Source organism: Saprospiraceae bacterium, from assembly GCA_026129545.1.
GTDB lineage: Bacteria > Bacteroidota > Bacteroidia > Chitinophagales > Saprospiraceae > M3007.
On sequence record JAHCHX010000005.1, the window covers coordinates 1 to 115,343 of the forward strand.

The 115,343-nt window shown below is 51.2% G+C and carries 100 protein-coding genes (1 of these 100 running past the window's edge); 48 read left to right on the plus strand and 52 right to left on the minus strand.

Annotation, left to right across the window (positions count from 1 at the left end; all coding sequences use genetic code 11):
* The coding region (locus KIS77_21350; GenBank protein ID MCW5924880.1) for a hypothetical protein at positions 1 to 188 on the minus strand (188 nt) is incomplete at its 3' end.
* A 247-nt stretch (positions 189 to 435) separates the two neighbouring features.
* Between KIS77_21350 and KIS77_21355 the strand changes: the two genes are divergently transcribed.
* A complete protein-coding gene (locus tag KIS77_21355; protein ID MCW5924881.1) occupies positions 436 to 2,124 on the plus strand; it encodes a T9SS type A sorting domain-containing protein in 1,689 nt (562 codons plus the stop codon).
* 90 nt (positions 2,125 to 2,214) lie between these two features.
* Here the strand turns inward: KIS77_21355 and KIS77_21360 are convergent, their stop codons facing one another.
* The gene (locus KIS77_21360; GenBank protein ID MCW5924882.1) at positions 2,215 to 3,180 is read right to left on the minus strand and encodes a hypothetical protein; all 966 of its coding nucleotides are present in this window, start codon (positions 3,178 to 3,180) and stop codon (positions 2,215 to 2,217) included.
* 186 nt (positions 3,181 to 3,366) lie between these two features.
* Here KIS77_21360 and KIS77_21365 point away from each other — a divergent pair, with 186 nt between their 5' ends.
* Entirely contained in the window at positions 3,367 to 4,974 is a 1,608-nt protein-coding gene (locus tag KIS77_21365) for a sodium-dependent transporter (GenBank protein MCW5924883.1), read from the plus strand.
* A gap of 56 nt (positions 4,975 to 5,030) precedes the next feature.
* Positions 5,031 to 5,174 (plus strand): hypothetical protein, encoded by a 144-nt coding sequence (locus KIS77_21370; protein MCW5924884.1) that lies wholly within the window; start codon positions 5,031 to 5,033, stop codon positions 5,172 to 5,174.
* A 110-nt stretch (positions 5,175 to 5,284) separates the two neighbouring features.
* On the opposite strand, the gene KIS77_21375 is transcribed toward KIS77_21370, so the two are convergent.
* Positions 5,285 to 7,792 (minus strand): zinc carboxypeptidase, encoded by a 2,508-nt coding sequence (locus KIS77_21375; GenBank protein MCW5924885.1) that lies wholly within the window; start codon positions 7,790 to 7,792, stop codon positions 5,285 to 5,287.
* A 219-nt stretch (positions 7,793 to 8,011) separates the two neighbouring features.
* On the opposite strand from KIS77_21375, the gene KIS77_21380 reads away from it, so the two are divergent.
* The gene (locus tag KIS77_21380; GenBank protein MCW5924886.1) at positions 8,012 to 8,464 is read left to right on the plus strand and encodes a nuclear transport factor 2 family protein; all 453 of its coding nucleotides are present in this window, start codon (positions 8,012 to 8,014) and stop codon (positions 8,462 to 8,464) included.
* A 61-nt stretch (positions 8,465 to 8,525) separates the two neighbouring features.
* Here KIS77_21380 and KIS77_21385 read toward each other — a convergent pair whose 3' ends face one another.
* Entirely contained in the window at positions 8,526 to 9,920 is a 1,395-nt protein-coding gene (locus KIS77_21385; GenBank protein MCW5924887.1) for a c-type cytochrome, read from the minus strand.
* A gap of 144 nt (positions 9,921 to 10,064) precedes the next feature.
* Between KIS77_21385 and KIS77_21390 the strand changes: the two genes are divergently transcribed.
* From KIS77_21390 to KIS77_21400, 3 genes are all read left to right on the plus strand, one after another.
* The gene (locus KIS77_21390) at positions 10,065 to 10,700 is read left to right on the plus strand and encodes a hypothetical protein (protein MCW5924888.1); all 636 of its coding nucleotides are present in this window, start codon (positions 10,065 to 10,067) and stop codon (positions 10,698 to 10,700) included.
* 10 nt (positions 10,701 to 10,710) lie between these two features.
* Positions 10,711 to 11,463 carry a hypothetical protein gene (locus KIS77_21395; protein ID MCW5924889.1) on the plus strand — a complete coding sequence of 251 codons (753 nt, stop codon included), beginning with the start codon at positions 10,711 to 10,713 and terminating at the stop codon, positions 11,461 to 11,463.
* Positions 11,464 to 11,646: 183 nt separating this feature from the next.
* Positions 11,647 to 12,540 (plus strand): ABC transporter ATP-binding protein, encoded by an 894-nt coding sequence (locus KIS77_21400; protein MCW5924890.1) that lies wholly within the window; start codon positions 11,647 to 11,649, stop codon positions 12,538 to 12,540.
* A 14-nt stretch (positions 12,541 to 12,554) separates the two neighbouring features.
* Here the strand turns inward: KIS77_21400 and KIS77_21405 are convergent, their stop codons facing one another.
* The gene (locus KIS77_21405) at positions 12,555 to 12,947 is read right to left on the minus strand and encodes a hypothetical protein (protein MCW5924891.1); all 393 of its coding nucleotides are present in this window, start codon (positions 12,945 to 12,947) and stop codon (positions 12,555 to 12,557) included.
* 109 nt (positions 12,948 to 13,056) lie between these two features.
* Between KIS77_21405 and KIS77_21410 the strand changes: the two genes are divergently transcribed.
* On the plus strand, positions 13,057 to 13,302 hold the full coding sequence (locus tag KIS77_21410) for a hypothetical protein (GenBank protein ID MCW5924892.1): 246 nt from the start codon (positions 13,057 to 13,059) through the stop codon (positions 13,300 to 13,302).
* Positions 13,303 to 13,362: 60 nt separating this feature from the next.
* Here the strand turns inward: KIS77_21410 and KIS77_21415 are convergent, their stop codons facing one another.
* Genes KIS77_21415 through KIS77_21425 form a run of 3 tightly spaced genes read right to left on the minus strand, consistent with a single transcriptional unit; the run spans position 13,363 to position 15,732 of the window.
* A complete protein-coding gene (locus tag KIS77_21415) occupies positions 13,363 to 14,526 on the minus strand; it encodes a DNA cytosine methyltransferase (GenBank protein ID MCW5924893.1) in 1,164 nt (387 codons plus the stop codon).
* Entirely contained in the window at positions 14,513 to 14,833 is a 321-nt protein-coding gene (locus KIS77_21420) for a hypothetical protein (protein ID MCW5924894.1), read from the minus strand. The genes KIS77_21415 and KIS77_21420 overlap by 14 nt, the downstream gene beginning before the upstream one ends.
* On the minus strand, positions 14,788 to 15,732 hold the full coding sequence (locus KIS77_21425) for a hypothetical protein (GenBank protein MCW5924895.1): 945 nt from the start codon (positions 15,730 to 15,732) through the stop codon (positions 14,788 to 14,790). Before KIS77_21425 ends, KIS77_21420 begins: the two co-directional genes overlap by 46 nt.
* A gap of 213 nt (positions 15,733 to 15,945) precedes the next feature.
* Here KIS77_21425 and KIS77_21430 point away from each other — a divergent pair, with 213 nt between their 5' ends.
* The 7 genes from KIS77_21430 to KIS77_21460 all read left to right on the plus strand — a co-directional run bounded on the left by KIS77_21430 (position 15,946) and on the right by KIS77_21460 (position 26,522).
* A complete protein-coding gene (locus KIS77_21430; protein ID MCW5924896.1) occupies positions 15,946 to 19,536 on the plus strand; it encodes a hypothetical protein in 3,591 nt (1,196 codons plus the stop codon).
* A gap of 217 nt (positions 19,537 to 19,753) precedes the next feature.
* A complete protein-coding gene (locus tag KIS77_21435; protein MCW5924897.1) occupies positions 19,754 to 20,311 on the plus strand; it encodes a carboxymuconolactone decarboxylase family protein in 558 nt (185 codons plus the stop codon).
* A 248-nt stretch (positions 20,312 to 20,559) separates the two neighbouring features.
* The gene (locus KIS77_21440) at positions 20,560 to 23,319 is read left to right on the plus strand and encodes a TonB-dependent receptor (protein ID MCW5924898.1); all 2,760 of its coding nucleotides are present in this window, start codon (positions 20,560 to 20,562) and stop codon (positions 23,317 to 23,319) included.
* The gene (locus KIS77_21445; GenBank protein ID MCW5924899.1) at positions 23,309 to 24,514 is read left to right on the plus strand and encodes an MFS transporter; all 1,206 of its coding nucleotides are present in this window, start codon (positions 23,309 to 23,311) and stop codon (positions 24,512 to 24,514) included. The genes KIS77_21440 and KIS77_21445 overlap by 11 nt, the downstream gene beginning before the upstream one ends.
* 33 nt (positions 24,515 to 24,547) lie before the next feature.
* Positions 24,548 to 25,096, plus strand: a complete 549-nt coding sequence (locus KIS77_21450; GenBank protein MCW5924900.1) for a carboxymuconolactone decarboxylase family protein — start codon at positions 24,548 to 24,550, stop codon at positions 25,094 to 25,096.
* Positions 25,097 to 25,159: 63 nt separating this feature from the next.
* Complete coding sequence (locus tag KIS77_21455) at positions 25,160 to 25,714, plus strand: peroxidase-related enzyme (protein ID MCW5924901.1); 555 nt, start codon at positions 25,160 to 25,162, stop codon at positions 25,712 to 25,714.
* A gap of 196 nt (positions 25,715 to 25,910) precedes the next feature.
* Positions 25,911 to 26,522 (plus strand): fumarylacetoacetate hydrolase family protein, encoded by a 612-nt coding sequence (locus KIS77_21460; protein ID MCW5924902.1) that lies wholly within the window; start codon positions 25,911 to 25,913, stop codon positions 26,520 to 26,522.
* An 8-nt stretch (positions 26,523 to 26,530) separates the two neighbouring features.
* Here KIS77_21460 and KIS77_21465 read toward each other — a convergent pair whose 3' ends face one another.
* The 4 genes from KIS77_21465 to KIS77_21480 form a co-directional block, all read right to left on the minus strand.
* Positions 26,531 to 27,580, minus strand: a complete 1,050-nt coding sequence (locus KIS77_21465) for an endonuclease/exonuclease/phosphatase family protein (GenBank protein ID MCW5924903.1) — start codon at positions 27,578 to 27,580, stop codon at positions 26,531 to 26,533.
* Positions 27,581 to 28,498: a rhomboid family intramembrane serine protease gene (locus KIS77_21470; protein ID MCW5924904.1), complete on the minus strand. Its 918-nt coding sequence runs from the start codon at positions 28,496 to 28,498 to the stop codon at positions 27,581 to 27,583.
* A gap of 42 nt (positions 28,499 to 28,540) precedes the next feature.
* On the minus strand, positions 28,541 to 29,209 hold the full coding sequence (locus KIS77_21475; protein MCW5924905.1) for a rhomboid family intramembrane serine protease: 669 nt from the start codon (positions 29,207 to 29,209) through the stop codon (positions 28,541 to 28,543).
* 133 nt (positions 29,210 to 29,342) lie between these two features.
* Positions 29,343 to 30,299 (minus strand): hypothetical protein, encoded by a 957-nt coding sequence (locus KIS77_21480; GenBank protein ID MCW5924906.1) that lies wholly within the window; start codon positions 30,297 to 30,299, stop codon positions 29,343 to 29,345.
* Positions 30,300 to 30,391: 92 nt separating this feature from the next.
* Here KIS77_21480 and KIS77_21485 point away from each other — a divergent pair, with 92 nt between their 5' ends.
* The 3 genes from KIS77_21485 to rlmN all read left to right on the plus strand — a co-directional run bounded on the left by KIS77_21485 (position 30,392) and on the right by rlmN (position 34,459).
* Positions 30,392 to 31,927 (plus strand): T9SS type A sorting domain-containing protein, encoded by a 1,536-nt coding sequence (locus tag KIS77_21485; GenBank protein ID MCW5924907.1) that lies wholly within the window; start codon positions 30,392 to 30,394, stop codon positions 31,925 to 31,927.
* A 365-nt stretch (positions 31,928 to 32,292) separates the two neighbouring features.
* Positions 32,293 to 32,982, plus strand: coding sequence for a DUF3276 family protein (locus KIS77_21490; GenBank protein MCW5924908.1), 690 nt, complete (start codon positions 32,293 to 32,295; stop codon positions 32,980 to 32,982).
* A gap of 319 nt (positions 32,983 to 33,301) precedes the next feature.
* Positions 33,302 to 34,459, plus strand: coding sequence for a 23S rRNA (adenine(2503)-C(2))-methyltransferase RlmN (rlmN, locus tag KIS77_21495; protein ID MCW5924909.1), 1,158 nt, complete (start codon positions 33,302 to 33,304; stop codon positions 34,457 to 34,459).
* A gap of 12 nt (positions 34,460 to 34,471) precedes the next feature.
* Here rlmN and KIS77_21500 read toward each other — a convergent pair whose 3' ends face one another.
* Both KIS77_21500 and KIS77_21505 read right to left on the minus strand, forming a co-directional pair.
* The gene (locus KIS77_21500; GenBank protein ID MCW5924910.1) at positions 34,472 to 36,139 is read right to left on the minus strand and encodes an alkaline phosphatase family protein; all 1,668 of its coding nucleotides are present in this window, start codon (positions 36,137 to 36,139) and stop codon (positions 34,472 to 34,474) included.
* 156 nt (positions 36,140 to 36,295) lie between these two features.
* Positions 36,296 to 39,478, minus strand: a complete 3,183-nt coding sequence (locus KIS77_21505) for a M4 family metallopeptidase (GenBank protein ID MCW5924911.1) — start codon at positions 39,476 to 39,478, stop codon at positions 36,296 to 36,298.
* 420 nt (positions 39,479 to 39,898) lie between these two features.
* On the opposite strand from KIS77_21505, the gene KIS77_21510 reads away from it, so the two are divergent.
* From KIS77_21510 to KIS77_21575, 14 genes are all read left to right on the plus strand, one after another.
* Positions 39,899 to 40,603, plus strand: coding sequence for a GNAT family N-acetyltransferase (locus tag KIS77_21510; GenBank protein ID MCW5924912.1), 705 nt, complete (start codon positions 39,899 to 39,901; stop codon positions 40,601 to 40,603).
* A 159-nt stretch (positions 40,604 to 40,762) separates the two neighbouring features.
* Positions 40,763 to 42,679 (plus strand): DUF4365 domain-containing protein, encoded by a 1,917-nt coding sequence (locus tag KIS77_21515; GenBank protein MCW5924913.1) that lies wholly within the window; start codon positions 40,763 to 40,765, stop codon positions 42,677 to 42,679.
* Positions 42,680 to 43,013: 334 nt separating this feature from the next.
* Positions 43,014 to 43,607, plus strand: a complete 594-nt coding sequence (locus KIS77_21520; GenBank protein ID MCW5924914.1) for a hypothetical protein — start codon at positions 43,014 to 43,016, stop codon at positions 43,605 to 43,607.
* Positions 43,608 to 44,133: 526 nt separating this feature from the next.
* Positions 44,134 to 44,739 carry a hypothetical protein gene (locus KIS77_21525; GenBank protein MCW5924915.1) on the plus strand — a complete coding sequence of 202 codons (606 nt, stop codon included), beginning with the start codon at positions 44,134 to 44,136 and terminating at the stop codon, positions 44,737 to 44,739.
* A gap of 399 nt (positions 44,740 to 45,138) precedes the next feature.
* Positions 45,139 to 45,864 carry a hypothetical protein gene (locus KIS77_21530; GenBank protein MCW5924916.1) on the plus strand — a complete coding sequence of 242 codons (726 nt, stop codon included), beginning with the start codon at positions 45,139 to 45,141 and terminating at the stop codon, positions 45,862 to 45,864.
* A gap of 601 nt (positions 45,865 to 46,465) precedes the next feature.
* Positions 46,466 to 47,812, plus strand: coding sequence for a sigma-54-dependent Fis family transcriptional regulator (locus tag KIS77_21535; protein ID MCW5924917.1), 1,347 nt, complete (start codon positions 46,466 to 46,468; stop codon positions 47,810 to 47,812).
* Positions 47,813 to 48,063: 251 nt separating this feature from the next.
* The gene (gene kdpF, locus KIS77_21540) at positions 48,064 to 48,141 is read left to right on the plus strand and encodes a K(+)-transporting ATPase subunit F (GenBank protein MCW5924918.1); all 78 of its coding nucleotides are present in this window, start codon (positions 48,064 to 48,066) and stop codon (positions 48,139 to 48,141) included.
* A 123-nt stretch (positions 48,142 to 48,264) separates the two neighbouring features.
* A complete protein-coding gene (gene kdpA, locus KIS77_21545) occupies positions 48,265 to 49,968 on the plus strand; it encodes a potassium-transporting ATPase subunit KdpA (protein ID MCW5924919.1) in 1,704 nt (567 codons plus the stop codon).
* Between the two features lie 8 nt (positions 49,969 to 49,976).
* Positions 49,977 to 51,986, plus strand: coding sequence for a potassium-transporting ATPase subunit KdpB (gene kdpB / locus KIS77_21550; GenBank protein ID MCW5924920.1), 2,010 nt, complete (start codon positions 49,977 to 49,979; stop codon positions 51,984 to 51,986).
* A 12-nt stretch (positions 51,987 to 51,998) separates the two neighbouring features.
* Positions 51,999 to 52,550 (plus strand): K(+)-transporting ATPase subunit C, encoded by a 552-nt coding sequence (locus tag KIS77_21555; protein MCW5924921.1) that lies wholly within the window; start codon positions 51,999 to 52,001, stop codon positions 52,548 to 52,550.
* A gap of 5 nt (positions 52,551 to 52,555) precedes the next feature.
* On the plus strand, positions 52,556 to 53,632 hold the full coding sequence (locus KIS77_21560) for a porin (GenBank protein ID MCW5924922.1): 1,077 nt from the start codon (positions 52,556 to 52,558) through the stop codon (positions 53,630 to 53,632).
* Entirely contained in the window at positions 53,633 to 54,757 is a 1,125-nt protein-coding gene (locus KIS77_21565) for a universal stress protein (protein ID MCW5924923.1), read from the plus strand.
* 80 nt (positions 54,758 to 54,837) lie between these two features.
* Positions 54,838 to 56,565: a HAMP domain-containing protein gene (locus KIS77_21570; GenBank protein ID MCW5924924.1), complete on the plus strand. Its 1,728-nt coding sequence runs from the start codon at positions 54,838 to 54,840 to the stop codon at positions 56,563 to 56,565.
* Between the two features lie 343 nt (positions 56,566 to 56,908).
* Complete coding sequence (locus tag KIS77_21575; protein ID MCW5924925.1) at positions 56,909 to 58,309, plus strand: IS66 family transposase; 1,401 nt, start codon at positions 56,909 to 56,911, stop codon at positions 58,307 to 58,309.
* On the opposite strand, the gene KIS77_21580 is transcribed toward KIS77_21575, so the two are convergent.
* The 11 genes from KIS77_21580 to KIS77_21630 all read right to left on the minus strand — a co-directional run bounded on the left by KIS77_21580 (position 58,241) and on the right by KIS77_21630 (position 69,430).
* Complete coding sequence (locus tag KIS77_21580; GenBank protein ID MCW5924926.1) at positions 58,241 to 58,555, minus strand: hypothetical protein; 315 nt, start codon at positions 58,553 to 58,555, stop codon at positions 58,241 to 58,243. The two genes, KIS77_21575 and KIS77_21580, sit on opposite strands and share 69 nt — an antisense overlap.
* Before the next feature lie 62 nt (positions 58,556 to 58,617).
* Positions 58,618 to 60,399, minus strand: coding sequence for a PKD domain-containing protein (locus tag KIS77_21585; protein ID MCW5924927.1), 1,782 nt, complete (start codon positions 60,397 to 60,399; stop codon positions 58,618 to 58,620).
* 62 nt (positions 60,400 to 60,461) lie between these two features.
* Entirely contained in the window at positions 60,462 to 61,223 is a 762-nt protein-coding gene (locus KIS77_21590; GenBank protein MCW5924928.1) for a T9SS type A sorting domain-containing protein, read from the minus strand.
* Positions 61,224 to 61,643: 420 nt separating this feature from the next.
* Entirely contained in the window at positions 61,644 to 62,138 is a 495-nt protein-coding gene (locus KIS77_21595; GenBank protein ID MCW5924929.1) for a hypothetical protein, read from the minus strand.
* 552 nt (positions 62,139 to 62,690) lie between these two features.
* The gene (locus KIS77_21600; GenBank protein MCW5924930.1) at positions 62,691 to 64,241 is read right to left on the minus strand and encodes a hypothetical protein; all 1,551 of its coding nucleotides are present in this window, start codon (positions 64,239 to 64,241) and stop codon (positions 62,691 to 62,693) included.
* A 376-nt stretch (positions 64,242 to 64,617) separates the two neighbouring features.
* Positions 64,618 to 64,782: an AtpZ/AtpI family protein gene (locus tag KIS77_21605; protein ID MCW5924931.1), complete on the minus strand. Its 165-nt coding sequence runs from the start codon at positions 64,780 to 64,782 to the stop codon at positions 64,618 to 64,620.
* A gap of 22 nt (positions 64,783 to 64,804) precedes the next feature.
* Positions 64,805 to 65,272: a polymer-forming cytoskeletal protein gene (locus KIS77_21610; protein MCW5924932.1), complete on the minus strand. Its 468-nt coding sequence runs from the start codon at positions 65,270 to 65,272 to the stop codon at positions 64,805 to 64,807.
* 220 nt (positions 65,273 to 65,492) lie between these two features.
* Positions 65,493 to 66,539, minus strand: coding sequence for a PorP/SprF family type IX secretion system membrane protein (locus tag KIS77_21615; protein MCW5924933.1), 1,047 nt, complete (start codon positions 66,537 to 66,539; stop codon positions 65,493 to 65,495).
* A gap of 293 nt (positions 66,540 to 66,832) precedes the next feature.
* A complete protein-coding gene (gene tgt / locus KIS77_21620; GenBank protein ID MCW5924934.1) occupies positions 66,833 to 67,963 on the minus strand; it encodes a tRNA guanosine(34) transglycosylase Tgt in 1,131 nt (376 codons plus the stop codon).
* Between the two features lie 139 nt (positions 67,964 to 68,102).
* Positions 68,103 to 68,663: an HdeD family acid-resistance protein gene (locus KIS77_21625; protein ID MCW5924935.1), complete on the minus strand. Its 561-nt coding sequence runs from the start codon at positions 68,661 to 68,663 to the stop codon at positions 68,103 to 68,105.
* A gap of 44 nt (positions 68,664 to 68,707) precedes the next feature.
* A complete protein-coding gene (locus KIS77_21630) occupies positions 68,708 to 69,430 on the minus strand; it encodes a glycosyltransferase family 2 protein (GenBank protein ID MCW5924936.1) in 723 nt (240 codons plus the stop codon).
* A gap of 215 nt (positions 69,431 to 69,645) precedes the next feature.
* Between KIS77_21630 and KIS77_21635 the strand changes: the two genes are divergently transcribed.
* From KIS77_21635 to KIS77_21655, 5 genes are all read left to right on the plus strand, one after another.
* Positions 69,646 to 69,816: a hypothetical protein gene (locus tag KIS77_21635; protein ID MCW5924937.1), complete on the plus strand. Its 171-nt coding sequence runs from the start codon at positions 69,646 to 69,648 to the stop codon at positions 69,814 to 69,816.
* A 230-nt stretch (positions 69,817 to 70,046) separates the two neighbouring features.
* Entirely contained in the window at positions 70,047 to 71,513 is a 1,467-nt protein-coding gene (gene nhaC, locus KIS77_21640) for a Na+/H+ antiporter NhaC (protein ID MCW5924938.1), read from the plus strand.
* A 104-nt stretch (positions 71,514 to 71,617) separates the two neighbouring features.
* On the plus strand, positions 71,618 to 72,670 hold the full coding sequence (locus KIS77_21645) for an efflux RND transporter periplasmic adaptor subunit (protein MCW5924939.1): 1,053 nt from the start codon (positions 71,618 to 71,620) through the stop codon (positions 72,668 to 72,670).
* A gap of 171 nt (positions 72,671 to 72,841) precedes the next feature.
* Positions 72,842 to 75,211 (plus strand): T9SS type A sorting domain-containing protein, encoded by a 2,370-nt coding sequence (locus tag KIS77_21650; protein MCW5924940.1) that lies wholly within the window; start codon positions 72,842 to 72,844, stop codon positions 75,209 to 75,211.
* 291 nt (positions 75,212 to 75,502) lie between these two features.
* Entirely contained in the window at positions 75,503 to 75,865 is a 363-nt protein-coding gene (locus KIS77_21655) for a VOC family protein (GenBank protein ID MCW5924941.1), read from the plus strand.
* Between the two features lie 19 nt (positions 75,866 to 75,884).
* On the opposite strand, the gene KIS77_21660 is transcribed toward KIS77_21655, so the two are convergent.
* The 4 genes from KIS77_21660 to KIS77_21675 all read right to left on the minus strand — a co-directional run bounded on the left by KIS77_21660 (position 75,885) and on the right by KIS77_21675 (position 78,932).
* Positions 75,885 to 76,541: a hypothetical protein gene (locus KIS77_21660; protein ID MCW5924942.1), complete on the minus strand. Its 657-nt coding sequence runs from the start codon at positions 76,539 to 76,541 to the stop codon at positions 75,885 to 75,887.
* A 59-nt stretch (positions 76,542 to 76,600) separates the two neighbouring features.
* Complete coding sequence (gene rsmG, locus KIS77_21665; GenBank protein MCW5924943.1) at positions 76,601 to 77,239, minus strand: 16S rRNA (guanine(527)-N(7))-methyltransferase RsmG; 639 nt, start codon at positions 77,237 to 77,239, stop codon at positions 76,601 to 76,603.
* A gap of 8 nt (positions 77,240 to 77,247) precedes the next feature.
* On the minus strand, positions 77,248 to 78,318 hold the full coding sequence (locus KIS77_21670; protein MCW5924944.1) for a hypothetical protein: 1,071 nt from the start codon (positions 78,316 to 78,318) through the stop codon (positions 77,248 to 77,250).
* A 170-nt stretch (positions 78,319 to 78,488) separates the two neighbouring features.
* Positions 78,489 to 78,932: an Hsp20/alpha crystallin family protein gene (locus KIS77_21675; protein MCW5924945.1), complete on the minus strand. Its 444-nt coding sequence runs from the start codon at positions 78,930 to 78,932 to the stop codon at positions 78,489 to 78,491.
* Positions 78,933 to 79,252: 320 nt separating this feature from the next.
* Between KIS77_21675 and KIS77_21680 the strand changes: the two genes are divergently transcribed.
* The 4 genes from KIS77_21680 (at position 79,253) to KIS77_21695 (ending at position 84,190) form a co-directional block, all read left to right on the plus strand.
* A complete protein-coding gene (locus KIS77_21680; protein ID MCW5924946.1) occupies positions 79,253 to 80,044 on the plus strand; it encodes a hypothetical protein in 792 nt (263 codons plus the stop codon).
* Positions 80,045 to 80,158: 114 nt separating this feature from the next.
* Positions 80,159 to 81,871, plus strand: coding sequence for an amidohydrolase (locus KIS77_21685; GenBank protein MCW5924947.1), 1,713 nt, complete (start codon positions 80,159 to 80,161; stop codon positions 81,869 to 81,871).
* A 63-nt stretch (positions 81,872 to 81,934) separates the two neighbouring features.
* On the plus strand, positions 81,935 to 83,074 hold the full coding sequence (locus KIS77_21690) for a DUF5009 domain-containing protein (protein ID MCW5924948.1): 1,140 nt from the start codon (positions 81,935 to 81,937) through the stop codon (positions 83,072 to 83,074).
* A gap of 69 nt (positions 83,075 to 83,143) precedes the next feature.
* Positions 83,144 to 84,190: an LD-carboxypeptidase gene (locus KIS77_21695; GenBank protein ID MCW5924949.1), complete on the plus strand. Its 1,047-nt coding sequence runs from the start codon at positions 83,144 to 83,146 to the stop codon at positions 84,188 to 84,190.
* Between the two features lie 16 nt (positions 84,191 to 84,206).
* Here KIS77_21695 and paaC read toward each other — a convergent pair whose 3' ends face one another.
* Both paaC and paaB read right to left on the minus strand, forming a co-directional pair.
* A complete protein-coding gene (gene paaC / locus KIS77_21700; GenBank protein MCW5924950.1) occupies positions 84,207 to 84,950 on the minus strand; it encodes a phenylacetate-CoA oxygenase subunit PaaC in 744 nt (247 codons plus the stop codon).
* A 13-nt stretch (positions 84,951 to 84,963) separates the two neighbouring features.
* Positions 84,964 to 85,242 carry a 1,2-phenylacetyl-CoA epoxidase subunit B gene (paaB, locus tag KIS77_21705; GenBank protein MCW5924951.1) on the minus strand — a complete coding sequence of 93 codons (279 nt, stop codon included), beginning with the start codon at positions 85,240 to 85,242 and terminating at the stop codon, positions 84,964 to 84,966.
* Between the two features lie 301 nt (positions 85,243 to 85,543).
* On the opposite strand from paaB, the gene KIS77_21710 reads away from it, so the two are divergent.
* The 4 genes from KIS77_21710 to KIS77_21725 all read left to right on the plus strand — a co-directional run bounded on the left by KIS77_21710 (position 85,544) and on the right by KIS77_21725 (position 94,109).
* Complete coding sequence (locus tag KIS77_21710) at positions 85,544 to 86,440, plus strand: PorT family protein (GenBank protein MCW5924952.1); 897 nt, start codon at positions 85,544 to 85,546, stop codon at positions 86,438 to 86,440.
* 268 nt (positions 86,441 to 86,708) lie between these two features.
* Positions 86,709 to 88,877, plus strand: a complete 2,169-nt coding sequence (locus KIS77_21715) for a S46 family peptidase (GenBank protein MCW5924953.1) — start codon at positions 86,709 to 86,711, stop codon at positions 88,875 to 88,877.
* Positions 88,878 to 90,041 (plus strand): PLP-dependent transferase, encoded by a 1,164-nt coding sequence (locus tag KIS77_21720; GenBank protein MCW5924954.1) that lies wholly within the window; start codon positions 88,878 to 88,880, stop codon positions 90,039 to 90,041.
* A 333-nt stretch (positions 90,042 to 90,374) separates the two neighbouring features.
* Positions 90,375 to 94,109: a DUF1080 domain-containing protein gene (locus KIS77_21725; GenBank protein ID MCW5924955.1), complete on the plus strand. Its 3,735-nt coding sequence runs from the start codon at positions 90,375 to 90,377 to the stop codon at positions 94,107 to 94,109.
* An 88-nt stretch (positions 94,110 to 94,197) separates the two neighbouring features.
* Here the strand turns inward: KIS77_21725 and KIS77_21730 are convergent, their stop codons facing one another.
* The 21 genes from KIS77_21730 to KIS77_21830 all read right to left on the minus strand — a co-directional run bounded on the left by KIS77_21730 (position 94,198) and on the right by KIS77_21830 (position 112,402).
* A complete protein-coding gene (locus tag KIS77_21730) occupies positions 94,198 to 94,716 on the minus strand; it encodes a YeeE/YedE family protein (GenBank protein ID MCW5924956.1) in 519 nt (172 codons plus the stop codon).
* A gap of 3 nt (positions 94,717 to 94,719) precedes the next feature.
* Positions 94,720 to 95,283, minus strand: coding sequence for a YeeE/YedE family protein (locus KIS77_21735; protein ID MCW5924957.1), 564 nt, complete (start codon positions 95,281 to 95,283; stop codon positions 94,720 to 94,722).
* Between the two features lie 80 nt (positions 95,284 to 95,363).
* Positions 95,364 to 96,746 (minus strand): hypothetical protein, encoded by a 1,383-nt coding sequence (locus tag KIS77_21740; GenBank protein MCW5924958.1) that lies wholly within the window; start codon positions 96,744 to 96,746, stop codon positions 95,364 to 95,366.
* 81 nt (positions 96,747 to 96,827) lie between these two features.
* Complete coding sequence (locus KIS77_21745) at positions 96,828 to 97,142, minus strand: rhodanese-like domain-containing protein (protein MCW5924959.1); 315 nt, start codon at positions 97,140 to 97,142, stop codon at positions 96,828 to 96,830.
* Positions 97,143 to 97,413: 271 nt separating this feature from the next.
* On the minus strand, positions 97,414 to 98,832 hold the full coding sequence (locus KIS77_21750) for an MBL fold metallo-hydrolase (protein MCW5924960.1): 1,419 nt from the start codon (positions 98,830 to 98,832) through the stop codon (positions 97,414 to 97,416).
* Positions 98,833 to 98,955: 123 nt separating this feature from the next.
* Complete coding sequence (locus KIS77_21755) at positions 98,956 to 99,435, minus strand: DNA starvation/stationary phase protection protein (protein ID MCW5924961.1); 480 nt, start codon at positions 99,433 to 99,435, stop codon at positions 98,956 to 98,958.
* 78 nt (positions 99,436 to 99,513) lie between these two features.
* Positions 99,514 to 100,317 (minus strand): sulfite exporter TauE/SafE family protein, encoded by an 804-nt coding sequence (locus tag KIS77_21760; GenBank protein MCW5924962.1) that lies wholly within the window; start codon positions 100,315 to 100,317, stop codon positions 99,514 to 99,516.
* 33 nt (positions 100,318 to 100,350) lie between these two features.
* Positions 100,351 to 100,563 (minus strand): DUF2892 domain-containing protein, encoded by a 213-nt coding sequence (locus tag KIS77_21765; GenBank protein ID MCW5924963.1) that lies wholly within the window; start codon positions 100,561 to 100,563, stop codon positions 100,351 to 100,353.
* A 191-nt stretch (positions 100,564 to 100,754) separates the two neighbouring features.
* Complete coding sequence (locus tag KIS77_21770) at positions 100,755 to 101,351, minus strand: Crp/Fnr family transcriptional regulator (protein ID MCW5924964.1); 597 nt, start codon at positions 101,349 to 101,351, stop codon at positions 100,755 to 100,757.
* Between the two features lie 49 nt (positions 101,352 to 101,400).
* Positions 101,401 to 101,847, minus strand: coding sequence for a DsrE family protein (locus tag KIS77_21775; protein ID MCW5924965.1), 447 nt, complete (start codon positions 101,845 to 101,847; stop codon positions 101,401 to 101,403).
* A gap of 38 nt (positions 101,848 to 101,885) precedes the next feature.
* On the minus strand, positions 101,886 to 102,911 hold the full coding sequence (locus KIS77_21780) for a c-type cytochrome (GenBank protein ID MCW5924966.1): 1,026 nt from the start codon (positions 102,909 to 102,911) through the stop codon (positions 101,886 to 101,888).
* 68 nt (positions 102,912 to 102,979) lie between these two features.
* Positions 102,980 to 103,195, minus strand: a complete 216-nt coding sequence (locus tag KIS77_21785) for a hypothetical protein (protein ID MCW5924967.1) — start codon at positions 103,193 to 103,195, stop codon at positions 102,980 to 102,982.
* A 1-nt stretch (position 103,196) separates the two neighbouring features.
* On the minus strand, positions 103,197 to 103,499 hold the full coding sequence (gene trxA / locus KIS77_21790; GenBank protein MCW5924968.1) for a thioredoxin: 303 nt from the start codon (positions 103,497 to 103,499) through the stop codon (positions 103,197 to 103,199).
* A 9-nt stretch (positions 103,500 to 103,508) separates the two neighbouring features.
* The gene (locus tag KIS77_21795; protein ID MCW5924969.1) at positions 103,509 to 105,119 is read right to left on the minus strand and encodes a T9SS type A sorting domain-containing protein; all 1,611 of its coding nucleotides are present in this window, start codon (positions 105,117 to 105,119) and stop codon (positions 103,509 to 103,511) included.
* A 22-nt stretch (positions 105,120 to 105,141) separates the two neighbouring features.
* Positions 105,142 to 106,821, minus strand: a complete 1,680-nt coding sequence (locus KIS77_21800) for a bifunctional metallophosphatase/5'-nucleotidase (protein ID MCW5924970.1) — start codon at positions 106,819 to 106,821, stop codon at positions 105,142 to 105,144.
* Positions 106,822 to 107,006: 185 nt separating this feature from the next.
* The gene (locus KIS77_21805) at positions 107,007 to 107,561 is read right to left on the minus strand and encodes a hypothetical protein (GenBank protein MCW5924971.1); all 555 of its coding nucleotides are present in this window, start codon (positions 107,559 to 107,561) and stop codon (positions 107,007 to 107,009) included.
* A 176-nt stretch (positions 107,562 to 107,737) separates the two neighbouring features.
* Complete coding sequence (locus tag KIS77_21810; GenBank protein ID MCW5924972.1) at positions 107,738 to 108,967, minus strand: gliding motility-associated C-terminal domain-containing protein; 1,230 nt, start codon at positions 108,965 to 108,967, stop codon at positions 107,738 to 107,740.
* On the minus strand, positions 108,919 to 109,827 hold the full coding sequence (locus tag KIS77_21815) for a hypothetical protein (GenBank protein ID MCW5924973.1): 909 nt from the start codon (positions 109,825 to 109,827) through the stop codon (positions 108,919 to 108,921). The genes KIS77_21810 and KIS77_21815 overlap by 49 nt, the downstream gene beginning before the upstream one ends.
* Positions 109,828 to 109,885: 58 nt before the next feature.
* A complete protein-coding gene (locus tag KIS77_21820) occupies positions 109,886 to 110,233 on the minus strand; it encodes a T9SS type A sorting domain-containing protein (GenBank protein ID MCW5924974.1) in 348 nt (115 codons plus the stop codon).
* Positions 110,234 to 110,239: 6 nt separating this feature from the next.
* Entirely contained in the window at positions 110,240 to 110,473 is a 234-nt protein-coding gene (locus KIS77_21825; GenBank protein ID MCW5924975.1) for a hypothetical protein, read from the minus strand.
* Positions 110,474 to 110,953: 480 nt separating this feature from the next.
* Positions 110,954 to 112,402 carry a PD40 domain-containing protein gene (locus KIS77_21830; protein MCW5924976.1) on the minus strand — a complete coding sequence of 483 codons (1,449 nt, stop codon included), beginning with the start codon at positions 112,400 to 112,402 and terminating at the stop codon, positions 110,954 to 110,956.
* 241 nt (positions 112,403 to 112,643) lie between these two features.
* On the opposite strand from KIS77_21830, the gene KIS77_21835 reads away from it, so the two are divergent.
* The 3 genes from KIS77_21835 to KIS77_21845 all read left to right on the plus strand — a co-directional run.
* Positions 112,644 to 113,123 (plus strand): TlpA family protein disulfide reductase, encoded by a 480-nt coding sequence (locus KIS77_21835; GenBank protein ID MCW5924977.1) that lies wholly within the window; start codon positions 112,644 to 112,646, stop codon positions 113,121 to 113,123.
* A 50-nt stretch (positions 113,124 to 113,173) separates the two neighbouring features.
* Complete coding sequence (locus tag KIS77_21840; GenBank protein ID MCW5924978.1) at positions 113,174 to 113,782, plus strand: thioredoxin family protein; 609 nt, start codon at positions 113,174 to 113,176, stop codon at positions 113,780 to 113,782.
* Positions 113,783 to 114,289: 507 nt separating this feature from the next.
* Positions 114,290 to 115,343, plus strand: partial view of a tetratricopeptide repeat protein gene (locus KIS77_21845; protein MCW5924979.1) — the 5' portion only. The gene runs 596 nt beyond the window's last position; 1,054 of the gene's 1,650 nt are visible here — the first part of the coding sequence; its start codon is at positions 114,290 to 114,292; the stop codon falls past the right edge of the window.

Here is a 115,343-nt window from a genome sequence, read left to right on the forward strand (position 1 = left end):
AGCTGCTGAAAGAAAAACCGCACCGCATTTTGGCTCGAAAAAAAGACCCATTCGGAGGCGGGGGCCTCCTCGAAGGGCAAAGGCGAGAGCGCGACCAGCGAGCGGCCCTCCACTTGCCAGCCAGCGGCTTCGAGCTGTTTTTTGAACTCCGACGATGCGGAGAGGGCGCGGGTGATGAAAGCGAGCATGAGGGGAAGGGGGGCTTATTATACCTAGATTCGCTAGGATTTGTTAGATGAACATGATTGATGTTCTTGATTTTTAGCAGATTTCGATTGCAGCCATGCCCAAAACCTAACGGCGCGAAGTATAAGTACTTGCAAGACGGCCTCCGGTCAAAGGTAGTGCATTTCAGAAACCTGACTTTTGAGAAAAGTTGGTTAGGTGGGCTGTTGGTCGCCGCCGTATTTTTCGGAAAAAATAATGCAGGCCATAATGAGATTGTTGCTAATCACCTTGCTGATTCCGTTTGTTTGCGTGACACAGGTGCCGCCTTCCGTCTGGTTGGAGGCCAATTCCGTCCGGGCGCACGTCACGGCCAACGGCAATCTGTTCATGGGCGGGCAACAAGGCGGTTTTTTGGTACCCAAGGCATCTGACGACGACCCTGCACGGGCGACTTTGTTTCGGGGCGTGTTCCCGTGGCTGGGGGCGCAAGACCCGTTTGGCAATCTATATACGGCTGTCGCGCATCCTGCTTGGGGAGTGTCGCCGTTCAAAGGAGGGCTTATCAAAACGCCTGGTTATGGGAACAAAATCTGGAAGGTAACGAGGGCCGATATTGAAGCGCATCGCGCTGATTTCATGGACAACGGGGTTGTTGACAACCCTATTTCGGCCATCATGGAGTGGCCGGGCAGTGTCAATGTAGGTTGGGATGTTGACCTGAATGGCGTTTCGATAGAAGCTCCTGTCCACGTCGCACCGTTCAAAGACCTCAACGCAAATGGGATATATGAACCGGAAAAAGGCGAGTACCCGCTTCATACTTATGAATATGGGTTGGGTTTTCCTTTTATGCCCGATGAGTTTGTGTTTTTGTGCTACCACGATGCTACTGTGCAATCAATACCCAGCTCATTGCCCTTGTTGATACAGACATACTGTGTGTTGTCGGCGTACAATTGTCCCGAGGAGCCTGCCTTGCACAACACGATTTTTGCGGAATACACTTTTTGGCAAGCGATGGAATACAGATTGGACGATGTCTATCTCGGCTTGCTGCTCGACTTTGAAATCGGATACTCGCAGGACGATTGCATTGGGTCAATTCCCGACTTTGCGTTGTTCGGATACAATGGCGACAGTTACGACGACAATATATTTTTGAACAATCCCCCCTTGGTTGCAATGGTTGACTTGGCATTTCCGAAAGATACTTTTGGCGAGCCAACTCAACAGACCTTCATGCCGATTTACTACGGACAGACAGATGGCCTTCCCGCTATCGTCACATGGCCGCAAGGCAAAATCGAAATATACAGGTACCTCATGGGACGTTTCCCCGATATGACCCCTCTGACTGCGAGCGGTAGGGGCTACAACCCCAATTTGCCTTTGCCACCGACCCGATACGCTTTTCCCGGCAATCCGTTTGCTGCGGAGGGTTGGTCGGAGCCGAGTGCCGGAAACAAGCCCGGCAACCGCAGGGCGCTGGTATCGTATGGGCCATACACACACAAGTCAGGAGCCATGAATAATATGTTTGTGGCTTTTCATTGGGCACGCGGTGATTCGCCGTCGCCGTTGTCGGGCTATGTGCCGCTCATGGAGCACGCATTATGGTTGAAAGACCAATACGAACATCAGGATGTCTTGCCTCCCGGAACAACTCCCGGCTGTCTTGTCCCCACAAACGTTGCCGCCCACCCAGAGGCCCATCCCTTGGAGGTCTATCCGAACCCAGCATCCTCGTTGGTGTGGGTAAGAGCGGGCGATATGATGCCTGATGTGGTTCGTGTGTTCGATGTGGCAGGCAGGTTGGCGCTGACCTCATCTCTTTCCGCGAACGGGGACGGGGTGTGGGCGTTTTCCGTCGCGGGTTTGCGCGGCGGTTTGTATGTGTTGGAGGTGACCGACCGATTGGGGCGACGGTTTAGGGCAAAAATGTTAGTGACGCGGTAGTGTGTTCCTCAAAAAGCACACATCGCGCTAGCTGCTTGGGTGTATGGCGGATTTGCAAATCCGCTGTACTACTTAATCTGGGCATAGCCATCACGTTTTACTACTTTTTTTGCTTTTTTGCTCTCGCGCATTTGGCATGAAAAAATCGTCGGGCGTATCGGTGTCTCCTTCGCAAAGGCCGTTTTGGTAGAGAAAATACTTTTGCCGGGGCGCTCCGGCATCAGTGGGCTTTGCGTTGTAAATATCTGCCATGGGGGTTGAAACCGACAGGTCGCAGCCCATTTTAAAGGCTTTTTCGTAGTTTTTTTCCAAAGCGAGCGCGGCGTAAAAACCGCTGGAAAAACTCATCGCCTCATGGTCGTGCACTACGCCTTTGATGCCAATGGCATAAGGAATCACGCGCGAAACGACTTTGGCAAAAAGATTGGACTCGCCCGTATTGAAGAAAACGCATTCAGTGGTGCCCTTTAGCATTTTGAAAGCGGGTGCCAAAAACTCAAATGGCACCAAATAGGAAGTGTGGTCGGTTTTGTTTGACAGAATAGCGCCGTCTGGTTCGGCATATCCGGCGACATGGATGATTTGTGGTTTTTCCCGGTATATGGCTTCAAAGAAGGAGTCGAGCGATACGTCGAACTCCTCTGTGATGATGAATTTGTCGCGATGGTTTTTGAAAATCTTGCGGATTTCGAGGTACTCCTTTTCCAATTGGAGCGGCCCCAAGTCAACGGGGTTGGAGGCAAGGAAGAGCAGTTTGGATTTTGGCCCCGCCGCCTCTTCGTTTTCATCCGAGTTTGCGCCTGTTGAAAACAGTTTTTTGGCCTGCATCTCGTCCAAGAGGTTGAGCAATCCGAACCGGATTTTTGTCATCGTGTCCTGACTGGCTTGCGCATCTGCCAGCCCCATGGCAAATTGCATATTTGTTTGCGCGTATTGTCCGCTCAGGAGCATGACGGCGTTTTGGATATCGGGATGTTTTGCGGCGAACTTGGCCATTTCGCTGATGGCTTCTTGGGTTTTGCCTTCGCCGATAAGACCTTTTATGGTGTTGACCATGAGCGTTTGGTTTAAAGATTCACGATGGTTTGCCGCGTCTTCGCGGCGGCTAAGGTAATGCCTCGCGCCACAAAGTTTCAGGGTGCTCGCGTTTTCCAAAATCAAAAATGCCAAATTCCAAAACCGTCCTATCTTGCCCGCTGAAAAAACAACTACACTCATCACTTTATTTACCCACTAACACTCATGTCAGCACACAAAGAAGCTTGGGGCTCGCGTGTCGGATTAGTCTTGGCTATGGCGGGCAACGCGGTCGGCTTAGGCAACTTCCTGCGATTCCCCGCGCAGGCCATCCAGAATGGCGGCGGCGCTTTCATCATTCCGTATCTTATTTGTTTTCTGCTCATGGGCATTCCGCTGTTGTTTGTGGAGTGGAGCATGGGGCGCTTTGGCGGTCGTTTTGGCGACCACTCCACGCCGTTCATCCTCAACAGCGTCAGCGGGGGCAAGCGTGTGTGGTGGAAATATGTGGGTGTGTTCGGCATTTTCACCAACCTGGCCGTGGCGGCCTACTATTGCTATTTGGAAAGTTGGACGCTGGCTTATGTGTGGCGTTCCATATCGGGCGCTTTTGCTGGCAACGACGCGGCAGCGGTCAGCCAGATGTTCGCGGACTACGTCAGTCTTGGCACCAGCGAGCCGATTGTCTTTTGGATTATTTGCTTGCTGCTGAACACTTGGATTCTTTCTCGTGGGTTGGCTGGCGGCGTGGAAGTGGCCGCGAAGGTGGGTATGCCGCTGCTGATATTCTTTGGCATTTTTCTCGCCGTGCGCGGCATCACCCTTACTGCGGGGGAAGCCGGAGCGGAGTATGACGGCACGGAGGGGCTTAACTTTTTGTGGACACCCGATTTTAGCTCCATCTGGGATTTCAAAGTCTGGCTGGCTGCTGCGGGACAGGTTTTTTTCACGCTCTCCGTGGGCATGGGCAGCATACAATGCTACGCCTCGTACCTGCGCCAACGCGACGACGTGGCGCTCAATGCCATGTCGGCAGGGTGGATGAACGAGTTTGTGGAAGTGGTGTTGGGTGCCGCCATCCTGATTCCGATTTCGGTGGGCTATCTCGGCATAGAGCGCGTGGTGGAGCTCACGCAGACGGGTGGCTTGGGGCTTGGCTTCCGCACGTTGCCCTATCTGTTTCAGCAGTGGGGGCCGATTTTGGCGGCGTTGGCAGGCATGGCGTGGTTTGGGTTGCTGTTTTTTGCAGGCGTCACGTCGTCGTTGGCGATGGGCACCCCGGTCATGGGCTTTTTGCGCGATGAGTTTGGTTGGCGGCGCGAACGGGCTGCATGGGCTTTTGGCGCGCTGGTGTTCATTCTCGGGGCTCCCACGGTGTTCTTTTTTAGCTACGGTGTGTTCGATGAGTACGACTACTGGGCAGGCTCGGTGTCGCTGGTCGTGTTCGCCATGTTTGAGATAATACTCTTCGCGTGGGTGTTTGGCATGGACAACGCTTGGGCGGAAATCAACCGCAACGCCGACATGAAGGTGCCGGTCATTTACAAATACATCATCAAGTACGTCACGCCTGTCATCTTGATTTGCGTGTTTTTCGGAAGTTTGTTGAGCAGCGGCGGCATTTTGGACAAAATAGCGAATAAAGACCTGCACGCACAAATTGCTGCTGCCACCGACCCCGCGCAAGTGACGGAATTGGAAAAAACGCTCACGTTCGTCAATGGCTCGCGGCTCTTGCTGGTTGTCATTTTTGCGCTCATCGCCTTGTTGGTCTATCTGGCACAACGCAAGCGCAACCGCGAGGGAAGGATGCCCATTCCGAGCCGTGAGTAGTGGTGCGCATTGCGTGCGTTCGTTGCTTCCTTGTTTCACGAAAAAATAACTAAAACATGAGTACTCCCGCACTGATTATGATGCTTTCGGCCAACGGTATCGTCATCGCCGTCACGGCCTACTTTTTCTACAAGGTGCTCACGACGGCACCTCCCGATGCGGTGGATGAGGATGAGGCCAATTTCCCGCGTGGCGGTTGATTGGGATGTGACGACGGGTGCGGGCTAATGGGTCTTATTCAGGCGGTGATTTGAAATCACCGCCTGAATAGTCTGTTTTAACCCTCTTGCCCAATCCCAATCCGTATTTCTTAGAAAAAAACGGCGTTGGCAAAAAGCACTTTTCCTTGTTCCCAGAAGCTGCGGAATAGCGGATTGTCCACGAAGAGTATCACTTGCCCGCCGCCGATTTTCTGGACTGTCAGAATGGGTGTCTTGCCTAAGCGCGGCTTCACCCGACTGCCGATGAAACCGTAAGACGGGAAGGTTTCTTCCAAGTAGATGACGGCTGTTGCTTTTTCCGGCATTTGAAATGCGTCGGCGCCCGTTTTCAGCGAAAAATAGTAATCGGGAAGACCCATCGCGAGCGGATGTGAGTTGTCCACTTTGGCCTTCACGATGGCCCCCGGCAGTTGGTCGCTGATGCTCTCGCGCTCGCGGGAGCGATAGGGGGTGGGCGCGGCGGTGGAGTCTTTTTTAGGCTCGTCTTTGTGTTTCAGGTCGAAACCGTCTTTGCCCAAAAATGCTTTTGCCCCGCCTTCGTAGGCAATGAGCCTGCCGCCGCTTTTGACCCAATCTTGTATGATTCTCGTTTGAGTTTCGGATAAGCCGTAGTAGCCGTGCGGAAGGATGAGCGTGTTGAAGTCGTTGAGGTTGACACGCTGGATTTTGTCCAAGTGGACTGGCGAGACGGGGTAGCCCAATTCGCGCTCGAAGAAGAACCATGCGTGCCCGAAAGAATTGTCGTCCACCTCGTCGCCATAGAGAAGCGCCACTGAGGGTGGGTCAATGGGTGCGAAAGCATCGGAGCCTAAGTCGCTGCCTCGCCCGGAGAAGCCTGTGAAGACGGGGTGGAGCGGCACGTTGGCATTGGTGGCGGCAGCTTGCACGATGCCGTCCAGCTCGCCCGCTATGAGGCGGTTGTCGCCGCGGTTGATGACGAACGCGCCGGCGCCGAATTGTTGGTCGCTGATGGCAAATGATTTGGTAGCCATGCGCACTTTCACGCCTTTTTGCAAAATTTCACTCAAAAACATCGCTTCGTTGAGCGAACGACGGTGCACACACCAAGCATAGGGCGAGGCCGCAATTTTCACCTCTGGCGCTTTGTATGGCTCAAAGGCTTTTTTGGGGTCCAAACGCTCTTTCAGCGCATAAGCCTCCAGCCCGTAGGCAAACGGCAGCGCCCAAGCCGTGATGTCGTAGGTCAAGGAGTCGGACAGGCGCGACTCTGGCTCGAATAGCACTCCCACCAATACAGATTTGGGCTGAAAGGCGCTGATGACCACGTCTTCCGGGTTGATGGATATGCTCGTCTCTTTGCCGCTGGCGTAGTCGAAAGCTTTGAGGCCCGAAAAGCCGGCACCGACCCTTCCATAACGAATCTGGTGGCGGTCGAGGAATCGGCATAGGGCGTTCACCTTGTTGGGGTCGTTGGTCTCGCGGATGACGAATGCCTTGTAGAGGCTGGGCGGCTGTGCGGCCGAGCGGGTGAAGTATTCGCGGAAGTTCTCGACGATGCGGGCGGCGTTTTTGCTGCCCATTTCTATGGTGGAGAGGCTGGTGGTGAGGTGATGTTCGATGCGCTCGTGCAGGGTGAGCGTGTCGCCCAACCCATTGATGATGGCGCGGCCGGCGGTGCCGTGGCCTGCTTGTTCGTAGGTCATGCCGATGGCGCCGCTAAACATGGGATAGGTGTCGCCGTAGGAGGGGTAAAAGAGGTCGAACGTTTCTTTGGTGAAGTAGAGCCATCCGTTTTCGTCGAAATAGCGTGCGTGGTTCTGGCCGATTTCGGTCTGAAAAGTGCGTTGCCAGGGAGTGATGTAGTCGTGCATTGGCTCTGCGGCTGGCGCGAAGTAGTAGGGGTTGTCCACATACTGCTCGTGCAGGTCGGCGTGGACGTGTGGCATCCATCGTTGATAGACGACGAGCCGTTGCTGGGTTTCCACCTGTGTGGCCCATGCCCAGTCGCGATTGAGGTCGAAATAGTAGTGATTGGTGCGGCCACCGGGCCAGGGTTCGCGGTGTTCGCGGCTGTTGGGGTTGGCGTTTTTGAGCAGGTTGCTCGCGCCGCGATACCAGTGCGTGTAGCGGTCGTAGCCGTCGGGGTTGAGCGAGGGGTCGAGTATGACGACGGTGTTGCGCATCCAATTCTTGGTCTCTTCGTCGGTTTGTGTGGCGAGTCGGTGTGCGAGCAGGGGGCTACATTCGGCGCCGGAGGGTTCGTTGCCGTGCACGCTCATGCTCAGCCAGATGATGGCGACGGGGTTGGCACGGTCGGGCCGTCCGTCGGCCAGTCCGGCGAGGCGGAGGTTGTTGAGGCGGATTTGTTCGAGTTGGGCGATGTTTTCGGGCGAGGAGAAAATGGCGATGTGGAGCGGGCGGTCTTCGTTGGTGGTGCCATATTTTTCCAGACGCATGGTGTTGGGGGCATGGGCGGCAAGGTGCTCGAAATAGGCGACCAGTTGGTGGTGTGGGGTGAATTGTTCGCCTCGTTTGTGCGTGAAAAACGCATCGGGGGTCTTGGGGGTGTTTTGGCTGAAAAGCGACGGCGCGATGGCCATCAAGGGCAGCAAGAGGAGCGAGCGGAAAGCGTTCATCCGGGAGAATTTTGCATACAGATTGTGATGAAAGGGGGCAAACTTCGGTTTTTTCTGCTTAACGGAGGTGAAAGAGTATGTTTTTGCTATTTTGCAGTGCAGGGAAAAAATGCACAATCATCGCCTCGAATGACAACCGTCATGTGGCATAAAAATGCCGGGGGCGACCTTTGCCACATTCAGACAACAGACTTTCAATCAACAAGCCAATCTCCTGTTATGCATTATTCGACTGAAATGCTCGTCAAGCGCCAGCAAGTTGTGGATGCGGTGAACCAACTTTTTATCCAAACCGATAACCGCAACTGGCTCATGGTGGAAAAATGCTTTGCCGATAGTGTCGCGTTTGACATGACCTCTTTGACTGGTGGGGAGCCGGAGACCCTTACGCCACAAGAAATTATCGCACGTTGGGAGGACGGTTTTAGCGACCTCAAAGCCATACATCATCAGGTTGGCAATTTCGTGGTGGACCTGCACGGTGGCGATTTTGCCCATGTGTTCTGCTATGGCATTGCGTATCACTACAAACCCGTCGAATCGGGCCGCAACACGCGGACTTTTGTTGGCAGTTACGAATTTGATTTGGAGCGCGGCGAAGATGACCTGTGGCGCATTTCTTCTTTCTGGTTCGATTGCAAGTTCGTGGATGGCAATGCCGATTTGACATGAGCACGGTGTGCCGATTCGATGAAGTGTTGTCCGTTTTAGCTCATTTCATTGACGGCTCGTCTCACAGCATCTTCAAGTATTCTATCACGGCCTTTCTTTCCTCAGCACTCAATTTGTCGCCAAACCTATGGCCGCTATTGCCGTAGCCGGGAAGGGTAGTGTCGTAGGTTTCCGTGTCTGTTTTGGACGGTTCTGTCGTGTATTTCCAACCGACCTTGCCTTGGTCGTAGTTGGCCTCGGTGTTTTCAAAATTTCTTTTCCAAAAAACAGGGCGTTGTGGGCTATTGAGCAAATCATCCAATGTCGGCACGGAAGCGTTGTGCAGGTATGGCGCTGTTGCCCATATACCGTCGAGCGGAGGCGCGACGTAGCCATCGTTGGGGAGGAGTTGCCCCTTGTGAACACCTTTCCCATACCAGCTGTCATTGTACCAACTGTGATATTCGGGGTGCGTCTTGTAGGCCTGCGCAAGCAGTGGGTCGGTGCCGATTTTTTCCAAGCTGACCAACAGGTTGGGGTAGGAGACTGAATCGCCGTAAGTGCCATGACACTTGGAACATCGTTGCTCAAAGATTTTTTTGCCTGCGGTGGCCAAATGTTGGTCAATCGGGTATGGGTACTTCGGTGGCTCAAGGGTGCGAATCCATGCCATCACATCGGGCAAATGGCTGTCTATGCGGCGTGCTTCGGCACTGTCGAGCATGGTCAGCATGCCGGAAGCAGAGGCAAGGCGGGCGAAGTCGCCCCGGCCCAAGCCATTGTAATACAGCGCATTTTTCTTCTTGGTCAGCCACCAAGCTGGCACGTCGGTCGGGACGGTTTCGAGCGGAATGTCGAATTGGGCCGAGTCGAGCCAGATGAGGTCGGCAGCGCGCCTGTGCGCGGAGAGGGCGGCAAAAATTTTATCCGCTGGGTTGGGCCCGCGTGTTTTGGTGCGGATGTAGGGGCCAATGGACTTGGTAGCGCGGCTGGCGGGCAGATAGGCCTCCCATTCGGGCGAGCTTTCCCCGAACGCGAGTTTCACGGCGATGTCTGCTGCTTGAAAGCTTGCCGATGCGTCGCTTGTGTGGTCGTAGGTGTTGTTGCCCAATCCGACGACGATTTGGCCGTTCAGGCGCTCGGCATGACAGGTGAGGCATGTAGGGGCTACTACTTTCACGCCGTTGGGCGTGGTGGCCACGTTGAACCTGAATGGTATGCCCTTTGCGTCGCCCGTTCGACCAAGGTCGTCGGCACTGTTGGCACCCGATACGCGCCGAAACACTTTTAAGGGGATGCCGCTGCTCACAAAGTCGCCGTAGAGCAGGTATTGGTAGCCAGCGGCGGGGTTGCCGTCGCGTTGGGGCGAGGGTTCGAGATAGGTCGTTCCTTCCGGTGGCTTGTCGGATTGTATGGCCGCCAACAAACCAATGGCCGCCGCGAGGCTGCCAGCGATGAAGAGGGTTTTTCCTTGCATGATTTGCGATGCTTCGCACCGTTGAGTTTTCAGCATGACTGAAGTCACCGTTCATTTAAAATCAGGCAGGTCAGTCGCGAGCGTCTGAAAAATCTTGGCGCATCAAGGTATATTTTTACGACGTTTGTGCAAAGTCTGGCTTTCATGGAAAAAATACTCAACTCCGCCTTTGATTTTTTTGCCTACGCGCTTCCGGGCTTTTGCATTCTCGCGTCTTTTTTCATCCTCGACCCGACGCTTGTCACATCCCAGGATTTTTTGGAATTGGCGGGCCGCCTTAAAGTGGGCAGCAGTGTCGCTATTTTGGGCATGGGCTATGCCGTAGGGTTTGCCGTCACCCCATTGGGGCGAAAATTATACAAAGCAACAGAGCGCACCAAGTTTTTCGGGTGGTTGAATAAAGTGTTGGAAGGCAATCTGGCTGTCAACCAAGAGAACGAGACTGGCATGCACCTGTCCAACAAGTTTGCGTTGGCACGCGAAATGGCACCCAACAATTTCAAGCTCATCGAATCGTGGCACGTCTATTCCGTGATGGCGCACAACATGGCTGTTGCCGGCATTGCCACGCTTTGCCTCATTTTGACCAAGTTGGCGCTGCAAAAACCACCGAACGCTGACTTTTGGTGGGCTACCGCGTTTGTGACGCTTGTCCTAATAGTGCTGTTCATTTTCAACGCGGTCAAGTTCAACACATGGTCGGTGAACGACTTGAACGGAACCTTGAAGGCCATGCGATTGCCCGAACGCGCCCAACAATTGGCCGACAAAAAAGACTGATGCCTGACTTATGATTTCATTAGGCCGCCTGCATCTCGTGCTATTGCACTTGCCCATCGGATTCCTGCTGCTGGCCGGGGCGCTGGCGGCTTTGTCTTTTTGGGAAAAAACGAGTGTGTATCGCCCTGCGCTTGACTGGTCGGTTGGTTTGGGGGCAGTGGCAGCAGTGCTGGCGGCGGCTTGCGGATGGTTGCTCGCCCAAACGGGCGGCTACGACGAGGCGCTTCTCCTGCGCCATCAATGGCTGGGGTTCGCATCGGCGGTGCTGGCGCCCTGTGCTTGGCTGCTGCGACATTCCCGTTGGTATTTTCATTTAGTGGCGGTGGCGGTTGGCGTGGTCTCGGCAGCGGGGCATTTTGGCGGCACGCTCACACACGGAGAGGGGTTTTTGTTTGAAAAAATTGAAAATACACAAGCCGCTGCTTCGGGTTTGCCCACTGTGCCTGCGGAAGAGGCGGCACCGGAAGGCTTGTTGGAATACACTGCGCACATTCAGCCCATCATGGAGCAAAAATGCGTCGGCTGCCACAACCCCAAGAAGAAGAAGGGCGGTTTGTTGCTCGACTCGCCCGAAGGCCTGCTCAAAGGAGGCAAACACGGCCCGGTGCTCGCCGCTGGAAAACCCGATGCCAGCGAACTGTATCGGCGCATCACACTACCTGCTTATCACGACGAGCACATGCCGCCCAAAGGAAAGCGCCAACTCGAAAAGGGAGAAATAGAGATGTTGGAGCGCTGGATAGCATCGGGTCTGCATTTTTGACAACGTTTATCCAAATTATCGAATCGTTTCTCGAATCTTTGGCGCAGGTTTGAGCGGCTGTTTCGCACCTTCGTCATAGAAATCTCCACATCAAACTTTTTTCCCAAAACATTTTTTCACCGTCAATGCAAGCCCAACCACGCGCTTGAGTGGACAAGTTCATCAATCACTATCTCTGAAATCATGCAATTGACCATCCGCAATCTGAACAAAACCTATCCCAACGGCGTGAAGGCGCTTCAAGACGTATCGCTCGACATTCCTACTGGCATGTACGGATTGCTCGGGCCCAACGGCGCAGGCAAAAGCACGCTCATGCGAACCCTTGCCACCCTACAAGATGCGGACAGCGGCAGCGCGTGGCTCCAGCCCAACGAAGGAGACACCAATGGCGCAATAGACGTGCTCAAGGAAAAGGATGCGGTGCGGCGTGTGCTCGGCTATTTGCCGCAGGAATTTGGGGTGTATCCACACATCTCCGCATTTGAGATGCTCGACCATTTTGCCGTGTTGAAAGGCATTCCCGCCAGTCAGCGAAAAGAGGTGGCGAACGCTCTGCTTCAGCGCGTCAACCTGTGGGAACACCGCAAAAAGTCCGTGGCCTCCTACTCCGGCGGTATGCGCCAGCGATTTGGCATTGCCCAAGCTTTGCTGGGCGACCCCAAGCTTATCATCGTGGACGAGCCTACCGCTGGCCTCGACCCCGGCGAGCGCAACCGATTCTACAACCTCCTGTCAGAAATTGGCGAAAACGTCATTGTCATCCTTAGCACCCACATCGTGGAGGACGTGAAGGAGCTCTGCTCCAACATGGCCATTATCAATCTCGGGCAGGTCTTGTATGCAGGCTCGCCCGATGCGGCGCTGCAATCGCTGGCCGGGAAGGTTTGGGAGAAAGCCATTCAAAAATCAGAAATAGAAAGCTATCAGCAGCAATACCGGGTCATTTCCAGCAAGCTTGTGGCAGGCAAGCCCATCATCCATGTGCTTAGCGAGACGGCTCCCGGCGATGGCTTCAAGGCGGCGAATGCCGACTTGGAGGATGTGTTTTTTGCGAAGATTCACGGCGGAGAATGAGGGGGGCGAGCAGGTTATTGTTTCTTCCCGTAATAGTGGGATTGCGTGAAATTCCCCAATACGCCAACCCAAGTTTGCAGGTATAGGCTGTCGTGATGAAAATTGCCGCAAAAAATGCGGTAGCCCGGCAGAGAGTTGAGGTTGCAGTCGCCTGTGGCATCCACCCCAATCGTTCCCAAGTTGTCAACCTTGACCTCCTCCCCTAACAAACTGACCAGAGAGTCGCCGACCAGTTTTACCTCAAGCGACGCAAGCGTGGTGTCAAAAGTGTTGGCCGGCGCTACATAAGTAGCTTTCAGGCACTGGTAGGTTCCGGCGAACGATGCGCGATAATCCTCGTCTTTATTCTTACCGCAAGAGACCCAGAAGATAAAGAGGCAGATGAAAAACAGTAAGTATAGTCGCATGGCTGAAGTTATTGAATACAAACGTTTGCCAATCAGCAAACGCTGCTATTGTCACAACCCACCGAATTCACGTTAATTGCGTGTATTCATTCACCAAATTAACGCGAATTTGGTGAATTGCGAACGCATCAAGTACCAACACTACTCCAGTATGCGGGTCAACAACTTTTTTTGGCGTACCCACGACCAGCAGGCAATAGATTGGATAGAGGAACGCGAAGGCAACGTGTTCGCCTACGAAATGAAGTGGGGAAAAACCACCGCCAAAGTCCCCGGCGGATGGGCGAATGCCTATCCGGGGAGTGCGTTTGAGGTGGTGAGTATGGAAAATTTTGGTGGGTTTGTGGGGCTGTGAACGCTCTAAAACCCTCTTGCCGGGGAATTTGCCGTGCGCGAAGAGATTACCCGGAAAGTGCTACACCACCACCTCCTCCATATACTCCGTCGGTTCAGCCCACCTTAGGCTTTCTTTTTCTTCCGCTTCGGATACGTCAACCTGCCCCATCAATGGAGGCAGGTTTCTGAAGGCATCTCCCACAGTGGCGTAAGGTTGGAGGAACAAACTCGGGCCGCTGCCGTGCATGGGCATCGGCAGTTGGACTTGGCCGAGCCCCTTTTTGCAGCCAATGAAAAAGATACGTTTGCGCAATTGAGGAGCACCGTAGTCCGCAGCCAAAAGCACCCCCGTGGTCGTGTTGTATCCTAAGCCATCCGCCATTTTTACAATACTACGGAATATCTGACCGGAGTCAATGGCTTTTAGGTTGGAAACATTTTCGATCACAAAAAAGGATGGTTCAAGGGCTTTCACAAAACGCAGGAAGTCGAAAATCAGATTGCCGCGCTCGTCCTCAATGCCTTTTTGCTTCCCAGCATTGCTAAACGACTGACAGGGAGGGCCACCATAGACAATGTCCGGCTTGTCGTTCGAGCCAGTTTTGTCTTGCCAAAAAGCCAATGGCTCGTGAATGTCCAAGACGCTCTGGTGTGCCACTATCACTTGATCTCGAAAGTAGCCCCTTAGCGTGTCGCAGGCATCCTTCCAGTATTCCACGCAAAGTTTCGTGCCGACTTTTAGGTTTCCGTGGGCGGCCAAGTGGGCGCCAATGTCCATGCCGCCAGCGCCGGAGAACAGGCTGAGGGCTTGGAGTTTCCCCTTAAAACCGTGGTTGGAGGCATGCGCCAATATGGCATCAAAAACAGCGCGACTCAATTGCACCGGCACGGCGTTGCCCACTTGTTGCTGCGTGCTGGTCAGACTGCCCTTGAACTCCAAGTCGTCGGGAAATCCTTGCAAGCGCGCAGCCTCGCGTACCGAGATAAACCTGTTTTCGTAAGGATGAACAAACTTGTTGAAAACAAATCCGGTCACCGTCAACGACGGCTTGCTGGGGTCAAGTCGTAGCAGGCGGATGTTGGGGCCTCCAACGCGGGTAGGGTCTTCCTTGACATAAAACCTGAAACTGTCGTGCCAAAGGTGTTCGGGCAAGTCCTGCATTTTTTGGCCGATGCCGAGTGCGCTGATGCGCTCCTGTACAACCGGGCCAACTTTTCGGGCGATGTGGTTATAAGTCGTCATGGAACTTGAATATGGATTTCAACCAGTCGTTTCTTGAAATATTTTTTGTGAACGTGACAATCCCGTCAAACAGGCTGAACACGTCCTGTTCCGGCGATAAGTCTCCGATTTTTCTGGCAGTGCCATTAGGGTCAAGCGCCCAAACTACATTTTGGATATTTTGTAAATACTCATCGAAGTGCCGGGCCGCATCCACGTTTGAAAGTATGCCCACGCTCAGATCATAATTTTTTGAGGAAGGCTTCCCGTCAGCACCAACTTTCAAAACTTGGTAAATTCCTTTTTTGATGTCGTCGGTACGGTCCATCCCCACGCTGGTTTTGCTGTCGGAGATGCTCTCCTTGCCACCCCGCTTCGCCTGTCTGGCCAATTGCCGGTAACAGCCTGCGGTGAGCCACAAGCATTTGAAAACCAGTATATCGGATTTTCTCGCTTGCGATATTTGCATGTGGCGTAGGCTTCAACCCAATAATTCACATACTGTTTCCAAAAATCGGTTGTCTCAACCAACTTGGCAATCGCAATATAGGGCCAATGCTTGTCATGCTTCGACCCCTCCATGTTGAAGTACGCAAACTGCCAATCCCCATTTTTGAATGTCGGCGACCCGATGGAGGTCGGTAATGAGCTGAAATGTGGATTTGAGGTCACTTCATGGGCCTTCACCTTAACGATGTCCCCCTCCTCCATCATCGTCATCTCATCGGATTCCGCAAAAAGCGGCAAAATGGTCAGTGGAGCAGATTTCACTTCGGCTGCGAACACCTGCTTGTTCACCTCATCAACAAGGAGCAAATCAATCGGTTCCATACTCTTCCTGATTTCCACGTTCGACCCTGTTTTACTGAAATACTCGTTCAGCAGCAACGCGAGGATTAACGTTGATGATTTACCGATTGCACCGGACTGGGGCTTGTTGCCAAGCGTGAACACAAACCGTTGTTGAAGGCGACAACAGGGGCAAGCATTTAAAAAAGAGTAGTACATCTTTGGTTTCCCATCGGGGCAATAGTGCCAGCCCTTGATGGTCACCGACTTGTAGTATTCAGCGGTCATCAACAAATCAAAGGCGGCGGCAAGGTACCGCCCGCTGTTAAGGTCGGAAGCCGAAATTTTGTCAAAAATCGCATCAACCAGCACCTTTTCAGGACCGGAGAAATCGAATTTTTGGCTTGACGAAATTTTGTCGGTGAGCCAGTCGTGCATAGAGGGCAAGGGTTGTCAAGTTTGAAACGGATCAATTAAACGACCGCTAAGGCATTCTTGATTCTTGAGGCTGTTGTACGGGCGAAGGTACGCGAATGGCGCTTGTAGGCTGCCCAGAAATTTCTTCCCGAACTCCAAAGGATAAACAGATATTTGCCTTCGCCTCCAACCAGAAACTTTCAAACCCTCCAACCAGAAACCCACAACCCAGTCATGTTCAGAACCTTCTTCTCCTTCGAACTCCGCTCTTGGCTACGCTCGCCCATGCCCTGGATTTTTATGCTCATCATCGGGTTGTTGTGCTTCTTCGGCACCATCTCCGACCAAGTTACCATCGGCGGCAGTTTCGGCAACGTGTGGAAAAACGCCCCCTTCGTGGCCCAGAACTGGTATGCCGTGTTTTCGCTCATTTGCATCTTGCTGACGACGGCCTTCCTCAACTCGGCAGCCATCCGCGATTTTGAGCGGCAGACCAGCCAAATCGTGTTTTCCAAACCCATCGGCAAGGCCGGCTACTACTTTGGCCACTTCTGGGGCGGAGCGTTGATGTCGCTGCTCCCGCTCATCGGCATCTCTTTGGGGATGTGGACGGGCGTGGCGCTCAATTCGGTGTTCAACTGGCTCGAACCAAACCGCTTCGGCCCCTTCGACCTGCAAGGCCATCTCATGGGAATGCTCGTGTTTGCCATCCCCAACACCTTGTTCGTCGGAGGCATCCTCTACGCGGTGGCCATCAATACGCGCTCCACGCTGTATTCCTTCGTGGCGGCGACCGCCTTGTTGGTGGGTTACATCGTGGCTGGCAACCTGCTCAGAGATGTGGAAAATGAAAAACTGGCATCCCTGCTCGACCCCTTTGGTTTTGGCGCGTTCGGCATTGTCACCAAATACTGGACGGTGGACGAAAAGAACACGCAGGCGATGGGGCTGGCGGGCGATTTGCTGCTCAACAGGATTTTATGGGTGACGGTGGGCATGCTCATCCTGTACCTTGGCTATCGTTTGTTTGATTTTTCCGAAAAAAAAGCAGGTCGAAAGCAGAAAAAGCAAATGGCAGAAGACCCCGACCTCATCGGCATCCGCGTGCTGGGGGCGCTGCCCAAAGTGGCGCCTGGCAAAGGGCTTGGCACCGCCCTCAGCCAGTTGTGGAGCCAGACAAAAACCGAATGGTGGGGCATCGTGCGCAGCACAGCCTTCATCCTGCTCGCGCTGTTGGGACTGCTCAATTGCGTGCCCAACCTGTTCTATGCCAACGAAGGCTACGGAACCCACGAGCTCCCCGTCACCTACACAATGGTCAGCTACATACGAGGCTCGTTTTATCTGTTCACCATCATCATCATGGTGTATTTCAGCGGCGCCATCATCTGGAAAGAGCGAAACAGCCGCGTGAGCGAAATCGTGGATGCCCTGCCCACCCAAAACTGGACGACGTGGCTCGGCAAATACGCGGCGGTGCTGGGCATCATGCTCGTGTTGCAATTGCTCGTCATGGCCACAGCCATCATTGCCCAAAAAATAATGGGCTACGCGCGTCACGACCTCTGGGTATATGTGCGCGAATTGCTGGTGATGGATATGCTGGGGTTCGCCTTCATGTTGGCGTTAGCCTTTTTGGTGCAGGCACTCTCTCCCAACATGTACCTCGGCTTTTTCCTCACCATCGCGCTCATCATCGTCAACAGTTTCGTGTGGGACACGCTGAAAATAGAAAGCAATATGCTCAAATTCGGCGGCACCCCCGACTACACCCTCTCCGATTTCTACAGTTATCAGCCATTTGGCAAAAGCCTGTTTTGGTTCAACACCTATTGGCTTTTGTTCAGCGCCTTGTTGGCATTGGCCGCCATCCTCTTCTGGCCGCGCGGCAAGGAGACTTGGTGGAAAAAACGCCTAAAACTCGCCCGCCTCGAATGGCGGCAATATCGCTCGTTTGGCATCGGAACGTTGGCCGCTTGGCTCGGCGTGGCAGGCTGGGCGTTTTACAACACCCAACTGCTCAACAAGTATGTCAACAGCGGCCAGCAAGAGCGCCAGCGCCGCGATTATGAAATCAAGTACAAACAATATGAAGGCCGCGAGCAACCCCGCGTCTATGATGCCAAATACGACATAGACCTCTATCCCGAAACACGCACCATGCGGGTGAATGGGCGATTCTGGACGCGCAACATCTACGACAAACCCATAGACACTCTCTTTCTGAACACGCCTCAACACGGCAAGTTCGACCTGAAAAACGAGCGCCTCTCCCTGCTCCACAACGACTCGGCGCTTCACTGGCAAATGTTCCGCCTCCAACCGGCGCTCCAGCCCGGCGATTCCATGTTGCTCGAATTCAACCTGCGTTTTGAGCCAAAAGGCTTCGAAAACGAAATCTCGTGGAGCCGCATCACCCAAAACGGCACCTTCTTCGACAACACCGACATCATCCCCATATTTGGCTATCAGGCAGATGCTGAACTGTCCGACAAGAACCGCCGCAAACATTTCAATTTGCCCGAAAAAAGCCGCCGCCCCGCCCTCAATCGCCAAGACTCGCTGCACCGCCGAGAAGCTTATATCGGCATCAACAGCGATTGGGTGGAGGTAGAAACCATCATCCGCACAGCTCCCGACCAAATCGCCATCGGCCCCGGCTCGCTCCTCCGCGAATGGGAGGAAAATGGCCGCCGATGCTTCCACTACAAACTCGACCACGCCTCCTTCAATTTCTACTCCTTCATGAGCGCCCGCTACGAAGTGGCACGCCGCGACTGGAACGGGGTCAAACTCGAGGTATATTACCACAAAGACCACGACTTCAATGTGGAACGTATGCTCGGCGCGATGGAGAAATCACTGGCTTACTACACCCAAAACTTTGGCCCCTACTACCACAAGCAATGCCGCATCATCGAGTTTCCGCGCTTTGCCACCTTCGCGCAAGCCTTCCCCGGCACCATGCCCTATTCCGAGGGCGTGGGCTTCATTCAGGATTTCAAAGACCCGGATGCCGATATTGACATGATGTTCTATGTGGCCGCGCACGAGATTGGCCACCAATACTGGGGGCACCAAGAATGTGGCGCGCTCATGCAGGGCGGCGAGTTTTTGGTGGAAACTTTCGCGCAGTGGAGCGCCCTCATGGTAATGGAACACGAATATGGGCGCGACCAGATGCGCAAGTTCCTGAAGTACGAGATGGACCGCTACTTGCGCGGACGTGGGCGCGAATCGCAAAAAGAACTCCCGCTGGCCAAGTGCGAAAACCAAGGCTACATCCACTACAACAAAGGCAGCGGTGCCATGTATTATCTCAAAGAAATGCTTGGGGAAGCGCAAGTGAACGCTGCCTTGCGAGCGTTTTTGGAAAAATTCCGATACGCGCCCCCACCCTATCCGGTCAGCCTCGATGCCATAGACGAGTTCTACGACCACGCGCCCGACTCCCTGCACTATGTGGTGAAAGACCTGTTCGAGGACATCACCCTCTTCGAAAACCGCTGCAAGGAAGCCTCCGCCAAAGACCTCGGCAACGGAAAGTGGGAAGTGACCATCCACATCGAATGCCGCAAACTAAAAGCCGACGAACTCGGCAAGGAAACCGAGGTGCCCGTGAACGACTACATCGAAATCGGCGCCTTCGCCAAACCCGCCTCCGGCAAAAAGTACGGCAAGACCCTGCACCGCGAGCGCGTGCGCATCACCCAACCGCTCAACACGTTCACCTTCACCGTGGACGAAAAACCCGACAAGGCGGGCGTGGACCCATTCTCGCTGCTAGTGGATAGAAACCCGGAGGACAATTTGAAGGGAATGTGACGCAGGCTGCCAAGTAAATTTCCTGCCCTGCCCGGTGTTTCCACCAAGCAGAAGTGGCGGAGTGAGAAGGGGCAGATTGGCATCTCGCCGGAGGTGCGCTTGGAGAGAACACCAAGCAGGGCAGAAATGAAACCAGCCGGAAAAAGAGCTTTTCCATCGCCAAAGACCTCCACCGCAGCAAGTCTCGTACGTTAATGGTGAAGTAAAAAAAAAACACATGCCACACATCCCTGTCGCTCCGCACCTGCCCGGCATCACCGGCCTTTTGGAATACCGAAAAGATACCGCCGAACCCATTCGCGCCCTCACGCAACTCCTGCTGCGCGGGCCCGGCACGCTCACCTTTGCAGAGCGGGAAATGATTGCCACCGTCGTTTCAGAGGCCAACGATTGCCGTTTTTGTGCCGCCGCACACGCCGCCGTCACTGATGTACTTCTAGGCGAAAGCGAAACCTGTGAACACATCCGCCGCGATTTTGAGTCTGCGCCGATTTCTGAAAAAATGAAATCCCTGCTCCACATAGCCCAACTGACCCAACGCGGCGGTCGCTTCGTGACGGAAAGCGCCGTTGTCCGTGCCCGAAATGCCGGCGCCACGGAACTCGAAATCCACGACACGGTGCTTATCGCCGCACTCTTTTGCCTGTACAACAAGTATGTGGACGGCCTCGCAACCGCCCTGCCCGACGATCCTGTCTATTTTCAGCACCTCGGCGAGCGCATCGCGGTGAGCTATGGGCGACGCCCGGAAGGGTACGACAAGCCTCTGATATAAGCGCGTGAGCCATTTGGTTACTGCTCGAACGAACACGCCATGACCCCGGCGCACTCAAACCCGCACATTAAAATTTGCTTATAATCCTGTTGCACGCTTGGCAGTTTTAGATTGGCTGTAGCACCTTCGCCCAGTCATTTTCCCAGTTTTCAAGTATTTCGGAAACCAACCGAGCATCCTCAACGATTCGTTCGTACCGAGGGATGGTTTTTATTTCCAAAACTTTGACATTCAAAAATTTAAAGCGCATGAAAAAACTACTACCCTTTCTGTTTCTAAGCCTTTTTGCATGTACTGTTTTTGCCCAAACCACCCTGCGAGGCACGGTTCGAAATGCTTCCAATGGGGAGGGTATCGCAGGGGCTACAATCTCCATAAAAGGCAAATCGGGCGGCGCCACAACCGATGTCGGCGGTCAATTCACCCTCAACACCGATGCTACGCCACCACTCACGCTGGTGGTCTGGTCGGTCGGTCTGGCCCGACAGGAATTTGCTATCTCGAATGCGAACACACCGTTGGAAATCAATCTTTCGGAAAGTCTTTCGGCGCTCAACGAAATTGTCGTTTCGGCCTCACGCACCGAAGAACGCTTATTGCGCAGCCCCGTAAGCATCGAAAAAATGGACAATGTTGCTGTCCGAAACATCGCCACGCTCAGTTACTTTGATGCCACCGCCAACCTCAAAGGCATGGACATGGTGACCAGCAGCCTGACGTACAAGGAAATCAACACCCGCGGATTCAACGACACGGGCAATGCCCGGTTCCTCCAGTTGATTGACGGTATGGACAACCAATCGGCAGGGCTGGGCTTCTCACCCGGCAACCTCTTTGGCCCCTCCGACCTCGACGTGGAAAGTGTGGAACTTATCCCCGGCTCGGCATCCGCGCTTTGGGGGCCAGTGGCATTCAATGGCCTGTTGCACACCCACACCAAAAACCCCTGGGATTTTGAAGGACTTACCGTCCAGACCAAATTGGGTATCAACCACATCAACGACGGCGATTACAATGCCGAACCGCTGTACGAGGTATCGGCGCGGTATGCCAAAGCAATAAACAAACGCGTCGCATTCAAAATAAACGCTTCCTATTTTGCCGGAAGAGATTGGTATGCAACGGATTACACCGATGTAAACCCCAACACGCCTGCCGCTCAAAAAGGGCCAAACAACCCCGCCCGCAACGCCTTGAATATCTACGGCGATGAGATAGTAAGCACCCTGAACAACATAGGGGAAGTATCGCGTACCGGTTACACCGAATATGACCTGACCGAGTACGATGTATATTCTTTGCGACTCGGCGGCGCCTTGCACTACCGAATCAGCGATGGCTTGGAGGCGATTGCCGCTTTCAATTACAACCAAGGTACGGCCAACTACACCGGGAGCAGCCGTTTTTGCCTCAACAATTTTGCGTTCACGCAGCCGCGGCTCGAATTGCGCGGGCGCAACTTTTTTGTACGCGCCTATTCCTCCAACGAAAATTCCAACGATTCGTACAGTACCCGCAATCTCGGCCAAAAAATAGCCCGCACTTGGGTGCGTGACCTCAACGGAAATGTAGTGCCGGAAGCCCAAGCCGACGCAACTTGGTTCATGCGATACGAAACCGCATTCAACGGCGGCATCAACGGGGTAGCGGGAGGCGACCATTCGGCAGCGCGGGCGTTTGCCGACCAAGGGCGATTCCTGCCCGGCTCGGCCGAGTTTGAGCGGGAAAAAGCCAGACTTATCGCTACACCCGGATTGCCGGGCGCCGGGGTTTTGAGCAAAAGCAAACTTTACCACGCCGATGTGCAGTACGATTTTACCTCCATCGTGCAATTCGTGGAATTGCAGGCGGGCGGAAACGTACGCCGCTACGACATGAATACCGAGGGCACCCTGTTTGACGACAAAGACCAAAAGGTGACCAACGACGAGCTTGGCGCGTTTGTGCAAGCTTCCAAATCGTTGATGAACGACAAACTGCGCTTTGTAGGCTCGGTGCGCTACGACAAAAACGAAAGTTTCGAGGGGCGCTTTACGCCGCGTATTTCGGCGGTTGTGTCCCCTTCGGAGCGGCACAACGTGCGCCTTTCCTACCAAAGCGGTTTTCGCAACCCAACCGTAGGCGACCAGTATATCAGCCTCAACGTAGGGCCGATTGTCATTCTCGGCGGCGCTCCCGACAATTCAAAAGGCTGGAATGCTTATGAAAACTCGGTGACGGCGGCTTCCGTGGGCGCTTTCTTTCAAGGTTTCCAACAGTCCTTGCAATCGGGCGCCTCTTTTCCCGATGCCGTCTTTGCCAACAAAGACAAGTTTCAAAAATCGGATGTGGCGTTTATCAAACCAGAACGCAACCAGACGTACGAGATCGGTTACAAAGGATTGCTGACCGACAACCTCGTGGCCGATGCCAACTTCTACTACAGCACGTTCACGGATTTCATCATCAACCAAGTCGTTATTCGTCCAAACAACGCCACGGTACTGTTGCCTGACGGCACTATAAATCCAGCTGTTGCCAATGATTTTCTGAACAATGATGTCCTGGCATTCCAACTCTATACCAATGCAGCCGACAAAGTTTCCACACAAGGGGCTACGCTTGGACTAACGTACTTATTCCCAAAAGGTTATCGCCTGAGCGGCAACACGACCTGGAGCGATTTCAACATCCTCGACGCCAACCCGAACAACATTCCGGCCTTCAATACCCCGCGCTGGAAAACCAACATCGGGTTCTCGAACCCCCGTGTGACCGACCGCTTTGGGTTCAACGTGGCGTGGCGCTGGCAGGAATCCTTCGAGTGGTACGGCACGCTCAACGAACTTCGCCCCGGTACGGTAGAAGCCTACAATTTGATTGACGCACAAGTGAGCTACCGGCTTCCGGGTGTAAAAACTACCGTAAAACTCGGTGCCACCAACCTGACCAACAAGTACGTCGTGCAAGCCTACGGCAGTCCGGCCGTGGGGGGCATATACTACCTTGCGCTGACGTATGGATTATAATTTGCCGCGCCGCCCCTTTTTGCTGCTCGTGCTGTGCATCTTGACCTACATCTGCAGCGGCACCATATCCATGCTGATGTCGGTCTATTTGCCCGATGTGGTTCGGGATATGCTTGGCCGTGCCGACGAAGCCACCATGAGCCGCGTGGGGCCGTACCTGAACGCGGCCTATCTTGCGGGCATGACCGTGGGCGGCTTGGCGATTGGTATGCTGAGCGATCGTTTCGGTCGGGTGAAGATGCTCGCGATTTCAGCAGCCGCCTGTGGCGTGTTCACCGTAGCTGCCGCGGGCGCACACGATTGGGTCTGGGTGGTCGTGCTGCGGGCAATGGCTGGCGTAGGGGTTTCGGGTGTGTTGCTCAGCTGCGCCGTGCTGGTGTCGGAACGCTGGCCGGCGGACAGCAGGGCCGTGGCACAGGGCGTTTTGGGAGTGGCTTTTCCGGTTGGCATTGTGTTGTCCGGTGGGCTGAATGTACTGCTGAGCGATTGGCGGGAAGCGTTTTTGATCGGTTTTGCACCTGTTGCAGTGGCCCTTTTGGTGTTGTTTTTATTGAAAGAAACCGCGATACAGGTCCGAGAAAAGGCGGATGAATCGCCGCTAAAATCTCTATTCAGGCCTCCGAACCGTCAAAAACTGATCGTCGGGTCCATCGTTTACGGATTCGATCTCGTGGGGCTGTGGGCTATTTTTTCTTGGATGCCGACTTGGGTGGACAGCCTCATCGGCGGCGGCGAGGAAGCGGGGCAAATGCGCGGAACAACCATGATGATATTGGGAATGGGGGGTATGCTCGGCACCGGGATATCCGGTTTTTTGGTCAATAAAATGGGGGTGCGGCGTACCTTGCTGAGCAATTTCGCGGGTACGCTCATGGTATGCGCCCTCCTGTTTGTGTCGAACCAAAGTTTTTCACCCCTTGTCTTGGTCGAAACCGCTGTGCTGGCGCTGTTTTTCGGCATTAGCCAAGGGGCGCTGACGGTGTACGTCACGGAGTTGTTCCCGACCGAAGTGCGGGCTACCGGCACGGGTTTTTGTTTCAACATCGGGCGGGTATTCACCACCTCGGCAGTATTTTTTGTAGGAGCCTTGGTAACGGTACTGGGCGGGTATGCCAATGCGATGCTGGTGTTTTCCGGGGCATTTGTGGTTGCTTGGACTGCGTTGTATTTCGATAAACATACAAGGCCCGATTAGCCAAATATTTTTTCACCTGTTTTCAACAAACACATGCCACATATCGCCCTTCCCGAACAGGCCCTCGGCATACGAAGCCTCGCGGAGTACCGCCCTGATACCGGGCAGCACCTCTACGAATTGGCCCAAACCCTGCTGCGCGGCGAATCGCCGCTTTCGGAAGCCGAGCGCGAACTGATTGCGGCCTTTGTTTCGCACCGCAACCAATGCACCTTCTGTTTTTCGAGCCATGCTGCTGCGGCGCGATACCTGTTTCAAGCGGATGCACAGGTGGTTGATTTTGTGTTGGACGATTACGAGACCGCGCCTATTTCTGCCAAAATAAAATCGCTGCTCCGTATTGCGGATTGTGTCCAAAAAGACGCGCGCACCGTATCGGAGGCACTTGTCGCAGAAGCCCGCGCCAACGGTGCCGGAGACCGGGACATCCACGACACGGTGCTCATAGCCGCTACTTTTTGCCTTTTCAACCGTTATGTGGATGGGCTTGCCACCAGCACGCCGCCGCCCGATGCCACGGAAATTTGGGCTTCTATGGGCGAGCGAATAGGCAAAAACGGCTACGTTCCACCTAAAAAGTAAGTGGATGGGAACATCCACGTCGCTCACTCGCTCACATTGCTCATCTGCTCACTACCTTCACACATGGCACATATCAATCTTGGTAACGATCTCCCCGGCATTCGAGGCCCTATGGCCTTCAGCCCGCACACCGCTCAACCGCTCAACGACTTCGCCAATGCGCTGCTTGCTACCGACGAGGGGCTGAGCCGGGGCGAGCGCGAGCTGATTGGCGCGTATGTCTCGCACCTCAACGACTGTTATTTTTGCCAAAACATTCATGGCGCAGTGGCAAGCCACTACCTGGGCGAAGAGGAAACCGTGGCAGCAGTCAAATGCGACCTGCACAGCGCGCCCGTTTCGGACAAAATGCGGGCTTTGCTCATCCTTGCCTCGAGTGTGCAGAAAGGCGGAAAGCACGTCACCGCCGAACAAGTGGCTGCTGCTCGGGAAAAAGGCGCGACGGACCGCGACATACACGATACCGTACTCATCGCAGCAGCATTCTGCATGTTCAATCGCTATGTGGACGGCTTGGCCACCTGGGCACCGGAGGACCCGGAATTTTACCGGCATCGGGGAGCAAAAGTGGCTGAATTGGGTTATCGAAGCGAGCCAACAGGGTATATGCCGGCGTAAGAAGGCGGGTAAAACTTAATCGCCGGCCTGCGGTTGAACAATGAACAATCCGGGAATGGAGAACAACCGCGTCAAGTTTGGCGCGCGTAATTTTTTTATCGCCGTAGGCCACACAACCCGGAGGATAATTTGAAGGGGATGTGACGCAGGCTGCCAACCACAGAGATGAAAAATCAAAGTTCCCTACTTTCGCCCCATGAAAATCTTCTGCATCGGTCGCAATTATGTGGACCACGCCAAGGAACTCAACAACCCCGTGCCGTCGGAGCCGCTCATCTTCATGAAGCCGCCGACCGCGCTGCTGGTGAACAACAAGCCGTTCTACCACCCCGACTTCACGCAAGACTTGCACTACGAGGGCGAAATCGTGTTGCGCGTTTGCAAAAACGGGCGCTCGGTGCAACCCGAATTTGCCTCGCGCTACTACGACGCGGTGGCTTTCGGCATTGACTTCACCGCCCGCGACGTGCAGGACAAACTCAAATCAAAAGGCCATCCGTGGGAAATCGCCAAGGGATTCGACCGCTCGGCGCCTATCAGCCGCTTTGTGTCGTTGGCAGAGTTGAAAAACCCGCAGGACATTCACTTTCAATTAAAGAAAAATGGCGAAGTGGTGCAGGACGGCCACACCCGCGATTTGATTTTCTCCTTCGACACGTTGATTTGCCACATCTCGCGCTATTTCACCCTGCACAAGGGCGACTACATCTTTACTGGCACGCCAGCAGGCGTGGGGCCAGTGAAAATTGGTGACGTGTTGGAAGGAAGCATCGAAGGTGTGGAGTTGTTGCGCTGCGCGGTGCGTTAGAGGCTGTTTTAAAACCCCAGCGTCGCCACCACAGGATAGTGGTCCGAATCGCCCGCCCTGATGGTGTGGCAGGCATACACCGAAAAACCAGTTTCGGCCAGCACATAGTCAATGCGCAAAAGAGGCAACACGCCTGCGAAGGTGGTGCCGAGACCCAAACCCTTTTTGCGAAAGGTATCGGAAAGCCCCTGCGAGATGTGTGCATACACAAAGGAGTTGGGCGTGTCGTTGAAATCGCCGCACACCACGATGGGATGAGGCGAGGAAATGAGATGCTGACGCACGCGCTGCGCTTGCTCGGCCCGGATGCGGGTGGCGCCTCCCACTCGTCTGAGCACGCCGCCGATTTCTCTCCAAGTGTCGCGCTCCTTCAAATTGGGATTTTCTATGACCTTCTCAGTCGTGACAGTGACCTTGTTCGATTGCAAGTGTATGCTGTAGATGCGAACCAACTTTTTCCCAACGCGCACATCGGCCCAAAGCGACGAATTGGAAGTCTTATCGAATGGGATTTCGCCCCCCGCCTCTATGGGGAATCGGCTGAAGATGACCGTGCCTTTTTTGAGGTTGAAGGTGTAGTCGTAGCCCATTTTTTTCCCCAGCAGATGATAGAACTTGGTTCCGATTTCCTGCACGCACAGCACGTCTGGCACCCCGTTTTTTTTCCAAAAACGAGCGTAACGCTCGGCAGTGGCCTCCCTGAACGAGTCGGAAATAAAGTGTTGGCCGTGCCACACGCCGCCGATGTTGTGCGTGGCCACCGTGAAGGCCCCCTCCGGCTTGGTGTCTTTCCCAAAGTCGAAGCCCAAAAAGCCGGTGACATACTGCCAGCCAAAAACCAAGATGCCCAAGTGATACAAGGCAAAACGGCTGGCTCGCCAAGTCCACAACACAACGAGGAACAAATTGGCCAACAAGAGCCACGGGAAAGCGGTGCCAAAAAACGCCAGCCACGGGAAGGACGCGGGATTGACGTGCGGGCAGATGTATGCCAGCAGCGTCAGCAGCACCACGGCGGCACTGATGATTTTGACCGCGTTCTTGATGAGGTAGCGCATCTATTTTTTGCTTGCTTCGTAGAGAAAGTCTTTTTCCTCCTGCTCGAGATTTTCGTAACCTCTCTCCTTGATTTTGTCCAGAATGGCATCGAGACGCTCTTGGAACGACAGGTCGTTCGTGTCGCTCACATTGCTGCCCTTAGCCCCGCCGAAAGTGGCGCGGAAGGCGGGTTGGGTCTTGCGTTTTGTCTTTTTGGGGCGCGGGCGAGCCGGTGCGAACAAACTCATGAGCCTGTCCAAAAAGCGGTTAATCGGCTCCGATAGGTCGCGGTCGTCGCGCAGTAGAAACACGAACCAGCAGCCTGCCGCAAAGCCTCCGAGATGCGCCGCGTGGCCGCCCGTGTTGCTTTGGTTGGCTATGCCCACAAAGTCGAGCAACACCAGCACCAGCACGATGTACTTCACCTTCACCTCGCCAAGCAGAAAGAGCATGACGCGATAGTCGGGCGCAAGGATGAGCGCAGCCCCCGCCAGCGCCATTATCGCGCCAGAGGCTCCCAAAGCGTAGGAACCAACATAAGGCATGAATTGGGCAGAGAAAAAGTAAAGCACATTGCCCACCAAGCCGCCCAAAAGGTAGATCGGCAGCACCCGCCTGTCGCCTATCAAATCGCCGACAATGATGCCGAAGAGATAGAGCGTGATGGTATTGCCCAAAAAATGCCAAAAGCTTTCGTGCAGGAAAATACTGGTGACGGGTGCCCAAAAATGCCAGAGCAGTTTCCAATCGCCCGGCATGCAAAAGAACAGCAGCACCTGCTCGTACCAGTCGCCCGCCCTGCCAGTCATCCACAACAACACAAAGAGGATTTTCACCAACACGAACACGGCAAAGTTCAGGATGACCAATCGCGTCACCATGTTGCCAGCTCGAAACGAATGTTTGATGTCTTCCCAAATGGACCTAAAAACCGCCATTGCTTTTTGTTGAATCGGTGTAGGATGTGAAATCGGTGTTCGTCATTGGAAACGCCCCCGATACCAAATCATTATCAATATGAAACCAAAAACCGCGCCGCCCAAGTGAGCAAAATGCGCCACCCCCGTCGAAAAGCGTTGCACTCCATAAAATAGCTCCAGCCCCGCCATAATCGGTACGAAATACTTGGCTTTGAGGGATATGGGCGGAAACAGCAGACTGATTATCTGGTTCGGGAAAAGATAGGCAAATGCAGCCAAAATCCCGAAAACAGCCCCCGATGCCCCCAGCATCGGCACGTTCCAAGCGCGAGGGTCCATGCCCATCTGCTGAAGCTCCCACCACTGCACGCCCGTGTAGAGAATGTAAGCGCCCACACCACAAAACAAATAATAAAACAAAAAGCGCCTATGTCCCCACACCATTTCTATCATAGGGCCGAAAATATAGAGCGCCAACATATTGAACAGCAGGTGCATCAAGTTGCCGTGCATGAATATATGGGTCGCTATCTGGTAAGGTCGAAAGTATTCTGAACCCGGCATATAAACCGCCAACGCCAAGCGCCCCATGTCGTAGTATTCGCCAGTCGTGTAGTCCCGCTGTGGCTCGCCAAGAATAATGTATGTGCCTACGAACATCAGGACGTTGATGATAATCAGGTGCCGGACGACACCCGTGAAAGGTTGGTAGAATTGAAATTGGGACATCGGTCGAGCGCGAACAGTTTGTTTTTTCCGCAAAAACAGGCGGAGGCGAGTGTTGTTTTTGAGTTCGTGAATGGAAGGCCAAATGTATCCACCTTGCGTTATTTGAACAAAAAAAACGATGTCTCGAAAAACTTTACCAGAGACACAGCGCAAATACGCCCATGATGAAGATAGCGAAGAAAACCCGCGCCAGTCGCCGCTCCCTACGAATGATGGTTTGCTCCGGTTGGTTGCGTGCCAAATCGTTGCCCGCCCGAATGACTTGCAGCAACACCATCGAAATCAAGAAATAACAAAGGAGATAGATTTTGTCCATCAACACCATGTAGCCCGTGTCGGGCAGCGCGTCGCTGTACGACTGTTGCAGAAACACCGCCGTCAGCAGCCCGCCAATGGGCAACGACGAGCGCGTGTCAATGTAGGAAGGGTGCAGAATGAGCGCCCCGATGCTGACCAGCATGACAATCAAAATGGGCAGCAACATCTTGAGGATGAAATAACTCAGCGGGCGTGCCAGCGTGACGGTGAAGGTCAGGTTGCTGTATCGTTGGGCGTTTTCCTCTGGGTTGCCGAAGTCCGTGCCGTAGTCATGAACGGACGATTGCAACTGGCAGCCCTTCGTCTCCCAGCCGATGAGCTTCAGGGTGTTACGAATTTCGGCAGCGTTGGTGTCGGGCAGATACACGAGCGCCGCGGCAGGATGCTCCGGGCTTTCAATCTGTATGTCGAGTTTGTGTTTGTCCAAAGGAAAACGGCTGAGGGAAAAAGAGTGAAAAAAACGACCCTCCACCCTGAAAATGCGATAATTGGTGCCGTCTTTCAACAAAAAACTGCTGCTGTCGCCCGATTGCTCGTGCGCCATGCTCCATTTTTCTATCAGGTTGACGAACTCGATTTCCGTGGGGTCAATCTCTCCCTTCCATTTGAACCAAATGTAAAAATCTGCGTAGAACGAATGTTCGTCCATGTTCAGGTCATACAAATTCATCAAGTAGATGCCGACATGGACAGGTTGCGGCTGAGCCACCAAGTCAGGTGCGGCACAAAAAGAAAAAAGGCAGGCAATCAAGAATTTACGCGGTGACATCATTCATGTTTTTGGCCAAAAATAGCGTGTTTTCACCTGTTCATGCGAGTGCAATGTTCAGCTATCTCCCCCAATTTTGTGGCAAAAAAACGACCATGCGCCGTTTGTGCCTTTTTATCCCGCTGACAACCTTCTTTTCCTCCCTTTTTGCCCAAAAACTGACCGATGCCCGACCGATTCATCAGCCAGATTCTGGGGTGCTCACAGCTGGAGCTCTTGATGCGGAAGGCAACCTCTACCTTGCTTCCACGCTAAATCTTAAAAATACCTTTGGGCAAAGTGGCATATTGGGGCTGTTCCCGGCGGGCGACCCGGTATTGAGCAAATACCACCCCGACGGAACACTGCTCTGGCGGCGCGAATTCCCCGGCAACATCGCCCGCATCTGCGACGCCGCGCTGACACCCGACGGCGGCTTGGTCATCACAGGCGGCTATGTGGACACTTTTCGGCTGACTCCCGATTGGCTTATTCCCGGAGTCAACGACTACGATGCCAGTTTTTTCATCGCAAAACTGGCTCCCGATGGACATTTTCAATGGGTGGACACCTACCTAAGCACGTTGCCGGAAGACTGTCTTGGCTGGACGCTGGCGGTAGCCCCCGATGCGATCTACGTCGCCGGCATCCACGAAGCGATACAGTCGAGACTGCGGCGCTACAACTTCGACGGCAATTTGCAACTTGAAAAAACACTCGACATTCGCAGCATCAGCCAACTCGCGCTCGACGACGAAGGGCGGTTGTACGCCGTCGGCACAGCCGCTCCGTGGGACATGTTCGCCAACCTAATGGTGCCCGAACCACCGATGCAAACCGGCTATGCCAACTATATCGTCCGGCTCGATTCCTCTTTCACGGCGCATTGGATTCGAGCATACAACTACATCACATTCGACGAGCATCCCAAAGTGGCGGTGTTTGGCGGCAACGCCTTCCTGCTGTCGTACGACTTCGATGCCGGCCCCAACCAATCCGCAGGCTACCGATTAAAAGCCTACTCGCCCAACGGCGACCCGCTGTGGTCAGACACTATTCTTGAAGGTTTTCTCTCCACTGACTACCCACACGCTGCGTTGCAGCCTTTTTGTGGCCGTTTGTTGCTCCAGTTTTCTGACATCGGCGGCATGGCTGTGCGCTCTTACGATGCCAATTTCGACGACAACCTGCTCGTGCAAGGTTCAAACGGCGGCTTCCTCGGCTCTTTTCCCTTTCTCCGTACCAATAAAAAACACGCGATATTCGGCTCCAATTTCCGAAATACCACCCTTGATTTTGGTGACGATTTTTCCCTGCAAAACGACAAAACACCCGGCTTTCAGCAATTTGTCCTGCAATTCGAGTGTCCCGACCAGTCGAGCAGCAGCCCCGTGCCGCCGCCAGTCCCAGCCTCATGGAGCCTTGCCCCCAATCCCGCGACCCACGTCGCCAGTCTGCATCGGCTTTCGGGCAAAGTCCCGCACACTGCCCGCGTCGAATTGCTCGACGCTGCGGGGCATCTGCATTGGAGCGGCGATGTGCTTTCGGAGCAAACGGCTGTCCCGTTGGAGACGCTACCAACTGGCATTTACTTTTTGCGAGTGATGAGCGAAGAAGGGGTATTCGTGTTGAAGGGGATGAGGAGGCAATAAATTCCTAAAACGTCGGGCGCATTTTCAATGGTCGCAAGTAAATCGGAACGCTGTGCCGGCATATATGCTTCGCGCCGCTAAGTTTTGGGCATGGCTAAAAGCGCAATCTATTCGAAGTCAGGGACATCAATCATGGTCATCCGACAAATCCCGGTAAATCTAGTGAACCAAGGTATAAACGCGACCATTGAAAATGCGCCCCAAACGCCCAATGCCCCCATTCCCCTTCCTTCAACCAAGCCATCAAGGGGATAGGAAAACCCAAAAGACAGAATTTCTTTCAAAAGACATGGTTGTTTCGTTGGAAAATCTACCTTTGCTCGCAATTTGTTCACCAAAATTATTCACTAAACTTTTTTTGACAGGTGGAATACGGGAATTTCAAACGGAGAGACAACCGGGATTTTCGGGATAGAGACCGAGGTTATGATCGCGACAGAGGCGACAATCGTGACCGGGGCTACGACCGCGACCGGGGCTACAACCGCGACCGGGGAGGAGACTTCCGCGACAGAGGCGGCTTTCGCGACCGGGGCGATTTCAGGGACAGAGACAGGGGCGGCTTTCGCGACCGGGGAGGCTTCGACCGCGACCGGGGCGACCGCGAACAAGAGGAAAGCGTGTTTTCCAAGCGCGTCCGCGCTGGCAAACGCCGCACCTACTTCCTCGATGTGAAGAAAACGAGGGGCAACGACTACTTCATCACCATCACCGAAAGCACGCGCCGTGAAGATGGCTACGGCTACAAGCGTCACAAAATTTTCCTCTACAAGGAAGATTTCAATCGCTTTGTTGCCTCGCTCAACGAAGTGGTGAACCACGTCAAGACCGACCTGATGCCGGAATTCGATTACGAAGAATTCGACCGTCGTCAGGCTGAATGGGAAGCCAACAACCGCGACATGGAAGACGAAGATCTCCGCGACGAAGAAACCGACGAAATCGAAGACCGCGTAGAGACCGACGAAGAAGAAGAGAAGGACGAAGCTCCCGAAGAGAAAAAATCGCGCAAAAAGAAAGACGAAATTGACGACGAAGACGACTGGAAACTATAACCAGTCAAACTGCATCAATAAAATCAGGAAGCGAAGTGTTGCGTGAGAGCGCAATACGTCGCTTTTTTTATTAGTGGGAAAAAAACCGCTCTTGCACCCCCACCCCCTAGGGCAAACGCATCAAAATACAACCGACCTCGAAGAGGTTTGACATGGGTAGAAATGGTGTGTTTTTGTGATAATTATCACGACCTCGGAGAGGTCAAATGTCTATAGCAGCAAACAGGTCACCAACATTCGACCCCGCCGGGGTCGTAAACACCGCGAAAATGGGGCGTTTCTACCAACATTTTACCTCTCCGAGGTTTGTGCCATTTTGATGCGTTTGCCCCCACCCCCTCCCGCCAGCAGGCGGGAGGGGGTGGGGGCAAACGCTAAGCTTTCACGAAAAAAACTGACTAACAACCACTCAACATTCTCGACCAACACCGTGACCGACCTACGCGCCCATTCTTTGCCCGAACTTGAAGCCACCCTCGCGGCGTGGGGAGAGCCGCGTTTTCGCGCCCGCCAACTTTATGAATGGCTCTGGACAAAAGCCGTGACGGACCTCGACTCGATGTCGAATCTTTCCAAAGACTTGCGTCAGCGACTAAGGGAGCATTTCACGCTGCACACCCTCCGCGAAGACAAAGTGCAGCACAGCGCCGACGGCACCATCAAGACGCGCTGGCTCACTTGGGATGGGCACCGCGTCGAGAGCGTCCTCATTCCCGTGCCAGCCGAAGAGCGATTTACCGTCTGCGTCAGCACACAAGTCGGATGCAGTCTCACTTGCGCCTTTTGCGCCACCGGACGCATGGGCCGCAAGCGCAACTTGGAGGCTGCCGAAGTCTTCGACCAAGTAGTGGGCGTGAACCGCCAATGCCTCGAAGCATTTGGCCGCCCACTGACCAATGTGGTTTACATGGGCATGGGGGAACCCCTACTGACCTACGCCAACACGATGGAGAGCATCGCCCGACTAACCGCCCCCCCCACTCAAGGCGGGTTGGGAATGTCGGCTCGGCGCATCACGGTCAGCACCGCAGGCATCGCCAAGATGCTCCGAAAATTGGCCGACGATGGCTTTCGCTCCAACCTCGCGCTCAGCCTACACGCCGCCGACGATGCCAAGCGCAACGAAATAATGCCCATCAACGAGACGAACAACCTCGCCGCACTCATGGAGGCGTTGGAGTATTTTTATCGAAAAACAAAAAACCGCATCTCCTACGAATACATCGCCTTCGAGCGCTTCAACGACAGCCTTGAAGATGCCGCCAAACTGGTGCAGCTCTGCCGCCGAAAATTCCCCGTTCGGGTCAATATCATCGAATACAACCCGGTAGACGGCGCAGCGTTTGAAAAATCCGACGAAAACCGCCTGAATGCCTTTGCGGCTTACCTCGCCAAGGAAGGCGTGACGGTGACGGTGCGGCGCAGCCGAGGCAAGGACATTGACGCGGCCTGTGGGCAGCTGGCCAACAAGGGCTAACCGCGCCCCCTACTATTTCATCAATTCCTCAATCACTTTCCCGGTAGTCCCGTTGGGTTTTGCAATGCGCAACATGGCGGATAGCGTGGGTGCTATGTCGGTAATGTCCACAGGAGCAAAGGTTTCACCGGGCTTTGTTTTCCAGCCATACCAGATGAGCGGGACGTGCGTGTCGTAGGTATAGGGGGAGCCGTGCGTGGTGCCGCCTTTCGGGAAAGTCTTGTCGTCCGCGTGCCAAGCCGGGTCGAGGTGGAAAATGATGTCGCCGGAGCGACGCGGGTGGATGCCCCTGCGGAGCTCAGGGGCAAAGGGATATTCGGACGGCAACATCATCAATTCCTCGCGGGTGAAAGCGTCGTACACGCCTGGCTGCTTGCGCAAGTGGTCAATGATGACGGAGGCCACGTCGTTAGGCTCGATGTCGAGGTCGGCCATCGCGTCCCAATTGAGCCAGATTTGCTGGTTGTTTGCCTCGTGGATGAAGTTGCCGCCGATGCCCAGCGCGTTGGCCAATGCTTTTTCCAGCGTGTCTTCCAATTTGCTTTCCGGGAAAACACCGGCCGGGATGCGCAAGTCGTTGAGGTGGGCCGGGGTCTCCGCTGCGCCATGGTCGGCGGTCAAAAACAAGAGCACGTTGTTCTTGCCCAATTTTTTATCCAAGAAATCCAGAAAGCGGGCGATTTCGCGGTCCAAACGCAGATACATATCCTCCGTTTCTTCGGCGTGAATGCCAAATTGGTGGCCGCAATAGTCGGGGCTTGAAAAACTGATGCAAAGAAAATCGGTTGCTTCGCCCGCGCCGAGCTGCATCTTGTTGATGGCCTCCATCGCAAAATTGAGCGTGAGCGTGTTGCCAAAGGGGGTGAAGCGCAACAAACCGTAGCCGCCTGTTTTTTTCAAAGCGGACAGGTCGTAGGGCATTTTTTTCCCATGAAGGTAGCGAGCGTAGTCGCCCTTGTTGTACCTGTCCCAATCCTCAAAGCTCTCCTGATAAGTGCCGGACACGATTTTGTCCCAATTTTGAGACAGCAGCGAATCGGATTGGCGGCTGGCATTGAAATCCTGCACCCACCTCGGCAGCCCCGTGGAGTCGGGGTAGTAAGTGGAGGTAATCCAATTGCCCGAAGTGTCGTCGAACCAGTAGGCGGCATTGGGGATATGCCCTGCGGGTAGGATGCTCGCTCGATCTTTGAGGCAAACGCCCACAACTTTCGATTTGAAATTGTTGGACAGCCGCAGCTCATCGGTGATGGTGGTGGAGAGCAATACGGAGGGCGAATGTTGACCTGCTTTCACGGTGGTGCTGCCGATGGTTTTGTAACGCTCATCGGTGGTTACATAGCGGTGTTTGCGCCACTCAGGGTCCCACCAGTCGTTGCCGATGATGCCGGTCACGGATGGCGTGGCACCGGTGTAAATAGCCGCATGGCCAGGCGCGGTGTACGTCGGCGCAAAGTTGTAGCGCGTGTTTTCGCAGGAAAAGCCTTCGGTCAGCAGACGGTTGAAGCCGTTTTGACCATATTTGGCTTGATAGCGATAGAGGAAGTCATAACGCATTTGGTCCACCACGATGCCAACGATGAGTTTGGGTCTTGCAGGGGTGTTTGCGACGGATATTTGACCGAATAGGGGAGCAACAAACGCAAAGAGGAGTAGGGCAACGATTGTGAGCGATTTCATAGAGAGTGTGTTTATCCAAGCACTTTTTTCAAAAGCATGCGAATAAGGGTTCAAACATAGCGCAAAAATGAGGAGCCCAACCGACAAAAGAGAGACATCCGAGCCAAGGATACAGCTCGGATGTCTCACACGGTCAAACTTAATGCTGGCTTAAAGCTATTGCTTCACCACTTTTGCGGTGATGCCGCTATTGCCAGAAAACAGCCGCACGAAGTATGTGCCGGCGGGCAAATTTTGCATGTTCAGCTCGAGCTGGTTCGAGCCTTCCACGAGTTGAGCCTCGCGGTTTTGCACAGTGGCTCCCAACAGATTGACCACGCTGACTTGGACGGCGGCCGCGCTCGCGGCCTCGATGTTGAGCCGTGCCATGTCCGTCACGGGGTTGGGCACGACGGTGAGGCTGATGGCTGAGTGCAAAGGCTCGTCGGTGCTTACGCTGAGGCTGCGGTTGCCGTTGGCGAACCACACCACCAACTGGCGGTCGGCGATGAATTGAGTTTCGTTGCCCGTTCCCGATATTTTGTCGGGGTTGAGGCCGCGCCTGTAGATGTTGGTGGTGCCGGCTTGGTTGGGGCCTTCGTAGTAGAGGGCGTTGTCCAAGCGGTTGTAGGTGGGCCAGCTATACGCGCCGTTGTTTTCCAAGATGACACCGACATTGCCAGTCTCCACATTGGCGCCCAGGATGTCGTTCTGGTCTTTGATGCCATCGTAGTAATCGAACGCGATGATGTAAGGCGAATTCTTGGAGAGGGTCGGATTGCCCACATTGGTTTTCTGAGGCAGGCCGTTGAATAGTTTTGTGATGAAATAATTGCTCGAGTTGGCGAACCCACCTGCTTCCCAGAATTTCAGGAAGCCGATGTCCCAGTAGCTGATGTTTCCGTTGGTGGTGCTGGAAAGTTCGTTGAAAGCATCGTACATGATGTATTCGCCAGAATAGTCGAACTCCAAGATGTCGGCGTACTTCACATCGCCCGTGCTTTGGCCAGTAGAGTAAGTTGGGTTGTAAAGTTCAAATGACACGAGTTTGTTGTCTATGAAATCATACACATAAATCAGCTTGTTCTCGTTCTGTGTCAGGGCAGCGACGAAGGTGCCATCTTTTGAGATGGCCGCGTTGCGCCACTCAGGCAGAGCGCTGAGCGGTGGATTGACGACCGCTTGGAAAGTCGGCGTATAGGAAAGGTCAATAGTGATGATGTGCCCGATGTTATTGACGAACACCACTTGCCCCCCGTTGTCGCTCACGCTGGGGCGGCTTTTGATGCCTTGTGTATAAATGGTGCCAATGAGCGCGCCGCTCCCGTTGCGGACTTCAAGATTTTGCGAATTGTTGGTCACGCAAAGCACATAGTCGGTGCCGGGATTGGTGGGAAGGTTGCCGAGGTAATTGCCGCCGGGCGTGCTGCCCTGAATGCCGACTTGGTCGAAAGCGGCGGCGGCGGCGATGCCGACGAGGTTGCCCTGCGGATACAAATCGTTGGCTGCTTGGAGCACGGCGATGCGTAAATCCACAAACTTGCTTGACTTCACCAAGTAGTCCCTCAATGCCTTGTAAAACACTTGTTCGGCCTTGTCCTTGCCCACATTGGCGTTGTTGGCGAAGAGGTAATACGCCCAGTTGGGAATGCCGCTGTTGATGTGCACGCCGCCGTTGTCTTGTGTGCCGTTGTATTGCTCGCTCACGGTACGGGGCTGCCACCACGGGCTGTTTGAGTTGACCCCATTGTGGGGGTCTTGCATACTGCGGAGCGCAACGTGGGTGCTGGGCTGCATCACGTCTTCACCAATAAGCCAGTCGTCGCGGTCAATCATCGCGCCGAAGATATCGGCAAATGACTCGTTGAGCGCGCCGCTTTCATTCTGATAAATCAGGTTGGCAGTTTTTTCCACCACACCATGCGTCATTTCGTGACCGCCCACGTCGAGGCCGCGTGCGAGTGGCCGGAACGTGGAGCCGCCGTTGCCGTACCACATGGCCGCGCCATTCCAGTAGGCGTTTTCCATGGAGCTGCCATTGCTTTCAGTCACGTTGAAAAACGAGATGATGTTGCCTCCTTGCCCATCAATGGACTCTCGGCCAAAAGTGTTCTTGAAATAGTCGTAGCTTTTGATGCTGTTCCAATGCGAGCTCACGGCTCTGGCACCGTCGCCCGTGGCCGCGTTGCTGAAATTGGTGGAGCCAGCGGTGAAAAAACTATAATCGAAGTTTTGATTCTGCGGGGAGGTGTTTTTCGCGTTCAGCGTGACAATGACGCCCACCGGGTCGCCGGGCATGGTGGAAGCCGCGGGCTTAAACATGGGCTTGCTCGCATCTTCCAGATAATAAGTGGCTCCTTGCTGCCACGCGCCAAACGAACGGTTTTGGCCGAGCAAGTCAATGCCAGTGCCAATGACTGGCGGCGGGGCAAATGGAGGCTCAGACATCGGCACATTGGGCAGGTCTTCTTTCGGGTCGTCGGCGACGGGGAGGTGCGTGACAGCGGTGTGCTCGTGCCTGCCACCGTCAATTTTGCAAGTGAAGTCGTAGCGATGAATCACTTCGCCCGTCAGCGCATCCACAAAATAGACGACGCGGGTGAGCAGATTCGGGTGGGCCTCTATGTGCCACGCGAGCCGCTCGTTGTCCAAATTTTCTTCGTGGTGATAAATGACCAATTGCGCTTGGAATGGCTCGATTTTGAGCAAATTGAGCCATTCTGGAGTCCAGTCTGTTTTGATGTTTTCAAGGCCGATGTTTTGCTTGGCGCGGTCAATGGCGCGGCTGGCATCCACGGCGGGGGTCACGGAGTTGAGTTGGGGCGTGGGGAAATAACGGCCATTCAGCAGGTCAAAAGCCCCTTTTCTCGCATGGGCGATGACCTCTCCGCCAAACACGGGCACACCTTTGAACACTTGCTCCAAACGAACGTGGCTATTGCCCAACTGGTCGGTTTCTACCCTTGTGACCACAAACTCATTGGCAGGAGCAGCGATTCCCGTAGGTTTCAGGCTCGCCAAATAAGCGAGTGCCCCTGCTTTCACGTCGGCGACATTGGCGGAAGCTTCGGTGACACCTTCAAACAGAATCGGCATGCCATTCCGCTCGTCGCGGGTGATGCGCACGCCTGATGTCTGTGCGCTGCCTTGAATGTCAAGCGCCGGAAGTGCCTGAAATTTCACTCCGGCGGGGGCAAGGGGGGTTCGTACTAATGGAACAGCGGATTGGGGCGTGCTGAACTTGATTTGTGAATGGTCAATGGGTTCGGTTGTCTTTGTCGGCGGGACGATTTTCGCGCTTTGCGCGAACGTGTGGGCGGCGGTCGCCAATAGAATAGCGAGCGGGAGGATTTTTTTCATCGAAAAGCAGTTTAGTTTGTAATGTGAAAAAATCGTTTTTGGGTCAAATGGGCGCTATTTCGTTTTAAGCAAAGTCTTGATTGGGGCGCGACGGTAGTCGGTACAAATGTAGGGCAGCTCGCAGTCTTTGCATACCGCGATTTGGTCTTTGGCGATGTTCCGGTATTGAAAAAATACGGTGCGCAAGGTTTTGCGGAACTTGTCTGCCCGATTACTTTTGTGGCCGTGAGCCATCCCAAGAACTCTTGGGCACAACGACATCAAAACGACGCTCCGCTACACGCATGTCAGCAACCGAACACTGGAAGACATAAAAAGTCCGTTTGACGCCTTAAACCTGAAAAACGAGTAGAAGCTTTGTCGTACTTTTTGTATTGTCGAAGTCAACAATACAAAAAGTACGACAAAAGTTGCGCATATTTGAGAGTTGCGCCGCAATCCCTTCGGGATTGCGGCGCAACGCCCGCTCCGCTTTCGCGGACAGCCGTACGCCGCCCCTTCGGGACTGCGTACAACTGTCCGCTTGGCAAAATCCAAAAAAATTTTTTTCGCTTCGCGAAATTTTTTTGGACTTCGCCAAGCGGAGCGGGCGTTAGCGGTCAGGCAACGAACGACATCAACGCAAAGGAAGAAATGACAATTAAGAACGAAAATATAACTTTTGACAAACTTGACAGAAACGACAAAATACCTTATGACCTTTTGTTGCTTGCAGACCCATCAAAATACTTAATTGACGAATACTTAAAACAGTCAGACGTATTTACCGCAAGACAAAATAACGAAACGATTGGTGTTATAGTTTTATTTCCATTGACAACAGAAACAGTTGAAATAAAAAATGTTGCTGTAAAACCAGAATTTCAAGGAAAAGGAATTGGCAGTTATTTGATAGAAAATGTTGTGAAAGTTGCTTCGTCTAACAGACAAAAAAGTATTTGCATCGGGACAGCAAATTCAAGTGTCGGACAACTTTATTTGTATCAGAAACTTGGCTTTGAAATAACTAACATAAAAAGACATTTTTTTACGGACAACTATGCTGAACCGATTTACGAAAATGGTATTCAGGCAAAACATATGTTGGTGCTGACAAGACAACTAAATGACAAACGAAAAAACTAAGAGGACAAATGCCCGAACCGCTAACATCGTATTGGCGATAGGCGGGCTGAACGGCTTCGTATCAACGGAAGTGCAAAATTCAACTTTCGTTCTTCGTATCAAGTTCAGTGCTAAAAATCCCGCCCATCGCCAATACGCGGCCCGTTATGCACTATTTTAATGAAACGACCAACTCAACATATTACCGAGACAATTTCTCAAAGAATTTTTGAGAATCTAATTCCTGTAGAATGGGTAGTTCGTGAAATTAAGCCAGACTACGGAATAGATTACTTGATTGAAGTCTTTAAATCAGGAAAGTCGACAGGAATAACTTTTTTTGTTCAACTTAAAGGCAGTGAACAAGAAATTAAAAATGACATATTTGAAAAGCAATTTGAGATTGATAACTTAAAGTACTATTCATCATTGTCGCTTCCAGTATTAATAGTATGTGTTTCAACCAAAACGAAACAGACTTGGGGTATTTGGGCAAACAAACTGATTAAATCTCTCAACTTAAAACCCAAACAAGAAACGATAAAACTAAACCTAGGTATAGACAATCTTATAAACGCAGAATATTTCAATGCAATTGAAGACGTACTAAAAGTTTCCTCAAGATATGGTCTAAAAATTAATACTGACTCTGATTTAGGCGCTATTTTAAGTAGTAACATAGCTAATTTCATTAGTCATTTTTACCAAGACACATTTGAACTTAACAATGCCTATTTACCCAATCATTATAATTTAAGTTTCTTTACAAGAGATGCAAAACATTTTTTTACGGTAGATGGACCTTTTTTCAATAAGGAGATTGAAATTGATAGTATCGAAATTGAAGACCCATTACTTCATAGACCATTTTTTAACGAAAATGACATTAACATAGCAAATGCTAAAATTCTTAAATTGCTTGTTGTAGCATTTGCAAGAGAAAATTTGAACGGGAGCTTAAACTTATTGAAAAAGTTAATAGAAAATGACTATTTCAGTTCAGTTGATGATGCAATGAATTTTGACCCTTTAGGAATATTAAAATCTTCAATTCATCAAAATTTACTTTATCAGTTCAATGAAAATGTAAAGTCATTAATAAAAAAGGGGCATTATGATGCTTTTTTATTTTTTGACTTATCATATTTTGCACTAAATCAAAATCATAAGGATTTAATTCAATTGCGAACTGAGAATTTAAAATTTGCAATTGACCAAACTACCGAATATCCCGTCAAGGGCACTTGCTTCTACAATTTAGGCAATATTGAGAAAGGTTTATTTAACACAGAAACAGCAATTTCTCACTATTTCAAAGCAAGAAAATTTCACCCAGATTATTTGAATAGAAAACATTGGTGGAGAGAATTGGCAGGTCTCCTGTTTACAAAGGGACATTTCAGATACGCAGAACTATTTTATAAAAAATCAATTGACCTAGTCGAAGAAAACATACCTGAAAGGTATTTTAGACTTGAAATGAATTTACCAAATCAGGAATCTATTATTTACGCACTTATTGGTGATTGTCTCCTTTTTCAATGTAAGTTATCTGAAGCAAAAAGTTGGTTTACCAAGTTTTTTCAAAATCAAAATTCACTTAATACCGAGTGGGTGTTAAAAGACCAAATGTTAGATAGGTTTATTGAGTTAGGATTTGACGATATAAAAATTGATAGAAAATCCTCGTTGGAAATCTGTGAACAAGCACTAAATCTAAAAGACTTTAAACAGCAAATTATTGAATTTAAAAAGGCAATAAAATTAAACCCTGTAAATGGTTTAGCTTGGTTTAATCTTGGTGTTGCAGAAGATAAGGAGAAAAACTTTCAAGATGCATTTTATGCGTTTTTAAATACAGGACTTCTTCAAGATGGCGACAAAGAAGCCCAGTTTAATGCACTACTAATAGCTTTCACTCAAGAGCAGGACATTTTGTTTGTACTTTTGTTACAGTATATTTTAGAAAAACACGGTGAACTTGTAATAAATGACCTGTCAGATTATTTTATGAACAAACCTTTTCCATTCGAAGCAAAAAAAATGATAATTGAAGGTATAGTAAAAATGACAAAAGAAATGAAAAACAGTGCATAACAGCCGTTTGCCGCAAGTGGCGGTGACGTGTAAAATTTAAAGTTTGTGCTTCTATTCAGCTTCAGTGCAGGTTGACAGTTTAGTGCTCCTAAATCGCCACCTGCGGCAAGCGGCAAAACGTTGGTGGCAATGTTAGACGACCACACAGTCCCGACAGTTTGTAAAGTCATCGGTGGACTGTCCACTTGCGGACTTTTACGGACTGACTGTTTTAAATCAAAATTTTTCCTTCTATTTTTAGTTGGTGTAGGTGGACAGTCCTTCGTTGACTTTTAGAAAAAAAATTATCACGACAGACAATCACCTAACACGACCAAACAACATTTTGCAAACAATGACTGAAAAACAAATAGAGAGAGTAAAAACAAAAATTAAAAAGATTAAAGCGGCTCTTGCGGCTGACAAAAAACGATGGGGCGGATTTTATGATGACAGCCGTGGACTTCGTTACGCTCCTCCCCGACTTTACATTCAAATTGACGACTTTTCGGGCGGACTGAGATATATGAATTGGTTTAACAAAAACTTTCCGGACGACAGTTGCTACCCAGACTTTTTATTCGAGTGGACAATCATACTTTTTAAAACCGGCAGACTAAAAGAAGCAGAGACAAAAGCGTTTCAGACTTTTTGCCGCAACACGTATTTGTTCGACAAATTTTTCAATAAAGACATAATTCCAATTGACAAGTGGGAAGGTTCAAATCTTGAAGTAGCAGAGTTTATAAAAAGTTCGTTTGACTACATTCATTCGCAAGACAACTTGACTGACTTTTCAGAGTGGTTAAACAACTTCATAAAGACAGAAAAATTTGTTCAACAAAGCAACAAACTGATTGACATTAACAAACGACTTAAAAACGAGAAAGACAGCGAAACAAGATGGTATTTAATACAACAGGCAGACCAATTGGAGAAAGAGTTTTAACGGACGAACAGAAAGAAACACAGCCACCAACATCGGTTTGCCGCAAGCGGGGGTGCAGTGCTTCGGTTGACAGTTTTTTCGTATAATTGAAGTGCGGTTTTCCAAATGAACGGTAGTGCTAAAAAGCCCCGCCTGCGGCAAGCCGAAAACCGTTGCGCCGCAATCCCGAAGGGATTGCGGCGCAACGCCCGCTCCGCTTTCGCGGACAGCCGTACGCCGCCCCTTCGGGACTGCGTACAACTGTCCGCTTGGCAAAATCCAAAAAAATTTTTTTCGCTTCGCGAAATTTTTTTGGACTTCGCCAAGCGGAGCGGGCGTTACCAGCAATGTTAGACGACCACACAATCACGAAAATTTGTAAAGTCATCGGTGGACTGTCCACTACTCGACTTCGACTTGACTTTGACACAAGCTCAAAGGTTTGTGCTTCGTATCAACTTTTGTCGGTGGACAGTCCTTCGCTGACTTTTATAGAAAAAATTATTACGGACAGACAATCACCTAACACGACTGGCAACGCTTGGCAATGAAAAGAAAAGGACTACTTATAGCGACCATAGTTTTCTTCCTGACAGTAAACACATCTTACTTTTGGGAGGCACGACTTGGACTATTTGCATTCCCGACTTTTTTCATTCTCATTGGCTACTTTTTGACTTTATCGGTATTGCTTCTAATACAGTTTTTTGTTGCCCTAAAAGAGAAGTTTGATGACAAGCAACGCTTAGTGCTTATCGGGACAATGACTTTTGTTCTTGCGACATCATTTCTGTTTCCAAGCGGACTAATAAACTTTGCGACCTTTGAGGGAGACAACTTACTCATTGCACAGAGAGAAGGTGCTGCAAACTGCATGACAACTTTAAAACTTAAAACAAACAACACATTTACCGAAACAAATGTTTGCTTTGGAGTTACACAGACAACAGGAAACTACTCTTTTAAAAACGACACCGTATTTTTTGGAAACGTATCATTGGGCAGACACGAAGACGACTTTTTTAAGTTTGCAGTAATTAAAAAAAGAGAAACATCAAACAGCAAATATTTGGGCGACATCATTAGGTATAGAGACCATTCGGACACGACAGGTATTGCGTTATGGATAACAAAAAACGAGCTGACTAAATGACGACAGAAAGAAACACTGCTGGTAACAAGGGGTTTGCGATAGCGGGGGTTCCGTGCTTCGCAGACAGTTTTGTGCAAGGTGGAAGTTCAGTTCTCCGAACAAAGTTTAGTGCTAAAACTCCCCGCCATCGCAAACCCCCGAAACGTTGCGCCGCAATCCCTTCGGGATTGCGGCGCAACGCCCGCTCCGCTTTCGCGGACAGCCGTACGCCGCCCCTTCGGGACTGCGTACAACTGTCCGCTTGGCAAAATCCAAAAAAATTTTTTTCGCTTCGCGAAATTTTTTTGGACTTCGCCAAGCGGAGCGGGCGTTGTAGGCAATTTAAAGACACCATTTCGATGCCTGTTCGATTTTCAAAAATTCGAACTCGGTATTTAAAACAGATAGCTTTTAATTTATATGGATATACTTTCAAAAACTGACTCATGGACACACAAAAGACGTTATGATCATTTCTTCTTTTCAGTCATGGCTTTGCTTTTGCTTGCTACATTTTTTACTGGCTTTGCTTCATCTTACTATCTAGCAGGCATGACAAATGCACCGCTGCCAGATAAAACTATTCACATACATGCAATCGTATTCACCACTTGGATGCTGCTATTTGTTGGCCAGGTTTCGCTAACATCTATAAATAAAGTCAACGTTCATCGCAGATTAGGAATCATTGGTTTTGTATTTACGCTTGCAATGGTTATAACGGGGCTTATGGCTAGTGTGGATGCTCTAAAGCGAACTATTGCCCCAGGTGTTGACGAATTGTTGTTTATGATAAACATCACTATGTCACTCGGTTTTGCTGCTTTTATAGCAGCGGCATATAGAATGAGAAACACTCCTGATGTACATAAGCGACTTATACTTATGGCCAATATTGCTCTTGTTTTTGCAGGACTCATTCGTTGGCCAGTTGATTTACTTTACCACAATATTCCTTTTGCAGCAAGGGCTTCTTATCTTTTCTTGCTTCCATTAGTGTTTTATGATTTATGGAGTATGCGCAAAATTCATCGTGTTACTCTTTGGTCAGGCATATTGCTCATTTTTGTTTTTGAACTTCGATTTATAGTTGCCAAAACAATAGCTTGGCTCGACTTTGTAGCATGGATTAAACTGCACTTTTAATTGGAGATTGTAAATGCTATTGGTACACATCAATTCATAAACTGCCTACAACAGCCGTTTTGCAAAAGCGGGGGTTTCGTGCTTATATGACAGTGAAGTGCTAAATTCGAGCATTGTGCATCTAATGAAGTTTAGTGCTAAAAATCCCCGCCTTCGCAAAGGAAAACCGTTTTTTTTTTTTTCCCCCCCCCCCCCCCCGGGGGGGGGGCCCCCCCCACGCCCGCTCCGCTTTCGCGGACAGCCGTACGCCGCCCCTTCGGGACTGCGTACGGCTGTCCGCGAAAGCGGAGCGGGCGTTAGGTGCAAGCGTAAAAAAGACCTTGACAACATCAAAAAGACCGTTGGACAGGACAACAATTTGACTTGACCGGTGGACTGAAAAAAGAAACATCGATGGACAACTTTACCGACACACAAAGCCGACCCTTCTGTATTTTTTATTTCCCCACCGCACATTTTTTATTTTTTGAAGCCCACCGCACAAATGGCACATTTGCAAAACCGCACAAGCCCAACCCACAGCCCAAGTTTTGCAAAAGAGCCATTTTTTGCCAACGCACCCGGTAATAATGATAACTTTGTACATTAAAAGGACGAGAATATTTTGAGAAGAATTTTAATCATAGATGACGAAGAAAAACTTAGAAACCTGCTGACAAGAATAATCAGCTTGGAAGGGTTTGAAGTACTGCAAGCGGGCGACTGTAAAACTGCCCTAAAGAAATTGGAGCAGAATGATATTGATGTAGTGCTTTGCGATGTGAAGTTGCCTGACGGCAACGGTGTAGAACTTGCCAAAAAAATCAAAGACAAATTTCAAATACCTGAAATCATCCTACTGACCGCTTACGGCAATATTCCTGACGGTGTACAAGCCATCAAAAACGGAGCTTTTGACTACATCACCAAAGGCGATGACAACAACAAAATTATTCCTTTGCTCTATCGGGCATTAGAAAAGGTTGATTTAGCCAAAAGAGTACAACAACTTGAAAAGCAACTTGGCGACAAACATTCCTTTGACAAGATTATCGGAAAGTCCAAAACAATACAAAAAGCCATTGACTTAGCTCAAAAAGTGGCTGTTACTGATACAACAGTTCTGCTCACTGGTGAGACAGGCACAGGAAAAGAAGTATTTGCCCAAGCCATTCATCAAGCAAGTCCGAGAAACAAACAAAATTTTGTGGCGATAAACTGCTCTGCTTTTAGCAAGGAGTTATTGGAAAGCGAAATGTTCGGACACAAAGCAGGAGCATTTACCGGAGCCACCAAAGACCAAAAAGGACTTTTTGAAGAAGCAAACAACGGAACGATTTTCTTAGATGAAATCGGTGAAATGTCTTTGGAATTGCAAGCCAAACTTTTAAGGGTTTTAGAAACTGGTGAGTACATTCGTGTGGGAGAAACAAAGCCCACGAAAATAAATGTTCGCATTATTGCGGCTACTCACAGAGACTTACAATCTGAAATTGAACAGGGGCATTTCAGGGAAGATTTATTTTATCGTATTTCCACTTTTCAAATTCATTTGCCGCCACTAAGAGAAAGGGTGATTGACATTGAAGCCATCACCAATCATTTTATCAATATTTCATCCATCAAAACCAATAAGAAGATTAAAGCTGTTTCACCTGATTTTTACGAAGCACTTAAACAACACTATTGGAAAGGAAATATTCGTGAACTGAAAAATGTAATTGAACGCTGTATAATTCTTTGCGATAATGAACTGACGGTTGAGCATTTACCAATTGAATTACAAAAAACTGACAACGCAAGTACAAAAGGCAAAACGCTTTCTGCATTTGAATTGGCGAGTGCCGAAAAACTGCATATCCAAAAAGTATTGAACTATACCAACGGCAACAAAACCAAAACTGCCGAACTTTTAGGAATAGCCCTAACAACGCTTTACAGGAAATTGTCAGAATACGGGTTGGAGTAGTAAACCCTTTCAAAACGCTATGATTGACCCTTTCAAAACGAAAGGGTTTTTTGTTTCTGATTTTCCTCCAAAATACACCAATCTGTTTATTATCAACGTTTTATGGGCGACATGCCAAAATTGGACTGTTAGTTGAAATGCATTAAGCAAATCAAAAAGTAACATGACAACAGTATTACTCATCGGAACAGGCATTGTGATTTATGCCTTATTGTTTAAATCCATTAACTGGTTTGAAAAAATCTAACACTATGGCAGCATTATTCATCATCGCAATTGCAGTATTCGGCTATATGTGCTACGTGCTGCTTAAACCTGAAAAATTTTAATCGTGAAATGGCAAAAGGTAAAATATGTACTCATAGTTATAGCGGCTTGGCTTATTGTTATCTCGCTTTTGTACATCGTTTATCTCAAAGCCAAATTCTTATTTAACATTTAACAAAAGAAAAATGAACACAGAAATACTTGGCGTAATCCTAATGTATGCGACTGTGGTTGCTTTGGCAATCCCATTAGGTCGTTATATCGGGAAGATTTTCAATTATGAAAATACTTGGCTCGATAAAATCTTTAATCCGCTTGACAAACTCTTTTTCAAGTTAAGCGGCATTGACCCAACCAAGGAAATGAATTGGAAACAGCATTTAGTAGCATTGCTCACCATAAACGTTGTTTGGTTTGTTCTCTCCATGTTAGTGCTTACCAATATGAGTTGGTTGCCACTTAACCCTGATGCAAATCCTTCTATGAGTGCTGATTTAGCATTCAATACTTCGGTGAGCTTTGTAACCAATACCAACTTGCAACACTATTCAGGCGAAACAGGCTTATCGTATTTAGGACAATTGATTTTGATGCTTTGGCAATTTATCAGTGCAGGTACCGGTATTGCCATTTGTGCAGTTGTTTTCATGGCAATGAAAGAACGTACTTCCGAAACCTTGGGGAACTTCTATTCATTCTTTGTAAGAGCCTGCACAAGAATTTTACTGCCTTTGGCTTTGGTGGTTGCTTCTCTGTTAGCTTTTAACGGTACACCCATGACTTTTGAAGGGAAAGACACCATTACAACTTTAGAAGGAGAAAAACAAGAAATTAGCCGTGGGCCTGTAGCGGCATTTGTTGCCATCAAACAACTTGGAACAAACGGTGGAGGATTTTATGGGCCTAACTCCACTAATCCGATGGAAAACCCAAGTTACTTTACCAATATCGTTGAAACGATTTCGATTTTCCTAATTCCTATGGCAATGGTTTTTGCAATGGGTTATGTGCTGAAAAGAAGAAAATTAGCATGGACAATTTTCGGAGTAATGACACTTGGTTTTTTATTGCTGCTCATTCCTTCTATCTATTTTGAAATGAACGGAAATACGGCTATTACTCAAATGGGTGTTCAGCAAAATATGGGAAGCATGGAAGGCAAAGAAGTTCGATTTGGTTCGGCAGCTTCGGCTTATTGGGCAATCAATACAACCTGCACCAGCAACGGTTCGGTAAACGCTATGCATGACAGCATGACTCCTTTAACCGGTATGTTCGCCTTGTTGGGCATGATGATCAATTGCTTTTATGGTGGTGTGGGTGTAGGCTTTTTAAACTTCTACATTTTCATCATTCTGGCAGTCTTCATAAGCGGTTTAATGGTGGGAAGAACGCCTGAATTTTTGGGTAAGAAAATTGAAGCCAAAGAAATGAAAATTGCTATGGTGATTGCCTTGCTGCATCCGTTTTTGATTTTAGTAGGAACAGCTCTTTCAAGTTTTTTATATGCAGGTAATCCAACTGAGTATGCAGCTTGGCTCAACAATCCAGGCTATCATGGATTTAGTGAAATGCTCTATGAATTTACTTCAGCCAGTGCTAACAACGGAAGCGGTTTTGAAGGATTGGGAGACAATACACCATTTTGGAATATCGCTTGTGGTTTGGTGATGTTATTAGCTCGATACCTGCCTATCATAGGCCCTGTTGCCATTGCAGGAATTTTGGCAAGCAAAAAATACATTCCTGAAAGCAGTGGAACACTCAAAACAGACACTTCAACCTTTGGCTTAATGGTGTTTGCGGTAATTGCGATTGTTGCTGCATTGGCATTTTTCCCTGCCTTGACATTAGGCCCGATTGCAGAATATTTCTCAATGATTAAATAATTCAGAAAATGACAAAAAATACATCGCTATTTCAAAAAGACTTAATGCAAGAAGCATTCAAGCAGTCGTTCGTGAAATTAAATCCGAAAATCATGTTCCGCAATCCTGTAATGTTTACAGTTGAAATAGGGACAGCAGTTATGTTCTTTGTTTGTATTTGGATATTGCTTGGAGAACAAACGCAAGGCAGTTTTGCCTATAACTTCATTGTGTTTTTAGTGCTTTTGCTCACTTTGTTGTTTGCAAACTTTGCAGAAGCAATAGCCGAAGCAAGGGGAAAAGCACAAGCAGACAGTTTACGCAAAACAAGAGAAGAAACTCCGGCTAAATTGAAAAGTGGTGAAACCGTTTCATCATCCCAACTAAAAAAAGGTGATTTATTCGTTTGCGAAGCAGGAGACATCATTCCAATGGATGGAGAAATTGTGGAAGGCTTGGCAACTATTGATGAAAGTGCCATTACAGGAGAAAGTGCCCCGGTAATTCGTGAAGCAGGTGGCGATAAAAGTTCCGTAACAGGTGGTACAAAAGTGCTATCCGATAGAATAACCGTAAAAGTAAATACCGAACAAGGCGAAAGTTTTTTGGATAAAATGATTGCTTTGGTAGAAGGTGCAAGCAGACAAAAGACACCCAACGAAATTGCATTAACCATTCTCTTAGCAGGTTTTACTTTGGTATTCATTATTGTTACAGTTACGCTAAAACCTTTTGCAGATTATGCAAACACTCCAATCACCATTGCCGCTTTCATTTCATTATTTGTTTGCTTAATTCCCACAACTATTGGCGGTTTACTTTCTGCTATTGGCATAGCCGGAATGGACAGAGCTTTACGGGCTAATGTAATTACCAAAAGTGGTAAAGCAGTAGAAACAGCAGGTGATATTGATGTTTTGCTGTTAGACAAAACAGGAACGATTACAATTGGCAATCGAAAAGCTACCAATTTTTATCCAGCCAACGGAATTGATGAAAAGCACTTTGTTAAATGTGTAGTGCTAAGTTCGATGAGTGATGAAACACCCGAAGGAAAATCCATCATCGAATTAGCTAAAGTAAATCCGCTGAGTTTTAAAATTGAAAATCCACGTTTCATAAAGTTTACAGCCGAGACGAGAAGCAGCGGAATTGATTTTGAAAATACAAGAATTAGAAAAGGAGCTTCTGATGCTATCAAAAATCTATCAGAAAACGCAGGAAATAGTTTTCCTGCTGAAACAGCCGAGCAAGTTAAAATCATTTCAAGTAATGGTGGTACGCCTTTAGTAGTTTCTGAAAACGAAAAGGTAATTGGGGTAATTGAGTTGCAAGACATCATTAAACCAGGTATTCAGGAACGTTTTGAACGTTTGCGAAAAATGGGAATTAAAACCGTGATGGTTACAGGTGATAATCCACTGACAGCAAAATTTATAGCTGAAAAAGCAGGCGTTGATGATTTTATTGCTGAAGCCAAGCCCGAAGACAAAATGAATTATATCAAAAAAGAACAGGCAGAAGGGCGTTTGGTGGCCATGATGGGTGACGGCACCAATGATGCACCTGCACTGGCTCAGGCAGATGTGGGCGTAGCAATGAACAGCGGAACTCAAGCAGCCAAAGAAGCTGGTAATATGGTGGATTTGGACAACGACCCTACCAAATTGATTGAAGTGGTTGAAATCGGTAAACAACTTTTAATGACAAGGGGCACACTCACCACTTTCAGTATAGCCAATGATGTGGCGAAATACTTTGCCATCATTCCTGCACTTTTCATAGTCGCTATTCCATCATTGCAAGGGTTGAATATTATGAATTTGCATAGCCCCGAAAGTGCCATTCTTTCAGCCGTAATTTTCAATGCCATCATCATTCCAATGCTTATTCCATTGGCGTTGAAAGGTGTTGAGTATAAACCCATCGGTGCAAGTGCATTGCTTCGCAGGAACTTGCTTATTTATGGTCTTGGTGGTGTAATCATTCCATTTATCGGTATTAAAGCTATTGACCTTTTAGTTTCATTATTCATCTAAAAAATTAAGACAATGAGAAATAATCTAATACCAGCCATTCGCTTGACACTCGTTTGTTTATTGTTCTTTTGTGGCATCTACACACTTGCTGTATTTGGCATTTCAAAACTTGCACCTGAGAATAGTTCTTTTAAGAAAAGCAAATCAGGTTTCTATGAAAATGTCGGACAAAGTTTTACCAGCGACAAATACTTTAATTCCCGACCTTCCGCAGTAGGATACAATGCAGCAGGTTCAGGTGGAAGTAATAAAGGGCCATCAAATTCTGACTACTTAGATGAAGTACAAGCACGAATAGACACTTTTTTAGTACACAATCCCGACATAAAAAAGGATGATATACCTTCTGATTTAGTAACTGCAAGCGGCAGCGGAATTGACCCCAATATTTCCGTTCAGGCTGCAAAAGTGCAAGTAAAACGGATAGCAAAAGTTCGCAATATCAGCGAAACAACTATCAATCAAATCATTGAACAACAAACAGAAAAACCCTTGCTTGGCTTATTTGGTACCGAGAAAATCAATGTACTGAAATTGAACCTTGCATTGGATGATTTAAAATAAACAAGATGAAAAAGACCTTTTTAGCAATACTATCAATTATCGCATTGAACAGTTTTGCACAAACCGACAGCACAAAAAATCCAATTTCAATAAGTGGCTACATTGAAACCTATTATAGTTATGATTTTGCCAATCCATCAGATCATAACCGCCCTGGTTTTGTGTACTCACACAACAGACACAATGAAGTAAATCTGAATTTAGGTTTCATAAAGGCTGCTTATGCAACCGATAAAGTAAGAGCCAATTTGGCTCTGATGGCAGGAACTTATGCCAACGCAAACCTTGCAGCCGAACCCGGAGTTTTGAAAAATATATTTGAAGCTAATGCAGGAATAAAAATATCAAAGAAGAAAAACTTGTGGGTAGATGCGGGTATATTTGCATCACATATTGGTTTTGAAAGTGCAATCGGAAAAGACTGTTGGAATTTAACAAGAAGTATTTTGGCTGATAACTCGCCCTATTACGAAAGTGGCGTTAAAGTATCATACACCACCGACAATGATAAGTGGTTTTTAAGCGGATTAATTTTGAACGGTTGGCAACGCATCCAAAGAGTAAACGGCAACAATACGCCTGCATTTGGACATCAACTTACATTCAAACCCAATTCAAAAGTTACATTAAATAGCAGTTCATTTGTGGGTAGCGACACTCCGGACAGCACAAGGCAAATGCGATACTTTCATAATTTCTACGGCCAATTTCAATTAACTGAAAAATTTGGGATGATACTTGGCTTTGACATCGGAGCACAACAAAAGAATAAAAACAGTAACGACTACAATACTTGGTATTCGCCTGTTTTAATAGTGAAATATGCACCTTCTGAAAAGATTAGTATCGCTGCACGGGGTGAATATTACTCTGACGCTAATGGTGTAATTATTAGCACAGGAACACTCAATGGATTTCAAACCTACGGCTATTCATTAAACCTTGACTACCAAATTATAAATAATGTGGTTTGGAGAATTGAAGGCAGGGGCTTTACAAGTAAGGATAAAATATTTACCTTAAACGACAATCAAAGTTCTCAAAATTATTTTCTGACAACTGCATTAGCAATTTCGTTTTAAATGAGTGATAAAGATAAAACTGTTCAGCATTTTCTTGACCTGATTAAAAAGTCAAGACGTGGAAAGTTTAAAGTTTACATTGGAATGAGTGCGGGTGTAGGCAAAACTTTCCGCATGTTGCAGGAAGCCCGAACATTGCTCAAAAATGGCATTGATGTGAAGATTGGTTTTATTGAAACCCACAACAGAAAAGAAACCCACGAACTTTTAGAAGGCCTGCCTATCATCCCCCGTAGGAAACTATTTTACAAGGGCAAGGAATTGGAAGAAATGGACGTTCAGGCAATTATCAATCTTCGCCCCGAAGTGGTCATCGTTGACGAGTTAGCACATACCAATATAGAAGGCAGCAAAAACGAAAAACGTTGGCAGGATGTTTTAGACATTCTTTCGGCAGGCATCAATGTAATCTCAGCAATTAATATTCAACACATTGAGAGTTTGAATGAAGAAGTAAAAGAAATTACAGGAGTCGAAGTAAAAGAAAGAGTTCCTGATAGTGTATTGGCTCAGGCAGATGAAGTTGTAAATATTGACTTAACCGCTGATGAATTAATTACCAGATTGAAGGAAGGTAAAATATACCAAGCCGAAAAAATTGAGACAGCACTTCAAAACTTCTTTAAAAGCGACCATATTCTACAACTTAGAGAACTTGCATTAAAAGAAGTCGCTTCACAGGTTGAAAGAAAGGTGGAAACTGAAGTAACCAAACCAAATACGCTAAAACATGAACGATTTTTGGCTTGCATAAGTAGCAATGAAAAAACGGCAAAAACAGTAATTCGCAAAACGGCTCGATTGGCAAATTACTATCATAGCAAATGGTATGTTTTATACGTCCAAACTCCCAACGAAAGTCCCGACAAAATTCCACTTGACAAACAACGGCACTTAATCAACAACTTTAAACTGGCAACTGAATTGGGAGCAGAAATAATCAAAGTAGAAAGCAACACAGTTTCGAAAGCAATAATTGAACAAGCAACCGAACGAAAAATAACAACAATATGCGTTGGTAAGCCACACTTAAATTTGTTGAAAATTATTTTGGCAACAAACGTATTTAATGAACTTCTTAAAAAACTTTCTTCAAACGATATTGATTTAGTTATATTAAGCTAAAAAATGAGACCATTTGGGAAATAGGTAAATAAAGTCTTAATGAATCTCAACTTCTTAATGGTTTAAACATAAATGAAACTATGCGTATTAAAACAAAACTGACTTTGGGTGTAGGTCTTTTGTTCCTGCTAATAATTCTGCTAAGTATCGTTGGTGCTAAATACATCAATGAATTGAAAGCCGATACCGAAAATATTCTAGTGGCAAATTACAACTCCTTAGAATATAGCCGAAACATGCTCCTTGCTTTGGACGAAAGTTCAGAAAAAGCATTGCATAAATTTGACATTAATCTCCAAAATCAGGAGAAAAACATCACGGAAATTGGAGAAAAAGAAACCACTTCAGAAATCAGAAACAACTTTGAACAATATAAATCAAACAAATTTGATAGCTCATTTCAAGCCAGCATCAGGAAAGATATTTTTCGTCTCATGGATATGAACATGCAGGCTATACAGCGAAAAAGTGAAGTTGCTAAAGCAACTGCGGATAAGGCAGTATTTTGGATAGCCATTACCGGAACAATGTGCTTTTTAATAGCTTTTGTTTTGTTGGTTAATCTACCTTCAAACATTGCCAATCCAATAAAAGAACTTACTGAAAGTATTAAGCAAATTGCAGCAAAAAACTATTCCGAAAGGGTACATTTTGAAAGCCACAGCGAGTTTGGACAATTGGCAAAGTCGTTCAATACAATGGCTGAAAAATTAGAAGAATACAACAATAGTAACTTGGCAAAATTGATGATGGAAAAGCGAAGAATTGAAGCCCTCATCAACAATATGCATGATCCTGTAATTGGGCTAGATGAAAACTTAAAAGTCATTTTTGCTAATGAAGAAGCTATAAAAATATCGGGGGTAACGCATACTGAATTGATTGGCAAATTGGCTCAGGAATTGGCTGTCAAAAACGACTTAATTCGTTCTCTTATTCAAGACCTAATGATTGGTGAAACGGACAACGGACATAAACAAGAACCTATCAAAATATTTTCAGAAAATAAAGAAAGCTATTTTGAAAAAGAAACCTTGCATATCTCAATTACGCCAACAGGCGAAGCAAATTCAAGATTAGTAGGTCATGTAATTTTCTTGCGAAATGTAACCACATACAAGGAATTAGATTTTGCCAAGACAAATTTTATTGCAACTGTTTCGCATGAGTTAAAAACCCCTATTTCTTCCATTAAAATGAGTTTGCAATTGTTGGAAAACGAACAAATTGGAAAGCTGAACGATGAACAAAAAAATCTCATTGACAGCATAAAAGATGATGCAAGCCGACTATTGAGAATAACAGGAGAACTGCTAAACATGACACAGGTTGAAAGCGGTAATATCCAACTTTCGATTTTACCATCAGACCCAAAAGAAATATTATTATATGCCATCAATGCTACAAAAACACAGGCAGACCAAAAACAGATAAATTTTGAGATTAATTGTCCTGACAACATTTCCAAAATTCAGGCCGACAACGAAAAAACAGCTTGGGTATTAACTAATCTAATTTCTAATGCAATCAGATATTCATACGACAACGCAACTATTTATTTGGCAATTCAGCAGACATCCAATCAAGTTCAAATTTCTGTTAGGGACACTGGACAAGGCATAGCACCACAGTACAAAGACAAAATTTTTGACCGTTACTTTCGAGTGCCCGGGACAAAAAATGAAGGCACAGGACTTGGACTAGCCATAAGCAAAGAATTTATAGAAGCTCAAAGCGGACGAATTACTGTTGATAGTGAATTTGGAGCAGGAAGTACGTTTACTTTGACACTTAACAAAGCAATATAAGACATCAACGCACACTTGCAAGCACATTGCCAAAGCCGCACAAGCCAAAGCACAAACCAAAGCTTTGTCAAAGAACTTGCAAGTCGCCAACCACAGACAAAAACTTAAAAAAATCCCTACCTTCTGAAATAAAAAATACTCCAATGCACAAGCCGACAGATAAGTTATTCGACATATTTATAACATAGAATAAGTCCATAACATACTGACAAACAAGCGACTGAAAAGAACGCCAGCACCTAACAGCAGTTTTGCGTAATGGGGGTTAACGTGTAAATATTGTAAAAACTTAGGCATACAACCCAATTCAATGTAAAACTGTTTTAGCGAACAAATCCGGTTGATGGAGTTATCGAATGACATATCGGTATTGAAGGATTTGGTCACGGCCTTGCTTGCGAAGGTGGAGGCACTGGAATCCGAGAACGCCGCCCTTCGGGCGGAGAATGCCGAATTGCGTTCGCGCCTGAAGTTGAACAGCAAGAACAGTCACAAGCCGCCGTCGTCAGATGGTTTGTCCAAGAAACCGGGCCTTCCCAAAGAGCCGCCCAAAAAGAGCGGCGGCCAGTTTGGGCACAAAGGCAAGACGCTCAAGATGGTGGACAAGGCGGACCACGTTGTGGTGCACCATGCTCCGTGCTGCCCCTGCTGCTCGAGGGTTTTTTCCCCTGCCGACGTGGTTGAGGTGGTTCAAAAGCGCCAGGTGTTCGATATTCCCACACCCCGCATGGAGGTCACGGAGCACCAGTTGGGCGTGGCGGTCTGTTGTGGCAGGCAGCATTGGGGCAGTTTTCCGCCCGAGGTAGGCCAGCCTGTGCAGTACGGTTCCCGGATCAAGGCCCTGAGCGTCCTGTTGAACAACGACTACAAACTGCCGCTGGAGAAAATCGAGCAACTCATGGGCGACCTGTGGGGCTGTTCGTTCAACGAAAGCACCGCCCTGACGGCCAACGCTGGCATGTGCCAAGCCCTCGAGCCGATTGAGGAACAAATCAAAACGGCGGTTTTGGCCTCCGATGTGGTTCATTTTGATGAAACGGGCATGCGGGTGGAGAAAAAACTCCACTGGTTCCATGTCGCCTCCACCGCGTGGTTCACCTACCTGTTCGTCCATAAAAAACGGGGCAGGGAGGCGCTGGAGAGCGAGGGTTCGCTGCTCAAGGATTTTCAGAGCCGAGCCGTGCACGACTGCTGGGAGCCTTATTTCGGCTTCAAGCAGTGCCAACATGCGCTGTGCGGCGCCCACCTGCTGCGCGAACTGACCCACCTGATGGAAAACGGCTCCAAATGGGCAACCCAGATGCACCGGTTCCTGCTCGACCTTTATCGTGACAGCCAAAAAGCGCTCGCCATCGTGGCCGACAGGCAGTGTTGGGAGCGGGAGTTCCGGCATATCTGCCAGTTGGCCGACCGGGAAGAACCGCCGCCCAAGCAGGGCAAGAGAGGCAAGCCCAAGAACTCAAAAGGCCGAAACCTGCTCAACCGCCTGCTCGAACACCAGGACAGGTGGCTTGCCTTTGCCTTTGTCGAAGGCGTCCCGTTTTCCAACAATCAGGCCGAGCGCGACATCCGCTGCCTGAAAACCAAGCAGAAGGTGGCCACCAATTTCCAGACCTTCAAAGGTGCGCAGCACCATGCGCGCATCCAATCCTTCACCTCAACCCTTCGCAAACATTCAATGAACGTGTTCCAGAACCTGATTCATGCTTTTGATAGAAATCCTATCGTCTTTCAGGCTGGCTAAGTTTTTACCAAACGCAAACAACTCGCCGTCCTCATGCGAAAAAGCGGAGTTGTTCTGCGGGAAATCTATGTCCTTCATCACCGAACTGCTGTCAATCTGCAAACTGCCGTCGGAAAAAGTCAGGATACTGTGGCCGTAAATGTCACCAAACCCGGGATAGCCCAGCACCCAGGTATTGTCGTGCAGTTGGGAGAAGAGGTGTAGAGGGAGCAGCAAGCCGACTATGGCAAAAAATATCGCTTTCATGTTCAAAAACAAAAAAGCCTGCTCGTGGCGCGGTAATGCCACGAGCAGGAGTGAGGAAAATTTTAGCGCGAAATCACAAACTTGACGGGCTGAAACGTTTGCCCGGCAGTACTGACCAAACAGAAATAAACGCCCGGCGCAAGCCTCGAAGCATCGAGCGCGAGGTTGCCGTCGGCGGTGGCGAGGCTGCGCTCCAGCATCGTCCGCCCCGAAATATCGGCGACGCGCAGGCGCACTTCCTGCTCCGCTTCCATGCCCGGCAGGTACAGTTGGAGCCGTCCGTCGGTCGGGTTGGGCCACAGCAGCACCTGCGCCGTTTGCCGTGCCGGGTCGCTGGTAGCCGACACGCCGAGGTACAGCGTCTTGCAGTGCGTGTCCGAGCCGTATTGATTGCTTACGGTAAGGCGCACCTGATACACGTCCGGCTTGGGAAACTGATGCGTCGGGTGCCGCTCCGTGCTGCCCGCCGACCCATCGCCAAAGTCCCACGACCAACTGGCCGGTTCGTAGTACGACAAGTCGGTGAACGCCACGGCGAGTGCGTCGAGGGTGTCCTGCTCGTAGCGGTACCATGCCTTAGGGTGGTTGTTCAGTCCCAGCGTGTCGCAGGGCGAGCCGTCCAAGGGGCCGAGGCGGTAGTTGGGGAAGTTGGGCACGGAGAAATCGTTGTACTTGTATAGTTGGATGCCGCGCTGTTGGTATTGGCAGTCCATGCCCTCCTCGTCGGGGCGGTGGATGACGTGCAGGTAGCGGGTGCCGTTGGTGGCGGAGGAGTAGATTTTGCCGTCAGGGGCGAGTTGCATCATGTAGAAGGTGACCTGGAAGGGATCGGTGAAGCCGTCATAGACAGCCACTACCTTGCGGCTGGCGGGGATGTCGGCGGCATGGAGGTCGTATTGAAAGGCGGTGTCGCGTTTGTTGTTGTATAGGTAGCGGGAATTTGGGGAGATGGCAACGCCGCCATAGTCCCCTTTCCCTTCAATTCGAATTTGATTTGTCAGATAACCAGTACATCTGTCAAAATCAAAAATGTCTAAATGTGAGCCAATCGTATCAAAAGAAAATGCGCTATAAGCTGCATATCTTTGTCCATCTGGACTAAAAACGCTACTCCCTGCACCATTTCGAATAATCTTTTCTACTTCAGACAAGCCCAAATTATGAATACCACTAGGGTCTATCAAAATTCGATAATAAAGGCTGCTATTTCTTTGGAACGCTAACACCCACCAATCTCTCCCATTTGCGTGGCGGACTGTGTGCAATTTTCCTAATGTTAAAGTGTCATGAACAACAGGTATCTTTCGATTGACGACCTTTCCCAGTTCATTATTTCCCTTCATGTCAATTAATGCAGCAGTAACATCAAATGATACTCTGTCCGTCACAAAATTGTTGTTGTTTAGAAGATACCTGTTACTCATATAAAGTAATATAAGGCTGTCTTCATGACCGGGATATCGCAAAAAAACTGACCCTTGCACCAGAAAATCAAAGGATAGATAATACCCGGAAGCGAAATCAATCTCTTCGTGCATATCCCCGCCATTTTCCACATCCTGTACAAAAGTCTTGTTTCGGATATGCAATCCATTAAAAAATGCAAACAATTCGCCGTTCTCATCAGAAAAGGCTGAGTTGTTTTGAGGAAACTCCATATCATTCATCACTGAACTGCTATCAATCTGCAAACTGCCGTCGGTGAAGGTCAGGATGCTGTGGCCAAGAGTGGGGTCATATCCTCCAAGTGCTGGGTAGCCTAGTATCCAGGTATTGTCGTGCAGTTGGGAGAAGAGGTGTAGAGGGAGCAGCAAGCCGACTATGGCAAAAAATATCACTTTCATGTTCAAAAACAAAAAAGCCTGCTCGTGGCGCGGTAATGCCACGAGCAGGAGTGAGGAAAATTTTAGCGCGAAATCACAAACTTGACGGGCTGAAACGTTTGCCCGGCAGTACTGACCAAACAGAAATAAACGCCCGGCGCAAGCCTCGAAGCATCGAGCGCGAGGTTGCCGTCGGCGGTGGCGAGGCTGCGCTCCAGCATCGTCCGCCCCGAAATATCGGCGACGCGCAGGCGCACTTCCTGCCCCGCTTCCATGCCCGGCAGGAACAGTTGGAGCCGCCCGTCGGTCGGGTTGGGCCACAGCAGCACCCTGTCAGAAAGGGGTTTCGGTGTTGCTTTTGCGGAACGCTCGTCAGCAATGGCGCACAAATCAAAGTCGTCGAAATGCTTTTGTTCCTTCATTTGATACAGCGCGCGGGCCATGCACACCGCGCTGCCGCCCGCCAGTGGGCATTGTTGCGCGATGGGCGAGACAACGTCAAACTGGGCTTCGGTCAGTTGCGCCGCGCCCGCCGCAGTCACTTCCAGATAGATTCGAAGCGCGTCCTTGCGATTGCTTTGCAGCACATTGTTGGCCGGGAGCGCCGTCACGGTCGGCAGGGCGTTCAAGGCCCTGACCCGGCGGAGCGAGTCCATCAGGTGCTGTTTTTCAACCGCCACGGCTGTGTGGGGCACGAGTCTTGCCCGTACCGACTGCGACTGCCAGTAAATATCGAGGCTGTCCGAGCGGGTGCTGCGTTCGTGCGCACGAGAAAAAAATGCGAGTTCATGACAAATGTCGGCAAGCCTACATAAAGAAGCAATAGGGCGCAGAAAACTTAACATGGGAAGCGAGCGTCGGCACGGCACGTCTGCTGCCGTTTACTTGCAGTGTCCGACCGCTACATCTTGAAAAGCCGCCGTTTTCTGCTTTTTGCCCAAAATGGCATGAGGGGGCATTTCGCGCACCCATGCCAAGCGCACGAACAAGAACGCTATTCCAGCATGAAGCGGAATAGCGCGTCTTGTGCGCGATAGCAGTGCATTGTGCACTCTGAACAGGTATGGAAGCACTTGTGTGTCTTCCGCAATAAAGCGTGCTCAGGCGAGCGTTCAGGAGAGTATATGCGGGCGGGGGCCCCCTGCACCACGAGGATTATGAAGACGCGGAAAATGGACGACAGCCCTATTCCCCGCAGAAACTATACTTCGCTCCGTTAGGTTTTGGGTATGGCTAAAAGCGCAATCTGTTCAAAATCAGGGACATCAATCAAAGTCATCTGACAAATCCTTGCGAATCAAGGTATAAGATGCTCCTTGAGCGAAGTGAAGGCGCAAATGCATGCCCAAATCTTCGACGAGATGAAGTCCTGCTGGCAACATGTTGACTTTTAGGTCAAGCGCGGCGACGACGGCTGGCGGGATGGGGCATGGCTCGGGCATTTCGAGGATTCCGTGACGGAGGTGCCGCCGCATCAGGTTGGCACAAAGCCACTCGCGGCGAAAAATCAGGGAAACGCCTTTGCCGTCGTTCCAAGCAGTAAGCACGGCGTGGGCATGACTACAGCTCGTTCGCTTGGCTTGCAAACCCGGTTGATGGTTTTTTGCGACTATTTTGCAGATGCCATTGCCGCCGCAATTGGAGCTCGGCGAGCCGAACATAACTTCACATTGCAGGGACAACGGCTCCTTGCGGACCGTTTGGGGCGAGAACAGCGGATGCGTCGCCGTGAGTTTTATGGTTTGGGTATTTTGATTCATAATCTGATTGTGTCCTGAATTTATGCCTTGATTTGCTAGGATTTGTTAGATGAACATGCTCGCTCTCCTTGATTTTTAGCAGATTGTGCTTTTAGCCATGCCCAAAAATTGGCGGTGCGAGGAATAATTGAAAGGAGATGACCTCAAATAATCGAACTTTCTCTCAAAACATTTGGCCCTACACTCCCATTACGTCAATCACAATGATATTCCCGTTTCCGTCTTGGCAGGTAGCCATTTCTCCAGTGAGGAACAATAAAATCCACCCGAGTGGTAAAGTCCAAGTAGCCATGATGCTGAATTAGTTAGTTAACACGCCAAAGGTATCCGCACGGCGAGGGGACGGTTTAGGACAGAAATCAAGGGTTCATCCCCCAGTTGTTTCGGCTTCTTTTTTCGCGCCGATGGAAAGTTTTGGCCTGATTATCAATCACTTGATGAAACGGAAAAATCTCCAAAACTTGGCTTGACACCAAAAAACAAAGCCACCCAACAGGCAATGTTCCCTGTTAGGCGGCTAAAAAAAACCGCGTTTGAAGTGACGAAGAGCATTTAAGGTAGCCTTGCCCGAAGCGATTCCGTTCGGGTTGGCTCTTTCTCCAACGCGTTGACGGTCATCTGCCAAAGTGCTTCGTAGGGGATTATTTCAATCTCGTATGTTTGGTTGGCTACTTCCATGGGCACGGAGCAAAGCATACTGTACAGCTTCTGGGTTTGGCGCGCCACTCGTTCTCGATGGAAGGCGTAAATCGGGATTTGAAGCAACATTTTGATGAAACAATTGCTTCTGAACGTGTCATTTTGCTTCAAATAGCGGCTACAGTATTTCTCGATTCCCTCCATGCGGTCGATGCATTGTTGATACTCGCGGTCGGCAAGCGCGTACAATATCTGTATCACGAGAATTGGTATGTTCATGCCGCGCTTGTCTTTGGAAAAAACGGGGGTCTCGTTCAGGAATTTGCTGAGTTTGAATCTGGCGTGACGCGGAGAGGAAAGATTTTCGGCAGATAGTTTTCCCACTTTGATGAGGAAGTGAATGTATGCTTGATATATTTTCCAGACTTCTGTGATTTGAAATGATTGGTTGTCGAACCGCGCATCCCCCATCACCCTATCCATGATGCGCGCTGCTGTTTCATAGTGAGCGGTGTGCATCGCCAAAAGGAAGAACAGCTCTTGGAGCTTGAACCAATTGAATGAGCCATGCTCCACCAAGCCTTGGCATCGCTCAATGATTTGCTGGCCTTTCTCAAACTCGCGGAGTTGCAGATAGCAGGTAATCAGGTTGTAATAGAAAATTTGAAGAGGGAAACCGCTGTCGTATTCTTTTTTGTCAAAAAACTGCACGGCCTCCTCACAAAGTCGAGCGGTGGTGACGTAGTCATTGACACTGCTGTATGCAAAAACCTGAATGAGCCGACCAAAAAGCTGAAGCTTGAACGATTCGCATTTTTCCAAATCGGGCTTGATGATGCCATAATATAATTTGGCTTGTTCCGACACTTCCATCTTGGTCGCCTTGCTGTTCACATACCGAATAATCAGTTCGGTATAGAAGTCCTCCACGCGATTTTCTAAATGCCAAATTTCTTGATAATGATGCAGCTGCTCGCGGATGCTCTCATATTTTTTGAGGTCGCCACCTGTGGTGCTGTAATGTATCCGCAAGGCACGCAAGATGTCGCAGGTGAGTTCGGTGAATTCAAATCGGATGGCGTGCCGCAACAATTTCTCCAAGACATCGTATCCGACCACTTTCGCGTTCCGCATCACCAAAATCATGGCCGCCGCCCATTTTTTGTAGCATTCAAAATACGCCCGCTGCCTGTCGGAGAATCCCGGCTCTTTGAAGTCGAGTAAAAAGACCGAGTCGAGCATTCGCTCTTTCAGTTTGTTTTTCAGGTTGGGCAGTTTGGAAGCATCGTCGCCGCCTTCCAACAGCCAAGCGAGCGCCTCTTCGTCGGAACGCACTTTTTGGCTCACGAGGGCATCGTAGAGCTGTTGCATCTTTGAGTCGGGTTCAAGGATGATGCCGAGGATGCCACTGGATTTTAGCTTGGTTTTGTTGAGCAGATTGGCTAATTCAATCAAATCTCTCATAACAAGATTCTTTCAGGTCGAGAAGTGGTCGGTTTCAGCCTTTTCGCAAGAAAAAAGGCAACAGAAAGTCATGCACTTGCCTTCGGTCGGCAAAGCGTTGGAAACGATGATTAAACCCTAAAAGTGTCAAGGGCTGCGTTCAGAAGTCCCTCCGACCGGCGGCAGGCGAGCGATGGATTATCAATTTGGATATAAAAGTAGCCAAACGGCGGTAAAAGTGCGAGACTTTTTGCAGAGAAACAATCGCGGGTGAGGAAAAAGCACGGCGCGACACAAAAAGCAGCGCGTCGCCCCTTTTTTGTGGTGACGACGCGCTCCAACGGCTATTTGATGTTTTTTGCTTGTGCCCCTGACAACCTGATAGTTTTTGAGGCCGTCAAGCATCGCGCAACAGCTGGCGATAAAGGCTATACAGCGAACCGACCATGAAAAAAATGGTGAGGAAAACAGCCCATGTCGGTCGCTCCAATTGCAGTTTTGCATCAAGCCAACGCCCGATGAACACGCCTGCAAGGCAAGCGCCAAGCAACTGGAAAGCCATGCCGCCATATTTGGCGACAGCTTTAATTGCGGGCTTCGGCTTTTGCTCCGGCGACTGCTGGCTCATTCGACGACGTTTTTGCATCTCCGGGTTTGGCGATGCCGTTGGCTACCGTTGCGCCGCTTTCCATCTTGCAAGAAACGTTGAAACGGGCACCGCTCTGCACCAACAGTTTGTTCGTGGTGATTTCGCCGTCCACTTCTGCCGTTTCGCGCACGTTGAGCAGTTCGGACACTTGCAGATTGCCCTTGAAGCGCCCTTCGATGACGGCATTTTGGCAGCGGACTTCGCCTTCCACTGCTCCCGTAGGGCCGATTATGACCTTTGCTTGACAGACAAGCTTGCCTTTGATGGTGCCGTCTATGCGCAAATCATTGTCGCAGCGAATACTTCCTTCCACTACCGTGCCTTTGGCGAGCGCGTTCAGCGCATTGGGTGTGGACGAAGGGGCGGATTTTACTTCCTCGGTGTTTTTGCTACTGCCAAACATAACTTTTTCGGTTTTGAATTTTTGTTTGAAAAAACGACTTTCTGCTTTTCGGATTACACTCTTAACAAAAGAGACTTCACGGGAACTGGCAAAAATGAAAAAGATTTCCGGCGCACCCAAGCGTTCGGAAATCTTTTTGCACAGTCATGGAAGGCGCATCGGCCATTTCATTCAGAATCAATGCACTGGAAAAAATGCATATCTTCTTGCCTAAGGGGCATCAGAAGTTCGGGCAGTAAACACCGCGACGCTCTGGGCCGCATATCTTGTACATCAGCGAAAACTCGAAGGCGCCGTTGCCGTTGCTTGCCGTGCTGAGGTTGGACGTGTTGATGTCGTAGCTGAAGCCGATGGTAAAGTATTCGTAGTCGAAGCGAGTGCTTAGGATGATGGCATCCAATAGTTTGCCGTCGTCGAGTCTGTTCGACATACGCGCCCACGCGCCGAGTTGGAAGGCTTGGTTGAGGCGGCGGCTGTTGCCCAAGAGGAACTTGAAAGACGTGCCCGCATTGACTTGGAAAGATGGCCCTTGAATGAAGGTGACCACACCCGGCAAAAGGCCAGTCTTTTTTGCAATCATAAATTCGCCGCCTGCGTGGAAGGTGAATTTGCTGTAAAGCGGAATGTTCTGATTCTCGAAGGATTGGTTGGCGCGGTTCAAGTGGCTGAACGCCCCGCCGAAGTAAACGTTGGCATCGTCGCCAAAGACGCTGAACCACAACGCGCCCGCAGACATGTCCACAAACATGAAGTTGGGGTCGTCAATTGGTTCGCCCGGCTTGGTTGGGTCGAACACCCCGTTGCCATTGTTTTGGCTGGGCCATTGCAGGTTGGCGCTGTTGATGCTGCGCTGGCTCACCCCGAAGTCGGCACCCAACACGAGGTAGTGGGCTTTTTTGCGGTAGCCGCCCATTTTCTTGGCGTAGGAGCCAGAGAGGCGAGCCTGAAGCGTGGCAAATTCGGAAGCGCCCGCTTTGTCGCCCCAAAGCGTGCCGCCCACACCAAAATAGTCGTAGCGACCTACGGCTACTTTTTGGTCGTAGGAAGCGGAGTAAGTGTTGTAGGCATTGCTTTTCAAAATGGAGGCCCACTGATTGCGGTAGTTGGCCACTACGCGCTGGTTGCAGTTCATCACCCCAGTGAGAGCGGGGTTGAGGTTGAGCGGGCTCATGTAGAACTGTGAGAAGTGGATGTCCTGAGCTTGCACAGCTACCACTGACAACATCACCAAGCACAGCGAAAGAATGTGTAAAGTAGTTTTTTTCATAAAAAGACAGACCAAAGAGTTTGGATGAAAAACAGCGTACAATGTTAGGCAGACTATTGGAAACCGCCCAAGCTTTTTTTGTTAAAGTGCGCGAAGGTAGGTTTTTCCTACATTTCGATGCGTACATGACCAAAGTTTAGCGGGGAGACTTCGACAATTTTAACTTTTGGCATTCATAAGGTGGAGCCAGAACGGAGGTTCTTCGGTTCGTATTTTGGGGGATGTGTTAAGGTTTTCGGGCATAAGAGGTTTTAACAATCGAAAACGCTGCCTGTGAGGGCGAAAGCATCGTTTCACAAGCGCACACTTACCTTACTCACCATTTCATTTTTCCATGGAGAGAAAGTGCCGTCAAAGATACGTCTTCGCGCTTCCCCGACGAGCCAAAGGTAGAAACCCAGGTTTTGAAGCGATGCCAGTTGCATTCCCAAAATTTCTTCATTGATAAATAGGTGTCGCAAATAAGCACGAGAATGGGTGCGGCTGGTAGGCACGGGGCTGTTTTTGTCTATCGGAGCGAAGTCTTCCTTCCATTTGGCGTTGCGGATGTTGATTATGCCGTCGGGAGTGTAAACCATACCATGCCGGGCGTTGCGGGTCGGCAGCACACAGTCGAACATGTCAATGCCTCTTGCGATGCACTCCAAGATGTTTTCCGGCGTGCCGACACCCATGAGATATCGCGGCTTGTCTTTCGGCAAAATATCGGTCACCAATTCGGTCATGGCATACATTTCCTCAGCAGGCTCACCCACCGAAAGGCCACCAATCGCATTGCCTTCACACCCGAAAGAGGCAATTGTCTCGGCAGAGATTTTTCTCAAATCAGGATATGTGCTCCCCTGCACGATGGGGAACAATGTCTGTGCATAACCGTGGAGAGGGTTGGTGTGAGCGAATCTTTCCACACAACGCTCCAACCAGCGGTGGGTCAGGTCAAGCGATTTTTTGGCGTAACGGTATCCGCATGGATAAGGCGTGCACTCATCGAAGGCCATCACGATGTCGGCTCCAATGATACGCTGAATATCCATCACGTTCTCTGGCGTGAAAGTATGTTTGGAGCCATCAATATGGCTTTGAAAGGTGACCCCTTCTTCCTTGATTTTTCTCCGGTGTGCCAAGGAGTACACTTGAAACCCGCCGCTATCGGTCAGGATGGGGCCGTCCCAGCCATTGAACCGATGTAGGCCCCCTGCCTTTTGCAGCACCTCTAAGCCGGGGCGCAGATAAAGGTGGTAAGTGTTGCCGAGGCAAATTTGGGCCTTCACATCGGTCGAAAGCTCGTGCTGATGGACAGCTTTCACCGTGCCAGCCGTCCCGACGGGCATAAAAATCGGGGTCTCTATGGTACCATGTTCCGTGACAAGCAGACCCGCACGAGCACGGGTGTTGGGGTCAGTATGCTGAAGAGAAAAAGTCATGTCGAGGCAGGAGTTATACCTTGATTCGCTAGGATTTGTTAGATGAACATGATTGATGTTCTTGATTTTTAGCAGATTGCGATTGCAGCCATGCCCAAAACCTAACGGCGCGAAGTATAAGCGAACGGGGGCGGCGGCTTCACGACGCGCTGTCCTTCAGGCGCTTATGGACGCGCCACATTCGCAGGCCAAGGCCCAACAGAAGGAAGCCAAACGCAGCGGCATAGAAGCCAAGCCACCACATGATGGAGATTTTGCCGAGCGTTGGGTTCACTATCATCACCACGCCTAATGCGATGGAGACCACCCCTGCCAGCCCCAACAGCCATTCGTTGTCAATTTCCTTGCGCAGTTTGATGGCAGTGCCGATTTCAAAAACACCTGTGACGAGCAGCCAAAGCGCCAATATCAACAGCAGGCCGGCGGCTGTAAGCTCGGGATTGACCAGCGCCACCACGCCCAGCCCCACGCCCAAGGCTCCTTCCAACAATATCGTCCACCAATCATCATCGTGTCCGCGCATACGAAGACCGAGCACCACCGCAGTGGCCCCATCCACGAGCAAAAAAACGCCCAACACAAGGATGAGCACCTCGAAGGCGAGCGTGGGATTGGTGAAGGCAACGATGGCAAATAAGATAGAGATGATGCCCCTCAAAACGATGAGCCACCAAAATTGGGAAAGACGTTGTAAAAGCATGGCATTGTTTTGTTTTGTTCTTGCGAAAAGCAGGGGAAAGGTACTCACTTCGCCCAAAGATTGTATTTCAGAATGCAATAAATCGCTCGAAAACCATCCTTGGCTCCGATTTTTTTCCCTTCCGCGTAAGAGCGCCCGTAGTAGGAAATGCCAACTTCATAGATGCGGATGCCGGGCACGCGGCTCATCTTGGCCGTCACCTCCGGCTCAAACCCAAAGCGCCGTTCTTTCAATTTCAAACCTTTCAACACATCGGCACGGAAGAGCTTGTAGCAGGTTTCCATATCGGTCAGGTTCAGGTTGGTGAACATATTGGAAATGAAAGTCAGGAACTTGTTTCCGATGCTATGCCAAAAAAACAAAATGCGATGCGGCCGGCCACCCATGAAACGCGAGCCATATACCACATCGGCATGGCCTTCCAAAATGGGTTTTAGCAAAATGTTGTACTCGGCAGGGTCGTATTCGAGGTCAGCATCCTGAATGATGATGTATTGACCCGTGGCGTGTTGAATACCAGTGTGCAGCGCGGCGCCCTTTCCCTTGTTTACTTCATGCTTCAAATATCGAATGTTTAATTGTGGATTTGTCGCCATATAGCGTTGAATGGCGCCTTCCGTGTCGTCTTTGGAACAATCATTGGTGATAATAATTTCTTTTTTAATGTCGCCTATTAGTTCCACCGCTCTCACCTTGTCCAAAATAAGGTGAATCGTGCGCTCTTCGTTGTAGGCCGGCATGACGATGGAAAGGGTCTCGTTGTTCATAAGTTCGGAATAAGTGGAAGCGATTGGGGCGGCGAAGGTACGTTGGGTTTTCAATTTTGATGGGTGATACCCCCGCCGCAGCAATGCTAAACTTTAACTAAAAATATCCGAAAATCGGAAAACTTTATCCATAAAAGTCTCGTTAGTCCCTTGAAATCAAACACTTAATCCCTGTTTGCATCGCATTGTAGTAATTAGCAAAACTGTTTTGACTTATGGCACGCCGTACCAACAAACTTCGTAGGCTGTGGCGCAAATCGCCCCGGTTGGCATTTGCCTACCTGCGTCGCAAAGTCACTCGTCAAGCCAAGCGCATTCTTCCGGTGGATGAATACAAAAACTGGCTCGGCGAGGAAATGCGTCCCTTTAATAGCCTTCGCAACTGAGCGCGTGATTCGCCCGAAGGTTGTTCGTGATTGGCTGATGCGACGCGGTCAGCCGATTGCAATCAACCGCCACGACTGCACGTCGCTGCAAAAGCCCTCCCGCAAGAGAGGGTTTTTTGTTTTTTAGGCCACGCGCTCCCCATTTTTTCTGGCAAAACGCCGTGATTTTTCTGTTCGATTCAAATATTTCTACTTTTGGCGCTTCGCGTCAAGACAAACGAATCGAACTTATGAAAGATGCCCGCATTATTCAAAACAAAGAACTTAGTGTCTGGGAGGCTTTGATTCCTCTCATCATATTGGTCGGCCTGCTGGCGTACAACGTCACGGTGTATGGCGACGATGCGTTGAGCGGCTCAAACCAGTTTATCCTGCTGATTGGCGGCGCGGTGGCCGCCATAGTGGGTTTTTTCAACAAAGTTGGGTACAAGCAAATGCTCGACGAGGTCTCCAACAATCTAAAATCAACCACCGAGGCCATTTTGATTTTGCTGTTGGTAGGAGCCTTATCAGGCACTTGGCTCGTGAGCGGGGTCATTCCCACGCTGATTTATGGAGGCATCCAGCTGCTCAACCCAGCGATTTTTTTGCCAGTCACCGTTTTGGTATGTTCGGTCATCTCGATAGCAACCGGAAGTTCTTGGACCACCTCTGCCACGGTGGGCATCGCGCTCATCGGCATCGGAAAAGCTTTGGGCTTGCCGATGGGCATGGTGGCGGGCGCAGTGTTGTCGGGCGCTTATTTTGGCGACAAGATGTCGCCACTTTCCGACACAACCAACCTCGCGCCAGCCATGGCGGGTGGCGATTTGTTCTCGCACATCCGCTACATGACCCTTACGACCGTGCCGACCTATATTATCACACTCATCGTGTTCATCGTATTGGGGCTGTCTCACAAGGCATCCGGCGTGGCCGATACTTCTGGTATCCTTTCGGCCATTGATTCCGCGTTCAATATCAGCGGCTGGTTGATGCTCGTGCCACTTGCTGTCATTGGGTTGATTATGCTCAAAACCAAGCCCGTCATCTCTTTGCTGTTTGGTGCTCTGCTCGGCGGTGTTTTCGCCATCATTTTCCAACCCGATTTAGTGGCCAAAATAGGTGGCGCAGAGGCGCTTAATTTCAAATCAGCCTATCAAGGCATGATGAATGCCCTCACGAAGAGCACTACCGTGGAGACCAGCGACCCCTCGTTGAACGATTTGTTTACCGCAGGTGGCATGAATGGGATGTTGGGCACCATTTGGCTTGTCGTCTGTGCGATGGTGTTTGGCGGTGTCATGGAAGCCATCGGTGCTTTGGCTCGCATCAGTAGCGCATTGTTGAGTTTGGCCCATTCGGTGTTTGGTTTGTTTGCCAGCACGGCAGCCAGCTGCATTGCGGTGAACGTGACCGCTTCCGACCAGTATCTGGCTATCGTGGTGCCGGGTAAAATGTTTGCCAAGGCGTACGAAAAAAGGGGGCTTGCTCCCGAGAATCTCAGCCGGACTTTGGAAGATTCTGGCACTGTCACATCTGTGCTGGTGCCTTGGAACACCTGCGGGGCGTACCAATCGAAAGTGCTGGGCGTGAGCGTGGGAGATTATTTTGTCTATGCGGTTTTCAATTATCTCAGCCCGTTCATGACGCTGCTTTTCGCAGCGTTCCAAATCAAGATAAAACAACTGGTTTCCGACGGCGACAAGTCGGCTTAGAAACTCAAGGGGCATTTTCTCCAAAACAAGACTGGCTGATTCCTGTTAATTAGCCTCGCTATCGAATGTTTTGCCCCATTGAGTCTTTTCAACTATTCACAAACATGAAATACGCCCTTTCGCTCTTTGCAGCCGCTGTTTTGGCACTCGTCTCCTGTGGCAAATCCGACCCAAAACAAGGCAACGGTGGCGGCCCTTCTGCTCGCAGCGCAAGCCTCAATGTGACCGCCGTCGAAGGCTTCGTGGTGCGGCCCACCCAACTCACCGAATCTGTCACCGCCAGCGGCACCCTCATACCTGCCGAAGAAACAGAGCTCCACCCCGAAGCAAGCGGGCGTGTGGTCAGCATCAACCTGCCAGAAGGACGCAGTGTGCGCAAGGGCGATTTGCTGCTGAAAATCTTCGACGAAGACCTCAAAACGCAACTCCAAAAATTGGAGGTTCAGCTCAAACAGGCTGAAATCACGGAGCAGCGCCTCGGCGACTTGCTCAAAGTGAAAGGAGTGAGCCAACAAGAATATGACCTCGCCGCCTTACAGGTGCAAACCCTCAAAAGCGAGATGGAACTGGTGCGCATCAACATTCGCAAAACAGAGTTAAGAGCACCTTACGACGGCATCATTGGCTTGCGCAGAATCAGCCCAGGGGCTTATGTGACACCAGCTAGCCCCATTGCGATTATCCGCGCCTCAAGCGCCTTGAAACTCGATTTTGCCATTCCCGAAAAATACAGCAACCTACTCCGCCCCAACCAGACGGTCACGTTCACGGTGGGGGGCAATCCCAAAACCTATTCGGCCACCGTGCAGGCCACCGAGCAAAGCATCACCGCCGACACGCGCAACCTGCAAGTGCGGGCGCTCGTGCGCGATGGCCGCGACCTTTTGCCGGGAGCCTTCGCAGAGGTCAATCTTACATTGGGCAACAAAATGCAAGCGTTGCTTATCCCCAATCAGGCAGTCATTCCGCAGGCACGCAACAAGCAAGTCATTGTGAGCAAGAATGGTCAAGCCAAGTTTGTGGTCGTCAAAACAGGTGTTCGGCAGGCAAGCATGGTCGAGATTACAGAAGGCATTCAGCCAGGCGACACGGTGGCTGTGACGGGGATGCTTTTCCTCCGCCCCGACGCGCCGATAGCCTTTTCAAAAATAGATTGAACTACCTCATTGTCAGTATTTTTTGAAATTTTAAATGGTGGAAATCACGCCTTTGGGCCAATTTCTACCGATACGTCGCTTACCTGACGATTTATTGGCAAACAGGAAGGGAACATCAGCTGGGAGTTGACTACTTTCGCCGAACATTTAAACTTTAAACATCCCTTCCGTATGATTAAATCTATCCTTGCCTTCGCGCTTCAAGTCGCGTGTGTGGCCGTTATATCCGGCCAATCCCTCTATTACACCGTCAAATTCCCCGACGACTACACCGTGTACGGCTGTGGCGCAGACCCCGGCATCACCTACCCGTACATCGTGCAGTACAGCTGCAACTTCAATGTCGGCGTGTCGTACCACGACCAAGTGTTCTACACCAACAACACGGGTGGTTGCTACAAAATCCTTCGCACTTGGAAACTCCTGTACTGGTGCGATTATGACCCCAACTGGCCCGCACCTTATTACATCCCAAATCCAGATAACACTGACATCGGCCCGACGGTGAACGGCAACTCGTACAACCACGGCTATTTGCAGTACACACAAATCATCAAGGTGCTGGACAACGAGAAGCCCTACTTCCCCGACTGTCCGACGGGCCCGCGCACTTTCTGCGACTTCACGACCAACGACCCGACGCAGTACAACAACGGCTACGTGGACCTCTGCGAAGGCCCTGTCAATTTGAAAATTGAAGTAACCGACGACTGCTCTGGCGCCGATATCAAACTTTCCTACCGCCTCTTCCTCGATTTGGACGGCAATGGCACCATGGAAACTTTTATCAGCAGCAGCAGCCCGAACGCTTGGCCTATCGAAACGACCATCTTGGGTGGCGTGAACCTGCAAGGCCAAATCAAATTCCCGCCCGGACACGGCTTCCCCTACGGCACACACAAGATTGAGTGGATTGCTGACGACAAATGCGGCAACGAAGCCATCTGCAAGTACGAATTTATCGTCACAGACTGCAAGCCGCCCACCCTTGTTTGCTACAACGGCCTCAGCGTGAACATCATGCAGACTGGCATGATTACTATCTGGGATACCGACTTTATCAAAGACCTCTTCGACAACTGTACGCCTAAGAGTAAAATCAGAACCGGTATTCGCAAAGCTGGTCAAGGCACTGGCTTCCCACCGCAAAGCCACTCCGTCACATTTGATTGCAGCGAACTGGGCAAACAATATGTGGAAGTATGGGCTGTGGACGAAAGCGGCGCCATTGATTACTGCCTGACCTATATTGATGTGCAGGACAACAGCGGCTCTTGCCCGCCATCCAACAAGTTCACGGGCACCATCACCACCGACGACCTCGACCCCGTGGCAGGCGCGACGGTCAATCTGAGCAAATTCAACAACGTGATGCTCTCCGTTGTCACCGACGACAAAGGCAAATTCGAGATAAGCCCCATGACGGCCAGCTGCAATTACAAACTGGCTCCCACTTACAGCGCCGCTACGACAAAAGGCATCAACACCCTCGATGCCTTGCTCGTGGCAGGCCAAATTGACAACGTCAAATTGCTCAACTCGCCCTACAAGCTGTTGGCCGCAGATGTGGACAAGTCTGGCAACCTGACGAGCGCCGATATCAACAACATCGTGAAAATGGCTTTGGGCGTGCAGAGCAGTTTCCCGAACAATGTACCTGCATGGCAGTTCGTACCGAAGAGCCATGTGTTCCCCAACCCGCAGAACCCTTGGTCAGCATCAGTGCCTTCGTCGCTCACGTTCTGCCTCTCCGGACCTATCAATTTCGACCCGAATTTCATAGCCATCAAGACGGGTGATGTGAATGGCTCCTTCGCCACGGATGACTTGGGGAGCTCCAACGCGGAAGACCGTGGACTCGGCGTGGAAGGCGCTGTGTTCCAAACAAACGACCAGATATTCTCCTCCGGCAAACAAATCGCGGTGGATATCGTCACGCCAGAATTGGCTGGTCTCGCAGCCTTCCAATTCACGTTGGACTACAACCCCGACTATCTTTCTTATGTAGGCTTCGAGTCTGACCTCGTGCCAGCCGACTTTATCGCTGACCCAGGTGAACACCACCTGACCGCTAGCTGGCACTCCTCCGTCATGCTCGACCCCAATGTGCAAGGCAAAAACATCCGTCTGCGCGCATTCAGATTGATTTTCAACACGGTGCAAAAAGGCTTGCTGAGCGAAGTGCTTAGCATGAGCTCCGCCGTCACCGATGCCGAGGCATACACGCGCAACCTGCAGACCATCCCGGCCTCTCTGGAGTTCCTGCAAGCGCCCGTGAACAAGGCTACGCCTTCGTTCCTGTCCGTGCGTCCCAACCCAATCACCGACCGCTTCACGGCGGCCTACTATCTGCCCGAAGCGGGTTTTGCCACCTTCACGCTGACGGATGCCACAGGGCAGGTGCTGCAAAGCATCGAGGCTAATCGCGAGCGCGGCTACAACGAAATCGAAATGGATGTCGCCAACACCAAGCCCGGTATGCTGTTCCTTCGTTTGGAAGGCCCCGGCGGCACCGATGTGCAGAAAGTAATGAAGTTTTAAGCAAATAGTTGTTGGTCACGAATCGTATTCTGGCCAACGGCTTTTTTGAAGAATCGAGAGCCAAGAACACAAAGGTTTCCATACGGAGGCCAGTGTTCTTGGCTCTTTCTTTTGAAGTGGCATATAGCAGCGGCCATAATAGAGCTTCAATCCCTCATTCGCATTTAAAACAAATTGAGGTATGTTTGCTGCGGCTTTGCGAATTGTCAACAGCTGTCCCGCAAGGCTGAGTTTCGACAGGATTGACGGATTACTTTCATAAACTTAAACCTTCCTCATTCGCGCCTATTCATGCTGAACATTGAAAAAACAATTCCTCTTGTCCGCATTTTCGACGAATCGAAAGCACGCGAATACTACTGTGATTGGCTGGGGTTTCGGATAGACTGGGAACACCGATTCGAGGAAGGCATGCCGATATATATGCAGGTCTCGCTCGGCAATTTGACCTTGCATCTCAGCGAACACGTCGGGGATTGCACACCCGGCGGAAAGGTTTTTTTGCGATGCACAGGGCTGCGCGAATGGCACCAAGATTTGGTGGGAAAAAATTACAAATACTATCGCCCTAGCATAGAGGATGCTTTTTGGGGCGGGATTTGTATGGGATTGACAGACCCGTTCGGAAACAAGTTGTTGTTCAGCGAGGAATAGGAATCGTCAAACAAGACCGTCATTCCTCGCGCTCAAATTTTCCATTGAGGAAAGTGCCTCGTTTCACCCAGCCGATGCAGTTGGCCTCAAACTCAAAATGGCCGCCGATGGCACCTGATTTTGGCTCAAAATGGGTAAGCGTTATCTCCCCGGAAAGCGTCTCGTAGGTCTCTGCCCTGTCGTCGGCATAACGCGCATGGACGATGCCGGAGAAATGCCGCAAGCCGATTTCCGCGTTCACTTCCAATTCGCTATAGATGGGCAACTCGCTCAACTCGCTTTTCTTCAGCCCCCCGATGAGCAGATAAATCGGGTGGGTCTGTTCGAGGCTATCCTTCCAGAGCAAATTGATTTGCAGGGAAATCGTGTCGGTATCATCCAGCGCATCGAGCAGTTGGGTGCATTTTTCCCACGGGAGCTCGCTCGAAGTGGTCACCTCTGCTTTCATGATGGAATCGTAGTATTTCCAGTGAAGGAGGTTGACCATGCCGGAGGTCACTTTGTTGAATGGCAACAGATGTATCCCTTTCCATACAGCCAAGTCCACGACGGCGATGGAGCATTGAGCGCAGCCCAAGTCGAACAGTTGGTTTGGCGCTCCCTTCACGAGGGTCGCTTGAGCAAAAGCAGTGGAAATGGGGAAGGCGGCGAAGAATAAAAAGACAAACGTTCTCATATACGGGTGGGCAAAAGTAGGAAATGTGGGGATGCCCACAACATTTCAGGCCGGCTCTTTCATCCCTGCACATACACCACGAATTTTTCATCGAAAAACGGCTCTTTGAAAAACTCCCGAATCGGAAAGACATCGGAGTAGGTCTCGCCTTTGCCTGGCAAAGCCTTTATTTCAGCCCGCAAATCGCCGCCTTTTAGAGCAATGATGCCGTTGGGGTAGGCGTGCGAATGTTTCTTTTTCAGCAGACGCTGGCTCCAGACCAACAATTTGTCGAGCGGAGCCACCCCCCGCGACAACACAAAATCGAACTGCCCATTCATTTTTAATTCCTCCACCCGTGCGTGTTGGGCAGTCACGTTTTTCAAGCCGAGCGCGTCGGCCACTTCCTGCACCACGCGGATTTTTTTGCCCGTGCCATCCACGAGGGTGAAATGCGTCTCGGGGAAAAAAATAGCCAACGGGATGCCCGGAAAACCACCGCCGGTGCCCAAGTCCAGCACTTTTGCGCCAGGCTTGAGTTGGATTGCCTTCGCAATCGCCAAGGAGTGCAGGATGTGGCGCTCTTCCAGATTCTCGATGTCTTGCCGCGAAATGACGTTGATTCGGGCGTTCCATTCCGTGTAGAGTGGCGCCAATTGCTCGAAACGAGCGCGTTGTTCGGGGGTTAGGTTAGGAAAATATCTGTTGAGCAATTCCATAGAGAGGGTCATTCGGAGAGGTGTTTCAACATTTTTTCGGCCTGCTCGCGTCGCATGGGGTCTTGTGCGTTGGAGCGTGCGCGATTCACGGCTCGAACAGCTTTGTCGCGCAAAAGCGGGTTGTTGGCAGCAGCCTGCACCAGTGCCAATGCCTGATACCAGTAAATATCTTCTCCAAACCGGTCCAAATCTTCGATTTTCGCAAAACACTCGAGTGCCAAACCCGGCCTTTGTTGCTCCACCGCGATAATGCCGATGTAATAGAGCGCGTCGGAATGACAGACAGTCAGCGAATCTTCCAGAATGTCGAACAGCACCGCCTGAGCAGACTTATAGTCCTTCACTTTGTAAAATTCATCCGCTTCGCGCAAAATAAGCTCGCACGCGTTGGGGCGAGCCGTCACCGAATCGTTGCCGCGCTCGGGGCCGTAGCGCGTGCGCACATCCGACATGATGCTTTCTGGCAGTTGGAAATGCTCGTCGTAGAGTTGAGCGGGGGTTTTGGAGCGGGTAAAATAAGACCAGACCAGCAAAGCGGCGGTCAGCAGGGCAAGCACGAGGAACAGGTTGCGGAATGATTTGCTTGGCGGCGTAGGCGCGGGTTTGGCGGCTTCTTGCCAGTGATGCTCGGCGATGCGCACCTTTTCCCAAAAGAGATAACCCGCCTCGTCGGCCCGCTCGCCTTTTTTCCAGTCGGATATTTTTTGCCGCGTGTCGCGCAATTCCTCCGAAGTGGGTACCGCGATACTTGCCTCCATTTCGTCAGCATTCGGCTCCACAGGCGAAGACGGCTGCCCATGCTCGTCGAGCCAATCCCTGTAATGCGCCGACGCGAGCGCCCTCAATTGGAGCGCAAAAGGCACATCGCCAGAGAGCTGCCCCAACCGGGCCAGTCGCGCCGCCTCCACGAGTGCCGCTTGAAAAAATGCAACCCCTTCCGATTCGCTTCCGCCCAAGTCGGCAATCGCCTGCACGACGAACGGGCGGCATTCGGGATAAAGCGCGTTCAGCACGTCTGTGTCAGCCTCGCGCAAGCCATTGATATATCGTTCGGTGGAAAAAAAATCGGAAGGAGCCACGGTCAAAAAATTTCGGTACAAACTTACATGATAATCGCCATTTGCATGGAAGGTGGGAAAAAACGGCGCAAAACCAAAAAAAAGAGCCAGGACATTGCTGCCCCGGCTCCATGAAAACACCTAAAACCCTATTAACTAACCTTATGAAAACAACTCTTTTTGGAAGAGGTTTAAGCGATTTGAATGGTTTTTACCACGGGCTTGGCTTCTTCTTTTTTGCCCAGCGTCACGCTCAACACTCCGTTTTCGTAAACAGCACCAATCGCGTCTTGGTTCACGGTCTTGGGCAATTTGAACGAACGCTGGAACGAAGTGGCCGAAAATTCGCGGCGCGTGTAGCGTTCGTTGCTCTCTTCGTTTTTAGTTTCGCGGCTGGCCGACAGGGTCAGGAAATCGTTTTCAACGTTGATGGAAAAGTCCTGCTTGTCGAAGCCCGGCGCGGCGAGTTCCAATTTGAACGACTCATCTGTTTCGATGATGTTCACCGCAGGCACATTGGGCAAATGGTCGCTGCCGATGAAATTGGAAATGCCTCGGTTGAAAAATTCGTCGAGGAAACCATTGAAGAGGGGTTTGGTTGAGGGAAGCGGCTGAAACTTTACGATGTTGGTCATTTTTTGACAATTTTTATGGTGAACGACTGTTTGAAAAGCAATTCGGGCGTTTTGAAAAACCCGATGTTTCAGCCTTTTTCAATCTACGTTCCAAACGGGAAAAATGGATTTTTTGGCAGCGAGCACTTTTTAAAATATGCCATTTTGACATTTTCGCTGTTGCCAAAATGCCAAAATGACACTAACAGAAATTGACTCAATTGGATAGCGCATCTATGAGATTTTCACTTCCAAGCTCCCCCACCCTTCCGCCCTTTGTCGGAAGAGGGGTCGGCACTGAAGCGGGCGCAAAGCCACGAATGGTGCAAAAAAACACCCTAATGCTCTTTGTGTCTTTTCTGACCCTAACAAACCTCCTTGCTCAATCCACCCCTGATTCGCTTCGCCTGCTCCAATCCTTGCCCGTCAAAGCCATATTTGCCGCCACCGACAACCTCGCCAACGTCTATATCATCACCCCCGACAACGCTATTGAAAAATACGCGCCCGACGGGCGGCGGTTGACGCGCTACTCCAACAACCGCCTTGGCCAAGCCACTCGGCTGGACGTGTCGAACCCCCTCAAAGTACTGGTCTGGTACGCCGATTTTCGCATGGCGCTATTCCTCGACCGAAGCCTGACCGACCTTGGCGAACTCAATCTCATCACTGCCGGATACCCCGAAGTGCGCACGGTGGCCGCCGCACAAGACGGCAATATGTGGCTCTACGACGAGGCCAATTTCCGCCTCGTGAAAATCACGCCGGAGGGAGAGCGGCGCTACGAAAGCCAGAGCATGAACCTGCTGGAAGCCACGCCCAACCGCCCTACTTGCATCCGGGAAGGCAGCGACCGCGTGTTTGTGGCCGACTCCTCGCAAGGAGTTTTTGTGTTCGACTGGTTCGCCCAATACGACCGCTTGTTTGCGCCGCAGCATCCGGTGCAAGATTTTCAGATGGTGGACAACCAGTTGCATTACCTCATCGGCAGCAAAATCGTGACCGAGCATCTGCGGCTGCGGCTGAGCCGGGAAGTGGCTCTTCCCGCGGCGCTATTGGAGGGTAAAAAAGTGATGTTGTCGCCGGGCAAATTGTTGGTCTTGGGCGAGACGGTAGAAGTGTGGGGGTATTAGGGTTGTTGCGGTGGGGGCCTTTGAGTGAAGGGAAAGGCCTCCAACGCAACAACTCTAATGAATCAACGGATTGACAGATATTTGCCCGCTATTCACCACTATCGCACTCGACGCATGACGCACTCCCTCCGCATATTCCCTCCGCTTTTCTCAACCCTTCTTTTTTTCGCCTGCTCCAACCAGCCCAAAACACCCGTCCCTGACCTTGTTTTGTTCAACGGCAATTTCTTCACCGCCGACTCGCTCCGCCCGCAAGCGACGGCGGTAGCCATTGGAGGCGACCGCATTTTAGCCGTCGGAACGGACGATGAAATAAAGAAACTGGCCAAACCCAGCACCACACTTGTTGATTTGGAGGGCGCATTCGCCATGCCGGGGTTCATCGAGGGGCATGGTCACTTCTCATCGTTGGGCAGGAGCCTGCTCAACCTGAACCTGCTAAACACCAAGAGCTGGCAAGAAATCACAGAACTCGTGGCCGAGAAAGCCCAAACTGCCCAAGCAGGCGACTGGCTCGAAGGCAGGGGCTGGCATCAGGAAAAATGGACCACCTCCCCCGGCACCACCGTGAACGGCTATCCCTACCACGACGCGCTCAGCGCCGCCGCACCCAACAATCCAGTGGTGCTGTATCACGCCAGCGGCCATGGGCTTATTGCCAACGAGCGGGCCATGCAACTGGCCGGCATCTCACGCGAAACCAGCGCCCCCGTCGGCGGTCGCATCGTGCGCGACGCCAAAGGCAATGCCGTGGGCGTGTTTGAGGAAAACGCGATGGATTTGATTGAAAAACCTTTTTCGGAGTGGAAAAACCGCCGCTCGGAGGCCGAGAAAGTAGCGGCCTTCGAAAAGGCCATCCAACTCGCCTCGGCGGAATGTTTGGCACGCGGCATCACCTCGTTTCAGGATGCGGGCAGCGATTTTTGGGAAATCGGCCAATACCGCCGCATGGCCGAGGCCAGCCAACTGCCGCTCCGCCTTTGGGCGATGATTAGCCAGCCCAAACCGTCGGACTTCTCCAAACTTGCCGGCTTCCCTCAAGTTGGCCTCGGCCAAGGGCATCTCACCGTCCGCGCCGTGAAGGCTTATCTGGATGGGGCGCTTGGCTCTTATGGGGCTTGGCTGCTGGCTCCCTATGCCGACAATCCTGCCTTGACGGGGCAAAACGTCACGCCCGTTGACAGCATCGCCGCCTTGGCCGCCGCCTGCAAGAAATACGGGCTTCAATGCTGCGTCCATGCTATCGGCGACCGCGCCAACCGCGAGGTGCTGAACATCTTTGAAGCCAACACTACACCCGACGGCGATTACAGATGGCGCATCGAGCACAGCCAACACATTGACCCACACGATATCCCGCGCTTTGGCCAACTGGGTGTCGTCGCCTCCGTGCAGGCCATTCATTGCACGAGCGACGCGCCTTTCGTGGTCAAACGCCTCGGCACGGAACGCGCCCGCTCCGGGGCCTACGCTTGGCGCAGCCTGCTCGACAGCGGCGCTCACCTTGCAAACGGCACCGACACGCCAGTGGAGGACGTGAACCCCTTGCCTTGCCTCTACGCCACCGTGACGCGCAGGCGCACAGACTCGGATATGGAATTTTTCCCGGCGCAAAAAATGACCCGCGAGGAAGCTTTGCTTTCCTACACGCTTTGGAATGCCTACGCGGCATTTGAAGAGAAAGAAAAAGGCTCTCTTGTGGCGGGCAAATACGCCGACATAGTGGTGCTTTCAAAAGATTTGCTTCGCTGCTCGCCGGAGGAAATTTTGCAAGCAAAAGTGCTGCGAACCATTGTGGGCGGAAAAACGCGATATAGCGCGCGTTGAATTTGATTGTGGCAAGTCAAGGTATAAAATTGCTACTTTTCGCCGCACAAATCGAACAAGAAAATGTCTGATGCCACTACTGCTCCCCGCTATCTCTCTGTTGATTTTTATCGCGGCCTCACCATCGCCTTCATGATTATCGTGAACACGCCGGGCACTTGGGAACATGTGTACGCGCCCTTGCGCCACGCGGTGTGGCACGGTTGCACGCCCACCGACTTGGTGTTTCCGTCGTTCATGTTCATCATAGGGGTCTCGATGTGGTTTTCCTTTGCAAAATTTGACCGCCAGTGGTCGCCTGCCGCCGGGCTGAAAATCTTGCGACGCACCGCGCTGATTTTTCTCATCGGTCTTTTGATGAACAATTTCCCGTTTTTTTGGAAAAACTGGGACTCGTGGCGCATCATGGGCGTGTTGCAGCGATTGGCGCTGGGCTATGGCGTGGCATCCGTGTTGGTGCTCACATTGCCTCGAAAGGCGTTGATGGTGGTCGCGGCGGGGATTCTGCTGCTCTATTGGGGCATTTTGAATTGGTTTGCGGCGCCGGGTGCCGACCCATACGGCGCGGAGGGGAGCGCCATTTTGCGGCTCGACGCATGGTTGTTCGGGGAGGCGCATCTGTACAGGGAAACCGTCGCGCCGGGGTTGCAGATTCCTTTCGACCCAGAGGGTTTGTTGAGCACCTTGCCTGCTGTCGTCACGGTGTTGTTGGGCTGGTGGAGCGGCGAGCTGATGAGCCGCCGTGCGGCACAAAAGGATTTGCTGGTGCGCGATTTGCTGGTCTTGGGGCTTATGGTGGGTTTTGCGGGGCTGGCTTGGGACTTGTTTTTTCCCATCAACAAAAAAATATGGTCGAGTTCATACGTCCTCTATGTGGGCGGCCTCTCGATGCTGCTGCTTGCGTTGAGCGTGTGGCTCATTGACATTCGCGGCTGGCGCAATGGGCCGGGTTTCTTTCTTGCTTTTGGTGCCAATCCGCTGTTTGCTTATATTTTTTCAGAGGTGTTGGTCATCAGCCTTTACGACATCAGTTGGGGGACTGGCGAAAACGCGACCAACGCGCAGGCTTGGATTTACGACACGCTTTTCAGGCCTATCGAAGGGGCGGAGTTCAGTTCATTCCTCTTTGCCATTGTCTATACGGTGTTGTGCTGGCTGGTGTGCCGATGGCTGTATGTGCGCAAAATTTACATAAAAATATAGGAAGGCACGTCTTGCGCGAGCGCACGGATTTGCGCTGCAATGGGCACGGTCATTCTTCGTTCATCGTCCATGAAACGCCGCGATTTTTTCACCCAAACCGGTTTGGCAGGGTTGGCCGCCGGGCTTCCGCTTTCGTTGAAAATGGTTGAAAATGTTTTTTCCGAACACAGGGCTTTGCTCAAGCCGCTGCGATTGCGTGCAGGGGCCACGGTGGCGCTCATTGCGCCAGCCAGCCCATTCACGGAGGAAAAATGGCTGAAAGCCCGCCAGAATTTTGAGTTGTTGGGCTTCAAAATCAAGGAGGGGCAGCACCTTCACGCCCAACGCGGCTACCTTGCCGGAACGGACGAGCAGCGTCTTTCCGACTTGCACGGCGCTTTTGAAGACCCAGATGTGGATGCGGTTTGGTGCATTCGAGGCGGCTATGGCTGCACCCGACTGCTCCCCCAAATTGACTTTGAGCGGATTCGGAAAAACCCCAAGCCCTTTATCGGTTATTCCGATGTGACGGCGTTGCATCTGGCGATTCAGCAACGGACGGGCTTGGTGACATTTCACGGGCCTGTGGCAGCGGCGGATTTTCCCGAAAACACCTTGCAGCACTTTCGCGCCACACTCATGGAACCCGTGGCCAACTATGCGATAACAACCCCGAACACGTTGACCGAGCTGCCCGGCGATGAGTTTAGACCATTCGCGATTGCGCCCGGCAAGGCTCGTGGAAAATTGACGGGTGGCAATCTTTCGCTGTTGGCCGCCCTCACGGGCACACCTTTTTCGCCTGTTTTCAAAAACAAAATTGTCTTTCTCGAAGATGTGGGCGAGCAGCCTTACCGCATTGACCGCATATTGACCCAGTTGCTGCAAGCCACCGATTTGAGTGCGGCAGCCGGGATTGCCTTGGGTGTTTTTTCCGATTGCCAACCCAAGCCCTCATCGCCTTCCCTGACTTTGGAAGATATGTTGCGCGACCGTCTCGCTGGGCTGGGCATACCCGTGATTTATGGATTGCCTTTTGGCCATGTGCCACACCAAGCGACTTTCCCCTACAACGTTGAGGCGGAATTGAACGTGAGCGACGGCACATTGACGCTGCTCGAAGCGGGCGTGAATTGAGGGCGAGGGGACAATCTCACCACTCGTTCCCCGGGTACGTCCTTTGCAGGTGCTGCATTTCGGCAAGCATATAACCGAGGTACTCCGTGTGTCGGCCTTCTTTGCCCCCGCTTTGCATCCAGTTGTTGTCGGGTTTTGTCAGCGTTGCCTCTTCGAGTATCGCGTTCACTTTGGCCTCCCACAAGGGTTTTATTTTGGACAAATCCGGCGCGATGCCTGCTTCCGCCATGAGGCGGTCGGCCTCGCTGGGCGTGGTCAATTCGCCAGTGAACATCCAAAGAGCGTCCACGGCGGCCTGCATTTTTTGGTGGCTTGTCTCGGTGCCGTCGCCGAGGCGCACCATCCATTCGGAGGAGTAGCGGAGATGGTAGGTGGTTTCTTTGAGCGATTTTTCGGCGATGGCGGCGAGACGCTCGTCGCGGCTTTGGAGGAGCGCCTGATAGTTGTAAAAAGCGAAGGCATCGAAAAAAAACTGCCGTGCGATGGTGTATGCCCAATCGGTGTTGGGATATTCCACCAGCAGTGCGTTGTGGAATTGGTGCGCGTCGCGAAAGTAAGCGAGCGTATCTTCCGAACGGCCTTTGCCTTCGAGTTCGCCAGCATGGGTGAGGAGCATTCGGGCTTGGCCGAGCAGGTCGAGCGCGATGTTCGTCATGGCGATGTCCTGTTCGAGCACAGGGCCATGGCCGCACCATTCGCCGAGGCGCTGGGAGAGGATGAGTGCGTTGTCGCCAAGTTGGAGGAGATATTGGAAATGCATTCGATTGTGCCGATTACATGTGTTTCACCGCGTCGGGCAAGTCATAAAAAGTTGGGTGGCGGTATATTTTATCGTTGGCGGGGTCGAAAAAGGCTTCTGTGTCCTCGGTGGAGGCGTGGATATGCGCTGATTCGACGACCCAAATACTGATGCCCTCGTTGCGGCGCGTATAGACATCGCGGGCGTTTTCGAGGGCCATTTGCGCATCGGCAGCGTGGAGGCTACCGACGTGTTTGTGGCTCAGCCCTTGTTTCGAGCGAATGAAAACTTCCCAAAGTGGCCAATCTTTCATAAAAATGGTGTGTGGTGTTGAAGCAGATGGCGTCAAAACGGGTCATCGTCCCGTTCCCTTTACAGGTGGCAAAGGTAGAAAAGTTACGACCTACGACCCGCGACTTGGATTGGTATTCTTTTGGGAGTTGGGGAAAGCCGTACTTTTGGCCGCATTACACTTCGTGTCGCCAAGTTTTCAGAGTATTTGAAGCCCTGGTTCGTTCAAAATCAGGTAGAGCAACCTCGAGTAGATGATAAATCTTGGCGAATCAAGGTGTATTTTTTTGCCAACTAGCAATGCTGAACACAAAACATTGAATATGAAATTGAGATACGCTCTTGCATTCCTGCTCGCTTTTTTTGTTTTTTCCTTAAATGCTCAAATCCGCTACGGGTTCAAGACTGGGCTGAATTTCGCCAAGTTCAACAGCCCTTCGGAGACCGACAATGCGGGGAACAGTTTGGAAAATTGGGACAACGTGACCGGTTTCCATGTCGGAGCCACTTTTGGCTACAACTTCACGGACAATTACAGCGTCCGCGCCGAATTTTTGTTCTCCAAACGCGGAGCCAAATACACCTTCGACGGGGAATCGTACAGGGTGTTTCGCTTTCCCAATGGTCAAACGCTGACCACTGGCAATTCGCGCTACCTGATTAATGTCAACAACTCCTACATTGACATCCCCGTCGTGTTTGTGGCGCGTTGGGGTAGTTTTGAACTGTCGGGCGGAGGCTACGCAGGCTTCTTGGTCGGCTCCACAGGCGACGGCTCGCTGCGTTATTCCGGCAAAACGGTACCGCTCGGCAATACCGTCGTGAACGCGGAAACCGGCGTGACGGAGCTGGTATGGAACCTCAGCCACAACTACCGCAAGGACAAAGCAGGGGCAGGGGAAGGCCCCGACGTCGTCATCGCAAGGGTGGATGCGCGCAACATAGAAACACCCGCTACCCTCGGCGCCTATTACGATTTCCCCGACACGCGAAAAGTGCTCTACAACACGCTCGACTATGGTTTGGTCGGCGGCCTTTCCTACTACCTGAGCAACTCGCTCTACATCGGCGCTCGCCTCCAGTACGGATTGGCCGACATCACCAACAACGCCGCCGACCTCTCGAAGACGCAAATCAACGTGAGCGATGGCACCCTGATTTTCCGCGACGACAAGGACAAGAATTTTATGATTCAGGCATCTGTGGGTTTTAGTTTCTAATGCGCCGCGATTTGGGACTTGCCACAAAGGCTCAAAGGCACAAAAGTTTATCAATCAATTTTTTGGGGACTATCCGGCGACCTCAATAAAATAGAACAACGATGTGCTTCCTCACTCATCCGGCAAACCGGGACGCTCAACCCAAAGTAAATTTGAATACTGATTCTTGGCAATCATTTGGTTTTTACTGCCGAGCACATCCCGCGCCCGGCGGTAGAAATCGAACCCATCGGCACAATCAAATCAGTCCAACCATTCGACTACACACATGAAAAAACTGCTCCTTTCCCTCCTGTTCGCCCCCAGCCTTCTCTTTGCGCAGGGCGGCATGTGGCTCCCCTCACTGCTCGAAAAACAAAACGAAAAAGAGATGAAATCGCTCGGCATGAAAATCAGCGCCGACGACATCTATTCGACCGTAAAACCGAGCCTCAAAGACGCGATATGCCAGTTTGGCGGCGGCTGCACGGGAGAGATGATTTCCGCCGAAGGGTTGCTGCTCACCAATCACCACTGCGGGTTCGGCGCCATACAGCGGCTTTCCTCCTTGGAAAAAAATTATGTGGAGGATGGTTATTGGGCCAAAAACCGCAGCGAGGAGCTGCCCGCGCCGGGCATCACGGCAATGTTCGTCAATCGAATAGAGGACGTGACCGCACTGGCGCTGATGGGTGTCACGGAAAGCATGGCGGAGGCTTCGCGCCAGTCGCAAATAGACAAAAACCTCGCGCAAATCCGCGTCAACACCAAAAAAGAGAAGTGGGAAGACATTCAGATTCGCCCCTTCTACAGCGGCAACCAATACTATTTGTTTGTCACCGAAACCTTCAAGGACGTGCGGTTTGTGGGAGCACCGCCAAGCAGCATCGGCAAGTTCGGCGCCGACACCGACAACTGGGTGTGGCCGCGTCACACCGGCGATTTTGCACTCTTCCGCGTGTATGCCGACACCGCCAACCGCCCGGCGGACTACTCGCCCAACAATGTGCCTTTTCGCCCCAAAAAATTCCTCGCCATCTCGCTCGATGGCGTGGACGACGGCGACTTCACCATGGTTTTTGGCTTTCCCGGTCGCACCGACGAATACTTGCCGGAGGCCGCCGTGCGCCAAACCGCCGAAGTGCTCAACCCCGCCCGCGTCAATGTGCGCGACCGCGCCCTGAAAATCATGGACGGCTTCATGCGCGACGACCCCGCGGTGAAAATCGCCTACATCGCCCGACAATCCAGCATCTCCAACGCTTGGAAAAAGTGGCTTGGCGAAATGCAGGGGCTGCTCAAATATGGCGCATTGGAGAAAAAACGCGACTACGAGACCGAATTCACGCGCCGCATCGAGCAAAAAGCCGATTGGAAATACAAGTACGGCAACCTGCTCCCGCGCTTGCGCCAACTCTATCAAGACATAGAACCCTACGCGTTGGCCCGCGACTACTACTTGGAAGCCTGTGTGCGCAACAACCAAATTCTCGGCCTCGCCGCCAGTCTGAATAGCTGGATTGAATCATACGGCAAAAACGGGGAGTCGTTTTTTGCCAACAAACAAAAAGAAGCCACCGCCGGGTTGGACGACTTTTTCAAAGACTACCACCCCAAAGTGGATGAGGCCGTATTTGCTGGCGTGCTCGAGATTTTTGGGGAAAATATGCGCGACGAATGGGGCGGCGCATTCGTGAAAATGGCCGCAAAACAAAACGGCAGCTACGCGGGCTTGGCCTCCAATATGTTCAAAAACAGCGTGCTGGCAAATCAAGATAAAATGAACGCCCTCCTAAACGAAAAGCCAGCCACCATCGCCGAGACCTTGAACAACGACCCGGCTTACGTTTTTTGGAAAACCTTGCAGGACAATTACGCCGCCAACGTGCAGCCCAAAATCCAAGAACTCCAACCCCAAATCAACACGCTCCAACGCCAATACATGGCCGCCCAATTGGAAGTGTTCAAAGAACGGCGCTTTTTCCCCGATGCCAACAGCACCCTCCGCGTCACCTATGGCAAAGTGGACGATTACTCACCCCGCGATGCCGTGACCTACAAGGAGCGCACCTATCTGGATGGAGTGATGGAAAAATATGTGCCGGGCGACTACGAGTTCGATGTGCCCAAAAAACTTGTCGAACTCTGGAAATCAAAAGACTATGGCCAATACGCCGATGCGCAAGGCCGGATGCCCGTCGCTTTCATCGCCACCAACCACACCACCGGCGGCAACTCTGGCAGCCCGGCATTGGATGCCAACGGCAATCTCGTGGGCCTCAACTTCGACCGCGTGTGGGAGGGCACCATGAGCGACCTGCACTACGACCCGGCCATCTGCCGGAACATCATGGTGGATGCTCGCTACATACTGTTCGTCATTGACAAATTCGGCGGCGCAAGCCACTTGGTGCGGGAGATGAAATTGGTGAAGGGGCAGAAAAAGAAGAAAAAATAAATGAATCTCAGCGACATTCTCACCCACCTCGGCGAAGACCGTGAGCAGTATTTCCATGCCGTCAGCCCCCCGGTCATCCAGACCAGCAATTTCGTTTTCCCAAACCTCTCGGCCTTCCGCGAGGCATTTTCGGACGAGCTCGAACACCACGTCTATACTCGCGGCAACAACCCCACCGTCGCCATTTTGCGAAAAAAACTCGCCGCGCTCGAAGGCACGGAAGATGCCCTTGTTTTTTCCAGCGGAGCAGGCGCGGTAGCGGCAGCAGTCATCAGCAACGTGAAAGCGGGCGACCACATCGTTTGCCAACAATCGCCCTACTCTTGGACGACGGCCCTGCTGACGAAATTCCTGCCGCGATTCGGCGTGGAGCACACTTTTGTGGATGGCACCGACACTCGAAACATCGAGGCAGCCATCAAGCCCAACACCCGCGTCCTTTATTTGGAAAGCCCCAACACCATGACCTTCGAGTGCCAGGATTTGGCAGCCTGCGCCACACTGGCGCGGCAGCACGGGCTGGTCTCCATCATTGACAACTCCTACTGCTCACCGCTCTACCAAAACCCCGCCGCATTCGGCATTGACATCGTCGTGCATTCAGGCACCAAATACCTTAATGGCCACTCCGATGTGGTGGTCGGCGTGCTCTGCGCAAGCAAGGCAATGGTGAAAAAAATCTTCGAGTCCGAACTAATGACCCTCGGCGGCATCCTCGGCCCACACGACGCGGCACTCGTGATTCGCGGGCTGCGCACGCTCCCGCTTCGCCTCCAACGCAGCGACGAATCAGCCAAATGGTTGATAGAAAAACTGGAAAGCCACCCAAAAGTGGAGCGAATCTGGTACCCGTTTCACCACAGTTTTCCCCAGCTCGAACTGGCCAAACGCCAGATGCGCGGCTGCGGCGGCTTGTTCTCCGTACAGTTCAAAACCGACACGATGGAAAAAATGGAAGCGTTCGTCCATCGGCTGGAGCGCTTCCTGATGGCCGTGAGCTGGGGCGGCCACGAATCGCTCATCATCCCAACGATTGGGTTCTACAACGTGCCGGCACGCGCCGCCAACCCGCCCATACCCTGGACGTTTGCTCGATTCTACATCGGCTTGGAAGACCCCGCATGGCTATGGGAAGATTTGGAGCGAGCGATGGAGGCACTCTGACCGGGCAAAGACAAAACGGGCGTGGGGGGGGGGGGGGGGCCCCCCCCCCGCCCCCCCCGGGCAGATGAAACGCCCCGGGGGGGGTGGGTCTTTTTTTCCCCCCCCCCCCCCCCAACGCCCGTTTTTGTTCTCAAAAAGTCGTCACAGTGTTCACAAAAAATCTAACTCGAAAAACCGCCGAACACATACCTTAGCCGCCACCCTTTCCGAACATCACCACCACCTTATTCTTTTTTTACCGAAATAAATTTCGGCATTACGGCAAAAACACTCTTTTTGCGGTGTGACACTGTGCTGCCACTGCTTTTGACCATATTTCATTATTCAATCAAAATGACAAAAACTCGCACCCTCTTCCTGCTTATCCTACTTGCTTTGGCCGCGCTATGGTATCTCGCCAGCCGCAGCGACAACCGCTTCGCCAAAGCCGCCCAACGACCCAACGACCCCTGGGTGTTCCGCTCCGTGATTGACAATCAGCCTCGCATGATAACCTTTGCCTTGCACGACAATCTCTGGGTGGCCTATTCCACCGATTCCTGCTCCCTATACAAAGCTTGGAGCGGCAGCTGCGATTTCACCGGGGCGGTTTACAACATGCGGCACGGCCCACAACCCATGAGCATCGGCCCTTCGTGGTTCGAGAACAAATACCGTCAGCCTTGGACCGTCACCATAAGCGGCAGCGCCCAATCGCCGCGCACCGACTACAAAGGCCACCGCTACACCCGCAAGGGACAGGCGGAAATCATGTACGACCTCGTGTTGGCCGACGGCCAACGCATCCGCATCAACGAACGCCCGGAATATGTGGAGCGCGACCGCCAACGAGGATTTGAACGAACTTTCACCGTGGAAAACGCCCCTGCGGGCGCAAGTGTGGCACTCCGCACCAATGTCGCCTGCATCGCCGCCCCCGTCAACATTCAGACCGACGGCATCTGGAAACAAACAGCGATAGCGCCAATAGAAAACAAGCCCGACCATTTGCAGGCGCTCGAAGTGGAAGGCGAGCTGACCCTGAACACCAACAAGCCGACGCGCTTCACCGCCATGTTTGTCAGCACACCCCTCATCCCCAATCCTTTTGATGCCGAAAGGCTTGCCGAATCCGAGGCAACGGCAACCATTAGCCCAGGCGAACGCCTCATGGCGAAAAGCGACTGCCGCACTTGCCACAATGAGGCCGTGCAAACCGTAGGCCCCGGCTATGCGCAAATCGCCGAGCGTTACAAAAACACCCCTGAAAACGTGGAAATGCTGGCACAAAAAATCATCAAGGGAGGCTCTGGGGTATGGGGAGCAGCCGCCATGAGCGCCCACCCGGATGTGCAACCCGACGATGCGAAGGCGATGGTGGCCTACATCCTCTCGCTCGATGAAGGCGAAGACGACGGCGAAGGCGGAGCCTCCAACAAAAATCTGGCCGACATCCCTGCCGAAAAATGGCTGCGACCCGACGTGTCCGTCGGCGACCGCGACGTGATGCCGGGCCTCTCTGTCCGCTTGTTTCAGCTTTCCTTTTCGCCCCGCTCGCTCAAGGAAATTGATTTTGACAAAAAGCCAGATTTGGTGGCCATCGCCAACGTGGTGGATGCCGCCAACGATGGGTTCGGCCCATTCAAAGACAACTTTGCCCTCGTCGGCACAGGCTACCTGTTTCTGGACAAAGATGACAACATCCTATTCCAGCTCAGCAGCGACGACGGCAGCCGTATGTGGATTGACAATCAGCTCATCATTGACAACGACGGCACGCACGGCTTGGAACCCAAAGAAGCCGAAATCGCGCTCCGCGCCGGCTACCACCCCATTCGCATCGAGTATTTTCAAGGCGGCGGCGGACGCGGCATCACCCTCAAATGGGCGCGCTTCGGCAGCCCGGGACTAAAAGTAATCCCGGAGGCCAATTTCACTCACCGCCGCTCCGATGGACTCGCCGGGGCCGTCTCCATGAATGTCTCGAAGAATTTTCTGCCCGGCGACGTGGCGCCGCTCATGGACGTGCATCCTTCTTACGACCTCTTTCAGGCCCGTCCCGACGAGTTTCTCCCCAAAGTGGCAGGCATGGATTTTTTGCCCGATGGCCGCCTGCTCGTCTCCACATGGGATGCGATGGGCGCTGTTTATGTCTTGGAAAATGTGCAATCCGGCGACCCTAAGAAGATAAAATTGAAAATGATAGCCAAGGGGCTGGCAGAGCCTTTGGGTTTGAAAGTGGTGGGCAAAGACATTTTTGTGCTGCAAAAACAAGAGTTGACAAAGTTGATTGACCACAACGGCGACGACGTGATAGACGAATATCAATGTTTTGCCAAAGGCTGGAAAGCTTCGGCCAACTTCCACGAATTCGCCTTCGGCCTCGCTCACAAAGGCGACTACCTCTACGCCGCCCTCGCCACGGCGATTTTGCCCGGTGGCGCCAGCGCCCGCCCTCAAATCGCGGACAGAGGCAAGGTGGTGCAAATCAGCCTCAAAGACGGCAGCATCGAGTTCATCGCACGCGGGCTGCGCACACCCGATGGCATCGGCATCGGCCCCGACGGCGAGCTCTTCGTCACCGACAATCAGGGCGACTGGCTGCCCTCCTCCAAGCTCGTCCATGTGAAGCCCGGCGCCTTCTTCGGCTCTTATTCGGTGGATAGCACAGCCGTCGCCCAATTGCCCGTCCAACACCCCGTCGCGTGGCTGCCCCAAGATGAAATCGGCAACTCCCCCACGCAGCCCGCCGCGCTGAACGATGGCCCCTACCAAAACCAAATCATTTTTGGCGATGTGTGCTACGGTGGCCTCCAACGTGTTTTTATGGAAAAAATCAATGGCGAATATCAAGGCGCGGTGTTCAAATTCACGCAAGGACTTGAAGGCAGCACCCACCGCCTCGTGTGGGGGCCTGATGGTTCGCTCTACGTCGGCATGATTGGAAATCCCGGCAACTGGAGCCAACAAGGCAAACTTTGGTACGGATTGCAGCGCCTGAAATACAACGGTCAATCTGCTTTTGAAATGCTGGCCGTGCGAGCCAAGACGAACGGCGTGGAAATCGAATTCACCGAACCATTGCGCGAAGGCGACGGGTGGGACGTATCGCACTATCAAGTGCGACAATGGTGGTATAAGCCTACCGCCGACTACGGCGGCCCCAAAATGGACGAAAAGGCACTAACTGTCAATTCCGCCTCCGTCTCCGCCGACCGCAAAAAGGTGTTTTTGGAAATACCCGGCATCAAACCGCTCCATGTCGTCTACATTCGCCTGCTCAACCTGCCCCTCAGCGAACTCGAACATGAAATCTGGACAACCGAAGCTTGGTACACCATGAACGCCATCCCCTCCGACAACTACGGCACCGTAGTCAACCGCCCACCCTACTCACCACCTTCCGACAACACCTTGACAGACAAAGAAAAAGCCGCTGGGTGGCAATTGCTTTTCAACGGAAAAGACCTCGAAGGCTGGCACAACTACGGCAAAACCTCCATCGGCAAATCATGGGTCGTGCACGACAACGCCATCCACTTGGATGCCAAGCCCAACCCCGACGGAGGATGGCAGGCCGCCGACGGGGGCGACATCCTGACCGCCAGCGAGTACGAGAATTTTGAGCTGACCTTGGATTGGAAAATCGCCCCTTGTGGCAATTCGGGCATTATCTACCACGTCATCGAAGACCCGGCCAAATACGATTATGTCTGGAAAACAGGGCCTGAAATGCAAGTGCTCGACAACAGCTGCCACCCCGATGCCCGCATTCACAAGCATCGAGCAGGTGACTTGTACGACCTCATCGCCTGCAAATACGAAACCGTGAAACCCGCCGGCGAATGGAACCACGCCCGTCTCGTCAGCAAAAACGGCAAGGTCGAACACTGGCTCAACCACCGCAAAGTGGTGGAGATACAGATGTTTAAAAATGGAAAGCCTACCAAAGAATGGCTGGCACTCATAGAGGGCAGCAAGTTCCCTGCGCTATCAAGCGACTTTGGCCTTTCGTCCAAAGGAAAAATCTCCCTGCAAGACCACGGCGACCCCGTCTGGTTCAAAAACATCAAAATCAGGAAACTGTGAGGAAGCGCGTGGTAGGCAAAAAAAGTTGAGGTGTCGCGCAAGTCATTGAACATTGGTCATTGACTTGCGCGACACCTCAACCCCTCCATCAATGCGGCAATCGGTCGCGGAAATACCCATACACCCATGTGCCGGCAATGGCAGACAGAATGGTGACACTAATGGCCAAAGCACCCGTGCCAAGCGTGGCAAACAGGGGGCCGGGGCAAGCGCCCGTCAGCGCCCAGCCAAAGCCAAACAACAAGCCGCCGAAGATTTGGCCCTTGTTGAATTTTTTGTCTTGAAAAGTGATGGCTTCGCCGTGAATAGTCCGAACCTTGAATTTTTTGATGAGAAAAACCGACAACGCGCCCACTGCCACAGCGGTGCCGATGACCCCGTACATGTGGAACGACTGCAAGCGAAACATCTCCTGAATTCGGAACCAAGAAATAATCTCTGCCTTCACGAAGGTGATGCCAAACAGCACCCCCACAGCGGCGTATTTCAGATTGTGATACCACGGAAGCGACACGTCTGACTCGTTGACACACATGGTGTCCAACGAACGCACCTCATAGTCTGTCTCTGGGGAAATGGTGGTGGTATTGAAATTAGTTTGAGCCATTTTTTAGAGTTGCATGATGAAGGGTAAAATGAGATTGGCCATGATGAAACCACCCGCCATAAAACAGCAGGTGGCGACAAGAGAAGGCCATTGCAGGTTAGAAAGCCCCATGATGGCGTGACCACTGGTGCAGCCGCCCGCGTAGCGAGTGCCAAAGCCCACCAAAAAACCACCACCCACAAGCAGAATAAATCCCCGGAGCGTGAAAAGGCTGGGCCACGAAATCAGCTCGACGGGCACCATGCTGCTGAAATCGGTCATGCCGTAGCCGGCCAATTCTTCGGCCAACGCAGGCGCCACTTGCACCGGGTTGGGGTCAGCCAGCAGGGTGGAGGCGAGGAAAGCCCCGACGACGATGCCGCCGATAAAAAACAAATTCCACGCTTCTTTTTTCCAGTCGTACTTGAAAAACTTGACGTTTGAGGGGAAACAAGCGGCACAGATGTGGCGCAAGTTGGCTGAAATCCCAAAGTGTCGGTTGCCCAAAAGCAAGAGTGCCGGCACGGTGAGGCCTACAATGATACCTGCTGTGTACCAAGGCCAGGGGCGTTGCAATAGTTCGAGCATTTTTGTTCAAAAATTTAAAAGCAAAAATAGACAAGGTTATTTCTGGCAGTTTGTGACATTGGTCACAAAGCCAATTTTCTTCAAAAATGATAGTCGAGCACCAAGTTGAAAAGGGTCATGTCCACCTTGTTGAAAATCAAGCCCGGCTTTTCATAAGTGTTTCCCGTGCCGATTTTATGCACCACAAGCAATGTGCCTTCCAGCCCTTCCAGCATTTTGTGAAAATGATGCCGTATAGAGACATTCAGCTGAATGTAGGAAGGCATGGCGTATTTGTTCAAGCGAGCATTGAGCGCATCGGGCAAATCGTAGTAGCCTGCGCCCAAGGCATATTGCCAACCGTGACGCGTCGTCTCCGCATTCATGCTGAAGGCGTGCACATCGCCGAAACCCTCGTTGCGCTCGCGCGGCAGGAAGGTGTAGTGCGGGTCGCGGCCCCACTCGCGCGGCATCAAGTAGCGCCCCGACGGGGTGATGCGGGTGTAGTTGAGATTGAAGTGCCGATACTGCTCGCGCAGCCCCAGCCGCAGGCCAAACACTTCGGCATGGCCGCCCTTTTCAAAATAGGTCTTGGCGGGGTCTGGGTTGCCGCCGTCTCGCAAGGCATCTTGCCGGATACCCTGCGCCTTCGCATAGAGCGTTGCCCCATTTGCCAGTTTGTGTTCGGCGCTCAGTTCCAGCCAAGCGGTGTTGAATATATTTTCCGTGAAATGATTCCATGCTTGCAAACGCACGCCCTCGCTCAGTTGGGCCTCCATCGCTGCGATAAACACGCCCTTGCTTTCGAGATGGCCTCGATAGTCGGAACGCGAGCCGTCAGGATTGAAGCCGGATGGATAGACCCCAATAGACTCGCCTGTTTTGAACCATCGGACGGTGGAGCGCGGGGAAAATCCACTTAGCCACGCAGCATGCGCACGCCATTTTTCCTTCGGACCCGCCTCCACCCATATCCCTTGCGCCAACGTGGGGCGCATGCGCCCATCCTGAGGGTTGATGAAGGGGGTTTTGGGCACAAAGCGACCCACTGTGACACTGGCCAAGCTGCCTTTTTTCCAGCGCAAAAACAGCTCTTCCGTGCGGTCAAGGTCGGTGGTGTTGTGCGGGTTTTCAATGTCAAAAAGCCCAATTTCGTAGCGATTTGGCATCCCGGTGAGGCTATCGCGCAAGGCAAGGTCGGACGAAGCGAGGTTGAAAATCATGAAGCCCGATATGCCAGCCTCAAACCCCGCGATGGCAGGGGTGACGTAGCCCAACCCCACCCCTGCCGCCACGCCATAGTAGTCGGTCAGGCCGCCACTGTTGTCGGTAGCCATGCCAAACAGGCGAGCGTGTCCCGTAAACTTGCCACATCGCAGCAGGTTTTGCAAGCAGGCAGCAGAGTCGTCGGGAGGGTGAGGTGTTTGCGCCTTTAAGTCAAAAAAGGCGCTCAAAATGAGGAGGAGCAAAGCGAGCCTTTTCATGATGCTTCTTCGGTCGTGTGCATGGGGGTGGTCTATCGCAAGGCACCATAGACTGCCCCCATTGGCCAAAGGCTGGACGGTTTACGCAAGTTGCGTTTTGAGGCTATCCCAAGCGCCGCCATTGTACACCTCTACCCCGTTTTTACTCAGGATGTCGGCAGCAACCCCGCTGCGGTTGCCACTGCGACAGACGGTGATGATGGGGGCGTTTTTTGATTTCAATACGCTGACCTTAGCACCGATTTGGTCGAGTGGAATGTTGAGAGAGCCTTTGATGTGGCCGCTGTTGTACTCGGCAGGGGTGCGCACGTCCACGATGACGGCACCTTTTTGCATCAAGGCACGCACGTCGAAAGAGGCCTCGGCTGTGCCGAAGAGTTTGCTGAAAAATCCCATTGTTTGAAAAGGGGGAAGTTGAGTGAAAGTTGATGAAGGTTGATGAGGGTTGATGAGGGTTGATAAGGGTTGATGAAGGTTGATGAGGGTTGATGAGGGTTGATGAGGGTTGATGAGGGTTGATAAGGGTTGATGAGGGTTGATAAGGGTTGATGAGGGTTGATGAGGGTTGATGAGGGTTGATGAAGGTTGATGAAGGTTGATGAAGGTTGATGAAGGTTGAAAATCAACTTGATATACCTTCATCAACCCTCATCAACATTTTTTAAAATCAGAGCATCGTGGTGGGGCATACATAGTCGCTCACCGGAACGTTGCCCGCCTCTTTGAGGGCTTTGAAACCGCCGCGCACGTCAATGAGATTGTCGTAGCCGCGTGCCCGAAGTATCGAGGCAAAAATCATGGAGCGGTATCCGCCCGCGCAATGCACGAAGTAGGTTTTCTTTTTGTCCACCTGTGCCATGCTGTCGTTGACGAAATCGAGCGGGGCGTTTTCGGCATCCATGACGTGTTCGCTGAAATACTCGCTGGCTTTGCGCACGTCCAGAATGTTTAGTTTTTCGCCGCGTTGGAGGCGTTCCCCAACTTCTTTGGCATCCACCCGCTCGATGGCATCGGTTTCCATGCCTGCTTTTTTCCAAGCATCGAACCCTCCGTCCAGATAGCCAATTACATAATCGTAGCCGACGCGAGCCAAGCGGGTGACGACTTCTTTTTCGCGGCCCGGCTCTGCGACGAGCAGGATTTCTTGGCGAATATCGGGGATGAGCGCACCTACCCACGGAGCAAAATTGCCGTCAATGCCGATGTTAATCGAGTTGGGCACAAATCCTTTGGAGAAGGTTTCGGCATCGCGGGTATCGAGCACGATGGCACCTGTCTCGTTGGCCGCGGTCTCGAAGGCACGCGGGCTGAGCGCATGAGAGCCGCGCTTGAGCACCTCGTCAATGCTGTCGTAGCCTTTTTTGTTGAGCATCACGTTGAGCGGGAAGTAGGCAGGCGGGGGCATGAGGCCCGTGGTCACCTCTTTCACGAATTCGGCTTCCGTCATGTCAGCGCGCAGGGCGTAGTTGGTGGCTTTCTGATGACCGAGGGTATCGAAAGTCTCCTTGCTCATGTTTTTGCCACATGCAGAGCCGGCACCGTGCGCAGGATAGACAATGACATCGTCGGGCAAGGTCATCACTTTTTCGCGCAGGGAGCGGAAGAGCGTGGCCGCGAGCTGCTCCTGCGTCATGTCGGCGGCTTTCTGCGCCAGGTCGGGGCGGCCCACATCGCCGATGAACAGGGTGTCGCCAGAGAAAAGGGCTTTTTCCTTGCCATTTTCGTCGAAGAGCAGGTAGCAGGTGCTCTCCATGGTGTGGCCGGGCGTGTGGAGCACTTTTATTTTCAGTTTGCCCAATTGAAAAATCTCGCCGTCGTGGGCGACGTGTGCATTGAAGTCGGGGTTTGCGGTGGGGCCATACACGATGGGCGCGCCTGTTTTTTGCGAAAGGTCCAAGTGACCGCTCACGAAATCGGCATGGAAGTGGGTCTCAAAAACGTACTTGATTTTCGCGCCGCTCTTGGCTGCGCGGTCAAGATAGGGTTGCACTTCGCGCAGGGGGTCGATCACGGCTGCTTCACCATTGCTTTCAATGTAGTAGGCTCCTTGTGCGAGGCAGCCAGTATAGATTTGTTCGAGAATCATGAGCGAATGATTTTATTTAGATAATTGCGAATGATGCCACAAAGGTAAATCCTGCAAGGGAGCGACTTCGGTGACAGGTGTTACAATGGGGGATGATTTTGAAAAAACGCGCGTCTGCGGGGCCTATTTTTTGCTGAGGAAGGCCGAGTACATCCACACCATTTTTTCCTGTGCGCGAATGTAATCGCTCATCAAGGCATTGGTGCCTTCGTCGCCGGCATCTGCGGAGAGCTGGAGCAACTCGCGCTGCAAGGTGATGATGACCTGAAATGAGTTGATGATATCCTCCACGGCTTTGGTGCCGTCCGACACTTGGCTGCTCTCCTTGATGAGCGAGATGCTTTTGTAGTCGGAATAGCGGTGATTGGGCGAGTGGCCCAGTGTCAGGATGCGTTCTGCCACTTCGTCAATCTTGAGCAACAAATCATTGTAAAGCTCTTCAAACTTCAAGTGCAGCTCAAAAAACTTCTCGCCCCGGATGTTCCAGTGATAGCCTCTCGTGTTTTGGTAGAAAATGGAATAGTTGGCCAGCAGCACGCTTAGTTTTTCTGCCAGATTTGCGGATTTCGCCACATCGAGGCCGATGGCATTCAACTTCTTCATAGATTTTTCCTTTGTTTGGTGCAAAAATAGCTTTTTATCAAGCAACACGCCCAGAAAGGATTGGTTTGGTTTTTTTGTTCAGGGAATAAAAATCTCTTTCACGATGATGTATATGCCCATCATCAACACAAACCAGCCGAAACCTATTTTGAGTTTTTTGGCAGAGACGCGCTTGCTCATGGCGTTGCCTACAAAAATGCCTGCGATGGCCAAGCCCGTCACCGTGAGCAGCAACATCCAGTCCATCGAGTAATGCCCCAAGTCGCCCGTGAAGCCCAACAGCGACTTCATCCCGATGATGAGCAACGAGGTGCCGACCGCCTCTTTCATCGGTAGTTTGGCCAGCAATACCAGTGCCGGGATGATGAGAAAACCACCTCCCGCACCGACCAAGCCTGTGAGCATACCCACCACCACGCCTTCGAGCAGGATGAGGGGATAATTGAAATGAAGTCCGTTGGTGCTGTCTGGTTCGTCCGTCTCGCCGTTTTTGCTGTGAATCATCGAAATAGAAGCGGCTACCATAAGCACCGCAAACAACAGCATCAGCAGAATAGACTTCGTCACTACGAAACCACCTACTGTGAAGACCTCTTGCGGAATGAGCGGCACCAACCAAGCCCGCGTGGCATAAACGGCAGCGATGGAGGGGATGCCAAAAATAATGGCGGTTTTTACGTTCACCACGCCATTGCGCCATTTGGGCACAGCTCCTACCAATGCAGTGGAGCCAACAATGAACAGCGAATAGGCGGTGGCCACCACTGGCTCCACCCCCATCAGATATACCAATACAGGGACGGTAAGGATAGACCCCCCGCCACCAATCAGCCCCAGCGAAACTCCAATAATCGCAGAAGCGACATAACCCAGCAATTCCATGTTAATTTATTTGGGAAGAAAAAAAGGTTAGCATTATTGGCGCTCGCTTGCCGGACAGGTATTCAGACCTGCTATCGCGTAAATAGGGCAAAAGCCTACCAGACTGGTCAGCACGAAGATGCCGCCGAGCGCCAGTAGCACATAGCCCACCATGCCGCCGACAACATTGGTGAAAAACAGCACAGCGAATAGTGCTGCCGCTATGAGACGGATGGTTTTGTCGAGCGAACCCATGTTCTTTTTCATGGCCAATAAAGTTTGTCAGTGTGAAAAAAAATGCGCCAACAAACCGACAAGGCTCGCCAACAGCAGGCATAAGAAGCAAACGAAAAGGAATTTGACCCACTTGGGTGCCGTGCGCTGCATTTAGCGGTTGACGGTTTGTTTTTGATACGGCAAAGTTGCGTCGCAGAGGCAGGCCATCTTTGTAACACTTGCTACACAAGCTCTATTTTCCCCCTAAAAAGTCGCACAGCCCCTGCCCGCTCCAATTTTTTCAGCACTCTTGATATGGCTTCGCGCGGGCTGCCGATTTCGTCGGCGATTTCTTGGTGGGTCACGGTGAGCAGGCGAGTCTCGAACAGCTTGGCCCTTTCCTCCAGCAAGTCCATGATGCGGTCGTCCAATTTTTTGAAATTGACCTTCGTGACGGCCTCCAACAACTCTTCATAGCGGGTTTGATAGAGTTTGAAAATGTATTCGGCCCAGGCGGGCGATTCGCGGATGAGGGCGGCGGCGCGTTCGGGGCGAATGAAGATGATTTCCGTCTCGTCCACCGTCACGGCGCGGACCTTGGAGGCGCTGCTGTTCAACGCGCCGAGGATGGACATGACGCAGCTCTCGCCGGGTTTGAGATAGTAAAGCAGGATTTCGTTGCCGTCGTCGTCTTCGCCCACTACTTTCACATGGCCGCGCAGCACGACGGGTATGTTGCGAATATATTTGTGAAAATCGAGCAACACTTGGCCGGGCGGCAGGACTTTGACTTCGTTTTCGGCGGCGAGGCGGCGCAACAAGGATGGGTCGGCAAGCATATTCGAGTAGAATGACGGAGAGTATATAGATGGTTTGGCTCGAACAAAATTAGAAACCCGCCTTGATATATGACCAACCATCTTCCTGCCGCTCCACGATGGCCGCGATGCCTACCGGCACAAAATCTGCCTCTGCCACGATTTGCGACTTTTCCAAGTTCTGCTGTTTCAAGGTATTCTCGCAAGCGATGAATTGGATGCCCTTGTTTTTCAGGGCGGTGATTTCGGGCTGCACGTTGGTCTTTTCTTTGAGCAGCATCCCGATGCCTTTGTTGTGTGCCACTACTTCGAGCTGAGCGCCCGGCCAATGGGCGAGCACGTTGTTCAACTGCCGCGTGAGGGCGCGGTAGGCAGCCGTGTCGGGCGTGGTGAGCTGGAACACGATGCGATGCTGCCGCTTTTCCGGCACGGTTGTGTTTTTTGGGGAAAAGGATAAGAAGTGAAACAGCGCAACGACGGCGCTGGCAGCGAGCAGGTATTTTGTCAAGTTGTTCATGGTTTGAAAAAAGTTGAAGTACATAGCACGAGAAGCGGCTATTTTGCTTGCTTCAACGCCGCAATTTTATCCTTAATTGGCTGAAACGGCCCAAACTTATGCTGTTTTTCCGAAAAACCGTCGGCGAAGGGGCCGAAGGGGTGGTCAACGGGTTTGCCGAGCAAATTCGGCCAGTCGGCGGAAATATCCATGCCGGGGCGCGGCTGCGAATTGACGAAGGCCGCCACGTCCCAACATTCTTCGTCGCTGAGTTGCGGGTTTTGATATGTGACCCCGAAGGGCATATTGTGTTTCACGTAGCCCGCGAAGCGCGACAGTCGGTACAGCCCCGCGCCGATGTTGTAGCTGTGCGCTCCCCACAGCGGCGGGTAGGCGTAGGTTTTGCCGTCGGGGGAGAGCAGTCCCTGCCCGTCGGGAGCGTGGCAACTGGCACATTTGGCGGCGTAAATTTCCTTGCCTTTGGCGGGGTCGGCGGCGCGCGTGAGGAATGGCAAGGCGACGATGCCAGTGCCGTTCGGCACCTCATTCTTTGGGACATCGCGGCCCAACCAGTTGATATACTGCATCATCGCTTGCATTTCGCGGCTGTCGGGCGGCAGGGTTTTCCCATTCAAGCTGCGCTCCATGCAGTCGCTCACCCGTTTGTAGAGGTCTTCCTCCGTACCGCTGCGCTCGCGGAATTTGGGGTAAGTGGAGGCCACCGCGCCGTAGTTGTTGCCCCAGGGGCGTGTGCCCGCGTCGAGGTGGCAATTCTGACAGTTCATGCCATTGGTGATATGCGCCACACTGCCTTTTGGCCCGAGGTAGGCGGCGGTGTTGGCGATGAGGTCGCGGCCATAGCGGATGAGGTCGCCTGTGTCGTTGGCAGGGGCGTAGTCGGCGTTTTTGCCTTGCCAGAGGGTGAGTTTTCGGGCGACGGCGAGGGTCATGCTGTCGGGCGTTTCGTGATTTTCAACGGAATACGGCGAGGGAGCGCCTTTGCTTTTGAACCAGTTTTCTGGCTCCCACTTGGGCCAACTGTCGGTCAGGCTGACGACGATGCCCAGAAACATGACGAGCGCCATGAGCACGTTCAGCGTCACTGAGAGGTTGAGGCTGCGGCGGAGTTGTTCGATGGTGTGTTGTTCGTGGTTCATCTTCTTACAATTTTTATGACAAGCAGCCGAATCAGGAGCAACCACGGCAACCCGTGAAAAGCCAAATCGAGCCAGTCCATTGGCTTCATGCCGATAGCGCCACCGGCTACCCAACGGAGCTTGCCCCAGATGTGCGGCTCAGGCACGAAAGGCGCCAAGCCAAGCGTGAGACAGGCGATGAGTATGAGTTTCCAGTCGTTGAGCGCCTTCATGTCACTGTTGGATAGAAGCAATCGCATTTTTCAAGGTCGCTTTGCTTTGCACACCCGCCTGCCGCCATTGCAATTTTCCATTTTTGAAAATCATGAGTGTCGGCACGCTTCGCACATTGTATTGAGCCGCCAACCCGGGATTTTGGTCCACGTCAATTTTATACACGCGCACCTGCTCGCCCATGTCGGCCTTTAGGTCTTCCAAAATAGGCGTCACCATGCGGCAAGGGCCGCACCAAGTGGCGAAGAAGTCAATGACTGTGGGTGTTTCAGATGAAATGAGGTCTTGAAATGAAGTTTTCATGCTTCGAATTTATTGTTTGATGATTTGACAGTTGGCGATGATTTTGCTTTGTTCGCTAAGTACAATGTTGTATGTTCCCTTTGGAAACCATTTTAGAGTGACGGGCACTTGATGTTTTCCAGCCTGATATTCTTGTTCGGACATTTTCAACACTCTTTTACCACTGGCATCGAATATCTGAATGCCGATTTGTTGTCTGGATGTCGTTTCAAAAGAAATCTGCACCTCGTTGCGGAATGGATTTGGGATGGCTGAGACGTGCAAGGGATTTTGCTCCACGAACTTTGTGGCGCTTGCGGCACTTTGAACAAAAAACACCTTAAACAGCCGGTTGGCGGCCACGCTTTCCGCGCCGGTATTGATGAAAAAAATGTTTGGCTGACTGCTCTGAATGCCGCCCAGAATGTAGCCGACGAATGTGGTGTCGGAGTCGAGGTCGTCGAGCCGAATCACACCGTTTTCGTAGCGCGGCGCGTCGGAGCGAGGGATAAATTCGGCACTCGCGCCCGTCAGGTAGGGCATTTCACCGATTTTCACTTCCGCCATTTGGCCGTCGGCAAAGCGCGTCACCATGCTGATGGTTTTTACGAACGGCACATTCGGGTCTTCGATTAAAAAACCCGTCACGTCGTCCACATAAAATTGGCTGATGCCGCCGAAAAAAATCGTGTGCATCTGATTTTCAGCGGCGCTGTAAATCGGAAGATGCGCCGTGTGGTACTGGTTCAAGTGTTGGTTGAAGGAGTTGTTCACCGAAAATCCTGTGCTGGCCACATCCACCGTGTTGAGCCACGGCAGGTCTTGGTCGTAGCGGAAAACGCCTGAAAACATCGTGAAGCCGTATGTGCCATCAGGAAAAATCTGCGGCGCCATATTGTAGTCGCGGCGATGCAGGTTTTGGGTGTCTTTCCATGCTTCATAATTCGTCAAAGCGAGCGTGATGCCGTCGTCCGCGATTTTGAAGCGGCGGACTTCGTTGGTGTACTCCTGAATAAATCCGGGGCCATGATTTGGCCCCATGGGATTATAGCGGCCTATGAATTTTTGCCCTCCGGCGAGATAAAAATAGTCGTCGAGCGCATCGAGATAGCCGCCGGTCACTTGTACGCGCGCGTCCTGAAGTTGGCGAAAATGAGGTATCAATGGCTGGTTATTTATGACAGCCTCGATAACGCCCGGCACATTCACCGCAGTCAAATAAGGGTAAGTGATGTGGTCGCCGGCGGTGTTGGAATAGCCGTAGCCGCCCACAATGTAAAGCGTGTTGCCCACCTGCCGGAACTCCATGTTCGTGGATTGCAATTGCTCCACCATCGAGATGGGCAGCGTGTTGAGCGGCTTCGACCACACGTTTTGTGAAACCGGGTCGAGCACGTACACATTGTTGTTCATGCCTGCCGCATCGAATGCGGCGAAAGGCTGGCGGCGGTGCAAGCCGTCTTTCCGCCCCCCGATGACGAGCCATATACCCTCGGATTCGCCGATGACGTATGCTTGTAGGCCAGGCAAATTGGGAATCGGAAGCTCTTCCAAAATGACTTTAAAATTGGGCGAAGATTGCCCAAAAAGACCGCTTACGGCCCAACTCAAATGTATCGCTATTGCAAATAAATGCTTCATTGTCGATGTTTTTAAGCATGGTTTATCGAAAAGTGTACGCTACCCCAGTCACCTGCGTCAGCAACGTCGCCGGAGCATCCAGTGCCTTCGCGTAGCCGCGCGGCGCGGGAGCCACGGGCGAGTTGGCCGCCAGATAGTCGCGCATCGTTTGGTGCAGGGTGTAGGGCGTGTTTTTGCCTTCTTTCACGTTCGGGATGCGGCAAAGCACCGTGTCGGGGTCGCCGTCGCGCTCGCAGGCGCAGACGGTGTAAGTGCGCTGCAAATCGAGCGGTTGACCACCGACGGTGACTTTTTGCACCCGCTTGCCGGGTTCGCCAAAGGCCAGAAATTCGACCTCCATGCCCTTGAATTTCACCACCCAGCCGCCGAAACGTTTGGAGGCATCTTTGGCAAACACGTTGTTCAATTCTTTTTCCAACCAATCGAAAAGCTGCTGCCCCGTCACCTTTGCGGTACGGATGTATGAATCCACCGGCAGCATATCGAAAATGTAGCCTTCCGTAATCGGTGCGAGACCATCAGCCCCCACATTGCGCGGCGGGCAAAAACGAAAACCGTTGGACAACACAATGTCCGTGTCCACGCGCCAGTCGAGCGCATCGAGAATCATGGTGTCAATCGTGTTTTCGATGACGAAGTAGCGATATAGCGGCACGGTGCTGTACCCGTGCACTTTGTTGATGTCGGCCACGAAGGGCGCTTCGAGGTTGTCAATGAGTTTTTGAACCGCCGCCCTGGGCTTGTGTTTTTTCGCGTCCACTTCCAAGAGTTCGTATTTCTCGCCGACGATTTTGCCGTCTTTCACCTCCAAATCAAGCCTGCCGACGAAGGAGCCAAACGCGCCCGGCTCCACGACTTTGGCGTATTTGCACTGAATCGGCTCGCGCACGCGCTCGTGGGTGTCGCCGCCGAAAATGTAGTCAACGCCCTCACATTCAGGAAGGTTGGCCAAATTTATTTGCTGCGAAAGCCCGATGTGTGCTAGCACGATGACGAAATCGCATTGCTCCTGTTCGCGCAACACCCGCACCCACGGGGCGAGGCTTTCTTCAGGTTTTGTGTAAATAATTCCTTTGGAATAATTCGGCGACTGGCGAAGCGGCACGAGGTGGTCGGTGAGTCCGATGAAGCCAATTTTCACGCCCAACCGCGACCAAGTGTAGTAGGGCGGGAACACGAGTTCGCCCTTCTTGCCCTCACCCAAGTCGTGATACATATTGGCGCAAACCTTCGGCGCGTCGAGGCCGCCGAGCAGGGTTTGCATTTGCTTTTTGCCGTAAATCACCTCCCAGTTGCCGGGCAAATAGAGGTCGTAGCCGAGCGTGTTCAAAATCGGCACAAAGGCTTTGCCGAGCGTTTTCACCGACAGTTCGCTGCCTTGGAACATATCGCCCGTGTCAATGGTGAAGGTGTTGGGGTTCGCCTTCCTGATTTTGTCGAGCATGGTGGCGAGTTGCGCATAGCCTGCCGTTTTTCTGAACACCATTTTTTCGTTTTCCCAAAACATCTCGTCGTGCGGGTGGATTTGACAATGCACGTCGGTGGTTTGGAGCAGGGTCAGGGTGCCGGATTTTTCGATTGATTCGATTGGGCCGATTGATTCGATTGACTCGATTGGGTTGGCAACTGCCAAAGGCGACAGGCTTGCGCCGATGCCAGTGAGGAGGGTGTTGCGGAGGAAATCTCTGCGTTTAAAGGACATAAACCACTGCGTTTTCCCGCAAAGATAGAGGGCGGGAAGTGGCGGGATTGTGACTAATGTTACCTTTTGTGCAAAGGGATTTGTGAGGTGGGCGTTAGGGCGCCGTTCAGGGCGTGGACGGCAAGGTGGAGGTGTATTCAGGGGATGTGACGGTGCCGCGGTGAGTGAATGAAATACTTGCTACTTCATTTCTGCACCCGCGCGTGATAGGTGCCGTTGGTAAAGATGATGGTATCTGGCGAGGCGGGGTCGTATTCCTCGCCCATGTACAGCCACTTCACAAATTTAGCAGAAAACTCCCCCTCGATGTCGCTGATGCCTGCATCCTTGATGCGTACGGTCAGCCACGCCGCGCTATCGCGCACCAATTGGTATGAATCGCCTATCACATCGCCATCATCAAGCATGGTATGGAAAGTGCTGGTTTGGACAGAGTCGTTCGCCGCTTGGGATTGATAGTTGAGGATGTTGAAAAAGAATTTGCCCTCTTCAAAAGGCATACCCCTGAAAAACAAGCTGCCTCTTCTATATCCATCAACGGTATAGTTCTCGATAAGGAGGCTAAATTTTGAAGGGTCCGTATGGAAATATTTACCTGAAGTCTTAGCAGACCAAGTTTCTCCATTTTTCATTGCTATAGCGTCGCCCAGATAAATCACCTCTTCTTCTGGCTTTTGTGTTTCTTTTTTGCAAGCACTGAATAGCATCATGGCTATCAAGATGGTGAAAAGATGTTTCATGTTGTGAATTGATTTAGGATAGGTACTGAGACAAAATTATTCAAGCATTTCACACGACGACACAACGGCACAAAGAATTGATTATCAGAAAAATAAAATCGCAGTGTCGCCGTGTCGTTGTGTGAAATAAATCTGTCCGGGTACTTAGTGGCTACTAATTATGAAAAAAATGATTGTCATCGCACGAGCGTCTCATCTTTTGCTACCCGAACAATCTCGCCGTTTTTCAGCCGCACCGTCAACACGAGCGCATACACACCCGGTTGCGCATCTTTACCCCGCCACTTGCCGTCCCAAATCACCGTCTCCGCCGACGCGGCAAGGCCTTGCCGCGACACGACCAGCCCGCCCCAACGGTCGTAAATCGCCGCCAAGACGACCTCCTCCACCTCGCCGCCAAACGACAGGGTTAAAAGGGCGTTTGGCCCGTCGCCGGTGGGCTTGAACACGTTGGGGATATAAATCCGCCTCCGGTCAACGACGCTAACCCGCACCACAGCCTCCTCCCGGCATCGCAGACCGTCTTCTGCAATCAGCAAAAAATCGGTTGTTTTCCACGGAAATGCCAAAGGGCTTTCACAACTTGAGCAGTCCAAACCCGTCGTGGGCGACCATTGAAAAACCAACGGTTTGTCATGCACAACAAATGGATTGAGTTGAATGGAATCGCCCAAACTGATTTCCACCTCGGTGGGCAGTTGGATGGCTGGGTAGTTGCTTTCAGTCACGAAGACCGTATCGGTCTGTGTGCCGCAATCGTTTGTGGCGGACACGGTGTAGCGGCCATAGTCGCTCGCTACAACTTGCACGCCCGTGTCACCAGTATTCCACAGATAAGTGTCAAAGCCGGGCGTGGCGAAAAGAGGCACCGGCTCTGTGAGGCACAAGGTCGTGTCGCGGCTTGCCGCAAGCCGCACCTGGCGCAGGTCTTTAAAAACAATGGTGTCTGTGAACACGCCACATTCGTTCCGCACCTCGAGCCAGTAGGTGCCGGGCTGCGTGACCGTGACTGCCGACGCGGTTTCGCCTGTGCTCCAAAGATAATTAGGCTGCCCATGCGGCCCTTGCAGCAGACGGGCAAACTGCGTCGTGTCGCATAAGGCCGTGTCAGCGCCCAAGTCTATTGACAGCGGATAGTCCACTTGCAGCCAAAAAGAGTCGCTTAGGATGCCGCACAGGTTTTGCTGACTGACCCATACCAATCCTTCTTGTTCTATTTTGGTGCTTTTTGTCGTGTCGCCCGTGCTCCACAGCACCTCGGCGCAGCAGTCGGTCGTTTCGAGGGTGAGCGGCAAAGCCGAGTGGCAGAGCATGAGCGTGTCGTCGGCAAAGCCGAAGGCAGGGGCTGGCGTGTGTTCTATTTGGAAGGTGTCGGTGAAGTAGCACCCGTCCAATGCCGCCCGCACCCAGTAGGGCCGGGGCCTTGTACGGACACGGTGTGCGCGGTGTCGCCCGTGCTCCACTGGACATCGCTTAGCAAGGTGGGCACCGAGTAGTGGATGGTGGAGTCCGCCGCGCAGACCGTTTTATCCTCTACCCATTGGTAGGGGTTGATGGGGGATTTCTCTACGGAAACATCGTCAATATAATAGTAGGATTGAGGCCCATACTGACTTTTTATATGCAAATAGGTTATTTCGCTGTTGGGCAAATAATTCCCGATAGTGATAAAAGATTCTCCCCCTTCTGCATTAAAATAACCGCATATTCGCATCCAGTTGATGGTGTCTGCCAGCACATATCCCTTCAAACTGCTGACCTGAGGCTGGAAGGGCAAAACGCCCGGGACAGCAGGCGGAATGACATCAGACTTTATCAGCTCTTTCGACAAGTATGCCCCTATCATATCGGATGCCCCGTCAGATACTTTTTCAGCAAGACTCACGAAAAATTCGACTTTGTAAACAGAGTCCTTTAATAAAGAAGTAGATAACTGCCCTTCAATATACTCGCGCCCGTCAGGTGGTTTATTATCACCATACTCGTAACCATAAATGCCTGCATAAGCAATGCCGCTTCTTGGCTGCTGATTGCCCATAGCATTTTGCGGAGTGCTGTGGGTGGTATTCCAGCCGCAGGGATAAAAATAATCGGAAGAACGATGAGGCTGAGTCCAGAATTTTGCCGAATCAATGCTCCCTAAACTCCAGTTTCCAGCGTACGGGCACCCGTTTTTCTCCTCAAAGCTCGGGTTCAGCACCAAATTTTGCCCCTGCGTTTTCACTAACGCAAAAATGCACCCGATGAGCAAGGTCGTGCTTCTCATAGACGAAAGTCTCACCGGGCCGCCACGCCCCTGCGCGGGCGTGGCGGCCCGGTGAGACTTATTGTTTGATAAATTTGCCGGACAGCGGCCCGGCCTCCGTTTCCAAGAGGTAGGTGTACACCCCTGAGGGCAGGCGGTCCACGCCTGTGCCGTTCGCGTCGTAAACATTCATGTTCTGGATATAGAACAAAACCTTGCCGTCCGCATCGTAAGCGGTGTTCTCCACCGTGTACGGATAACCCACGCTCCATGTGAGCGGGGTGGCCGTGCCAGCGCCGAAGTCAATTTCAGTCGGGTTCAAAATCCATCTGTTCATTTGGCCGAACGAATCAAAGTGGAGAAGAAAAGCGGAAACCAGCACTACGAACGGCTTCGCCCCGGCTGTGAATGTGTCGATTTGTTTCAATCTGTATCAATTTGTCTCATCAGGCGCACGGTCATTAAAGCGTCTTGCTGTGTATCTCCTTTTTTGATGACTTTCAATCGTCCTGATAAGGATTTCCTGCTCAGAAGGGCTAAGCAATTCGCCGGATATGGGAATGTTTGCCTTTGCTATGCGGCGATAGAGGGTGGAACGCGACATTCCCAATTCGCGAGCGAGTTCCTCTTTTGTTTTGTATACCTCGCGCCGCCAAGTTTTCAGCATCGTCTAGGGTAACGTTTACTAAACTTTTGAAGTTTAGTAAACGTGATATCATCCTTCCAACCATGCTGAAAACTTGGCGGCACGAGGTATAACGATTGTTGTTCATTCCCAAATCCGGTTGGTGAGCGTGTTACGCCTCGCGCCGCCGGGTTTTGAGCATGATTATCAGGGAGAACAACCATAACCATCTCACAAATCTCAGCGAATCAAGGTATGGAATCGAAACGAGGATGCAGCAACAAAAGCATCTACAGACAAATTTATGGCAGTTCTTCCAAGCCAATGCGCATCCGTGTGTTAATTTCTCACTTTGAGATATTGTTGGCAAAAATGTCGGTAAGAGAGTGGCGCCACCACACTACTTGACATTTTTGTTTTTTGGGCATCCAGCCGGGATTGTGTCAAAAGATTCTACCAACATTTGACCTCTCCGAGGTTTGTGCCATTTTGATACGTTTGCTCTGACTATTCCCCCCGTTTTCAATCCACCCAATCTGCCACGAACACATTCGTGTCGCGTGTGCCGCCATTGTCGCGGTTGGAGGAAAAGACCAGTTTTTTTCCGTCGGGCGAGAACATCGGGAAGGAGTTGAAAATGCTCTCGTGGGTGATTTGCTCCAGCCCCGTGCCATCTTCGTTTATCATGTAGAGTTGAAAATCGTAGCCCCGGGAAGAGTGGTGGTTGCTGCTGAAAATGATTTTTTTGCCAGAGGGATGGAAGAACGGTGCCCAGTTGGCTTTGCCCAAGTGGGTCACTTGGCGCAAGTTGGAGCCATCCACGTTGCAGGTGAATATCTCCATGTCGGCAGGGGCCACGAGGCCCTTTTTCAGGAGGTCTCGATATTCGGCGATGGCCTCGGCGGTTTTGGGTCGGCTGGCACGGAACACGATTTTGGAGCCATCGGGCGAGAAAAACGCACCGCCGTCGTAGCCGAGGTCGAAGGTGATTTGTTTTTGGTTGGAGCCATCCATGTCCATCGTCCAGAGCTCGAGGTCGCCGGAGCGGTCGCTGGTAAAGAGGATTTTGTCGCCTTTCGGGCTGACGACGGCCTCCGCGTCGTAGCCGGGGGTGTTGGTCAGCTGCTTCACGATGTTGCCTTGCATATCAGCCACAAAAATGTCGTAGGTGTCGAAAATCGGCCAGAGGTACTTGCCGCCTTCGCGGAGGTTGGGCGTGTGTGGGCAGGCATGGCCTCCCGTGTGGGTGCTGGCAAACAGGATGTGCTTGCCATCGGGCATGAAATAGGAGCATGTGGTGCGGCCTTTGCCGGTGCTGATGAGTGTCGGTTTGTAAGTGCTGTCGCCCGCGGCTTTGCCCACTTCCATAGTGAAAATTTGGTCGCATTCCAGCCCCCAGCCCGTGTAGTTGCTTTGAAAGGTAAGCCATTTACCGTCGGGACTCCAATAAGCCTCCGCGTTGTCGCCGCCAAAGGTGAGTTGGCGGATGTTTTTTAAGTGGGTTTCTGGTTTTGGGGTTGCTTGTTGCTCGTTGTTTGTTGTTTGTTGTTTGTTGTTTATTGCTTGTTGCTCGTTGTTTGTTGTTTGTTGTTTGTTGCTCGTTGTTTGTTGTTTGTTGTTTGTTGCTTGTTGCTCGTTGTTTGTTGTTTGTTGTTTGTTGTTCGTTGTTTGTTGTTTGTTGCTTGTTGCTTGTTGCTCGTTGTTTGTTGTTTGTTGTTTGTTGTTCGTTGTTTGTTGTTTGTTGTTTGTTGCTTGTTGTTTGTTGTTCGTTGTTTGTTGTTTGTTGCTTGTTGCTTGTTGCTCGTTGTTTGTTGTTTGTTGTTTGTTGTTCGTTGTTTGTTGTTTGTTGCTCGTTGTTTGTTGTTTGTTGCTCGTTGTTTGTTGCTCGTTTTGGGAAAAACAAGGGGTTGAAATCAAACAGCAAAACAGGAGAACCGGAAAATGGGACTTGGAAAAAAGAATTTGGCGCATAAGAAAGGTCAATTTTGGGCGCAAGATTAGGGTAGTTGTGCGGAATGGCGGTCAGGATTGGGTAAAAAATGCCTACAAGCAGCGTGAGTCGTCGAATTTGCCGCCGCCCGCTACAAACGCCACACGTTTGCTTATTCCAGCAAAATAGCGCCGTGAATCGGGGTTAGGTCGAGAAAAAGTCAACAATAGTGGTGAGAGGGCGTTTCTTTCGATGTCTTTCACCTCCAACACCTCTTCTTTCATGCGCGTGTCTCTCTTACTCTTGCTGCTTAGTGCGTTTGGCTTTAGCCTTTCCGCCCAAGACATTCCCTTCATCAAGGCTGAGCAAATCACCGCATGGAAAAATACCGACACCGATACCTTGTATGTGCTCAATTTCTGGGCGACGTGGTGTGCGCCGTGTGTGGAAGAATTGCCCGCTTTTGAAAAATTGAATAAAAACTACGCCGACAAGAAGGTGAAAGTCATCCTTATCAGCACTGATTTCAAGCGAAATGTGGAACCGAAAGTAAAGCCTTTTGTGAAAAAGCGAAAATTGGAAAGCACTGTGGTGTTCATGGACGAATCAAATCCGAACAACTATATTGACTTGGTGGACACAGCTTGGTCGGGCGCGATTCCGGCCACGCTGATTGTTTCAAAGCAAAAAAACGTGTCGCAGTTTTTTGAAAAAAAGTTGACCTACGCAGAATTGGAAACGGCGGTGAAAGAGGCGCTTTAGGGAGGCATTGAAGTCATTTCAGTAATTTCATCATAAAAAATTTAAGCAACATGAAAAAAGTACTCTCCCTCCTCACTTTTGCTTTGGCTTATGTCGCCATGTCGTTTGTTGGCAGCCACCCGGGCGGCTACCATGTGGGCGACACGGCCCGCGATTTTAGCCTCAAAAACGTGGATGGCAAGATGGTGTCGCTGGCAGGCATCAAAAATGCGGAAGGCTACATCGTCATTTTCACTTGCAACCACTGCCCCTACGCCAAGGCTTATGAAGACCGCATTATCGCGCTGCACAACAAATACGCACCACTTGGCTACCCGGTGGTGGCCATCAATCCGAACGACAAGGACGTGCAACCGCAAGATAGCTACGACAAGATGAAGGTGCGTGCCAAAGAAAAAGGATTTCCATTCGCATATCTCTACGACGAGACGCAGGAAATCGCCAAAGCTTATGGCGCCACGCGCACCCCACACGTCTATCTGCTGGACAAAGACCGCGTGGTGCGCTACATCGGCGCGATTGACGACAACTCGGAAGAGCCTACCGAAGTGAAGGAGCGATATTTGGAGGATGCCATTGACGCGCTGCGGGGTGGCTCAGAAGTGAAAGTGAAAGAGACAAAAGCGGTGGGCTGCACCATCAAGTGGCGGAAGGCATAAGGCATTTCTCTTGAAATGGTAGAAGACAGACCGCTTCTTGGCTTTTTGCTGGGAGGCGGTTTTGCATATTATACACCTCGCGCCGCCAAGTTTTCAGCATCGTCTAGGGTAACGTTTACTAAACTTTTGAAGTTTAGTAAACGTGATATCATCCTTCCAACCATGCTGAAAACTTGGCGGCACGAGGTATACCTTGATTCGCTAGGATTTGTTAGATGAACATGATTGATGTTCGTGATTTTGAACAGATTGCGATTGCAGCCATGCCCAAAACCTAACGGCGCGAAGCATATACCCCTTGCGGCCAAGCTTCGAGCATGGTTAAAAGCACAATCTGTTCAAAATCAGGATATCGATAAGGGATATCCGACAAGTCTCGGTGAATCGAAATATTAAGTTTGTGATGCTTGCGAACATTTTTCAGGTTTTGTCATTAGAGCCACGCTTCCTTGCGCCAATATGTAAGCAGTCTAAATTTCATTGACAAACACTATCAATCGCCTGCTAATGATTCGCGCCTTTGGCTTTCTTGTTTTTGCATGGATGGCCCCTATGTTGCTCAATGCCCAAGCAGACAAGCTGGACAGTTTGCGCAACGTATTGGCCAATCTTTCAACACGCGACACAGCATACATAATGGCCCTTTGCCACATTGCAGCAGCAGAGGGATTCGTTGACCCTGAAAACGCGGCGCTGCACGCTACCGAATGCCTAGAACGAGCAGAGGCGCTCAACCACGAAGCAGGCAAAATTTTTGCGCTCAACCTTTTGGCCATTGGAGCGCAGCGACAGGGCAACTATCCAGAAGCGTTGAAATTGTATTTTCGGGCCATTGACTTAGCCGAGGCTGGCGGCAACACGACCCGGCTAGGAAAGACCATCAACAACCTCGGCCTGTTGTATTTTTACATGGAAGACCACGACGAGGCGCTTCGCCAGTTTTTCCGCGCATTGCCGCTGCAACCCGACCCCATGGACCGCGCCACATTGCTCTCCAACATCGGCATGATTCACCGAAAAGGAGGCCGACTCGACTCCGCCATGATTTATTTCCATCAGGCGCTGGCACTATTTATCCAACTTAAAAACGCGAGAGGTGCCGGCTCCTGCTACAACAACATCGGCCTCGTTCATTTCGACCGAAAGGAATACGAGGACGCGGTGTTCTATTTCCGACGCGCGGGCGACGAGCTGAGAAAGGCACAGGTCACCAACTGGTACGCCAATTCGCTCAACAACTTGGGCATGGCACTGACCCAGCAACGACTGTACCGCATGGCGGAGGACACGCTGCGCAAAGGCTTGAGAATCACGCGGGAATTGCAAAACCTGAAAATGGAGGCTGAGGCCTCCCAACGGCTCTACCAGATGTTCGAGGCACAAAATCGCCCAGACTCAGCTTTTGTCTGGCTCAAATACTACATGAGCACGAAAGACAGCCTGATGCAACAACAACAAAAAGAGGAAATAGCAAGCATCCAGACCAAACATGATGAGGAGCAAAAAGTAATCAAACTGGAAAAAAACCTGGCAGAGGAACGTGAAATGCGTTGGGCATGGA

Bases quoted from the DNA above. Each gene is read 5' to 3' on its own strand.
- KIS77_21830 (MCW5924976.1), bottom strand. From the start codon at position 112,402: ATGCGCCAAATTCTTTTTTCCAAGTCCCATTTTCCGGTTCTCCTGTTT.
- KIS77_21505 (MCW5924911.1), bottom strand. From the start codon at position 39,478: ATGAAAAAAATCCTCCCGCTCGCTATTCTATTGGCGACCGCCGCCCAC.
- KIS77_21590 (MCW5924928.1), bottom strand. From the start codon at position 61,223: ATGTTAAGTTTTCTGCGCCCTATTGCTTCTTTATGTAGGCTTGCCGAC.
- KIS77_21785 (MCW5924967.1), bottom strand. From the start codon at position 103,195: ATGAAGGCGCTCAACGACTGGAAACTCATACTCATCGCCTGTCTCACG.
- KIS77_21630 (MCW5924936.1), bottom strand. From the start codon at position 69,430: ATGAACAACGAGACCCTTTCCATCGTCATGCCGGCCTACAACGAAGAG.
- KIS77_21555 (MCW5924921.1), top strand. From the start codon at position 51,999: ATGAGAAATAATCTAATACCAGCCATTCGCTTGACACTCGTTTGTTTA.
- rlmN (MCW5924909.1), top strand. From the start codon at position 33,302: ATGCGTTTGCCCCCACCCCCTCCCGCCAGCAGGCGGGAGGGGGTGGGG.
- KIS77_21440 (MCW5924898.1), top strand. From the start codon at position 20,560: ATGAAAAAACTACTACCCTTTCTGTTTCTAAGCCTTTTTGCATGTACT.
- KIS77_21600 (MCW5924930.1), bottom strand. From the start codon at position 64,241: ATGAGAGATTTGATTGAATTAGCCAATCTGCTCAACAAAACCAAGCTA.
- KIS77_21385 (MCW5924887.1), bottom strand. From the start codon at position 9,920: ATGCAAGGAAAAACCCTCTTCATCGCTGGCAGCCTCGCGGCGGCCATT.
- KIS77_21485 (MCW5924907.1), top strand. From the start codon at position 30,392: ATGCGCCGTTTGTGCCTTTTTATCCCGCTGACAACCTTCTTTTCCTCC.
- KIS77_21795 (MCW5924969.1), bottom strand. From the start codon at position 105,119: ATGAAGCATTTATTTGCAATAGCGATACATTTGAGTTGGGCCGTAAGC.
- KIS77_21825 (MCW5924975.1), bottom strand. From the start codon at position 110,473: ATGCTGAAAACTTGGCGGCGCGAGGTATACAAAACAAAAGAGGAACTC.
- KIS77_21445 (MCW5924899.1), top strand. From the start codon at position 23,309: ATGGATTATAATTTGCCGCGCCGCCCCTTTTTGCTGCTCGTGCTGTGC.
- nhaC (MCW5924938.1), top strand. From the start codon at position 70,047: ATGAAAGATGCCCGCATTATTCAAAACAAAGAACTTAGTGTCTGGGAG.
- KIS77_21680 (MCW5924946.1), top strand. From the start codon at position 79,253: ATGCTCTTTGTGTCTTTTCTGACCCTAACAAACCTCCTTGCTCAATCC.
- KIS77_21695 (MCW5924949.1), top strand. From the start codon at position 83,144: ATGAAACGCCGCGATTTTTTCACCCAAACCGGTTTGGCAGGGTTGGCC.
- KIS77_21605 (MCW5924931.1), bottom strand. From the start codon at position 64,782: ATGGCTTTCCAGTTGCTTGGCGCTTGCCTTGCAGGCGTGTTCATCGGG.
- tgt (MCW5924934.1), bottom strand. From the start codon at position 67,963: ATGACTTTTTCTCTTCAGCATACTGACCCCAACACCCGTGCTCGTGCG.
- KIS77_21360 (MCW5924882.1), bottom strand. From the start codon at position 3,180: ATGGTCAACACCATAAAAGGTCTTATCGGCGAAGGCAAAACCCAAGAA.
- KIS77_21735 (MCW5924957.1), bottom strand. From the start codon at position 95,283: ATGCTCGAACTATTGCAACGCCCCTGGCCTTGGTACACAGCAGGTATC.
- KIS77_21775 (MCW5924965.1), bottom strand. From the start codon at position 101,847: ATGAACAACTTGACAAAATACCTGCTCGCTGCCAGCGCCGTCGTTGCG.
- KIS77_21370 (MCW5924884.1), top strand. From the start codon at position 5,031: ATGAGTACTCCCGCACTGATTATGATGCTTTCGGCCAACGGTATCGTC.
- KIS77_21400 (MCW5924890.1), top strand. From the start codon at position 11,647: ATGCAATTGACCATCCGCAATCTGAACAAAACCTATCCCAACGGCGTG.
- KIS77_21365 (MCW5924883.1), top strand. From the start codon at position 3,367: ATGTCAGCACACAAAGAAGCTTGGGGCTCGCGTGTCGGATTAGTCTTG.
- KIS77_21760 (MCW5924962.1), bottom strand. From the start codon at position 100,317: ATGGAATTGCTGGGTTATGTCGCTTCTGCGATTATTGGAGTTTCGCTG.
- KIS77_21745 (MCW5924959.1), bottom strand. From the start codon at position 97,142: ATGGGATTTTTCAGCAAACTCTTCGGCACAGCCGAGGCCTCTTTCGAC.
- KIS77_21635 (MCW5924937.1), top strand. From the start codon at position 69,646: ATGGCACGCCGTACCAACAAACTTCGTAGGCTGTGGCGCAAATCGCCC.
- KIS77_21575 (MCW5924925.1), top strand. From the start codon at position 56,909: ATGGAGTTATCGAATGACATATCGGTATTGAAGGATTTGGTCACGGCC.
- KIS77_21645 (MCW5924939.1), top strand. From the start codon at position 71,618: ATGAAATACGCCCTTTCGCTCTTTGCAGCCGCTGTTTTGGCACTCGTC.
- paaC (MCW5924950.1), bottom strand. From the start codon at position 84,950: ATGCATTTCCAATATCTCCTCCAACTTGGCGACAACGCACTCATCCTC.
- KIS77_21765 (MCW5924963.1), bottom strand. From the start codon at position 100,563: ATGAAAAAGAACATGGGTTCGCTCGACAAAACCATCCGTCTCATAGCG.
- KIS77_21500 (MCW5924910.1), bottom strand. From the start codon at position 36,139: ATGAAATCGCTCACAATCGTTGCCCTACTCCTCTTTGCGTTTGTTGCT.
- kdpB (MCW5924920.1), top strand. From the start codon at position 49,977: ATGACAAAAAATACATCGCTATTTCAAAAAGACTTAATGCAAGAAGCA.
- KIS77_21435 (MCW5924897.1), top strand. From the start codon at position 19,754: ATGCCACACATCCCTGTCGCTCCGCACCTGCCCGGCATCACCGGCCTT.
- KIS77_21525 (MCW5924915.1), top strand. From the start codon at position 44,134: ATGAAAAGAAAAGGACTACTTATAGCGACCATAGTTTTCTTCCTGACA.
- KIS77_21405 (MCW5924891.1), bottom strand. From the start codon at position 12,947: ATGCGACTATACTTACTGTTTTTCATCTGCCTCTTTATCTTCTGGGTC.
- KIS77_21560 (MCW5924922.1), top strand. From the start codon at position 52,556: ATGAAAAAGACCTTTTTAGCAATACTATCAATTATCGCATTGAACAGT.
- KIS77_21660 (MCW5924942.1), bottom strand. From the start codon at position 76,541: ATGAGAACGTTTGTCTTTTTATTCTTCGCCGCCTTCCCCATTTCCACT.
- KIS77_21710 (MCW5924952.1), top strand. From the start codon at position 85,544: ATGAAATTGAGATACGCTCTTGCATTCCTGCTCGCTTTTTTTGTTTTT.
- KIS77_21580 (MCW5924926.1), bottom strand. From the start codon at position 58,555: ATGAAAGCGATATTTTTTGCCATAGTCGGCTTGCTGCTCCCTCTACAC.
- paaB (MCW5924951.1), bottom strand. From the start codon at position 85,242: ATGAAAGATTGGCCACTTTGGGAAGTTTTCATTCGCTCGAAACAAGGG.
- KIS77_21375 (MCW5924885.1), bottom strand. From the start codon at position 7,792: ATGAACGCTTTCCGCTCGCTCCTCTTGCTGCCCTTGATGGCCATCGCG.
- KIS77_21430 (MCW5924896.1), top strand. From the start codon at position 15,946: ATGTTCAGAACCTTCTTCTCCTTCGAACTCCGCTCTTGGCTACGCTCG.
- KIS77_21625 (MCW5924935.1), bottom strand. From the start codon at position 68,663: ATGCTTTTACAACGTCTTTCCCAATTTTGGTGGCTCATCGTTTTGAGG.
- KIS77_21715 (MCW5924953.1), top strand. From the start codon at position 86,709: ATGAAAAAACTGCTCCTTTCCCTCCTGTTCGCCCCCAGCCTTCTCTTT.
- KIS77_21480 (MCW5924906.1), bottom strand. From the start codon at position 30,299: ATGATGTCACCGCGTAAATTCTTGATTGCCTGCCTTTTTTCTTTTTGT.
- KIS77_21720 (MCW5924954.1), top strand. From the start codon at position 88,878: ATGAATCTCAGCGACATTCTCACCCACCTCGGCGAAGACCGTGAGCAG.
- trxA (MCW5924968.1), bottom strand. From the start codon at position 103,499: ATGAAAACTTCATTTCAAGACCTCATTTCATCTGAAACACCCACAGTC.
- KIS77_21515 (MCW5924913.1), top strand. From the start codon at position 40,763: ATGAAACGACCAACTCAACATATTACCGAGACAATTTCTCAAAGAATT.
- KIS77_21420 (MCW5924894.1), bottom strand. From the start codon at position 14,833: ATGGACCGTACCGACGACATCAAAAAAGGAATTTACCAAGTTTTGAAA.
- KIS77_21450 (MCW5924900.1), top strand. From the start codon at position 24,548: ATGCCACATATCGCCCTTCCCGAACAGGCCCTCGGCATACGAAGCCTC.
- KIS77_21675 (MCW5924945.1), bottom strand. From the start codon at position 78,932: ATGACCAACATCGTAAAGTTTCAGCCGCTTCCCTCAACCAAACCCCTC.
- KIS77_21475 (MCW5924905.1), bottom strand. From the start codon at position 29,209: ATGTCCCAATTTCAATTCTACCAACCTTTCACGGGTGTCGTCCGGCAC.
- KIS77_21455 (MCW5924901.1), top strand. From the start codon at position 25,160: ATGGCACATATCAATCTTGGTAACGATCTCCCCGGCATTCGAGGCCCT.
- KIS77_21650 (MCW5924940.1), top strand. From the start codon at position 72,842: ATGATTAAATCTATCCTTGCCTTCGCGCTTCAAGTCGCGTGTGTGGCC.
- KIS77_21380 (MCW5924886.1), top strand. From the start codon at position 8,012: ATGCATTATTCGACTGAAATGCTCGTCAAGCGCCAGCAAGTTGTGGAT.
- KIS77_21595 (MCW5924929.1), bottom strand. From the start codon at position 62,138: ATGAATCAAAATACCCAAACCATAAAACTCACGGCGACGCATCCGCTG.
- KIS77_21740 (MCW5924958.1), bottom strand. From the start codon at position 96,746: ATGAAAAGGCTCGCTTTGCTCCTCCTCATTTTGAGCGCCTTTTTTGAC.
- kdpF (MCW5924918.1), top strand. From the start codon at position 48,064: ATGGCAGCATTATTCATCATCGCAATTGCAGTATTCGGCTATATGTGC.
- KIS77_21390 (MCW5924888.1), top strand. From the start codon at position 10,065: ATGGAAAAAATACTCAACTCCGCCTTTGATTTTTTTGCCTACGCGCTT.
- rsmG (MCW5924943.1), bottom strand. From the start codon at position 77,239: ATGGAATTGCTCAACAGATATTTTCCTAACCTAACCCCCGAACAACGC.
- KIS77_21685 (MCW5924947.1), top strand. From the start codon at position 80,159: ATGACGCACTCCCTCCGCATATTCCCTCCGCTTTTCTCAACCCTTCTT.
- KIS77_21355 (MCW5924881.1), top strand. From the start codon at position 436: ATGAGATTGTTGCTAATCACCTTGCTGATTCCGTTTGTTTGCGTGACA.
- KIS77_21750 (MCW5924960.1), bottom strand. From the start codon at position 98,832: ATGATTCTCGAACAAATCTATACTGGCTGCCTCGCACAAGGAGCCTAC.
- KIS77_21585 (MCW5924927.1), bottom strand. From the start codon at position 60,399: ATGAAAGTGATATTTTTTGCCATAGTCGGCTTGCTGCTCCCTCTACAC.
- KIS77_21425 (MCW5924895.1), bottom strand. From the start codon at position 15,732: ATGCACGACTGGCTCACCGACAAAATTTCGTCAAGCCAAAAATTCGAT.
- kdpA (MCW5924919.1), top strand. From the start codon at position 48,265: ATGAACACAGAAATACTTGGCGTAATCCTAATGTATGCGACTGTGGTT.
- KIS77_21395 (MCW5924889.1), top strand. From the start codon at position 10,711: ATGATTTCATTAGGCCGCCTGCATCTCGTGCTATTGCACTTGCCCATC.
- KIS77_21655 (MCW5924941.1), top strand. From the start codon at position 75,503: ATGCTGAACATTGAAAAAACAATTCCTCTTGTCCGCATTTTCGACGAA.
- KIS77_21610 (MCW5924932.1), bottom strand. From the start codon at position 65,272: ATGTTTGGCAGTAGCAAAAACACCGAGGAAGTAAAATCCGCCCCTTCG.
- KIS77_21470 (MCW5924904.1), bottom strand. From the start codon at position 28,498: ATGGCGGTTTTTAGGTCCATTTGGGAAGACATCAAACATTCGTTTCGA.
- KIS77_21800 (MCW5924970.1), bottom strand. From the start codon at position 106,821: ATGTCCTTTAAACGCAGAGATTTCCTCCGCAACACCCTCCTCACTGGC.
- KIS77_21530 (MCW5924916.1), top strand. From the start codon at position 45,139: ATGGATATACTTTCAAAAACTGACTCATGGACACACAAAAGACGTTAT.
- KIS77_21730 (MCW5924956.1), bottom strand. From the start codon at position 94,716: ATGGCTCAAACTAATTTCAATACCACCACCATTTCCCCAGAGACAGAC.
- KIS77_21755 (MCW5924961.1), bottom strand. From the start codon at position 99,435: ATGAAGAAGTTGAATGCCATCGGCCTCGATGTGGCGAAATCCGCAAAT.
- KIS77_21770 (MCW5924964.1), bottom strand. From the start codon at position 101,351: ATGCTTGCCGACCCATCCTTGTTGCGCCGCCTCGCCGCCGAAAACGAA.
- KIS77_21565 (MCW5924923.1), top strand. From the start codon at position 53,633: ATGAGTGATAAAGATAAAACTGTTCAGCATTTTCTTGACCTGATTAAA.
- KIS77_21615 (MCW5924933.1), bottom strand. From the start codon at position 66,539: ATGAAAAAAACTACTTTACACATTCTTTCGCTGTGCTTGGTGATGTTG.
- KIS77_21840 (MCW5924978.1), top strand. From the start codon at position 113,174: ATGAAAAAAGTACTCTCCCTCCTCACTTTTGCTTTGGCTTATGTCGCC.
- KIS77_21815 (MCW5924973.1), bottom strand. From the start codon at position 109,827: ATGAGAAGCACGACCTTGCTCATCGGGTGCATTTTTGCGTTAGTGAAA.
- KIS77_21415 (MCW5924893.1), bottom strand. From the start codon at position 14,526: ATGACGACTTATAACCACATCGCCCGAAAAGTTGGCCCGGTTGTACAG.
- KIS77_21725 (MCW5924955.1), top strand. From the start codon at position 90,375: ATGACAAAAACTCGCACCCTCTTCCTGCTTATCCTACTTGCTTTGGCC.
- KIS77_21835 (MCW5924977.1), top strand. From the start codon at position 112,644: ATGCGCGTGTCTCTCTTACTCTTGCTGCTTAGTGCGTTTGGCTTTAGC.
- KIS77_21780 (MCW5924966.1), bottom strand. From the start codon at position 102,911: ATGGCGCTCGTCATGTTTCTGGGCATCGTCGTCAGCCTGACCGACAGT.
- KIS77_21460 (MCW5924902.1), top strand. From the start codon at position 25,911: ATGAAAATCTTCTGCATCGGTCGCAATTATGTGGACCACGCCAAGGAA.
- KIS77_21570 (MCW5924924.1), top strand. From the start codon at position 54,838: ATGCGTATTAAAACAAAACTGACTTTGGGTGTAGGTCTTTTGTTCCTG.
- KIS77_21465 (MCW5924903.1), bottom strand. From the start codon at position 27,580: ATGCGCTACCTCATCAAGAACGCGGTCAAAATCATCAGTGCCGCCGTG.
- KIS77_21690 (MCW5924948.1), top strand. From the start codon at position 81,935: ATGTCTGATGCCACTACTGCTCCCCGCTATCTCTCTGTTGATTTTTAT.
- KIS77_21520 (MCW5924914.1), top strand. From the start codon at position 43,014: ATGACTGAAAAACAAATAGAGAGAGTAAAAACAAAAATTAAAAAGATT.
- KIS77_21805 (MCW5924971.1), bottom strand. From the start codon at position 107,561: ATGAAACATCTTTTCACCATCTTGATAGCCATGATGCTATTCAGTGCT.